This is a genomic window from Pseudorhizobium tarimense, assembly GCF_022968135.1.
GTDB lineage: Bacteria > Pseudomonadota > Alphaproteobacteria > Rhizobiales > Rhizobiaceae > Neorhizobium > Neorhizobium tarimense.
In genome coordinates this window covers 1-113689 of the sequence record NZ_JALJRA010000012.1, presented here as the reverse complement: position 1 = coordinate 113689, position 113689 = coordinate 1, and the positions used below count along the sequence as shown (strand labels likewise).

Genomic DNA, 113689 nt, shown 5'->3' with positions numbered 1-113689 from the left:
GGGGTCGGATGCGGCCAGACGGGTAAAGTCGCGGAAACCGGAGGCGGAGTACTTGATGACCTCCGATTCCGTCACCGTCTCCAGGTCATCGGCCGTACCGACGATGTTGTAGGCGATGATGTGCGGCAGGTGAGAAACGATGGCGAGCACCTTGTCGTGATGCTGCGGGTCCATCTCGTCGATGCGCGAACCGAGGGCTGTCCAGAATGCCTTCAACTTACCGAGCGCCTGCGGATCGGTGTCGGGCAGCGGCGTGAAGATGCACCAGCGACCACGAAACAGCCCTTCGAAGCCGGCGTCGGGGCCGGATTTTTCCGTGCCCGCCAGCGGGTGGCCGGGAATGAAATGGACGCCATCCGGCATATGCGGCGCCATCTGCGCAATGACCGATGCCTTGGTCGAACCAACGTCGGTCACGATCGCGCCAGGCTTCAGGTGTGACGCGATCTGCTGTGCCACTGCCTCCGAGGCCCCGACCGGGACCGACACGACCACGAGATCGGCGTCATCGACGGCCTCCGCCGCCGATGCCACATAGGAGGTGCCCAGATGCAACTCTTCCGCGCGGGCCAGTGTCTCGGCACTGCGCGTGGAAACCACCACATTCCTCGCCAGTCCGAGTGCCTTGGCGTCGCGGGCAATGGAGGAACCGATGAGGCCAATGCCGATCAGCGCGATCCGGTCGAACAGGACACCGCTCATGGGTTCCTTCCCATGAACTCGCCGAGTGTCTCGACCACGCCGCGATTGGCTTCCTCGGTGCCGACGCTCATACGGAGCGCGTTCGGGAAACCATAGCCCCTGACGGCGCGCAGGATATAGCCGCGGCTGGTGAGGAAGGCATCTGCGTCTTCCGCCCGCTTCCCATCCGTATCGGGGAAGTGGATCAGCAGAAAATTCGTCACGGACGGCGTCACCTTCAGCCCGATCGCCTCCAAGGCATGCGACAGCTTGTCGAGCCACAGGTTGTTGTACTCCACCGCCTTCTCGATGAACGCCTGGTCCCGAACGGCTGCCGCGCCGGCAGCGATTGCCGGCGCGTTCATGTTGAACGGGCCGCGCACGCGGTTGAGCGCATCGATGATGGCGGCCGGCGCATACATCCAGCCGATCCGCAGCGCTGCCAGACCGTACACCTTGGAAAAAGTGCGGGTCATCACGACATTGCGGCTGTTGGAGACGAGCTCCAGCCCCGCCTCATAGTCGTTGCGCCGGACATATTCCGCATAGGCCGCATCCAGCACGAGGACGACGTTCTTCGGCAAGGCAGCCTGCAGGCGGCGGATCTCGGTCACCGGAACATAGGTGCCGGTCGGGTTGGCCGGATTGGCGAGAAAGACGATCTTTGTCTTCTCCGTCACGGCGGCGAGGATTGCGTCGACATCCACCGTCGCATCCTTTTCCTTCACGATAACCGGCGTTGCGCAGGCACCCATGATCTGGATCTTGTAGACCAGGAAGCCATGTTCGGTGATGATCCCTTCGTCGCCAGCTCCGAGATAAACGTGGCAGAGCAGGCCGAGCAGCTCGTCCGAGCCATTGCCGCAAAGAATGTTGGCCGGGTTCAGGCCATGTACGGCAGCGATTGCCTCCCGCAACTCGGTCGCCTGTCCATCAGGGTAGATCTCGAGATGATCCACCGCCTGCTTGAGCGCTTCTCTGGCCTTGGGACTCGGCCCAAGCGGCGTCTCGTTCGACGAGAGCTTGAATACTCGAGCGACGCCGGGCGCATGTTCCTTGCCGGGCACGTAGGCGGCAATATCCAGGATACCTGGACGTGGAACAGGCTCATTGACGACGACGCTCATAGGATCGACCTTCTGGAGTACCGGTGACGGCGGATGATCCCTTGGCATTAAAGCCGAAAGCCGCCTTTGTCGAGGGTCACGCCTCCGTCGCCAGCACTCCGGCTGACGTCCGTGTCGTCGGCACGCCCTGCGGCGCCAGGACGGGGACGAAGACCCGCCGCGAGGCGCGCGCCGCCACCGGAAGGCCCTGGTAGAGGCGCTTTTGGGCCTCGACGATGATGACGCCGGAAAACACCGGCCAGAACCGGCGGCCCATCCGCTCAAGCACGTTCCGAAGCCGCAGGAGGGTGCGGATGCGCGACGGCGGGAAGAACAGCGCTTCGGCGCTTGCCGACGGGGTGAAGTTGGTTTCGCGCAAAAGGGAAGTGAGCTGTCCGCGCGAGTAAGGGCGGCCGGAGCCGAAGGGCGTGTGCTCCATCCGTGCCCAGACGCCGCGCCTGTTCGGCACGACCATCACCAGCCGGCCGCCCGGCGCCAGCACCCGCCAAAGCTCCTTCAGCGTTTCGCGCGGGTTCTCGGCAAATTCCAGCGAGTGCACCATCAGGATGCGGTCAATGGAGGAGTCGGGAAGCGGCAGTTCCTCGTCGAACACGAGCGCCGTCGTCGAGCGCTGGCCAACCGGCCAGTTCACAGCACCCTGTCCGGCCGGCATGAAGGCGAAGGTGCGTTCTGTGTCTCCCCGGAAGCGATCGAGATAGGGCACTGAATATCCGAGACCGACGAGCCTCTCTTCCGGCAAACGGGCCCAGAGCGAAGACAGCGCAAGCGTAATCGACCGCTCGGCAAATTGGCCGAGCGGCGAGTGATAGAATTCGCGAAGATCGACGATATCGGTATGCATTGCCGAATTGCTAGCAGAGAGCGGTTGGACATCAAAGCCAGGATCTCTACATTGTTCGCAAACACCATGTCTGCAACGGGGGCGCATGATGAAGTCATTGGAGATCGAACTCTTTCAATGCCGTAGCGATAACTACGGAGTTCTCATTCACGATCCGGAGACGGGGCTGACAGCGTCGATCGATGCGCCGGAGGAACAGGCGGTCAGCGACGCGGCGGCTCGGCGCGGCTGGAAGTTGACCCATATCCTGACCACGCATCATCATACGGACCACGTCGAGGGCAACCTTGGACTCAAGGAGAAGTTCGACCTCGAGATCATCGGCCCCATCAATGAGGCGGTTGCCATTCCAGGCCTCGACCAGTCGGTAACGGACGGCGACGAGTTCCGCTTCGGCGACCATACCGTCTGTGTCATTGAAACGCCCGGCCACACGGCAGGGCACATCTGCTACCACTTCCCCGACGATAAGCTGCTCTTTGCGGCAGATACCCTCTTTGCGCTTGGCTGCGGGCGGCTCTTCGAACGACCGGCGGCCGACATGTGGCACTCGCTGCAGAAGCTTGCAGCACTGCCCGACGAGACCGCAGTTTATTTCGGTCACGAATACACGCTGTCGAATGCTCGTTTCGCCATCACCATCGACCCTGACAATGCGCGGCTGCAGAACAGGCTGCGCGAGATCGAGGCCGCAAGGGCAGCTGGCCGGTTCACCATCCCCACAACGATCGGCTTGGAAAAGGAGACAAACCCCTTCCTGCGGGCGACCGACCCCGCCATCCGCCGGAACCTCTTGATGGAAAGCAAGACGAACGAGGAAGTCTTCGCCGAGATCCGCAGGCGCAAGGACAGCTTCTGAGATGGATCCGGATGCGATCATCCGAACGCTCGGCATGCAACGGCACCCGGAGGGCGGCTGGTATGTCGAGACCTTCCGCGATACCGCAGGCGGCACCCGCGGCCATTCCACCGCAATCTATTACCTACTGCAGGCCGGCGAACGGTCGCATTGGCATCGCGTCCGCGACGCCGCGGAAGCTTGGCACTTCTACGCGGGCAATCCCTTGCAGCTGACGATTTCCACCGATGGGAGAATCAGCGAGACGATCGTGCTGGGATCCGACCTCAAGCGCGGCGAGCGCCCTCAGGCAATCGTGCCTGCAAATGCCTGGCAGGCGGCGAAGCCGACCGGACGGTTCACGCTTGTCGGCTGCACGGTTGCGCCCGGTTTCGATTCTGCCGCCTTCGAGATGGAACCGCCCGGCTGGGAACCCGGCGCAGCGCCCGAACGGTGAGGGAAAGGCGCTACGGCGAGGTGCAGAGGCAGCGCGCATCAGCCGCCGTATTTTGCGGCCTTCACGTAAACATCTCCCATCCGCGTCGGAATGCGCGCATAAACCGGAGCATAAACGTTCACGGGCTGCGCTTTGGCAAACCAGATCTCCATCGGCGTCTTCTTCAGATACTCGATATCGCTCCGCCCGCGTCTAAAGCCGGATTTTGGCACGTAGCGGATCTCGCAGATGATCGCTTCACCCTCGAAGCCTTGGGTGGAGAAGGGCCTGCTGCCCTTCGGCGACAGGACGAGATCCATGCGAGACTCGCCGTCATAGATCGGCAACCGGCTGGGGCAGACCTTGGCGTCGCCGGGGAAGACGAGACCGCTCAAGGGATCCAGTACCGAACGAAGGTCGGAGTCCGTCACCGGCACCCAGTTGTCCGGACGGCTCTTCGGCTCAGGCTTCATGACCGACTGCGTCACGTTGCCGTTGCGGTAGACCACGTTATAGGTGCGGGTGCGCTTGCCCGTCTTGTAGACGAGGTTAAAGCGCTCCGCCTGCAGGCGATTGCCCTGTTTGCGGCCGCTGACACTGGTCTTTGCGGAAACCTTGCTGATTAGTTCCGCTAGCCCCCAGGAGCGGAAGCTGCCGGAAATCTCGTAATTATTACCGCCGAACTCGCTGGCAAAGGAGGCCTTCGCGATCGGCAGGATGCCCAGCGAGATGTCGTATTCGCTAACATGGCGCGTTCCGGCCGTATCGGCAGGTCCGGCAAGCAAGAGTGCAGCAAATGCAGTTGCAAGAAACGATCGGCGGCGTGCGATCATGGATGTGCCTCAATTCTACGGCAGGACGTCATGTCCCCGTCGCGCATTATATAGCAGCCACTATGGCAACAAATAGCCGGAGTGACCCGGGAGAACGCGAAATCTCGGCGCGATGACCATGTTTGGCTTGACGGGACCGGACACACTGACTATAGAACCGCAACTTTCCAATCAGACCAGTTGGATCGGCGCGCCGGACATTGTCCGGGAGTACCATTCGATTGCAGAAGAACAACAAAGGTGTACCCATGTCTCGTATGTGCGAACTGACCGGCAAGGGCGTTCAGACCGGCAACAACGTCAGCCACGCAAACAACAAGACGCGCCGCCGGTTCCTGCCGAACCTGTGCCACGTCACGCTGATCTCCGACGCGCTCGGCCAGCGTTACCGTCTGCGCGTTTCCGCGCACGCCCTGCGCTCCGTTGAGCACCGCGGTGGCCTCGATGCCTTCCTTCTGAAGGCAGACGAGAAGGAGCTGTCGATGCGCGCGCGCCTGCTGCGTCGCCAGATCGCCAAAAAGACGGCAGAAGCTGCGGCTGCCGCCTAAGCTTCGAACATCTACATCCGTTCCGGGGAGGGCTTGACGGGAAACCGGCCAAGCCCTTTCTTTTGAACCTTATCGAACTCCAACTGGTGGCATCACCCAGGATAAAAAAATGCGATACCTTCGCAGTACCTCCGTCTATGCACTCCTAATGGCGGCCATTGTCGTCGCCTCGAACTTCTTCGTCCAGTTCCCGCTCTCCGGCACGCTCTTCGGGATCAATCTTGGCGACCTGCTGACCTGGGGTGCCTTCACCTACCCGATCGCATTCCTGGTGACGGACCTGACCAACCGTCAGTTCGGCCCGTCGATCGCCCGGCGCGTCGTCTTTGCAGGTTTCGTGGTCGGCGTGGCTGTGTCCTTCTGGACAGCGATGCCGCGCATCGCCATTGCCTCCGGGACAGCCTTTCTGTTCGGCCAACTCCTCGACATTTCCGTCTTCAACCGCCTGCGCCGTCAGACCTGGTGGCACGCACCGCTGGCGGGCTCGTTGGTGGGCTCGGCCATCGATACGGCACTGTTCTTCTCGCTTGCTTTTGCGCCCGTCTTCGCAGTGTTTGGGCCGAACGAGCCCTTCGCTATCGAGTGGGCCCCGATCCTCGGTGTCCTGTCGGCGGAGGCGCCACGCTGGATCTCCTGGGCGCTCGGCGATCTCGGCGTCAAGATCCTGGTCGGCATCGTGATGCTACTGCCCTACGGGGCGCTGATGAGCGTGTTGAAACCCATGCCGCCGGCCAAGGCAGCGGGCTAACCGTCCCTTTCCGGCTGATGAACTACTGCGTCAGCCGGAATTCCAGCATCAGGTTGCGCTGCAGGAACGACCGGTTGTCGTCGGAGACGAGGATGATGCGCGTTTCGCCGCGTGGCCCCTCGATCACCTCGAGGCCCTCCATGTTGTCGATCTCGGCTCCCATGCCGGCTTCGATCAAGACTTCCCCGGCGACCACGGCACCAGGACGAATCGTATCGCCTTCGATCCGTCTGATCCGCATGCCGACGCCGCCGGTAAAGCTGAAGCGGCGCTCCAGCAGCAGGAGGTCACCATCGGGCAAAAAGGCACCATCGGTGACCGCCCAAGGCTCGTCCTTCGCCACCTTGAATATCCCTTTCAGCGGACCATCCAAGACAGCGGCGAACAGATTTCCATCGGCATCTATGCTCTTCTCAGCCACGGCGACCACCGCGCCCTTTAGCGTCGAATGGACCGGGGCGGCGGCAAGGGCCTCGATCCCGCCGTTGGAGCGTAGCTCCTGTCTCGGGATGACCGTGTCTATTGCTTTCGGCGAGGCCGTCAAGAAACCGGGATCGGGATATACGGCGACACGATGCCGCCTTTCATAGCTGACGATCAACTCCCCCGGCCGTACAGCAAGGCCTTCCGCATCCATCTCGGCTTTGGGGGCTGGCTTTCCGCTCCTGTCGAGCATCGGAGCAATGGAAAGATCGCTGATCCCCGCAAGGCGTCCATCGCCATCGCGGACAATTGTCCCCGTCATCCAGTCGCCGGTATCTAGCACCGCCACAAACTCACGCCCGTTCGGGCGAAAGCGGATCGATGATACACCGCCGAGCCGGTTGTCCGACGAGGAATACTGCAGCCCACCGAGAAACTGGAGAGATCCGAACCCGGTTCGCGACGACGCAGGCCCGAAGTTCTCGATGATCTCTGATCGGAGAGGTATGAAGGGCCTCGCCGGAGCGACAGGAAGTCCGACCAGAACCCCAACAAGGGCCGACGCGGCCAAGAGCCGAAGCCTCTTTAAGCCTGAGATCAACTTGCCCGCCGCGCCTTGACAGTGCTCTCTTCGAAAAGAGCTGCGAGCTGTTCGGTCATGGCGCCGGCCAGTTCGTCGGCATCGACGATGGTGACCGCCTTGCGATAATAGCGCGTGACGTCATGGCCGATGCCGATCGCCAGCAATTCCACCGGCGAACGCATCTCGATCTGCTCGATGACTGCCCGCAAATGACGCTCGAGATAATTGCCCGGATTAACCGACAGCGTTGAATCGTCCACCGGTGCACCGTCAGAGATCATCATCATGATCTTGCGTTGCTCGGGACGCCCGATCAGCCGGTTGTGCGCCCACATCAAGGCTTCGCCGTCGATGTTCTCCTTGAGCAGGCCTTCCCGCATCATCAGGCCGAGATTGCGGCGCGACCGGCGCCAGGGTGCGTCGGCCGACTTGTATACGATATGGCGCAAATCGTTGAGCCGACCCGGATTGGCAGGCTTTCCGCTTGCCAGCCACTGCTCGCGGCTCTGCCCGCCCTTCCAGGCCTTGGTGGTGAAGCCGAGGATCTCGACCTTCACACCGCAACGCTCGAGCGTACGGGCGAGGATATCCGCACAGGTGGCGGCCACCGTGATTGGCCGGCCGCGCATAGAGCCCGAATTGTCGAGCACGAGCGACACGACCGTGTCGCGGAACTGTGTGTCCCGCTCCTTCTTGAAGGAGAGCGGCTGCATCGGGTCGATGATCAATCGCACGAGCCGTGCCGGATCAAGGTAACCCTCTTCCAGGTCGAAGTCCCAGGAACGGTTCTGCTGCGCCATCAGGCGGCGCTGCAGCCGGTTTGCGAGGCGCCCGACCGCGCCCTGCAGATGCGCTAGTTGCTTGTCGAGAAAGGCCCGCAGACGGTCGAGCTCCGCTTCGTCGCAAAGCTCCTCGGCGAGCACTTCCTCGTCGAACTCCTCGGTGAAGATGCGGTAGTCGACCTTGTCGTTGAAGTCGTCGAAGGGGCTGTGTGGGCGACGGGTCTCGCCGGGCGTCTCGGAATGGTCCTCGGCCTCGTCCGACATCTCGTCGTCGGACATTTCGGCGCCTTCCATCTCGCCTTCGTCCAGTTCTTCGTCGGCAGCCTGACTCTGCTCGGCAGGTGCCGCGTCGGATCCAGCCTCTTCCTCGACCTCTTCGTTCTCAGTCTCGTTACTGCGCGGCTGCTCCTCGTCGTTGGGATTTTCCATCTCTTCCGGCTCGAAGTCCTCGTCACCGAGGTCCTCCGCCATCTGCATGGAAGAGAGCATATGCCGCACGAGCTTGGCGAAGGCCTGCTGATCCTCAATCGCGCCCTTCAGGTTTTCGAGGTCGGTTCCCGCCTTCTCCTCGATGAAAGGCCGCCAGAGGTCCAGAACCTTGCCCGCGCTGGCAGGTGCCTTCGTTCCAGCGAGCTTCTCGCGCACCATCATCGCCATCGCCTCGGCGAGCGGCGCATCTTCCTGCCGCTCGATGCCGGAGAAGTTGGCCTTGGCGTACTTTTCCGCGTTCATTGAATTGAGGTTCGAAGCGACCCCACTCATCCGCATCGCGCCGAGCGATTCCACGCGAGCCTGCTCGACGGCATCGAAGACGCTGCGGGCATCTGCCCCCTGCGGCGAAAGGGTGGCGTGCACCGACGTGTCGTGGCAGGCAAGTCGCAAGGCCATGGAGTCGCCGAGACCTCGCGTCACCGCGATCTCGTGCGCTGTCGGCCGTTTGGAAATCTCCGGCAGCCGGATCCGATCGCCCGCGAGACCGGGGCGATCATTGCTGAAGCTCACATCGACTTCGTACTCGCCGGCGATGGAGCGGACACAGCCGGTGATCGCGCGCCGCAACGGCTCCGCATCCACGGGGCCGCTCGTCTTGCCTTTAAGATTGTCTCCGCGTCCTGCCATCCGCTCTGCTGCCTCAGGCTCCGAGCACGATATTCGCCGCGCTTTCCTTCAGTTCCACACCGAAGGCGCGCTGGTACTGTTCGGCAACTAGCGTACGTTCCAGCTCATCGCACTTATTAAGGAAGGTGATCCGGAAGGCGAACGAGACGTCGCCGAAGATCTCGGCATTTTCGGCCCAAGTGATTACCGTCCGCGGGCTCATGACTGTCGAAAGATCGCCGTTCATAAAGGCGGAGCGTGTCAGGTCGGCGACACGCACCATTTTCGAAACAGTTTCGCGACCTTCAGCCGTCTTGCCGAAGCTCTTCACCTTCGCGGCGACGATATCGACCTCCTTGTCGTGCGGCAGGTAGTTCAGCGTGGTCACGATCGACCAGCGGTCCATCTGTGCCTGGTTGATCTGCTGAGTGCCGTGGTAGAGCCCGGTCGTGTCACCGAGGCCGACAGTGTTTGCGGTCGCAAACAGGCGGAAGGCCGGATGGGGGCGGATGACGCGGCTCTGGTCGAGAAGGGTCAGGCGGCCCGACGATTCTAGCACGCGCTGGATCACGAACATCACATCCGGACGGCCGGCATCGTATTCGTCGAAGACGAGCGCCACATTGTGCTGGTATGCCCAGGGAAGGATGCCGTCCTTGAACTCAGTAACCTGCTTGCCGTCCTTCAGAACGATAGCGTCCTTCCCGACGAGATCGATACGGCTGACATGGCTGTCGAGGTTGATGCGCACGCACGGCCAGTTCAGGCGCGCCGCGACCTGTTCGATATGGGTCGACTTGCCGGTTCCATGGAAGCCGGACACCATGACGCGGCGGTTGTGGGCGAAACCGGCCAGGATGGCGAGCGTCGTGTCGCGGTCGAACAGGTAGTCGGGGTCCAGATCCGGGACGTAAGGGTCGCCCTCGCTGTAGGCGGGCACCTGAATATCGGTATCGATGCCGAACACGTCGCGCACCGAAACCGTGGTGTCGGGAAGATTGGTAATATCAAGATCGATCTTGCTCATTATCACTCCAGGGCACGAGCCACCGCCCGGCCGTCAAGTCCTCTGCCAGTTGCACTACGGCTTAGCAGAAACCCGCTTGCTTCAACAACTGATATGCTTGGATCACGGCCCGAAAACGTTCCTCGGAACCGCGGTCGCCACCATTGGCATCCGGGTGGTGCTTCTTCACCAGTTCCTTGTACCGGCTCTTGATCTCGGTCGCATTGGCGCTGGCGGCAAGGCCCATCGTGTCGAATGCCTTCGCCTCGAGCGTCTTGAGCTTGCGCGCCTGCGGCTGCATGCGCGGGCCGGCCCCACGACCCTCCGCCACGAAGCCGAACGGGTCCTTGATCCGGTGATTGGAGGCCGCCGAGCCCGATCGAAGGGTCGAGTGCAAGGGCGCGTGCTTCGCCGACTTGTTGACGCCGACTGTCCAGGTCGGGCGATGACCGGTAATGGCTTCCTTCTGGTAGCGGGCGATCTCCGTGTCGGAAAGGCCGGAGAAGTAGTTGTAGCCCTTGTTGTATTCCTTGACGTGCTCGAAGCAGAACAGGAAGAACTGCCCCTCGGCATTGCGCCCCACCGGCGCGCGATGCACGCCCGGCCGGTCGCACCCATCCCATTGGCAGGTGGGGGCTTCCGCCGCCGTCTCCTGCTGGGCTTTCCGGCGCGTCCGTATCCGGTCGAAATATTTGGAATCCAGTTTCATTTGACCTCATTATGGGGTGCAGGAGGGGGGCGAACAAGAATTGACAAACCCCTTTCTTGCTGGTTTCTGGGATGCCCTTCGACGTTCTCCAGAGGCCGATCATGTCCGTAAAATCCCGCATTGAGACGTTGCTGCAGAATTGTCTTGCTCCTGAGCGGCTGGAGGTGATCGACGAAAGCCACCACCATGCCGGCCATCAGCCGAGCTTCGATGGAACTGGCGAAACCCATATGCGGGTCCGCATCGTTGCGAAAAAATTCGAGGGGCTGAGCCGGCTGGAGCGGCACAGGGCGGTCATTGAACTGCTGAAACCGGAACTGGACGCGGGCCTCCATGCTCTTGCGGTCGAGGCTGCGGCACCAGGCGAGCCGACGCGCTGGTAGGCGGCTACTCCGCCGGTAGGTCGACCGATTCTGCCGGGCGAATACGCAATCTGGTGATGCGGTTCTTTTCCCGCTTCATGACGATGAAGCGCTTTCCGTAGAACGTGAAGGCCTGCCGCTCCTGCGGGATGAGCTTTGATTCGTGAATGACCAGCCCGGCGATGGTAGTCGCTTCCTCGTCCGGCAAATCCCAGTCGAGCGCGCGATTGAGGTCGCGGATCGGAACAGAGCCGTCGACGATGATCGATCCATCCGCTTCCTGGCGCACGCCCTGAATTTCAAGATCGTGCTCGTCGGCAATATCTCCCACGATCTCTTCGAGGATGTCCTCCAGCGTCACGATACCTTGCACTTCGCCATACTCGTCGACGACCACCGCGAAATGCACCTTGCGCCGGAGGAAGGCGTTGAGCTGATCCTTGAGCGTCGTGCTGTCGGGCACGAACCACGGCTTCTGCGCAATCTTGACGATGTCGAGATTTTCCGGCTCGACATTGGGCTCAGCGAGTGCCCGCAGCAGATCCTTTGCATGGACCACGCCGATGATGTTCTCGGTGGAGTTTCGCCAGACCGGCATGCGGGTAAACGGGCTTTCCAGCACCGTGCGAACAGCCACCTCCGGCGGATCGTCCGCGTTGACCGCGCGCATCACCGTCCGGTGTTTCATGACGTCGGAGACTTCGAGCTCCTCAAGATCGAGAAGGCCGCCGACACGGTCACGGTCAGCCTTCTTGAAGCCCCCCTCACGGTGAAGGTGGTCAAGCGCGCTACGAAGCTCCTCATGCGCGGACAGCATCGAAGCTTCACGAGAGAGATTGATGCCGACGATGGCGAGAAGACCACGGACGATGGCGTTGACGCCACTGGAAAGCGGACCGACCACGGCGACGAACAGCCGCACGAATGGCGCAACAAAGATCGCAAACCGGTCCGGTGCGGAAATCGCCCAGCTCTTGGGCAGCACCTCCGAAAACACCACGAGCAGGGCAGTCATCAGCAAGGTAGCGATCGCAACGCCGGAATCGCCGAAGAGCGCGAGGAAGAGGCTGGTCGTGAGCGAAGACGCCAGGATGTTGACGAGGTTGTTGCCGATCAGGAGCGCACCGATCAGCCGGTCGCGGCGCTTGATCAATGCCCCAACGATGCCTGCCCTTGCATCGCCATTGCTTTCGAGCGTGTGCATGCGAGCAGGTGACGCCGCCGTCAGTGCCGTCTCCGAGCCGGAGAAGAAGCCGGAGGCAATGATCAACAGCAAGATCGAAACCAGCGTCAGCCAATACTCGGCCACGACAGACACAACGGATTCCACAGATGACCCCTAGCGCATCTCTTCCAGGAAACGGAGCACCTCCGACGCAGGAACGTCGTCGGCGACGAATGACTGACCGATCCCGCGCGTGAGGATGAAGGTGAGCTTGCCGCTTTTCACCTTCTTGTCCTGCGCGATCGCGTCCATCAACATCTGGGTCGGAGGCAGGGATCCTTCAATATCCGAAATCTTCGTCGGAAGGCCGACTTCAGAAAGATGAGCGGCAACACGTTGCGCATCGTCCGGGCTTGCCAGGTTCAGGCGGGCCGAGAACTGGTGCGCGAGCACCATGCCGATCGCGACGCCTTCTCCGTGCACCAAGCGACTGCTGTCGTACTCCGTCGCCGCCTCAAGGGCGTGTCCAAAGGTATGACCGAGATTGAGGAGCGCCCGCCGTCCTGTCTCGCGTTCGTCTTCGACCACGACGTCGGCCTTGGCCTGGCAACTGATCGCGATCGCCTCGATCCGCTCGGGACCGCCCTCGAACACCTTCTTCCAGTTGTTCTCCAGCCATCGGAAGAAATAGGGCTTGTCGATCAGCCCGTATTTTACAACCTCCGCATAGCCGGCGCGGAATTCGCGCGGTGAAAGACTGTCCAGAACGGCCGTGTCGGCCAACACCAGGTCCGGCTGATGAAAGACGCCGAGCAGGTTCTTACCGTGCCGCGTGTTGATGCCGGTCTTTCCGCCGACGGAGGAGTCCACCTGTGCCAGCAGGGAAGTCGGGATTTGGATGAAGCGCACCCCGCGACGGACGATGCCGGCGGCGAAGCCCGCCAAGTCGCCGACGACCCCGCCCCCCAGCGCAATCACCGCATCGTTGCGTTCTATACGCGCCGCAAGCACCGTGTCCGTGGCTGCCGCAAGGCCATCCATGCTCTTGGTCTTCTCGCCGGCCGGAAGCGTCAGCGAGACGGCCTCGATGCCATCGGTCTGCAGGCTGTCCATCAGCTGCGCCAGGTAAAGCGGCTCGACATGCTCATCCGTGATGATCGCAGCACGGCGCCCCCTCAGCCGCGCATTGATTTCAACTCCGGCTCGGCCGATCATGCCGGAACCGATCAGGATGTCGTAGGCACGCTCCCCCAGAGGAACATGAACCAGCCGATCATCGGCTCTGGACGCGGGGGCATTCATTCTCCGTCACCTTTCTGATCGGACTTGGCCAAGGCGGAAAGCACGTTCGTGACCATGGCTTCCTTGCGCACTTGGCCTGACTGTACGGTAAGATCCGCCAGGGCGTAGATCGGGTATCGCTGGTGCATAAGGTTCTCAAGCGTCGCCTTCGGGTTCTCGGTCTTCAACAGCGGCCGGTGATCCCGCTTGTTGACACGCTCCCAAAGCACGTCGAGTTCGGCATTGAGCCAGACCGAGACTCCACCTTCGCCGATGACCTGCCGCGTGTTTTCATTGATGAAGGCGCCGCCCCCGGTCGAGATCACCCGCGGGCCGCCCTCCATCAGCCGCGCGATCACCCGGGTCTCCAGCGATCTGAACTCCACCTCCCCATAGGCTGCGAACAGTTCTGAGATCGTCATGCGCGACACGCGCTCGATTTCGGTGTCGGTATCGACAAAAGGCAAGGACAGCGCCTGCGCCACCATGCGGCCGATCACGGATTTTCCCGCTCCCATCAGTCCGACAAAGACGAGGTTTCTCTTGCCAAGCGCCGCGCGAGCCTGCTCGGTAAGGGAAGGTCCCACAACGGGTGCTGAAAGGTCGTTCATCGTTCACAATCCATTTGCCGAAGGGTATCGACAAATGGGTCCCCACCGTCAAGCCATGCATGCCGCCAAAGCAGGCTGGAGCTTGCGCGCCGCGCCACCTTCTCGCATATACTGGCACTTGTCTTCAGCAGGATTCGCGAGGGAATTCCGATCGATGCCCACCCTTTTTCGCTTCCTGTTCGTCCTCGCCGTGATCGCCGGGATCATCTATGGGACCATGCTGGCACTGGTCTTCCTGGTGGAGCCGCGCGAACGTGACGTCACGGTGCGCATACCGTCCGAGCGGTTGAACCCTGCGCCACAGGAGTGATGCCCGCGTGGCCAGCCTCACCCGCGCCAATATCGAAGCCTTCCTGGAGATGATGAGCGCCGAGCGCGGGGCGGCCGCCAATACTTTGGTGTCTTACCAGCGCGATCTCGATCATCTTCATGAGTTCCTCGCTGGTCGCAAGACGTCACCTGTGGAAGCGACTAGTGACGATCTGCGCGCTTACCTATCCCATCTCGCCGGAAGAGGCTTTGCTGCCAGCTCCCAAGCACGGCGACTGTCGGCAATGCGGCAGTTCTACAAGTTTCTTTACGCGGAAGGGCTGCGCGGTGACGACCCGAGCGCCATTCTCGACAGTCCGACAAAGGCGCGTGCGCTTCCCAAGACAATGAGCGAGGCGGACGTGACGCGGCTGCTGGACCTCGCCGCCGCGGAAGCCGATGACCCGTCTGCGGGCCAGCTCTCACGCCTGCGCATGTTGGCACTGCTCGAACTGCTCTATGCAACAGGCATGCGCGTCAGCGAGCTGGTTTCGCTTCCGGCACGGGTGCTGCAACAGGAAGGACGCTTCCTGATCATTCGCGGCAAGGGCAACAAGGAAAGGCTCGTGCCGCTGTCACGCTCCGCGATCAACGCTCTGGGGCGATATGGCGAGGCGCGCAATGCTGCTGGGAAGGTCGATACCGACAGTCCCTGGCTCTTCCCCTCCAGCGGAAAGGAGGGATATCTGCCGAGACAGGTGTTCGCGCGTGACCTCAAGGGCCTTGCCGCCCGCGCTGGCCTACCTGCGGCGACGATCTCCCCGCATGTGATGCGGCACGCCTTCGCAAGCCACCTTCTACAGAACGGCGCCGACCTTCGTGTCGTGCAGGAACTGCTGGGCCATTCGGACATTTCCACCACACAGATCTATACGCATGTGCTTGAAGAGAGGCTCCGACAACTGGTGCAAACGCACCACCCCCTTGCAAAACTGGCGAAAAACCGGGAATAGAGGGCCCGCCGGCCCGGCCAGAACCATCGGAACACGGATCCAATGCAGACTTATCTCGACTTCGAAAAGCCAATCTCAGACCTCGAGGCAAAGATCCACGAGTTGAAGAAGATCGCCGCCGAAGACGAGAGCATCGACACTTCCGACGAGGTTTCGCGCCTGGAAGTTCGCGTTCGCGAAGCGATGGAAGATATCTATGGCAAGCTGAACGCCTGGCAGAAGACGCAGGTTGCGCGCCATCCGCAGCGACCTCACTTCGTCGATTACGCCGGTCAATTGTTCACCGACTTCACGCCCCTTGCCGGCGACCGCAGCTTCGGCGAGGACGCTGCCATCCAGGCCGGGCTTGGACGTTTCCGAGGGCAGCCGGTCGCTGTTCTTGGCCAGGAGAAGGGCCACGATACCAAGAGCCGCCTGAAGCACAATTTCGGCAGCCCCCGCCCCGAAGGCTATCGCAAGGCAATCCGTATCATGGAAATGGCGGATCGTTTCGGCCTGCCGGTCATCTCCCTCATCGACACCGCAGGCGCCTATCCAGGTGTCGGGGCCGAGGAACGCGGCCAGGCTGAGGCCATCGCCCGCTCCACAGAAATGTGCCTGGGGCTGAAGGTGCCGATGGTCTCCGTCGTGATCGGCGAAGGCGGCTCCGGCGGCGCCATTGCCATCGCAACCGGCAACAAGGTCTACATGCTCGAGCACGCGATCTACTCCGTCATCTCTCCGGAAGGTGCGGCATCGATCCTCTGGCGCGATTCCACGCGAGCACGCGAAGCCGCGACCAACATGCGAATCACCGCAACAGACCTGAAGGAACTGGGTGTCATTGATGATATCATCGCCGAGCCCACCGGCGGTGCGCATCGCGATCCCCAGGCGGTAATCAGTGCCACGGGCGATGTCATCGGCGCAGCTCTGGATGAGCTCGGCCAGATGTCCGGCGAAGAGGTCCGCGATGCCCGCCGGCAGAAGTTTCTTCAGATCGGCCGCAACCTCTAATATGCGTCGTCGCCACTAAATGGCCTGATTTTGCCGGATGGTTGCAGGAAGCCGTAGGCAGGCGAGGGTTTCGCTGGACAGGCTGACGCAAGCGGTTAAGAAGATGTAGAGATTACCGCTTCATTATCATGCCGCTGTACCGATTCCTTGCCCTAAAGCAATTGTGTGGTGTTCATGCCGATACGCCTGAAAAACATTGCCCTCGCCCTGATGCTCGCGACTGCATTGGCAGGCTGTAACGACACGCTGGATTCCGTCGACCTCTCGCACGTCAAAAACAAGGTCGAACAGCCTCTGCCATCGCGCATCGTCGCCGAGATGCAGAAAAAGAACATGCCCCGCAATTCTCCGATCATGATGCGGATCTTCAAGGAAGAGGGCGTGCTCGAGGTCTGGAAGGCGAAGGCGGACAATCGGTTCGACGTCATCGCCAGCTACGCAATCTGCGCCTGGTCCGGCAAGCTGGGGCCTAAAGTCAAGGAAGGCGACCGGCAGGCGCCGGAAGGTTTCTACAACCTCACGCCGGCCCACCTGAACCCGAACTCCAAATATTATCTCGCCATCAATACCGGCTATCCGAACCGCTTCGACCAAGCCCATGGCCGTACCGGATCGAACCTGATGATCCATGGCGCATGTTCGTCCTCCGGCTGCTACTCGATGACCGACGAGCAGGTGCTGGAGATCTATGCCTTTGCCCGCGACGCCTTCAAGGGGGGCCAGACTGCGGTGCAACTGCAGGCTTTCCCCTTTCGGATGACCGCCGAGAACATGGCGCGCCACCGCGACAGCGAGCACATCGACTTCTGGAAGAACCTGAAGGCGGGCTACGACAATTTCGAGGTCACCAAGCGGCCACCTGAGGTCGCGATCTGCGACAAGAAATATGTCTTCAATCAGGACATCAACGGCCAGATCGCCGGTGCAGCTGCCGCCTGCCCGCCAATGTCTACGCCACCGGCGCTAAACGTCGCACTGGCATCCTACGAGAAGAGCTACGAGGTCGCCTACCAGAAGGCGATGAACAAGCTCGACGGGATGGTCTGGTATGAGCCGACGGAAGCGGAGCGCAAGGCCGTTGTCGCCGAAAAGCGCAAGGGCCGCGACATCGCCTATGCACCAACAGGCACCTCGCTGGAAGCGGGTAAGCTGATGAAGCGCGAACAGTTTGAAGCCTTGATGGCCAAGCGCACCTCACCTCAGAGCACACCTGCCACTAGCGTTCTCGCTTCGACGTCGTCCCGACCGCAGAGCGCGGCTGAGCGCACGAAGCAGGGCCGCCTGCGGCAGCTGGACGCCCCAGCGCAAGCACAGCCCGCAACCGAGACGGCAGAGGCCTCCTCCACCACCGTGCCGATCCCCACTCCCAATCCTCTCGCCTATGCAGCGCCGCCGGTCAACACCGCGGAAAAGAGACCGTTCTGGAAATTCTGGGACGGCGAATGATGCCCGATACGGCGCAGCTTTATGACCTGCGGGGCCTCAAATGCCCCTTGCCGGTCCTGAAGACGCGCAAGCGGCTGAGCGTGATGCGCCATGGCGAGGAACTGCTGATCGAGACCAGCGATCCCCTGGCAGGCATCGACATTCCGCATTTCTGCTACGAAAACGGTCATCAGCTGATGGAAAGCGAGAAAACCGAAACCGGTCATCGGTTCAGGATTCGCAAGGGCTGAAAGAACCTAACGCCTGAAGCCGGGAACCGCCAACGGGTTGTCTTCCAGTGCCGTGCGATCCGGCCGGTCCACCCGCGGCGTGCCGGTAAAGGCGGCGAACAGGTCGCTGACGAACTCCTCCGGCAGATCCTGCGTGATTAGCACCATGCGCGTGCGGCGATCCGAGCCTTGAGGCCATGCCGCCAGGCGCTGCGGCGTATGGAAGATCGATTGCACGCCGTGAAGGACGAGCGGACGGTCGGGATTGTCGGAGAGCGCCACGATCGCCTTCATCCGCAACAGCTTCTCCCCATGCGCGGAGCGCAGCAGATCCACGAACATCTCGATCGCCATCGGATCGATCGGCTGGTCGTGAACGATGGCGAAGGAGCGGATCGAGTCGCCGTGGCGCGTGACGTCATGGTTGTGATGGCCGTGATGTCCATGCCCATGATGTCCATGTCCATCGCCATGATGATGATGGTCGTGATCATCGGCCGGAGCACGCGCCTCATCCTGCAGCCAGCGGTCGACATCGGCGATCTTGGTGGACGGGTCGTAGAGCCCCTTGTCGAGCAGGGATGCTACGGCAGTCTCTGGTGTATCCGCGTCCAGCCGCTGCGCCCGCGGGTTCAGCCTATCCAGATGTGCGTGAAGCTCCCGGAGCTGCTCCTCGCTTGCCATCGTTGTCTTGGAGATGATCAGCCGGTCGGCCACCGCCACCTGCTTGACCGCCTCCGGATGCCGCTTAAGCGTCGCCGCACCATTGACGGCATCGATTACAGTTAGGAGGCCATCCAGCTCGAAGTTCTGCGCGATCACCGGATTGCCCATCACCGACTGCATCACCGGCGCAGGGTCCGCAAGCCCCGTTGTTTCGATCACGGTGCGGCGGATAGGCTTCATCCGGCCGGTCTGCATTGCATCCATCATCGTCGCGAGCGTATCGACCAGTTCGCCGCGCACCGTGCAGCAGAGACAGCCGTTCGCAAGCTCGACCAGCGTATCGCCCGAAGATTCCACCAGCAGGTTGTCGATCCCGACCTCACCGAACTCGTTGATGATCACCGCAGTGTCGCTGGCTGCGGGATCCTTGAGGATACGGTTGAGCAACGTCGACTTCCCCGCCCCGAGGAAGCCCGTGATGATGGAAACCGGTATCCGGCTGCGGGAGGAATGCATCAGACAATGCCGCTTTAGAAGGTCGGGCGCGGCAGCGGGATCGGCACGTTGGCGATCTGGTTCTGGCCGGTCTGGCTTGCCGCGATCTCCGAGCCCGGAATGAGACCTGCAAAACTGTAGCGCGGCGGGCGCACCATCTCGTGAATATAGGGCGAACTGACGATCATCCGGCCCGCATCGTCGCGGCCTTCACTGCGCACCTTCGCAGCCTTCGGATTGCAGATCTCGGCGCTGATATCGTTGACCGCCGCCGTGTCGCCATAGGGTGCCAGCGAAGAGAGCGGCACACCCTGGCTGGAGGACGTCAGTCCCACCTGCAGAAGATCGGCCGATTCATCGGCGCGGCCAGCCAGGCTGTCGGATCCGAGCACCACCGAGATGACCGTGCGACCGTTCCGGGTCGCCGACGACACCTGATTGAAGCCGGAGGCACAGATGAAGCCGGTCTTCATGCCGTCCGCGCCGTCAAAGCGGCCGACCAGCATGTTGTAGTTCGGATAGTTCTTCTTGCCTGTGCTGACGCCTTCAAGAGCGAAGTAACCGGCATATTCCGGGAACTCCCGCTTCAGCTGCAGTGCCAGTACCGCAAGATCGCGTGCAGTCGTATACTGCCCCTTGCCCGGCAGGCCATGCGGATTGATGAAGTGCGTCGAGGTCATGCCAAGCCGTGCAGCTTGCGCATTCATCATGGCGACGAACTGGTCGAGCGAGCCGCCGACCGTCTCTGCTACGGCCACGGCAATGTCGTTGGCGGATTTCACCAGCATGAGCTTCAGCGCGCTGTCGAGCGTCAGCTGCGAGCCAGGCTTGAAATACATCTTACTTGCCGGCTGATCGGCCGCTTTCTTGCTCATCGTCACCGTGCTGTCGAGCGAGAGCCGTCCGGACTTCAGCGCCGAGAACGTTACGTAAGCCGTCATCAGCTTCGTCAGCGACGCGGGATACCATTTGCGGAAGGCTTCCTCATGGGCAATCACGCGCCCCGTGCGCACGTCCACCACCATGTGCGGATTGGCGAAGGCGCCCCCCGCAGACACGAAAACCGCGGCGGCGGCGAAGATTGCGACCAGTCTGGAGGCACGGGGCAAGGTGGAGCGAAGCGTCGGCAAATCATACCTCGTTGGGGCGGAAGAACGAGAGCGGCAATAGTTTGCCTATGTGGCCAAGCAATGGCAAAGAACATTGATTGCGTCAATCGTGAGGAGCAGTATGACGCGGGAGGGCGATTCACGATCTCGTAAAAACAACAAGACCAGGGGACCGAATGCCAATCATCAATCGAGCCGCGGAACTTCAGGCTGAAGTGACCGAATGGCGCCGCCATCTTCATCAAAATCCCGAAATTCTCTATGACGTCCATGACACCGCAGCCTTTGTGGAAGCAAGGCTGCGCGAGTTCGGAGTCGACGAAGTCGTCACCGGCATCGGCCGCACCGGCGTAGTCGGCATCATCCACGGTCGAGGGCCGGGCGAGCGCACGATCGGCCTTCGCGCCGACATGGACGCCCTGCCCCTGAAAGAGACGACCGGAAAACCGTGGTCATCCACGGTGGAGGGAAAGATGCATGCCTGCGGTCACGACGGACACACTTCGATGCTGCTTGGCGCCGCGAAGCACCTTACCGAGACCCGCAGCTTCAACGGCACTGTCGCCGTGATCTTCCAGCCGGCCGAAGAGGGTGGCGCCGGCGCGGCCGCCATGATCCAGGACGGCCTGATGGAGCGTTTCGGCATCGACGAAGTCTACGGCATGCATAACATGCCGGGCATTCCGGTCGGCCAGTTCGCGATTCGCCGCGGCGGGATCATGGCCGCGCCCGACAAGTTTGCCATCACGATTAAGGGTCGCGGTGGCCATGCGGCCCAGCCGCACCGCACCGTCGATCCGATCCTCATCGGCTCGCAGATCGTCGGAAGCCTTCAGGCGATCGCCGCGCGCAATGCCGACCCTCTCCAGTCCGTCGTCGTGTCCGTCACCCGGTTCGAGGCCGGCACGACCCACAACATCATTCCCGACACTGCAACACTCGTTGGCACCGTCCGCAGCCTCAGCGAAGATGTGCGCGATCTCGCCGAAACCCGGATCCGGCAGATCGTCGAGGGATTGGCACTTGCCCATGGCGCGACCGTCGAGATCGACTACGAGCGCAACTGCCCGGTCACCGTCAACCACGACCGGGAAACCGGAAACGCCATCCGTGCAGCGACGGAGGTCGTCGGGCCGGCCAACCTCGATCCGGAGGTCGATCCTTCCATGGCCGGAGAGGATTTCGCCTACATGCTGAAGAGCAGGCCCGGCGCCTTCATCTTCATCGGCAATGGAGAGAGCGCTCCCCTCCACAACCCTGGCTACGACTTCAGCGACGAGGCCATCGCCTACGGCATCTCCTACTGGGTGCGGCTGGCCGAGCAACGGCTGAGCGACTGAACGCGCGTACCAGTGGAGAAAGCCTACTCCGGCCGCAGCTAGGAAAGGGCTTGGCTTCGGCAGGCGGCTTTTGTATGGATGCAAAGGCTGGTCCCGTAGCTCAGCAGGATAGAGCACCAGATTCCTAATCTGGGGGTCGCGCGTTCGAATCGCGCCGGGATCACCAAGTTTCTTAAGTCAGCCTAGGTCTAGCGCAGCGCTCAGCGCCTGGTCACTTTCCGTCTCCTGCACCACCACGCCGTGCCAGCCGAGTCCGTCATAGTCCTCGTAGCCCAGGGTCTTGGCGAAGGCGACGATGGCGCCGTTGCGGTCGTAGTAGCTGCCCTTGTTTGGCCGGCCTTCTCTTCAGGGCGAAGCGCGTGAACATCAGCGCCGGCCGAGTGCAAGCAATCACGCGGCTTTTGCCATCGAGAAGCATGATGGTCGTTTTCTCGGCCACCTGCGGCGGCAGGTTGGGAGCGCCTTGCGGCCGCCATGCGCGGCACTCGGCTTCACCTCGCCGACGATGTAATCGTCGCCAGACCGGCAGCGTCTGGCGGCGACAAACCAAGGGTCGCCGGCAAGCGAAGTGCCCATGATCTTCTTCTGGAAGCCGGGATTGGCCGAGGCGACGACGCGCCCTTCAAGATCGGTCAGCACGAGATCGAGATAGACGGTATAGAAGCGGTTGATCACGCGGAGCCGTTCAGTCGCGAAGGCAGCTGTATCTATGTTGTTCTCCGCCATAGCCTGCCAGAGCGCCGAATCCGTCGCCCACCAGCGCACATCCGCTGTACGCTCGAAGAGATTGCGGACAATGCGTCTGCGCGAGATCCGTCAGCCGCACACCCTCCATCTCCTCGACAAGCGAATCCGCCATGCTGCGCCCAAGTCCGATGCGACCGAGAACGCGGCTTTCGAACTTTTCCGCAATATCGGTCGCCGTCTGCGCAAGACGCTGAACCTCGTTGGCGACCACCGCGAAACCCTTGCCCATGTCGCCGGCGCGGGCGGCCTCGATCAGGGCGTTGATCGCCAGAAGGCGGATCTGCTTCACGACACTGGCATGTCGGTGCTGAAACGCTCCAGTTCGCTGCCGATGCCTTTGGTCACGAGACGCATCGTTCGGGGTGTGGCCGATTGCCGAAGTGTATTCTTGACTGGCGCGAGCATGAGAAAAGGCCCTGGTGAAACAATCAACGTACTTAAAAGATCTACCGCTTATGTTGAGACAACATGGTTAAGTCATCGTTCCATCCGCAGTTGAGGGAGACCTCCGCGAGATCGGGTTGCATCTTGCGCAACAACAGACATCGCCTTAGCAGGAGCTGGTCGAGATCATCCGGACGGGGGTCTAGTGATCCGTCTTGGCATAGAGTTGTATTTCTGGGGGAATACATGAAACGTCTGACGCTCGGCGCCATTGCGCTTGGGGCGCTGACACTTGCTGGCTGCACACCACCGAAGAAGCAAACGTGGCAACGCAGTCACACTGGATCGGCCAGCCGGCCGACTCGTTCTTCACCTTTTATGGCCCTCCGGCCTCCTCCTTCCCGCTGAGCGACGGCGGTGAGATCTTCACCTGGGTTGGCGGCGAGACGACGCGCCACATTCCGGCACAGTATGCGACGTCAGCTCCGCGGAAGGACAATGACTTCGGCAAGGTGACGAAGACGAAGACGGAGACGCATCAGACGTCCGATGGCCGCACGATCACCAAGACCACCAGTAGTTCCTTTGGGCTTATCCCGGCGGCGCCTGCCGCGCAGCTCATCTCGCCCGCACGCACCGAGCAGCTTTATTGCGAGTTGCAGATCACGGTCGGGCCGGACAACATCATCAGGATGCTGCACGCGACGAACGACACCCATGGCGAGGGCGTGAGCTTCTCCCGTTGCGCCGACGTTCTGGGGGTCAAGAAGTCCTAGCAGCTAGGCCGGCGTCGCGTCCCCTCAACGAGGACGCACATGCTCCATTCGAAAGCCGAGGCCGATCAGCCGGCCCGCCAGATGGGCCAGCACGGGCCAGCGCGCGATGCCGCGAATAAAGGCGGGCGGCCCCTTTCGCTTCTGGGCATCGTCCTCGTCCTTCCGCCGGCTGCTACGCATCATCAACTGCAGTTTCTGCGTTGCTCTCGTCGGAAAGCTGCGGCGCTTCTCAACGGCGGCAAGATCCGCATCGGTAAGCCTTCGCTCCCGCAGGGGGCGAGCAAGGATATTGGCCGCAGCCACGGCATCCTGGATCGCCAGATTGACGCCGACACCGCCGATGGGGGACATGGCATGGGCCGCATCGCCGATGCATAGCAGCCCCGGCTTCCACCATTGCTTCAAGCGGTCGATGCGGACCGAGAGCAGGCTGACATCGTCGAAGCTCTCGATCTCCTCCATCCGATCTGCAGGCAAGGGAGAGATGTCTCTCACCATCTGGCGGAAGGGTTCGATGCCCGCCTTCTTGATCTCTTTGTACGTTCCTTTGCGCACGACATAGCCGCATTGCCAGTAGTCGCCGCGGTCAATCAGCACCAGCCCCTGGCGCGGCCCGGCATGGCCCATCACCTCGTTCGGGTCGCCGGGCTGTCGGCTGAGCTTCATCCAGAGCACCTCGCTCGGCCGCCCGAAGCCTTCGATCTCGAGGCCCGCCTTTTCCCGCACGATCGAATTACGTCCGTCTGCGCCGACGACGAGCTGCGAGCGGATCGTCATATCCCCCTCCGGCGTCTTAACCCTGAGCCCCTGCACGCATCTCTCGTCCTGAACCAGGTCCAGCACCTTGGCCTGCATGATCAGCCGGAAGTTCGGGTACTGGCTGGCCTTTTGCGACAAGAAGTTCAGGAAGTCCCATTGCGGCATGAAGGCGATGAAGCGGTTGCGCACCGGGAGGCGGGAGAAGTCGGCAATCGTGACATTGCGCCCTCCCATCTCCGCCGAAAGCTTCGGGGCCTTCGTGTGCGGCAGCGCGAGGAACTCGTCGGATAGCCCCAGTTCATGCATTACTTCGAGCGTTGACGGATGGATCGTGTCGCCGCGGAAGTCGCGCAGGAAATCCGGATGCTTGTCCACCACCGTGATATCCACGCCTGCGCGGGCAAGCAGGAAACCGAGCATCAGCCCCGCCGGGCCGGCACCCGCGATGACACAACTGGTCTCAAGGTCTTGCTGGTAGGCCATGCCTTTACTTCCTCTGAACCGCCCGTTCGATCAAGATGCATCTGGTCGCGCCTGCAGCCGATCAAGGGGCGCCCTTGTGAGCGAGGACATTCACCTGTAGACGGATCGCGACACCACCACGGAAGAATTCTATGGCAGGCGGCTCCGGCGCGCGACGCAGCATATCCATCTTAGGCTCTACGGGATCGATCGGCGTCAATACGCTGGACGTTGTCGAACAACTGGGCGGACGCGAGGTGTTCGACCTCGTTGCCATCACCGGCAACAGCAATATCGGATTGCTGGCCGAACAGGCAAAAAGGTTTGGCGCTCGGATGGCCGTAACGGCCGACGAGCTAAACTACCCCGAACTGAAGCAAGCTGTCGCCGGAAGTGGTGTCGAGGCCGCCGCTGGGCCGGACGCCGTCGTTGAGGCTGCCGCAGCCGGCGCGGATTGGGTGATGGCGGCTATTGTCGGCACGGCCGGGCTTGCGCCAACGCTTGCCGCAGCAAGCCGGGGCGCCGACATCGCGCTTGCCAACAAGGAATGCCTGGTTTCGGCCGGAGACTTCTTCATCGAAGCCGTCCGGAAAGGCGGCGGACGACTCATTCCGGTAGACAGCGAGCACAGCGCGATCTTTCAGTCGCTGGAAGACGATCAGCACCATGCCGTGGAGCGGATCGTGCTGACGGCATCCGGCGGCCCGTTCCGCACCTGGACCCGCGAGCAGATGTCTGATGTCACGGTCGAGGTTGCCAAGGCTCACCCCAACTGGTCGATGGGCCTGAAGATCTCGATCGGCAGCGCCTCCATGTTCAACAAGGCGCTGGAGATGATCGAGGCGAAGCACCTCTTCAATCTCCGCCCGGACCAGATCGAGGTCATCGTCCACCCGCAGTCGATCATCCATTCCATGGTCGGTTATACGGACGGCTCAGTGCTGGCCCAGCTTGGTGCGCCGGATATGCGCACCGCCATTGGCTACGCGCTAACCTACCCCGACCGTCCGAAGCTGAACGTGGAACGGCTGGACTTCGCCAAGCTGGCACGGCTCGATTTCGAAGCACCGGACGAGGCTCGCTTTCCGGCGCTACGGCTCGCCCGGCTGGCGCTGGAGCGTGGCGGCATCCAGGGCGCGGTGATGAATGCCGCGGAGGAAGTGGCATTCGACGCTTTCTGCCAGGGACGGATCGGCTTCCTGCAGATGGCCGATATCGCCGAGGCCGTCATGGAGGCCATGGTCGGGGCACCGGCAGCGACTTCCATCGACGAAGTGTTCGCCGGAGATGCCGAAGCCAGGCGACGAGCCGCAGAGATCGTCGCTCAAAAGGAAATGGCCGCGTAAGCGGCCATCCCGTCTTGTCTCAGCTGTTGCGCCTGGATCAGGCGACGGCGCGGGCGAGCGCGCAGCGCGACCACAGCTGGTGCACACCATCTACCAGACGCTCCAGATCACCATCCGAATGCAGCGGCGTCGGGGTGATGCGCAGGCGCTCGGTCTTGCGCGGCACCGTGGGGTAGTTAATCGGCTGGACATAGATGTCGAACGTGTCCAGCAGGATGTCGGAGATCCATTTGCACTTGGCCGCGTCACCTACCATGATCGGCACGATGTGGCTCGGATTATGCATGTGCGGAATGCCGTTGGCGTCGAGCAGCCCACGCAGTTTCTTCACCCGGTCCTGGTGACGGACGCGCTCAAACGGGCTCGCCTTCAGGTGCTGGATCGAAGCGATGGCACCGGCCGCAAGCGTCGGCGGCAAGGCCGTGGTGAAGATGAAACCGGAGGCAAACGAGCGGATGAAATCGCAAAGCGCGGCGGAGGCGGCGATGTAACCGCCCATGACGCCGAATGCCTTGCCAAGCGTGCCTTCGATGATCGTCAACCGGTCCATCAGGCCTTCGCGCTCGGCGATGCCGCCGCCGCGAGGTCCGTACATGCCAACCGCATGCACCTCGTCAAGATAGGTCATCGCGCCGTATTTGTCGGCGAGGTCGCAGATCTCCTTGATCGGAGCGATATCGCCATCCATCGAATAGACGGACTCGAACGCGATTAGCTTCGGCGCATTGGGATCAGCGGTCGCCAGCTTCGCTTCAAGGTCGTTCAGGTCGTTGTGCTTCCAGATCACCCGCTCGCACTTGCCGTAGCGAATGCCCTCGATCATCGACGCGTGGTTCAGTGCGTCGGAGAAGATGATGAGGCCGGGGATCTTCTGGCCGAGCGTGCCGAGCGTCGCCCAGTTGGAGATGTAGCCGGAGGTGAAGACGAGCGATGCCTCCTTGCCGTGCAGATCAGCAAGTTCCTGTTCCAGAAGAACATGGTAGTGGGTAGTGCCAGAAATATTCCGGGTGCCTCCCGCACCCGCGCCACAGTGATCGATCGCCTCGTGCATGGCGGCGATGACGGCGGGGTGCTGGCCCATCCCAAGGTAATCATTGGAACACCAGACGGTCACTTCCTTGGGACCTTCAGGCGTGTGACGCGTGGCGCGGGGAAAACTGCCGCGATGCCGTTCAAGATCGGCAAAAACACGATAACGGCCTTCCTGGTGAAGACTGTCCAGTTCGCCCTTGAAAAATGCCTCGAAATCCATGTCACACTCCAGAACCTGACTGGTTTTGGTTTCTCGCTCGCATTTCGTCAACCCTGCACATTTGAATAAATCCAGACTGCGGCAATTGGACGTGTTTGGAGCGGTTCCAGATCTGACCTAGCTCGTAGAGTGCAATGGAAACTTGATCCGCATCAAGTGGGAGGGGAAAAGCCGCCGAAGTGGCTTCTCCCACTCTTGATCAACCCGCGGCGATAACGGCCCGCTTTGCCATCACCTTTACAAGGTTTGCGCGGTAAGCAGCGCTGGCGTGCATGTCGTAGAGCATGTCTTCCGGGTCTACGTCGGCACCGGCAACGGAGTCAGGCGCCCAATTGCTTTCCAGAGCTTCCTCCATACCCGTGTGACGGAACACACCGTTGGCGCCGGCTCCGGTAACGCCCACCCGCACCCCATCGGCGCTCTTTGCGACGAAGACGCCGGTGAGTGCGTATCGGGAGGCGGGATTGGCGAACTTGGCATAGCCCGCCTTCTCCGGCGCCTCGAAGGTGACGGCGGTCACCATCTCGCCTTCCTCGAGTGCAGTCTCGAACAGCCCGATGAAGAACTCGTCGGCAGTGATCCAGCGGCGATCGGTGATGATCGTCGCCCCCAGCGCCAGCATGGCGGCCGGATAATCGGCCGCCGGATCATTGTTGGCGATCGAACCTCCGATCGTCCCCATGTGGCGGACATGCGGGTCCCCGATCATGCCGGCGAGGTTGCAAAGGGCGGGGCAGACGGCGCGCAACTCCTCTGACCTCGCAACCTCTGCGTGGGGCGTGGCAGCACCAAGACGGACGTTGCCGCCGTCGATGGAAATGCCGGCAAGGTCGGGGATGTGCCGGAGGTCGATGAGGTCACTCGGAGCGGCAAGCCGTTGCTTCATCGTGGCAATCAGCGTCATGCCGCCCGCCAGATACCGGCCCTCCTCGTGGTCCCCTCTCAGCTTGATGGCGCCCTCTACGGAGGATGCGCGATGATAGTTTGTTTCATACATATCCCGTCCCTCCTCAGTGCGCCGACTGCAATGCCTGCCAGACCTTCATCGGCGTGGCGGGCATAGTCAGAGAATTGTTGCCGATGGCATCCGTGATGGCATTCATCAGCGCTGGAGGAGAGCCGATCGCGCCGGCCTCGCCGCATCCCTTGATCCCGAGCGGGTTGCTCGGGCACGCGGTGTTCTGATGCGATAGCTTGAACGACGGCAGGTCGTCGGCGCGCGGCATGGCGTAATCCATGTAGCTCGCCGTCAGCAGCTGGCCGGACTCCGGATCGTAGCGAACCTCTTCGAGCAAGGCTTGCCCGATCCCCTGTGCAAGACCGCCATGGACCTGACCTTCGACAATCAGTGGATTGATGATGTTGCCGAAGTCGTCCGCTGCAACGAACTGGACGATGTCGGTCTTTCCCGTTTCCGGATCCACCTCGACCTCCGCAATGTAACAGCCGGCCGGAAAAGTGAAGTTGGCCGGATCGTAGAAGGCCGTTTCCTTCAGCCCCGGCTCCATACCGCCAGGAAGGTTGTGCGCGGTGTAAGCGGCCAGCGCCACCTGGAACCAGGGCACCGTCTTGTCTGTCCCCGCCACCTTCAATTCGCCGTTCTCGACCACGATGTCGCTTTCGTCCGCCTCCATCATGTGCGCGGCGATCTTCTTGGCCTTGGCCTCGACCTTGTCGAGCGCCTTGACGACCGCGGACATGCCCACGGCACCGGAACGGGAGCCGTAGGTTCCCATCCCCATCTGCACCTTGTCGGTGTCGCCGTGGACGATGTTGACGCTGTCGATCGAAACGCCCAGACGCTCCGCGACGAGTTGCGCAAACGTCGTCTCGTGCCCCTGCCCGTGACTGTGGGAGCCGGTCAGTACCTCGATCGTTCCGACGGCATTGACCCGTACTTCGGCCGATTCCCACAAGCCGACGCCGGCACCGAGCGAACCGACGGCTGCCGAAGGCGCGATCCCGCAGGCCTCGATATAGCAACTCATGCCGATACCGCGCTTCTTGCCCCTCGATTCAGCATCCGCCCTGCGTGCCGAGAAACCAGCCCAGTCGGCGGCCTCCATAGCGGCGGTCAGCGAGGCTTCATAGTCGCCGGCGTCGTAGTTCATGATGACCGGCGTCTGGTAGGGGAAGCTGCGGATGAAGTTCTTGCGCCGCAACTCTGCCGGCGAGACGCCGAGCTCCCGCGCCGCCGTCTCGATTGTCCGTTCCAACAGATAGGTGGCCTCCGGGCGGCCAGCGCCGCGATAGGCGTCAACGGGCACCGTATTGGTGTAGACGGTGCGGACGTTGGCGTGAATTGCAGGGATGGCGTACTGGCCCGAAAGCAGCGTCGCGTAGAGATAAGTCGGAACGGCCGAAGAGAAGAGCGACATGTAGGCACCGAGATTGGCAACCGTCTCGACCTTCAAGGCCGTGATGCGCTGCTCGCTGTCGAACGCCATCTTGGCCGTCGACACATGGTCCCGCCCATGCGCATCGGTCAGGAACGCTTCCGTCCGATCTGACGTCCACTTCACCGGCACGCCCGTTTTCTTTGACGCCCAGAGGCAGACGATCTCCTCCGGATAGATGTAGATCTTCGAGCCGAAGCCGCCACCGACATCCGGCGCGATCACCCTGAGCTTGTTTTCCGGCGCCACGTTATAGAAGGCGCTCATCACGAGTCGCGCCACATGGGGGTTCTGGCTCGTCGTATAGCAGGTGTAGTGATCTTCCGCCGCGTCGTAGATGCCGAGCGTGGCGCGCGGCTCCATCGGGTTGGGCGAAAGCCGGTTGTTGTGAATCTCGATTTCAATTACATGCGCAGCCGATGCGATCGCTTGATCCGCGGCGGCCCCGTCACCCAGCTCCCAGTCAAAGATCAGATTGCCAGGAGCTTCGGGGTGAAGCTGCGGCGCACCGTCCGCCATGGCGGCGATCGCCTCGGTCACCGCCGGCAGTTCGTCATAGTCCACGGCCACCGCTTCGGCGGCATCACGCGCCTCAAGATAGCTGTCCGCAACCACGATCGCGACCGCATCGCCGACATAGCGCACGGTATCGACAGCCAGCGGACGCCATGCCCCCATCTTCATTGGTGAGCCGTCCTTGGAATGGATCATCCAGCCGCAGATCAGGTTGCCGATCCCGTCCGCCTGCAGCTGCTTTCCGTCCAGCACGTCGATGACGCCCGACATCTCCCGCGCGGCGCTTGGATCGATGCCGGTGATCCTTGCGTGAGCGTAAGGACTTCTGACGAAACAGGCGTATTTCATGCCCGGCACGGTCATGTCGTCGGTATAGCGGCCCTTGCCGGTCAGAAACCGCTTGTCTTCCTTGCGGGTCACCCGCGCACCAATTCCCTCAACACCCATAGTCTTCTCCTCCAGAGAAACAGGACAAGGACTGGCTCAAGGCAGTGGCCGGCAGGCGGATGGCTTCAGATCGAAGTCACCGGACGCGCCACTGCCTTCGCCTCTTACTCGGCAGCCTGGCGGGTTGCGCCGTGCATCTGCTGGTTGGCGGCCAGAACAGCTGCCACGATGTTCTGGTAGCCAGTGCAGCGACAGATGTTGCCTTCCAGCTCGTGGCGCACCGTCGCCTCGTCCAGCTGTCCGCCGTGGCGGCCGATCATATCGACGGCGGTCATGACCATGCCGGGCGTGCAGAAGCCGCATTGCAGGCCGTGATGCTCCTTGAAGGCTGCCTGCACGGGATGAAGTTCGCCTTGTGCCGCGATCCCTTCGATGGTGGTGATCTCTGCACCCGATGCCTGCACCGCAAGAAGGGAACAGCTCTTGACCGAGCGTCCGTTCATGTGGATCACGCAGGTGCCGCACTGTGTGGTATCACAACCGACATGGGTGCCGGTCAGCCCGAGCTTCTCGCGGATGAAATGCACAAGCAGCATGCGGTCGTCGCACTCGCCGCTCACCGTCCGGCCATTCACCGTCAGCGTCACTTTCGCCATCATGGTCCTCCTTGTGTCTCCTCCAGACACGCCGGCATCATTTGCCTTTTTCGAAGAGCGATCAACCTCTAGTTTGGGGGCCGGAACAGCATTTTCTTTCAAATGCGCGCACGCATGAGCGTCTTTCCTGACAGAGATCAAGTCCCGGCTTCATGCCTCTTTGGGCCTGCATCTGGACATGCCGCTCTCGTGGGCTATTGTTCCAGTTGATGCGCTGACCGGGAGCCAGGGGCGAAGGCATTGCCGCGCCAGCCATTATTGTCTTCGCAATCTTGGAGGATCCTCATGAAGAAAGCTCTCGCACTTCTTTTCCTGAGCGTATTGGCGGTCGGCTGCACGCAGACGGAGCGGGGCGCCGCGGTTGGTGCCGGCGCGGGTGCCGTCATTGGCGGGCTTGCCACCGGCGACGTCCGCGGAGCCGCGGTCGGCGCAGCAATCGGCGGCGTCTCGGGCGCTCTCATCGGCTCGGTCGCTGAACAGCCAGGCCAATGCTACTACCGCGACCGCTATGGACGCCGATACATCGACGATTGCCCGCGCGGATACTGAAGCAGGCTCAGCGATGAGCGCAAATGTTGCCCCGGAGCACACTCCGGGGCATTTCTCCTGTCGATGTCTATTAGAATTATGAAAAAAGGTATTCGCCTCCGCCGTTTGCCGCTACACAGGCCACCGGGGCAGACAGCAACATCGGCACAGGCAGGCGACGAGTAAGCGTTGAGCAAAAGCGTTCTAAGAGGGATGGCAGGCGGTGCGCAGAAGTTGCGGCGAGCAGCATTGCTTGTCGCATCGTCAAGCGTCCTCGCTCTCTGCTCCATATCGGACGCTCACGCCCTGAAGGTCTTTGGCATCACCCTGTTCGGCGAAGACGAGGAAGAGATCGAGGTCATCAATCCGGTCGCCTATAATGCGGCGATCGATACCGGGACCACCGACGAAGACCTGGCTGAACGTCTCCAGAATGCAGCCTCGCTGGTAAACGACGATGAACAGCCGGTCTCCGGTGATCTGGGCCTCGTCGTGAAGGCGCGGGAAGATCGCGACCGTCTCGTGGCCGTTCTCTACGAAGACGCACGTTACGGCGGCACCGTGCACATAACGATCCAGGGACGGGATCTGGACGAGCTTCCTATCAACCCCACCTTCGATCAAACCCAGCCGGTTCCCGTCACGATCACTGTCGTGCCCGGTCCACCTTTCGCGCTTGGCTCCGTGAACTTCGAAGGCGCCGCTGCCGGCCGCAACCCTGCCAACTATGATCTGATCGTCGGCGAGCAAGCAGGATCGAGGCTTATCCTCAAGGCGGGCGAACAGCTCCTGGTCGACGTGAAGGCAGGAGGACGCCCCCTTGCACGGCTGACGGAGCGTAAGGTGACGGCCGATCATCCGACCCAGACGGTCCATGTGACCCTTGGGGTCACTGGCGGCCCCGTTGCCGATCTTGGCACCGTTTCGGTGAAGGGCGCGCGCACGGTCGAGCCGGATTTTATCGCTAGCTATTCCCGCCTCGACAAAGGGAACCGATATTCTCCGGAACAGCTCAGGAAGGCTTCCGAGCGGCTTCGCGAACTTGGTGTCTTCTCCAGCGTCACGATCAAGGAAGCAGACGAACTCACACCGGCAGGCACGCTGCCGCTGACGATCGAGGTTTCCGAGGGCAAGCACCGGTATTTCGGCTTCGGCGCGGAATATTCCTCGCTCGACGGCGCCGGACTGCAGGCCTACTGGGGCCATCGCAACCTCTTCGGCGAGGCCGAGTCCCTGCGAATTGAAGGGGAGGTCTCAGGCATCGAGGCCACGACCGATGTCGAAACCTTCAACTATTCTGCCGGCATAACCTACATCAAGCCAGGCGCCTTCGTGCCCGAGGCCACCTTCGAAGCCCGGCTGCGGGCGCTCAGCGAAACGCCGGAAAGCTACGAGGCGCAGAGCGTCATCGGCACGGCTGCCATTGCCTACGAGCTGAACGAGACCGACCTGTTGAAGGCGGGTGGGGAGATCGCCTGGGTTGCGACCGACGACGCCTTTGGCGAGAACGAATATCTGACCTTCGGCACGCCCATCAGTTTTGAGCGCGATGCGCGCGACAACGAGTTGAACCCGACGGAAGGTTATCGCGCAACCATTGCGGCCTATCCCACCTATGAAGCTTACAACGGCACCATCTTCTCGTCGTTCGAGGGATCTGTTTCGGGTTATCTCGGTTTCGGTGAGGAAGACAACCTCGTGCTTGCGGGCCGCTTGGCAGCCGGCACACTCATTGGAGTCGACGAACTGAGCGACATTCCCGCCACGCGCAGGTTCTTCGCGGGTGGCGGTGGCTCAGTCAGGGGATATGCTTATCAAGAGATCTCCCCGTATAATGATGCCAATGAGGCACTTGGCGGCCGGTCTTATGCGCTTGCATCCTTCGAGGTGCGGGCAAGGGTAACGGAGAACATCGGTATCGTGCCATTTATCGACGTCGGCACTGTCTCGACCGAGATCGTGCCGGATTTCTCCGATATTCGTGCTGGTGCAGGCATTGGCATCCGTTACGCGACGCCGTTCGGGCCGCTGCGCCTCGATGTTGCCTTGCCGCTCCAGCCCTATGAGGGCGGCAGCGAATACGGTATTTATGCTGGGATCGGGCAGGCATTTTAACAGGTCGGCTTTGCTGACCAGACCGCAATACTATCGGACGTGACGGTGATGGTTCCCTTGCTGAAATGGATCGCGATGATCGTTGGGGCCGCTCTGGCCATCCTTCTCCTGATGGGGCTAGGCGTCGTGCTGTTCGTCGGCCTCACCCCCGTCGGCGGCAGGATTGCGGCAGAACGTGTGTCGCAGATCATTTCCACCCCCGACCGCACCGTTACTATTTCGCGGCCCGAAGGCTTGTTGAGCGGTGACCTGCATCTTGATGAACTGACCCTCTCCGACAGCCAAGGCCCCTACGCTCACCTGAGCGGCATCGATGTCGACTGGTCGCCAACTGCGCTGCTGAACGGCGTCTTTCGCGCGGAAAATGTCTCGGTTCGCGACATCAACGTGTTGCGGGCACCGGAGCCATCGGAAGTGACCGAGCCCGTGACGAACGAATCCGGCTCCGGCTTCTCGCTGCCGGTCGGAGTCAAGGTGGCGCAGATCCACATGCCGGACATCGATCTCGGACCTGCACTGAGTGGCCGCGACTCTTCTCTTTCCCTCCAGGGCTCGATCGACGCGACCGGCCCAGACATTGCCGTCGACCTTCAGGCGCGGCGCAAGGATGAACCGGATGCACGCGCATCGGTGGACCTGCTGTATGCGCCGGCGGAGAACCGCCTTTCGATCGACGCCACTGTGTCGGAGCCCGAGGGCGGACTTCTCGCCCGGCTGCTGCGTCTTCCCGGCGCACCGGCGGTTGATCTGGCGCTTCAGGGCCAGGGCCCATTATCCGACTGGAGCGGCGACCTAACCGGCAGCGTCAGCGGCGAGCAGGTGATCGACGTCAACGCCAAGCACATGATGCTGCCCGACGGCAGCCGAAGCATTGCCGTGACCGGCGGCGGCCAACTGGCTGAGCTTCTGCCACCGGCGCTGCGTCCGCTGTTTCAGGGGGCCACGTCGATCGATGTCGCTGCCAACGTCAGCCCTGCCGGACGCATCGCGATCGACAGCGGCGAAATTAGCTCGGATGCCGTGAACGGCGTGGCCTCGGGCGTCTGGGACCCCAAGGGCGAGAACAGCCTTACCGCAAGCCTGACCGGCACCAATGGCCCGGTTCAGATTGCTTGGCCGGTTGCCGGACAGCAGAGCGAATTCACCGTCGACACCATCAACTTTACGCTGAACGGTGCAGCAACCTCCGCCCGATTCAACGCCACGGCAGCCATACCGGCCGCCGACCTGCCCTTCGGCAGCTTCCGGCAGATCCGGTTGCAAGCCGAAAGCGAAGACTTGAACATCGCCGAGAGGTCCGGAAGCATACGCACCCGGCTCCGCGTCGGGGAAACGGATTTTGCCGACGAGCAAATCGACCGCGTTGTGCAGGGGCCGGTAACCCTTGACGCTCCTCTGCGGCTCGACCTCCCGGCGATCGGTCTTGATGCCTCAACCTTCGACAGTGGGCGCGTCAGCGGCACGGTCAGCGGCGCCTACAACACCGCCACGCAGCAGGTCAGCGGCAACTTCCGCCTGACGGCGGATCCCGCCGCTCTGCCGCCGACACTGGCAGGGCGGTTTGAAAACAAGATCACCGCGGAAGGCTATGTCGAGCGGACGGGCGAAGGAAACATGACGGTCGAAAACATCGTCCTCACGTCCAACGCGATTGAAGCGCATGGCAGCGCCAGCCTGCAAGACAAGCAGCTGACTGCCAATCTCGCCGGTCGCATTCCCGAAATCGGGCGCTGGGTGGAGAATGCCGGGGGGGCAGCCGGGTTCGAGCTCTCAGCGCAAGGGCCACTCAACGTGCTTTCCGTCAACGCCGTCGTCAACTCTGCCGAGGCGCGACTGGCGGGGCGGGCGCTGGAGGATCTGCAGGTGACGGTAAATGGCACCGCTGATCCGCAATCTCCGAGCGGAGAGATAGCCGCCACGGGCACAATCGATGGCCAGCCGCTCCGCATCAATGCCGATCTTGTTTCGTCCGACGGCAGAACGGTTGCTCCGGAGATCGAAGCCGAAGTTGGTCCGAATCGTTTGAACGGCGCCTTGAGCTTCTCTCCCGGTTTTGTCCCCGAAGGCACGATCAATTTTGAGTTCCCCGATGTTTCGCTCCTCGCAGCCCTTGCTGCGCAAGAAGCGGAGGGGGACCTGAGCGGCAGCGTAACCTTCACAAAGGGCGAGAATGCCACTTCAGCAACCGTTCAGGCGACCGGCAGCCGCATCAGCCGGGGCCAGCTGGCAGTCGTAGAACCGACGGTGGACCTGACGATCCCGGACATCTCGCAGCTGGCGGCAGACGGAACCATTCGGGCGGCGCGCATTGGAACGGAGACGGCAGCTGTTACCGCACTCGATCTCGATTTCAATTACGAGAACGGCGCGACTGAGGTCGCCCTCGAGGCTCAGTATGATGATGCCCCGCTCACCGCCGAGGCGACGGTCCGCACAGGGGAAGAGCTTACGGTTGCGCTGCAGAGCTTTGCTGCGGCCCCCCGCGGCATCCAGCTCCGTCTTGCGTCTCCGACCACGGTCACCGTCGTCGATGGCGGCGCGCGCCTCTCCGACCTGACGCTGGCGACTGGTGATGGCGAGATCAGCGTCACCGGAACGGTCGGCCAAGGGCTCGATGTGCGGGCCGAGATCGACAGGCTGCCCGCGAGCCTGATCAACACGTTCGTGCCCGCCATCAATGCCGCCGGAGCTATCTCCGGCACCATCAGTGCGAAGGGATCCCTGACGGCACCCTCCATCCAATACGATCTCGAGTGGTCGGATGCGCAGCTGCAGCAAACGAGGGACGTGGGCGTAGGCCCCCTCAACCTGCAGGCCTCGGGCAGCTTTTCCGACAATACTCTCCTCTTGGAGGAGACGCGCTTGGCAGGCGGTGGCGGGCTTGACGTTTCGGCAGATGGGCGCGTGGTGCTTAATGAGAACGCGCCGCCGACGCTCGACGTGAACGCCAGGCTAGGCTCGGTGCCGGCAAGCCTTGCCAATGCGTTCGTGCCGGCACTCGGTGCTGGTGGTACCATCTCAGGCGACATCGTCGCCGGCGGCACGCCCGAGCAGCCAACCGCACGCTATGATCTGACCTGGTCTGACGCAGCTGTTTCACAGACAGCATCTGCCGGACTTTCGCCGCTCCAGGTCCGCGCCACGGGAGAATATGCCGGCGATAGCGTTACTCTCAACACGAGCCTTTCGGGACAAAGCAGCCTCTCCCTTTCCGGAGGAGGGACGATCTCGCTGACAGGCGATCGATCGTTGGACCTCAACTTCCAGGGCCGAATTCCCTTTGAGGTTCTCGCGGGGCAGCTGGCCAATCAAGGATTCGTCCTAGAAGGAACGGGCAATGTCGACCTTGCGGTTAGCGGCACGCCCTCAGCGCCCTCCATCACGGGGTCGGCGAGCGCTTCAGGTGCAAGGCTGATTGATGTCCGTCGCAACATCGCGATCGAGGATCTTACCGCCAACGTCACGTTCAACGGCAATCAGGCGGTGATCTCCAACCTCTCCGGCGAACTTGCCACCGGCGGGAACATCAGTGTCTCCGGCACGGTCGGCATCCTGCCGGGCTCGGGCTTCCCGGCCGACCTCACGATCACCCTGGATGACGCAACCTATGTCGATGGTTCGATCGTCTCTGCCACAGCCGACGGCACGCTGACGCTGACAGGCCCCCTCACCGGAGGCCCACTTCTCGCCGGTACAGTGACATTGGACGAAGCGGCAATTGCTGTTCCGGCGAAACTGCCGACATCGCTTGCGGAAGTGGACGTCCGCCATCGTCGCCCGCCGCCCGCAGTGGTGAAGCAGGTCGCCAAGCTGCAGCCGGAAAAGGCGGAAGGTACCTCCGTTCCTCTTGGCTTGGACCTGACGCTCAACGCGCCGAATGGGATTTTCGTACGCGGCCGTGGGATCGACGCGGAACTGGGTGGCGATCTGACCATCACCGGCACGACGGCTGCACCCATCGTTTCCGGCGCCTTCGAGATGCGGCGCGGCCGCATCATCATCCTTACCAAGCGGCTTGACTTCACGTCTGGTCGCATCACCTTCGGCGGCGGACTGGTTCCCGTTCTCGATTTGGAGGCAACGACAACTTCGGCTCAGACAACGATCACAGTCAATGTCGAGGGATTGGCAAATGATCCGGAGATCAGCTTCTCTTCCTCGCCCGCTCTTCCTCAGGATGAAGTCCTAGCCCGTCTGATTTTCGGCCAGTCGATGTCGCGCCTTTCGCCGCTGCAGATCGCCCAGCTTGCCGATGCCGTCAGTCAGCTTGCCGGCGGTGGCTCCACGTCACTGCTGCAAACGCTACGAAGTAATCTGGGCGTCGATGACCTCGACATCAACACCGACTCCACAGGCCAAACCACGGTCTCGGTTGGTCGCTACCTTAACGACCGAACCTACCTGCAGTTGGAGCAGGGCGGCGCTGCCGGCGCTCAGGCTACCATCAACCTCGACATCGGCCGCGGCGTGAAGCTCAAAGCAGGAGCCGGCACCGAAGGCGGGACAGCCGGCATATTTTACGAGCGCGAGTACTAGAAGGCGCGGCTTCGGCCCCGAGCGCGCACGCTGGCGGACGAAAATCGTTGCCGGGCATCTTCACCCTATGTTCAGCATGATCCGAATGGCGGAGCCGGCGCAGTGAACCTCTCTCGCCCTCGTTTCCCAGGTCGTGATCAACCCAAGAGCGACGCGCAAGCTGTTGGGCCACGCATCTGAGAAGTCCCTTCATCCTGGAGCATTTATATGCCGTTTCTGTCACTCGGCTCGACAGTCATGCTGTCCTGGCAGCCTTCTCAAAATCGCAAGCCATTATCGAATTCGATGTCTCTGGCCATATCCTCGTAGCCAACGAGAACTTCTGCAACGCAATCGGCTACGACCTGCCGGAAATTGTAGGCAAGCATCACAGCATGTTCTGCGAGCCTGCCCTTGCCGCCTCGCAGGACTACAAGAACTTCTGGGCTTGGCTTGGGACCGGCGAATCCTTCTCTAGCGCCTTCAAGCGCATCGGCAAGGGCGGCCGGAGATCTGGATCCAAGCTTCCTATAATCCGGTCATCCGCCGCGGCAAGGTCGTGAAGGTCGTCAAGATCGCCAGCGATATTACCGCAGCAAAGATGAAGGCCGCCGAGGATCAAGGGAAGATCGAAGCAATATCTCGCACTCAGGCTGTTATTGAGTTCAAACCGACCGGAGAGATCCTCTCTGCAAACCAGAACTTCCTCGACTGCCTCGGGTACCAGCTCTCCGAGATCGTCGGCCGCCATCACCGCATGTTCTGCGAGCCCTCGCTCAGCGAGAGTGAAGACTACCGCCAGTTCTGGCGCGAGCTCGCCCAGGGCGTTCCGAAGGCCGACGAGTTCAAGCGGATCGGCAAGAACGGCAAGGCGGTCTGGATCCAGGCATCTTACAACCCGATCCTCGATGCCGACGGTAAGGTCTTCAAGATTGTCAAATTTGCGACCGACGTCACGGAGCGTGCCCGGGCAGTCGACGAGATTGCTGCAGGCCCCACGGGGCTGGCAGAGGGCAACCTGACCTGCGACATCGACAAGCCCTTCATCTCGAGCCTCGACAAGATCCGCGTGGACTTCAACGCTGCGATCGCAAGACTGCGGGAGGCAATGCGCACCGTAGGTGAAAACGCGGAGGGCCTCGCCGCCGGCTCCGGCGAAATCCGCCAGGCCTCCGATGGTCTGGCAAAGCGCACAGAACAGCAGGCGGCAGCGGTGGAAGAAACCGCCGCGGCCTTGGAAGAAATAAGCCAGACTGTCGCCGATAGCGCAAAGCGCGCGGAGGAAGCCGGATCGCTCGTCGGCAGAACCCGCAAGGGTGCAGAGCAATCCGGCGAAGTGGTTCGCAGCGCCGTCGGTGCAATGGGGCAGATCGAAACATCATCCGAACAAATCAGCAGCATCATCGGCGTCATCGATGAGATTGCCTTCCAGACAAATCTCCTGGCACTGAACGCCGGGGTGGAAGCGGCCCGCGCCGGGGAAGCCGGCAAGGGCTTCGCAGTTGTGGCCCAAGAAGTGCGTGAGCTTGCCCAGCGGTCGGCAAAGGCCGCGCGGGAGATCAAGACGCTGATCACCACCTCCACGGAGCAGGTGTCCCGCGGTGTGTCGCTCGTCGGCCAGACCGGGAAGGCACTGGAGGAGATTGTCGAGCAGGTGGCGGAGATCAACACCAATGTCTCTGCTATCGAAGCATCCCGAGAGCAGGCCACCGCCCTGCGGGAGGTCAGCCACGCCGTCAACACGATGGACCAGAACACGCAGCGTAACGCTGCGATGGTCGAGGAGACGACGGCCGCACGCTACAATCTCGCGCGCGAGGCACAGGTTCTGCGCGATCTTCTCGCGCGGTTTAGATTTGCGCAACAATCTTCGCCTAAGGTGGCAGCATCGCATCACGACGTGAAGCCAGCCGCCTCACCGGCAAGGCAGCTTCAGGCCCGGGTTGCCCGCGCTGCGTCGAGCGCCGCCTTGCTCCAGGCACCGGAGAGTTGGGAAGAATTCTAATGGCTACGACAACCAGTTCTGCGAACTACGGCGGCGAAACGCTTGAGATCATTGCGTTCCGCCTCCACGACCAGGAGTTCTGCGTCAAGACGACAACCATCCGCGAAATCCGCGGCTGGGCACCGTCGACGCCGATTCCGCATGCCCCGTCCGACGTGATCGGCGTCATGAATCTGCGCGGCTCCGTGATCCCGATCATCGACCTCGCGCAGAAGCTCGGCATGAAGAGCGCAGTTGCAACCGAGCGCAGCGCGATCGTCGTGGCGGAAGTTCACAACATGGTCATTGGCATGCTGGTCGACCAGGTGTCCGACATCCTGACGATCCCGGCAAGCCAGGTTCAGCCGGTCCCGGAAATCTCTGCTTCTTTCGACAAGTCCTTCTCCGAAGGTATCATCGCCAACGAGAACGGCATGATCTGCTTCCTGAACCTCGCAAAGATGTTCAAGGGCACAGAAGTTGAGGATCTGGCCGCCTGATCGGTCAACCACATCCTGGAGTATCGAAAGGCCGCCTCGGGCGGCCTTCTCATTTCTAGGTCTTTTGGGCAGTGCTAGGCTCAGGCCGATGCCGATGTGACCCTGTCAAAGGCGGCGCGCTTGCCGCCTTCATTTTCACTATATCAGCCGAAGATAGCCAGGCTGCTCTTCAGCGTCACCCACACTCCCCACAGCAGCGGGATGCCGACAACGGCCCAGGCGGCAAGCGCCTTGGCGTCCATGCCACCCTTGCCGATCCCGAAGGAACCGGTCGGGCCAGCATTGGCAGCCGCAGTCTTTGCCTGCAGCGAAGCAACCTCTTCCTCCGACATGAACCACTTCTCCGGGAGCGGCCGGATGAACGCATTTGCAATCAGTCCGAGCGCCAGCATGCCGGCAAGGATATACATCGTGCCGGTGTAGAGAGCCGGTCCCGGCGCCACACCGGCAGCGATCTGGGCCTCACGTATGTAGTTGACCACCACTGGGCCGACGATGCCGGCGGTCGCCCAGGCGGTCAGCAGGCGGCCGTGGATCGCGCCCACGAACTGCGTGCCGAAGATATCGGCCAGGTAGGCAGGGATGGTCGCGAAGCCACCGCCATACATCGACAGGATGATGCCGAAAGCCAGAACGAAGAGCGCCTTGCTGCCCATGTCGGCAAGCGTCGGAGCTGCGGCGTAGAGGATGATGCCGATGATGAAGAAAGCGAAGTAGGTATTCTTTCGACCGATCTTGTCTGAGAGCGATGCCCAGAAGAAGCGCCCGCCGATGTTGAACAGTGAGAGAAGCCCGGCGAAGCCCGCGGCGATTGCGGCAATCTGCGCCTTCTGGCCCGGATCGAGCTGCGAGAAGGTCAGACCCGGAAGGCCGATCAGCGAACCGGCAAAGATTTCCTGCAGCATCGGCGAAGCCATACCGATAACGCCGATACCAGCCGAGACGTTGAGGCAGAGAACCGCCCAGATCAGCCAGAACTGCTTCGTCTTGTGAGCATTGCGCAGATGCACGTGACGCGTGGTGATCATTGTGTTCTTGGCCACCGGCGGGGTCCAGCCCTCCGGACGCCAGCCGGCTGGCGGAATGCGGTAGCCGAACGCACCGCCGACCATGAACACGAAGTAGATGATCGCCATCGTGACGAAGGTCTGCCAGACGCCGACCGAGGTATCTGTCTTGAAGGTGTTCATCAGGATGTTGGCGAGTGGCGCGCCGATCATCGCACCGCCGCCGAAGCCCATGATCGCCATGCCTGTTGCCATGCCGCGGCGGTCCGGGAACCATTTGATCAGCGTCGACACCGGAGAGATATAGCCGAGGCCGAGGCCGATGCCGCCGATAACGCCCGCGCCCAGCCACATCAGCCACAGCTGGTGCGTAATCACGCCAACCGCCGCGACAAAAATGCCGCCGCACCAGCAGCAGGCGGCAACGAAGCCTGCCTTGCGCGGACCCGCCCGCTCAAGCCAGCCGCCCCAGATCGCCGCCGAGCAGCCGAGAAGAACGAAGAACAGCGTGTAGATCCAGCCGAGGTCGGCCACGCGCCAGTTGCAGGTCGTGGTGAAGAGTGCGCCGATGAGGTTCATGTCGGCACAGGCGGCCGGCGTATCGGCACCGAGCGCGCGCGACAGCGGCAGCCAGAAAACGCTGAAGCCGTACGCCATGCCGATGCAAAGATGAATTGCCAGCGCCGCCGGCGGCACCAGCCACCGATTGAAGCCTGGTTTTGCGATGATGCGTTCTCGATCGAGAATGCCGGGCTCAGCCAGCCCCCCCGTGGTTGTTCCTGCGACTGCCATTCCAATCCCTCCTTGGAAAATAAGCACACAAAACCATTTCAGGCAGAGCCGGCATATCGACCGGCGCTACATCACGCTGCGCTGTCGGGCACGCTGGGCTCGGAGAGCGATTCTCCGGCAACAACGCCCTTGCCGCCCGGCGCCCCCGCCGCGGCATCCTGACCGACGCCGACCCCTGCCCCCACCTTTGCCTCGGGGCGACGGATCAGCGTCGACGCTTTGATCACCAACGGCAGCAGCCCCACGCCGCCCGCATCGATGTGCTCGAAGAGGTGCCCACGCATGCGCGGCTCCCAGAACTTGTTGATGTGCGTCGCCACACCTTCGGCCTGCACATCCTCGGGCTGTGACAGGAAAAAGGTGGCGATCTGGTTCGCCATCCGGATGAGCTTCTCGTGCGTCTGGTCATGCGACATGGGCAATGGCTTTCGTGTTGATGCGATCCGCGCGTGTAAAGATCTCGAAATCATCCCCGCGTGCCAGCGCGACCAAGGTCATTCCCGCCTCCTCCGCCGTTCGCACAGCCAGTGCCGTCGGCGCAGATATGGCGATCAGGATCGGAGAGCCGAGGATGGCCGCTTTCTGGACCATCTCCACAGAAATCCGGCTCGTCACCGCCACGGCACCCGAGGCACCATCCAGGCCAAGAGCTGCGACGGCACCGATGAGCTTGTCGAGCGCGTTGTGCCGTCCGACATCTTCTCTGACGGCTACCAGACCACGGCCCGGCACAAAGAAACCGGCGCCGTGGACGGCACGTGTCTCGTGATGCAGCGGCTGGGACTTGTTGAGGCTTCGGACGGCATCGGAGATCTGATTACCCGTGAGTTTGAGCGAGAGCGTCGAGAGCTGCGGCACCGGGCGCATGGCTTGATCGATGGATTCGATGCCGCAAAGCCCGCAGCCCACAGGCCCGGCCATGTGTCGGCGACGCTGGCGCAGCGCCTCTTCCTTGTCCTCCGCCAGCGTGATCTGGACATCGAGCCCCTTAGCTTCCTCGACGACATCGATCCGCTCAATCTCGCTGATGGACGAGATTACGCTCTCCGTCAGGCTGAAGCCGCGTGCGAAGTCTTGCAGATCGGCCGGCGTTCCCATCATCACCGCATGCGTGGACCCGCCATAGGAGAGAGCAATCGGCACTTCTTCCGGCACGATCCGCATATCCTCGCGGATCCTGCCGTCTCGGCATGCGATCTCCTTCACAGCTGCTTTCGGCTCTAAACCCCGCACCCGCCAATCCTATTCCGCTGCTTCCATCTTCCCTACGATCCGACGGGACCGCCGGGTCAGCTCCTCGTAGTCCTGCTGCCACTCCGTCGGGCCATTTGATGGCGACACCTGGACGGCCGTGACCTTGTACTCGGGACAGTTGGTCGCCCAGTCGGAGAAGTCCGTGGTGATCACGTTGGCTTGCGTATCCGGATGGTGGAAGGTCGTGTAGACGACCCCGGGTGCCACGCGGTCGGTGATCAACGCGCGCAGCGTCGTGTCCCCCGCGCGGCTTGCAAGCTTGATCCGGTCGCCATCCTTGATGCCGCGCTGCTCCGCATCGTGCGGATGGATTTCAAGCCGGTCCTCGTCGTGCCAGACGACGTTCTCCGTCCGCCGGGTCTGAGCGCCGACATTGTACTGGCTGAGAATGCGCCCGGTGGTGAGCAGCAGCGGGAAGAGCGGCCCCGTCCGTTCGTCCGTTGCGACATATTCCGTGCGGATGAACTTGCCCTTCCCGCGAACGAACCCGTCGACATGCATGATGGGCGAGCCGACCGGATACTTCTCGTTGCAGGGCCACTGCACCGAACCCATCGTTTCGAGATAGTCGTAGGACACGCCGGCAAAGCTCGGCGTGGTGGCCGCGATCTCGTCCATGATCTGCGACGGGTGGGTGTAGGTCCAGTTGAGACCCATGGCCTGCGCCAGCTTCTGAGTCACTTCCCAGTCGGCATAGCCGTTCTTCGGGCTCATCACCTTGCGGACGCGGTTGATGCGGCGCTCGGCATTGGTGAACGTGCCGTCTTTCTCCAGGAAGGTCGACCCCGGAAGGAAGACGTGGGCATAGTTGGCCGTTTCGTTGAGGAAAAGGTCGTGGACCACGACGCATTCCATCGCGGCGAGACCGGCGGAGACGTGCTTGGTATCCGGATCGGACTGAAGGATATCTTCGCCCTGGATATAGATGCCCTTGAACGTACCCTCGACCGCCGCATCCAGCATGTTCGGAATGCGCAGACCCGGTTCGTTGTTCAGCGTAACGCCCCACATCTTCTCGAACGTGTCGCGCGTCGCATCGTCGGAGATGTGGCGATAGCCCGGCAGCTCGTGTGGGAAAGATCCCATGTCGCAGGAGCCCTGGACGTTGTTTTGCCCGCGCAGCGGGTTCACGCCGACGCCCGGACGCCCAATGTTTCCCGTCGCCATGGCAAGGTTGGCGATCGCCATGACCGTGGTCGAGCCCTGGCTGTGCTCGGTGACGCCGAGGCCGTAATAGATCGCCCCATTGCCGCCCTGGGCATATAGCCGCGCCGCGCCCCGAACGAGTTCCGCCGGCACGCCGGTGAATTTCTGCGTTTCCTCGGGGCTGTGCTGCGGCTCGGCAACGAAGGCCGCCCAATCCTGGAATTCCGACCAGTCGCAACGCTCGCGGATGAAGGCCTCGTCGAAGATGCCTTCGGTGACGATGACATGGGCAAGGGCCGTCAGAACGGCGACGTTGGTGCCGGGCTTCAGCGGCAGATGGTAGGTAGCCTCGACATGCGGCGTCTTGACGAGGTCGATGCGTCGCGGATCGATGACGATGAGCTTTGCGCCCTGGCGCAGCCGCTTTTTCAGGCGTGAGCCGAAGACGGGATGCCCATCCGTCGGATTGGCGCCGATAACCACAACCACGTCTGAATGCTCGACCGAGTCGAAGTTTTGAGTACCCGCCGACGTGCCGAAGGCCTGCCCGAGGCCGTAGCCGGTGGGCGAATGGCAGACACGGGCGCAGGTGTCGACGTTGTTGTTGCCGAAGCCGGCGCGGATCAGCTTCTGGACGAGGAAGGTCTCCTCATTGGTGCAGCGCGACGAGGTGATCCCGCCGATGGAGTCGCGGCCGTACTGGTATTGCAGCCGCTTGAACTCAGAGGCCACATGCGCGAACGCCTCTTCCCAGGTCACTTCCCGCCAGGGATCGGTGATCTTCTCGCGCACCATCGGGTTGAGGATGCGGTCCTTGTGGTTGGCATAGCCATAGGCAAACCGGCCCTTGACGCAGGAGTGGCCGCGGTTCGCCTGGCCGTCCTTGTAGGGCACCATGCGCACCAGTTCCTCCCCCCGCATCTCCGCCTTGAACGAACAGCCGACACCGCAATAGGCGCAGGTGGTAACCGCCGAATGCTCTGGCTGCCCAATTGCGATCACCGACTTTTCCGTCAGCGTCGCCGTTGGGCAAGCCTGAACGCAGGCGCCGCAGGAAACACATTCGGACTCGAGGAAATGCTCGTGCATGCCCGGCGACACGCGGCTGTCGAAGCCGCGGCCTTCTATCGTCAACGCGAAAGTGCCCTGCACCTCTTCGCAGGCGCGCACGCACCGTGAGCAGACGATGCACTTGGAGGGGTCGTAGGTGAAGTAAGGATTGGACTCGTCCTTCGGCATCCACTTGGCGTTGATCTCGCCGTTGTTGCGCGCCTTGATGTGATTGTCGCCCTCATAGCCGTAGCGAACATCCCGCAGTCCGACAGCGCCTGCCATGTCCTGCAGTTCACAATCGCCATTCGCTGCGCAGGTGAGACAGTCGAGTGGGTGATCGGAGATGTAGAGCTCCATCACGCCCTTGCGGATCTGCTTCAGCCGTCCCGTCTGCGTATGAACCACAAGCCCGGGTGCCACCGGCGTGGTGCAGGACGACGGGGTGCCGATCCGGCCGTCCACCTCGACGAGACAGAGCCGGCAGGAGCCGAAGGCATCCACCATGTCGGTGGCGCAGAGCTTCGGCACCTGAATGCCAGCTTCCATCGACGCTCGCATGATGGATGTCCCCGCGGGAACAGTGACTTCGCGACCGTCGATCGTAAGAGTGACCTGCGCTTCAGAGCGGGAAGCCGGGGTGCCGTAGTCGATTTCATGAATTAGGGACATCGTTCTTACTCCGCCGCTTCAACGAGGTGTGTTGGAGCAAAATCGTCCGGGAAATGCTTCATCGCGCTCATCACCGGATAGGGCGTGAAGCCGCCGAGGGCGCAGAGTGAGCCGAACTTCATCGTGTTGCAGAGGTCTGCAAGCAGCGCCTTGTTCTTCTCCGGCTCGATGCCCATAGCGATCTTGTCGGCCGTCTCGACGCCGCGGGTTGACCCGATGCGGCAGGGCGTGCACTTGCCGCAGCTTTCGATCGCGCAGAATTCCATGGCGAAGCGCGCCTGCTTCAGCATGTCGGCCGTCTCGTCGAACACGACCACGCCCGCATGGCCGATCAGTCCGTCTTTCGCTGCGAACGCCTCATAATCGAATAGTGTGTCGAAGAGAGCCCGTGGGAAGTAGGCGCCCAGCGGCCCACCGACCTGCACAGCCTTCACCGGACGTCCGGTTGCGGTCCCTCCGCCGATCTCTTCGACAATCTGCCCAAGCGTCAGCCCAAATGCCGTTTCGAACAATCCACCGTATTTGACGTTGCCGGCGATCTGGATCGGGATCGTCCCGCGCGACCGGCCCATGCCGAAGTCGCGGTAGAAGGCGGCGCCTCGATCCATGATGACGGGCACCGAGGCGAGCGAAATGACGTTGTTGACGACTGTCGGGCGGCCGAGAAAGCCTTGCAGCGCCGGAAGCGGCGGCTTGGCCCGGACGATGCCGCGTTTGCCTTCGAGCGAATTGAGAAGCGACGTCTCCTCGCCGCAGACATAGGCGCCGGCGCCGGCGCGGACCTCCATGTCGAACGCATGACCGGACCCCATGACCGATGGGCCGAGGAAGCCCCCGCCGCGTGCAATCTCGATCGCCTCGTTCATCGTCTGGATGGCGTGCGGATATTCGGAACGGGTGTAGAGGTAACCCTTCGTCGCGCCCGTGGCGAGACCAGCAATGATCATGCCCTCGATGAGCACGAACGGATCGCCCTCCATGATCATCCGGTCGGCGAAGGTGCCGCTATCGCCCTCGTCGGCGTTGCAGACGATGTACTTCTGCGGGCCCGGGGCATCGGCAACCGTCTTCCACTTGATGCCGGTGGGGAAGCCTGCGCCGCCACGACCGCGCAACCCGCTGTCGGTCACCTCCTGCACAATTTCCGGCGGGGTCATCGAGAGCGCCCGCTCCAGACCCTTGAGGCCCTGATACTGGCGGTAGTCATCCAGCGAGAGGGGATCGGTCACGCCGCATCGAGCGAAGGTCAGGCGGGTCTGCTGACGAAGGAAGGGAATTTCCTTCGTCAGCCCGAGACAGAGAGGATGCGCGCCACCGGTCAGGAACCCGGCCTCAAAGAGACCGGGCACGTCCCTCGCCTTCACCGGCCCATAGGCGACCCGGCCCTCGCTTGTCCGCACCTCGACCAGAGGCTCGAGCCAAAGCATGCCACGCGAGCCGTTGCGCACGATCCTGGCATCGATGCCGCGGGCGGCAATTTCCCGTGAGATGGCATCCGCAACCTTGTCGGCGCCAAGCGCGAGTGCCGCCGCGTCGCGGGGTACGAAAATCATGACGGTCATCGGCGCACCTCCGCAACAATTTCGGCAAGACAGTCTGCGTCGACGCGACCATAGACCTCGTCATCGAGCATGGCTGCCGGAGCGCAGGCGCACAGTCCGAGACAATAGGCGGGCTCCAGTGTGACCGCACCATCCAGCGTCGTCTGGTGGAAATCGATCCCGAGCAACTGCCGCACGCGATTGGCTACCGCGTCAGCGCCCATGGACTGACAGGCTTCGGCCCGACAGAGCTTCAAGGTGTGCCGCCCAGCCGGCGCATCACGAAAGTCGTGGTAGAACGTAACGACGCCATGAACTTCGGCGCGCGAGAGATTGAGCTCGTCGGCGATCACCGGCTTCACCTCTTCCGGGATGAATCCGAACTCGTGCTGCATAGCATGCAGGATCGGCAGCATCGGTCCTTCGAGATGCTTGCGCTCTCGAATGATCGAAAGAGCGCGCTCGGCATAGATGCCGCCGGCCACGTGCACATTCATATTTAAGCCTCCCGCTGAAGGATGCAATCCCATTGCATCCTTCCGACGCGTCTACGCGTCCACTGTATGCACAGTGTGAATCTCGGCCTGCGGGCGGTCAATAAAGGTGTTTCGTTACGCGATAGAAAAAACCTATCAAACCAGATCGGTAGGTTTAAGGGCACGTGCCTGATGGAGAAGTGCGGAGACGAGAGGCGTAAATGGTTCTCGGTGCGTGGCGACAAGCCCGACGATATGGCTCGCCTCCGGCTCGACGATCGGTATCATCCTGATCTGCTTTGCAAATCCGAAGGATTTTGCCACGTTGCGCGGCATGATGCTCGCCCATTGGCCAGTCCCTACGTGCGACAAGAGCACAACCATCGAGTTTGATTCCAGAGTCGGCTTCACCGTCACGCCCGCGTCCGCAAGATGCTGGTTGATGATGCGCCGGTTCTGCATGTCCGGGGTCAATAGGCAAAGCCGAACGTCGGCCATCTCGTGCCAGGTCACGGAGTCGCGATCCGCGTAAGGTGTCCCTTCGGCCGTCACCAGCGTGTATCGCTCTGCATACAAGGGCACGCTTGTCACTCTCCCCAGCGGCTCGTTGTCGAGATAGGTGATGCCGGCATCGATCTCGAAATTGTCGAGCTGGCTCAAGACCTGCAGCGAATTTCGGGAGACCACGGAGAAGGTGACATCAGGATGCTTCGCCTGGAACGGCTCCGTCAGGCGCGGGATCATTGCAAGAGCGGTGGGGATGGCAGCAAGGCGGATATGGCCTGAGAGACCGGTCTTGGCTGCGCGCATCTCTTCGCGCATGGTCCTTGCATCGCCGACGATCCGCTTGGCCCATTCCAGAACGCGCTGGCCTTCCGGGGTCAGCCCCTGGTATCTGGACCCGCGCACCACGAGCACGACGCCCAGGTGATCCTCGAGCTGCCGGATCGCTGCGGAGAGGGAGGGCTGCGATATGCCGCTTTCCTCCGCGGCTCGGCCGAAATGACCTTCGCGCGCGAGCGTAATAAAGAACTCCAGCTTGTCGATCATGAGTGTCTGCTCCCTTGCGCAGAGAACAGCAAGCCGCTGCCAAGAAGGCAACAAAAAAGGCGACCAGAGGCCGCCTTCAAGAAATGCATCTCAATCAGATTTACGCTGGCAGGATTGCACCGTTCAGGTTAGTGAGCTCATTCAGATACTGCTCGAGCTTGGTCTTGTGCTCGTGATCCGTCGCAGCACCGGCATCCGCCTGCGCTGCTTCGATGCGCGCCTGCAGCGTTTCCCGCGTCACGTCCGACAGCGGCAGAGCCGATTCGGCCAGAACCGTGCAGCCGGTCGGCAGGATGTCGGCGAAACCGCCGAAGACGACGTATTTGCTCTCCTGACCCGAGGCCAGCTTCACCGTGACGACGCCCGGCCTGATGGTGGTCATCGTCAGCGCATGATTGCCAAGAACCGTCATCTCGCCCAGCGTCGCCGGGATTACGACTTCGGTGACCTTTTCCGACAGGAGAAGGCGCTCCGGAGAAACGAGTTCGAAATTGAAGGCGTCAGCCATGTCGGTTCACTTCTTCACGTGTTGCGTGCAATGGCGCGCCATTTTCACGGCGCGCCCGCTTTGAAAGAGCTTAGGCAGCAGCTGCCAGCTTCTTTGCCTTTTCCATGGCCTCTTCGATGGAACCAACCATGTAGAAGGCGGCTTCCGGAAGATGATCGTACTCGCCGTTGACGAGACCCTTGAAGCCCTTGATCGTGTCTTCGAGAGCAACCAGCTTGCCCGGCGAACCGGTGAAGACTTCGGCAACGAAGAACGGCTGCGACAGGAAGCGCTCGATCTTACGCGCACGAGCAACCGTCAGCTTGTCGTCTTCAGACAGTTCGTCCATCCCGAGGATGGCGATGATGTCCTGCAGCGACTTGTAGCGCTGCAGCGTCGTCTGGACCTTACGAGCGACGTCGTAGTGCTCTTCGCCGACGATCATCGGGTCGAGCATGCGCGACGTGGAGTCGAGCGGGTCAACGGCCGGGTAGATGCCCTTTTCGGCGATCGAACGGGACAGAACCGTCGTTGCGTCCAGGTGGGCGAATGAGGTTGCCGGTGCCGGGTCGGTCAAGTCGTCGGCCGGAACATAGATGGCCTGAACCGAGGTGATCGAACCCTTGGTCGTGGTCGTGATGCGCTCCTGCATCGCGCCCATGTCGGTCGCGAGCGTCGGCTGGTAACCAACGGCCGAAGGAATACGTCCGAGCAGAGCCGACACTTCCGAACCCGCTTGGGTGAAGCGGAAGATGTTGTCGACGAAGAAAAGAACGTCCTGGCCCTTGTCGCGGAAGTCTTCAGCGATCGTCAGACCTGTCAGGGCGACGCGCGCGCGCGCACCTGGAGGCTCATTCATCTGGCCGTAGACGAGGGCAGCCTTGGAGCCTTCGCCGCCGCCGTGCTTGTTCACGCCGGACTCGATCATTTCGTGGTAAAGGTCGTTACCTTCACGCGTACGCTCGCCGACGCCGGCGAACACGGAGTAGCCGCCGTGCGCCTTTGCGACGTTGTTGATCAGTTCCATGATGAGAACGGTCTTGCCGACGCCGGCGCCCCCGAAGAGGCCGATCTTACCGCCCTTGGCGTAAGGAGCAAGCAGATCGACAACCTTGATGCCGGTGACAAGGATCTGCGCTTCCGTCGACTGCTCGACGTAGGCCGGAGCTTCCTGGTGGATGGCGCGAAGAGCGCTAGTGTCCAGCGGGCCGGCTTCATCGACGGGCTCGCCGATGACGTTCATGATGCGGCCGAGCGTCTGCTCGCCGACCGGAACGGAGATCGGAGCGCCCGTGTTCTTCACCTGCTGGCCGCGAACGAGGCCTTCGGTGGAGTCCATGGCGATGGTGCGGACCTGGTTTTCACCAAGGTGCTGTGCGACTTCCAGAACAAGGCGGACGCCGTTGTTCTCGGTTTCCAGCGCGTTCAGGATCGGCGGCAGTTCGCCGTCGAAGGAGACGTCCACGACAGCGCCGATCACCTGCGTTACTTTGCCGACGGAGGTGCCGGCGTCCAGGGTAGCTGCGATAGCCATTATTCTTACCCTCTTTCCTTATCTCAGAGCGCTTCCGCGCCCGAAATGATTTCAATGAGTTCCTTGGTGATCTGCGCCTGACGCTGGCGGTTGTACGAAAGCGTCAGCTTGTTGATCATCTCACCGGCATTGCGCGTTGCATTGTCCATTGCAGACATTTGCGCGCCATAGAAGGATGCGTTGTTCTCGAGGAGAGCCCGGAAGATCTGCACGGCGACATTGCGCGGCAGAAGGTCTTCGAGGATTTCCTCTTCGCTCGGCTCGTATTCGTAAAGCGCCGCAGATCCATTCGCAGCCTCGGCGTCGTCGAACTTCGCCGGGATGATCTGCTGTGCGGTTGCCACCTGCGCGATGACCGACTGGAACCGTGCATAAAACAGCGTTGCGACGTCGAACTCGCCCTTGCTGTAAAGCTCGAGAACGCGACGCGCGACATCATCGGCGTTGGCGAAGCTGAGCTGCTTCACTTCGCGGAAGGTGACGTAGTCGACAATGTTCTCCTTGAACGTCCGGCGAAGGATGTCATTGCCCTTGCGTCCGACGGTCAGGATCTTCACCGTCTTGCCTTGTGCCAGCAGCTTGAGGGCGTGCTCGCGGGCAAGACGAATGATGGACGAGTTGAAGCCGCCGGCCAAGCCGCGCTCACCCGTGGCCACTACGAGAAGATGAACCTGGTCCTTGCCGGTGCCCGACAGAAGCAAGGGAGCCTCTGCGTTGCCGGCGTTGGCGGCCGAAAGGCTCGCCAGCACCTTGTTCATGCGTTCCGCGTAGGGACGAGCAGCCTCGGCCGCCTCCTGCGCACGGCGCAGCTTCGCCGCGGCGACCATTTTCATCGCCTTGGTGATCTTCTGCGTCGCCTTGACGGAGGCGATCCGGTTCTTCAGATCCTTAAGTGAAGGCATCCGTTATCGGTCCCCTAGGGGTTAGTGTTCGGTCTCAGGCGAAGGACTTGGCGTAGGCGTCGAGCGCCGCCTTCAGCTTTGCCTTCACGTCGTCCGACAGGGCCTTTTCGGTGCGGATCGCATCGAGAACATCCTTGCCTTCGGAGCGCATATAGGTCAGCAGACCCTGCTCGAACTTCCCGACATCGCCAACCGGGATCTTGTCCAGGTAGCCGTTGACGCCTGCGAAGATCACCGCAACCTGCTCTTCCGTCTTCAGCGGCGAGAACTGCGGCTGCTTCAGGAGTTCCGTCAGGCGTGCACCGCGGTTGAGGAGGCGCTGCGTCGAGGCATCGAGGTCGGAGCCGAACTGCGCGAACGCAGCCATTTCGCGATACTGAGCAAGCTCGCCCTTGATCGAGCCGGCAACCTGCTTCATCGCCTTGACCTGTGCGGCAGAACCGACGCGCGAAACCGACAGACCAACGTTCACGGCCGGGCGGATACCCTGGTAGAACAGGTCGGTCTCGAGGAAGATCTGGCCGTCGGTGATCGAGATGACGTTGGTCGGAATGAAGGCAGAAACGTCATTACCCTGCGTTTCGATGACCGGCAGAGCCGTCAGCGAACCGGCGCCGCGCTCGTCGGAGAGCTTTGCAGCGCGCTCGAGAAGACGCGAGTGCAGGTAGAAAACGTCGCCCGGATACGCTTCGCGGCCCGGCGGGCGGCGCAGAAGCAGCGACATCTGACGGTAAGCGACGGCCTGCTTGGAAAGGTCGTCGTATGCGATCAGGGCGTGCTGGCCGTTGTCACGGAAGTATTCGCCCATGGCGCAGCCGGCGAACGGCGCGAGGTACTGCATCGGAGCCGGGTCGGAAGCGGTTGCTGCAACGATGATCGAGTACTGCAGAGCGCCGCGCTCTTCCAGGACCTTCACGAACTGAGCAACGGTCGAACGCTTCTGGCCGATGGCAACATACACGCAGTAGAGCTTGTCGTTGTCCGGGCCGTTGTCGTGGATCGGTTTCTGGTTGAGGAAGGTGTCGAGAATGATGGCGGTCTTGCCGGTCTGGCGGTCGCCGATGACGAGCTCGCGCTGGCCACGGCCAACCGGGATCAGGGCATCGATAGCCTTCAGGCCCGTCGACATCGGCTCGTGAACCGACTTGCGCGGAATGATGCCGGGAGCCTTGACGTCGACGCGCGCACGGCGGGTCGAATTAATCGGGCCCTTGCCGTCGATCGGATTGCCGAGCGCGTCGACGACGCGACCGAGCAGTTCCGGACCAACTGGAACGTCAACGATGGCGCCGGTCCGCTTTACGGTGTCGCCTTCCTTGATCTCGCGGTCGGAGCCGAAGACAACCACGCCGACGTTGTCGGCTTCGAGGTTGAGGGCCATGCCGCGCACGCCGCCCGGGAACTCGACCATTTCGCCGGCCTGGATGTTGTCCAGACCATAGACGCGGGCGATACCATCACCAACGGAAAGCACTTGGCCAACTTCGGAAACCTCAGCCTCTTGGCCGAAGTTCTTGATTTGATCTTTCAGAATTGCGGAAATTTCCGCGGCGCGGATATCCATCAGCCAACCTCTTTCAGTGCAAGCTTAAGGGTGGAAAGTTTGGTGCGAAGAGACGTGTCGATCTGACGCGACCCGACCTTGACGATCAGACCACCAAGGAGTGAGGGATCGACCTTGACGGCGACGACCACGTCCTTGCCAGTGACGCCCTTCAGCGCCGACTTGAGTTCTTGTTCCTGGGCCGGCGTCAACGCGTGAGCGGACGTCACATCGGCCGTAACTTCACCGCGATGAGCGGCAGCGATCTGGCGGAATGCCTGGACCATACCGGGAAGAGCGAAAAGACGACGATTGGCTGCAACAACCCTGAGGAAGTTGCCGACCATGCCACGGATGCCGGCCTTGTCGGCGACAGCCGAAATCGCACGCACCTGTTCGTCGGCGGCAAAGACCGGGCTCCGGACGAGCCGGCGCAGGTCTTCGCTTTCGTCCATCATGGCCTGGAACCGATCGAGATCCGCACCCACGGCGTCAATCGAACCAGCCTCGACGGCGAGCTCGAAAAGCGAAGATGCATAGCGCTCTGCTACACCGGAAATCATCTGGGACGTGTCAGCCACGGGCACAGTTTCCCTTGATTGTCATCAAGCGCCGGACCTCCTTGCGGGAGATCGCTAAGCTCTTGCGATCATTTGTTATTTTTTGAAATCAACCAGCTTTTTCGCTGGCCCCTTCAGACTTTCGCGGTTCGTCTAGCATAGGATCCAGGGACTCGCAACACGGCAGATAGGCTAAAACGCCTTGCCTCCAAGGGCTTGAACCGATTTTATGACGAAGTCGCGACAAATCCCGCCGGCGCTGGTATCCGACCCCGTCACAAATAACCAAAGACATAGCCGATCGGCAGTGCCGCCAGCACGACCTGCAGAACGAGCACCAGCACATTGCGTGCAGTGCGGCCGCGGTCCAGAAGAAGCGAGAGGATCCGTCCGAACGCCGCCAGAGCGAGCGCACTTCCCAGCATCAGGTAGGTGAAATCCTGCGCCAGCGCGAGCGCCGAAAGGCCGAGGCCCAGATGCAGTCCTCCCACGGAGCGGGTGGCGCCAAACCCTTCCGAGGCGATCTGACCGGTGACAAAGCCGCCGGCCCGAAGGACAGGCGCAGGAAAGAGCAGCGCCAAGAGACCGAAGACCGCCACGGCGAGTGCCGAAAGGAAGGCCAGCTGTTCGGGTAGCTCTGCCGGGAAATACAGTTCCAAAGGTCTCTCCTGCTGCATCGTGTGACCGCTCGATTACCAGCGGCAAAGAGTTTTTCAAAGGAAGCTTTGCGGATCGATATCGATCTGGACGTGCACTGTCCCCCTGACCTTCGGCCCCTGCGACACCATCTTCTTCAGGAAGTCCTGCATCTCCGACGTCCGGCGACCATGGACGAGAAGCCGGAATCGATGTCGTCCCCGCACAAGGGCAAGTGGCGCTTCTGCCGGTCCAAGCACGGAGATCCCGGAGACAGGCGGAGCGGCGGCACGCAAGGCCCGGGCATGGGCTTCTGCATCCGCACGCGTCTCCGCCGAAACGATGACGGAAGCAAGCCGCCCAAAGGGTGGTAGGATCGCCCGTTCCCGCTCCGTGATCTCTCGCTCGTAGAAGGCGCCTGGATCGCCGGAGACGATCGCCTGCATCACCGGATGCTGCGGCTGGTATGTCTGAAGCAGGCCGTGGCTCTTCAAGCCGGTTCGTCCTGCACGGCCGGTCACCTGGTTCAGCAGCTGGAACGTCCGCTCCGCCGCCCGGGGGTCGCCGTTCGCCAGGCCGAGATCCGCATCAACGATCCCCACCAGCGTCATCAGCGGAAAGTTATGACCCTTCGCCACCAGCTGGGTGCCGATCACGATGTCGGCATCACCCCTGGCGATGGCTTCCAGCTCCAGCCGCAAACGCTTCACCCCCCCCAGCAGATCGGAGGACATCACGATCGTGCGGGCGTCCGGAAAATGCCTCTCCACCTCCTCAGCAATGCGTTCGACCCCTGGCCCGCAGGCAACAAGATGATCGAACGTTCCGCATTCGGGGCACGCTTCCGGCGTGGGTTCGCTATAGCCGCACTGATGGCACTGGATCTGGTTACGGAACCGATGTTCCACAAGCCAGCTGGAGCATTGCCGGCACTGGAAGCGATGACCGCAGACCCGGCAGAGCGTCAGCGGCGCATAGCCTCGCCGGTTGAGAAAAAGCAGCGACTGCTGGCCGCGTTCGATCGTCTTGCCGATGGCGCGCAGCAGCACCGGTGAAAGGAAGCCGCCGCGTTCTGGCGGATGACGCCGCATGTCGACGAGATGAAGATCCGGCAGGGCCGCTTCGCCGAAACGGGTCGGCAGATGGACGAGATGGTACCGCCCCGCCTGAGCATTGACCTGACTCTCAACCGACGGCGTGGCGGACACAAGCACAACTGGGAAATCGCCGATGCGCGCCCGCACCACCGCCATGTCGCGCGCATTATAGAAGACCCGGTCCTCCTGCTTGTAGGCAGGGTCGTGCTCTTCGTCTACGATGATGAGGCCGAGGTTCTCGAACGGCAGGAAAAGCGCCGAGCGCGCGCCCGCGACCACCTGCACCTCGCCGGTGACGATGCCCCGCCAGACCTTCTCGCGGATTCGGGGCGAAAGATCCGAATGCCACTCCCCCGGCTTTGCGCCGAAGCGATCCTGAAACCTCTCCAGGAAGCTGGAGGTCAGGGCGATTTCCGGCAAGAGGATCAGCACCTGCTTCCGTTGCCGCAAGGTCTCCGCAATTGCCTCGAAATAGACCTCCGTCTTGCCCGATCCTGTGACGCCATCAATCAGCGATGACGAGAATCCGCCCTGCTTCACGAGATCCACGATTTCGCGAGCAGCCTCCTTCTGCGGCCCCTCGATCCGGGGTGCGGTATAGTCAGGGTCCGGCTTCGCCACGACCGGCGGCGGAGGAAGGAAGACGGTCTCGAACAGCCCCTGCTGTGTCAGCCCGTCGATGACACTCGTTGAGACACCCGCAGCGTGCGCGAGGCCCATCCGGGTCCACGGTAGGTCCTCGTCGACCTGCTGAAGAACCCTCGCCCGGGCCGGCGTCATCCGCTCCGGCTGACCGCCCACATAACGAAGGCCTTCGATCATCGGCTCCGGCTCGAGTGCAGCAGGCGCGCGGATCGCCATTCTCGCCACCAGCCCCGGCGGCGACAGCGTGTAGCCTGCGACCCACTCTATGAAGCGGCGCATCTCGGCCGACAGCGGCGGGCAGTCGAAAGCGAGCGTAATCGGCCGCAGTTTCTTCGGATCGAGCTTGTCGTCATTGTCGCCGTCCCAGACGACGCCGATCACCTGACGGGGACCGAGTGGAACCTGCACAACGGAGCCCGCCTCGACATGCATGCCTTCCGGCACGGCATAGCTGTAAGGACCCGGCGCCGGTAGTGGCACCAGGACAGGAACAACCTGTCTGACCGGCGGTGTGTCGAACAGCGCGCCAAAGAGATTGGTCGAATCTGCGCTCATGCGGCGGGACCTTGCCCCGAAGCGGAACAAAAGGAAACCGGAGATTTCGTCCAGTTAAGACTGCTACTGATTGGTGAAGACTGCGTCGCTGTCGGCTGCGAGTTCAAAGACCGTATGGTTCTCGATCGCCTTGGTCACATCAGAGAGGTCGCCTTCCAACTGCTCCGGCTGGATCATCTGCCCGACCGTCACGTCAAACCGATTACCCTTCTTGTTGAGCAGCTCGTAGAACACGGTCATATCACGCAGCTCGGTTGACCACTTGGCGAACCAGTAGAAGAGGCCTGAATTGCGAGCACGCATGTGTATTGGCAGGATCGGCAGGTTGTATTTCTTCGCAAGCCCCACCGCGGACGTCTTCCACGGACGCTCGTTCAGTTTGCCGTTCTCCCAATAGGCGATACGCCCTGAGGGAAACAGCACCATGACCTTGCCGTCCTCTACCGTCTTATTGGTCAGGACAAGCGTCTCGCGCGTCTTAAGCTTGCTCTTGTGCTCCTCCCGCCATTCGACCGGAATGATCATCTCGGCGAAGCGGGGATTGACCCGGATCGCGTCCCGGTTAGCGAATACCATCATGTCCGGCCGGGTGCTCTTCAAGAGGTCGAAGACGGCGAGGCCGTCGGCGATCCCGGTCGGGTGATTGCTGACGAGGATGAAGCCGCCGGATGCCGGGATCCGCTCGGCATTCGTCACGCGCACATCAAGCTTCAGGATGTTGCTCAGATACTCGAATGACTGCAGCCCGGGCAGGGCCGCAATATCGTTGGCAAACTCTATCGCCCGATCATAGCGAAGCAGCGTATAAAGGAACGGCCTCATCACCGGCCACAGCGGATGGTTGACAATCCGCTCACCCCGCTCAGCAATGAGGGTGTCGACGATGTGACCGGGTTTACCTTGCGAAACGAGGGAAACTGCTTCGGCAAAATGTCCCAGCGGGGACATTGAATCGCGGCGCGCCATACAAACTCCTGCAGCCAGGATTGGGGCTATATCGCAGTCCCGTGTGATCGAACAATGACAACGTTAGATCTTTAGCGATTCGTAACGCCGCCTGAAGCAATCTGTGTCGATTGCTGAATCAATTCAATAGGCACCACGTGAACGAGCTGCTCATCATCGCTGCGCCCGAGGTACTGGAGAAGCGAAAGGAGTGGCTGGCCAGCCTTCGCAATGAACGCCGCCTTTCGTCAAACACGCTGGACGCCTACGAGCGTGATACACGGCAGTTCCTCGCTTTCCTAACCGGGCACTTCGGCGGGCCGACCACGCTTCGCGATCTGCATACGTTGCGGACGGCGGACCTGCGCGGCTTCCTTGCGACCCGGCGGCGAGAGGGGTCAGGGAACCGTTCCTTGGGCCGCCACCTCGCTGGGCTCAGATCCTTTCTGCGCCACCTGGAGCGCCAGGGATTGGTGAATGCGGCGGCGGCGGGCGCCATCCGAGCGCCGAAGCAAGGCAAGTCTTTGCCGAAGCCGCTGACCGATCGGCAAGCCGTAACGGTCACGGCAGCCGCTTCTCAGCTCCACGACGCGCCCTGGATTGCGGCAAGGGATGCCGCCGTGATGACGCTCCTTTACGGATGCGGGCTCCGCATCTCTGAGGCGCTTGGACTGACCCCGGCAGACATCCTCCCCCATGCGACCTCGTTGCGCATCACGGGAAAGGGCGGGAAGATGCGCATCGTCCCGCTATTGCCGGCCGTCCACGAGGCCGTGGATGCCTATAGGAGGCTTTGCCCTTACGTGCTCTCTGAAGGCGACGTCCTTTTCCGAGGCGCGCGTGGAGGTGCGTTACAGCCCGCGATCATCCAGCGAGCCATGCAGGGGCTGCGCAGCGCTCTTGGCCTGCCGGATACGGCGACGCCGCATGCCCTCCGCCATTCCTTTGCGACACATCTTCTGGCAGGCGGCGGCGATTTGCGCACGATTCAAGAGCTGCTAGGTCACGCCAGCCTCTCCACGACGCAGGTCTACACCGGCGTCGATTCCGCTCGCCTCCTGGAGGTCTATGATCGTGCGCATCCGAGGGCATAGGATTGCCTTAACCATGGTTCTTAATCTGCCGTCTATGCCACGGCGACTAAGGTCTACGTAAATCGTCGAGAGAACCCATGATCAGCCAGTCCTCCTTCCCCCTGCTGCCTGTACGACTGCTGCGCCGGTTGTCCGAGGTCTTGCTCTGGCTCTTGGCTGGGCTTCACCTCCTGGTGTTGATGTCGCTGCTGCTGATCCTGTCTGCAATCTCTCCCGCGTCGGCCGCCGCCGAATGTCGCGGCGAAGATCTGCTGGCAAAACTGGAGCAGGAGGATCCGCAGCGTTACGCCGCAGTCCTGGAGGAGGGCCGGGCGGCCCCCAACGGGCAAGGGCTGTTCTGGAAAATCGAGCGGCCAGGTATTGCGCCCTCCTATCTCCTCGGCACCATGCACGTGACGGATCCGCGCGTCCTCAGGATGCCGCCGGGGGCCGCCGAGGCACACGCCTCCTCACGCACGATCGTCATCGAGGCCGACGAGATCCTCGACGAGAAGAAGGCGATGGCGGCTATCCTGGCAAAGCCGGAGCTCACCATGTTCACCGACGGGCACTCGATCGAGACGCTGTTGTCACCGGAGGATCGCGAGGTCCTGGAAGACGGACTGAAGAAGCGCGGTCTCACTCTGTCGTCCATCTCCCGGATGAAGCCCTGGATGCTGGCAGGCTTCGTCGCCAGCTCTGCCTGTGAGACCGCTCGAAACGCGGGAAATGCAGTATTTCTCGACAAGCGGATTGCAGAGGACGCGGTGGCCGCCGGCAAGCCCGTAATGGGTCTGGAGACGCTTGCAGAGCAACTTTCAGCGATGGCCGCCATGCCAATCGACTTCCACCTTCAGGCGCTCGTCGAGACGGTGAGGCTAGGCGACGAAATGGACGACGTCGTCGAAACGATGACCCAGCTCTACCTCAACGGCGAAACCGGCATGACGATCCCCGCCCTGAAGGCGCTCACGCCGACCCATAGTGGCGAAGACGAGAGCGCCTACGCCGCTTTCGAAGCTGCCGTCATCTCTGAACGCAATCATCGCATGGCCGAACGTGCCGAACCGATCCTTGCAGATGGCGGTGTCTTCGTCGCAGTCGGGGCACTGCACCTGCCCGGTAAAGAGGGTCTGATCGAGCTCCTGCGCCGGCAGGGCTTCACCGTCACACGCATGGACGGCTAGCCACCGTCATTCGCCGGAGCACATGGGTCTTCCAGTAGAACTGGTGAACCAGCACCCCGAGCACGTGAGCGACGATCACCAGCCACAGAAGCAGTTTCAGCGGACTGGCATGGATCTCACCCGCCTGCTCGTTCCCGAAGTAGTAAGCGCCGATGCCGGTGAAGGGGAGCGCGATCGTCAGCACATAAAGCAGGATATATGGGCGATCTTTGCCGCCAAGCGAAAAAGTGGCGGCTCCTGGGTCGGTAGCGCCGGCCTCTTCATCGTCAGCCTCAACACAAGGCGACAGAGCGTCAGCACCAAGACGCGATCCCGGCATAGGCATGGAGACTGGCGCTCGCCAGTTGCTCGGCCGTTGCTGCGCCGCTGTGCTCGACGGCGTCGTTCCACTTCTCCCTGCCGTCTGGGAGCAGAAGGTTGAAGAACACAAGCAGGACGACCAGCCAGTGCAGGATGCGTTGCGATGCGGAATAGGAGACGGTGTCGGAAGCCATGGTCTCGCCTTTCCTCGGTCTTGAACAGCAGTTGCTCGCAAACGATGAAGGCCGCAGCTTGGCTGGCAAGCTGCGGCCTGGAAGATGAAGAAGATTTAATCCTGTTTTTGCGATTCTACATGTGGATCGGCTTGAAGAAGGTCCCGAGGGCAGCTTCTTTCACCGCTTCCGACATGGTCGGATGCGCATGGCAGGTGCGGCCCAGGTCCTCCGAAGAACCACCGAATTCCATCAGTACCGCGATCTCGTGGATCATTTCGCCGGCGCCGAAGCCGACGATATGGCCGCCGAGCACCCGGTCGGTCTCCTTGTCGGCGAGGATCTTGACGAAGCCGTCGGTGGCGAGCATCGCCCGAGCACGGCCATTCGCCGTGAACGGGAACTTGCCGACCTTGTAGGCGATACCCGCGGCCTTCAGTTCCTCTTCGGTTTTGCCGACGGAGGCCACTTCCGGCTGCGTATAGACAACCCCGGGAATGACGTCGTAATTCACGTGGCCGTGCTGACCGGCGAGGATCTCTGCCAGGGCAACGCCTTCGTCTTCCGCCTTGTGGGCGAGCATCGGCCCCTTCACCACGTCGCCGATGGCGTAGATGCCCTCGACATTGGTCTTGAACTTACCGTCGATCTCGACGCGGCCTCGAGCGTCGAGGGCGACGCCTGCCTCTTCCAGCCCGAGGCCTGCAGTATAGGGCTTGCGGCCGGTGGAGATTAGCACCACGTCCGCATCGATCGTCTGCGCTTCACCACCCTTCACGGGCTCGAAGGTCACCTTGGCGCCGTCGCCACTCTTCTCAACACCGGTGACCTTGGCGCCGAGGTTGAACGTCATGCCCTGCTTGGCGAGCATCCGCTGGAACTGCTTGGAGACTTCACCATCCATGCCGCCCAGGATGTTGTCCAGGTACTCGACGACCGTGACCTTTGCACCAAGGCGCATCCAGACGGAGCCGAGCTCCAAGCCGATCACACCACCGCCGACGACCACCAGGTTCTGCGGCACCTTGTCCAGCGCGATAGCGCCGGTGGACGAGACGATCACCTTCTCATCAATCTCGACATTAACGCCCGGGATGCCGGCAACGTCCGAGCCGGTAGCGATCACAATGTTCTTCGTCTCGAGCTCTTGTACCTTGCCGTCCTCACCGGTGACGGAAACCTTACCCGCCGAGACGATCTTGCCCGTGCCCTGGAAGCCGTCGATCTTGTTCTTCTTGAAGAGGAAGGAAACGCCATCGACGTTCGACTTCACCGTCGCATCCTTGTGCGCCATCATCTTGTCGAGGTTGAGCGTGGGGGCGGCAACCTCGACGCCGAGTGCATCCATGCCGTGAGCGGCCTGATGGAACATCTCGGAGGCGTGCAGTAGTGCCTTGGAGGGAATGCAGCCGACGTTGAGGCAGGTTCCGCCATAGGTCGAGCGCTTCTCGACCACCGCAACCTTCAGCCCGAGCTGAGCTGCCTTGACCGCACAGACATAGCCGCCGGGGCCGCTTCCGATTACGACGAGATCATAAGCCATGGAGAAATCCTTCTTGCTGAGCCCCGCGGGTCAGGCGAACAGGCCGAACATCATCATCAGGAGAGCAACGATGCTGACGAGCCAGACGAGCGAGCGAATATAGGGGATACCGCTGAGATAGAGCGGGATGTAGATGACCCGCGCCACCAGCCAGAGGCTGGCACCGATGAGCCCGATGCCGGAGGTGTCGCCGGCAAAGGCGAGTCCCAGCAGGAGGCCGACGAAGGCGGGATAAGTTTCCTGGAAGTTCTTCGACGCGCGGGCCGCACGACCGGCCTGCGCACTCTGGGGTTCCCGCCCCTCATCCCTTGGCCCCGCATTCCATGCGGAGCCGAGTTCCTTGGTGGCCAGCATGCCCTGCAGCCCGATATGGACGAGCAGCAGGACGACGCTCAGCGAAAGCAGCGTCAGGAGATAGGTGGCATCCGCCGAAGCAAGCTCCATGCTGCTCTCCCGTGCTTAGAGGTCGAGGACCAGGCGCTCGGGATCTTCCAGGCTTTCCTTGACGCGAACGAGGAAGGTTACGGCTTCCTTGCCGTCGACGATCCGGTGGTCGTAGGAGAGCGCAAGATACATCATCGGGCGGATGACGATCTGGCCGCCAACCACAACCGGGCGCTCCTGGATCTTGTGCATCCCGAGGATACCCGACTGCGGGGCATTCAGGATCGGTGAGGACATCAGCGATCCGTAGACGCCGCCATTGGTGATCGTGAAGGTGCCGCCCTGCATGTCGGCCATGCTCAGCGAACCGTCACGGGCAGCCTTGGCGAGACGACCAAGTTCCTTCTCGATCTCGGCAATCGACATTTGGTCCGCATCACGGATGACGGGGACGACGAGGCCCTTGTCGGTACCGACGGCCATGCCGACGTGGCAGTAGTTCTTGTAGATGATGTCCGTGCCGTCGATCTCCGCATTGACCGCGGGCAGTTCCTTCAGCGCATGGGTGATGGCCTTGGTGAAGAAGCCCATGAAGCCGAGCTTCACACCGTGCTTCTTCTCAAAGACATCCTTGTACTTGGTGCGCAGGTCCATCACCGCCTTCATGTCCACCTCGTTATAGGTGGTCAGCATGGCGGCGGTGTTTTGCGCGTCCTTCAGGCGCTTGGCAATCGTCTGGCGCAGGCGCGTCATCTTCACCCGCTCTTCGCGCGCTGCGTCGTCGGCCGAGGAGACCGGGCGCGGTGCAGCCGGGGCAGCCGCCGGAGCGGCTGCCTGCGCAGACGTACCCTTGGCAACAGCCGCCAGCACATCACCCTTCAGCACCTGACCGCGCTTGCCGGAGCCTTCGACGTCGGATGTGAAGATGTTGTTGTCTGCAGCCACCTTTGCAGCCGCCGGAGCCGGAGGCATCGAAGAACCACCCGCGGCGGCAGGTGCAGCCGACGCTGCAGGCTCTTCAGCCTTAGCCGGAGCGGCGGCTTCAGCCGGCTTGGCGGCAGGAGCTGCCGTGCCTGCACCGGCGCCACCTTCGCTGATCTGGCCGAGTAGGGCATCCAGCCCAACGGTCTCACCGTTCTGGGCGACGATCTCGGAAAGGACGCCCGATGCCGGTGCCGGTACTTCGACGGTGACCTTGTCGGTTTCCAGTTCAACCAGCGGCTCGTCTGCCTTGACCGTGTCGCCCACCTTCTTGAACCAGGTGCCGACGGTTGCCTCGCTGACGGACTCGCCGAGGGTAGGGACGCGGATTTCGGTGGCCATGATCTGTTTCCGTGTTTGTCAGATTTCGTTTCGACTGAAAAATGAGCGGCTGAAGGATCAGCCGCCGAGTGCGTCTTCGAGGAAGGCTTCGAGCTGGGCCAGATGCTTCGACATCAGGCCGGTTGCCGGCGAGGCTGCGGCCGGACGGCCCGTATAGCGAACACGCTGATACTTGGCGTCGATATGCGCCAGCACCCATTCGAGATACGGATCGATGAACGCCCAGGACCCCATGTTCTTCGGCTCTTCCTGGCACCAGACCATCTCGGCATGGCGGAAGCGGGAAAGCTCGTTGATGAGAGCCTTGGCCGGAAACGGGTAAAGCTGTTCGATGCGCAGCAGATAGATGTCGTCGATGCCGCGCTTCTCGCGCTCTTCGAGCAGATCGTAGTAAACCTTACCGGTGCACATCACGACGCGGCGGATCTTGCTATCCTTCTGCAGCTTGATCGGGCCGTCCTTGATGACCTCCGCATCATCCCACAGCAGACGGTGGAAGGAGCTTTCGCCCGCCATTTCGGTCAGCGTAGACGTTGCCCGCTTGTGGCGCAGCAGCGACTTTGGCGTCATCAGGATCAGCGGCTTGCGGAAGTCGCGCTTCACCTGGCGGCGCAGGATGTGGAAGTAGTTTGCCGGCGTTGAGCAGTTCGCTACCTGCATGTTGTCTTCTGCGCACATCTGCAGCCAGCGTTCCAGACGCGCAGACGAGTGCTCCGGGCCCTGACCTTCGTAGCCATGCGGCAGCAGGCAGACGAGACCGGACATACGCAGCCACTTGCGCTCGCCAGACGAGATGAACTGGTCGAAGACGACCTGCGCGCCGTTGGCGAAGTCACCGAACTGAGCTTCCCAAAGCGTCAGCGCATTGGGACGGGCAAGCGAATAGCCATATTCGAAGCCGAGCACCGCCTCTTCCGAAAGCATCGAATTGATGACCTCGTAGCGCGACTGATTGGGAGCAAGATTTGCGAGCGGAACGTAACGCTCTTCGGTCTCCTGATCGTAGAGAACGGAATGGCGCTGCGAGAACGTGCCGCGTTCGCAGTCCTGACCGGAGAGCCGGATCTTGGTGCCTTCAACGGCAAGTGAACCGAATGCCAGAGCCTCGGCCATCGCCCAGTCGATACCCTCGCCTGTCTCGATCATCTGCGCTCGGTTATCCATGAAGCGCTTGATGGTGCGGTGGGCGTTGAAGCCTTCCGGGATCGTCGAAAGCTTGCGGCCGATTTCCTTCAGCTGCTTCATCGGCACGGCAGTCTTGCCGCGACGCTGCTCGTCGGCATTGTCGGCGGAGCGCAAACCGGACCAGACGCCGTCCAGCCAGTCGGCCTTGTTCGGCTTGTAGGTCTGACCTGCATCGAACTCCTGCTCGAGATGAGCGCGCCAGTCGGCCTTCATCTTCTCGAACTCGCCCTCGCTGATCAGTCCTTCGGCGATCAGGCGGTCGGCATAGATCTGGGCCACGGTCTTGTGGCCGCGGATGACCTTGTACATCTTCGGCTGCGTGAACGCGGGTTCATCGCCCTCGTTGTGGCCGAAGCGCCGGTAGCAGAACATGTCGATGACGACCGGCTTGTGGAACTTCATCCGGAACTCGGTCGCGATCTTTGCAGCGTATGTCACCGCTTCCGGATCATCGCCGTTCACGTGGAAGATCGGCGCCTCGATCATCTTTGCCACATCCGACGGATAAGGCGATGAGCGAGAGAAGGCCGGATTGGTAGTGAAGCCGATCTGGTTGTTGATGATGACGTGCATCGTGCCCGCGACGCGATGGCCGCGCAGACCCGATAGGCCGAGGATTTCGGCCACTACGCCCTGGCCCGCGAAGGCCGCATCACCGTGCAGCAGAAGCGGCAGGACCTTGGCGCGCTCGCCGAGCGGGATGATGCCGTCCTTGTCGGCGGTCTTCGCCAGCATGTCCTGCTTGGCGCGCGCCTTGCCCATCACGACCGGATTGACGATTTCTAGGTGCGACGGGTTCGCGGTCAGCGACAGGTGCACCTTGTTGCCGTCGAATTCGCGGTCCGAGGAGGCACCGAGGTGGTACTTCACGTCACCTGAGCCTTCGACATCGTCAGGCTTGAACGATCCGCCCTTGAACTCGTGGAACACGGCGCGATGCGGCTTGCCCATCACGTTGGTCAGCACGTTCAAGCGGCCACGGTGGGCCATGCCGAGCACGATCTCCTCGAGCCCATCCTGTCCGCCGCGCTTGATGATCTGCTCCAGCGCCGGGATCAGCGACTCACCGCCGTCGAGGCCAAAGCGCTTCGTGCCCTTGAAGCGCACGTCGAGGAACTGCTCGTAGCCTTCCGCTTCGACGAGCTTCTGAAGGATTGCCTTCTTTCCGTTCGCCGTGAATTCGACACCCTTGTCAGGACCCTCGATCCGCTCCTGGATCCAAGCCTTTTCCTCCGGGTTGGAGATGTGCATGAACTCGACACCCATGGTCGAGCAATAGGTACGCTCGAGGATTTCGATCATCTCGCGGATCGTCGCGTATTCGAGCCCGAGCACGTTGTCGATGAAGATCTTGCGATCGTAGTCGGCTTCCGTGAAGCCGTAAGCAGTCGGCGACAGCTCGTTGTAATCCTCGACCGGGATGGCAAGGCCCAGCGGGTCGAGCTTGGCGTGCAGGTGACCGCGCATGCGGTAGGCGCGGATCATCATGATGGCGCGCACGCTGTCGCGCGTCGCCTGCAGGACGTCGGTCTCGTTGACCGGTGTGCCGCTTGCCTTCGCAGCGGTCTCGGCCTTCGCCTTGACTTTGCTTTCGATGGCCTTCTCGACCACCGGCCAGTTGCCGTCGAGTGCAGCGACGAGATCGCCTGCCGGGGAAAGCGGCCAGTTCTTACGCTGCCAAGACGCCCCTTTGGCCGCCTTCTTCACGTCATCCGGATTGTCCGCCAGTGCCTTGAAAAAGGACTGCCACTCGGCCCCGACAGAATTGGGATCCTCTTCGTACCGGGCGTAAAGCTGCTCGATATAGGAGGCGTTTGCGCCATCGAGGAAGGATGTGATGAGGAACTGCTCGTTGGCTTCTTGCCGTGCCATGGTCTTTTGCGGGCGCTGCACCCGCCTCCTGACGTATCTGAAGGCCGGAAGATCAGCGCCGGCCGCCGCTTTCATGTCTCGTGTCTGACGCCGCTTTGGCGGCTTGCCAGCGTCGCTCAACGCTGAACCCGGGGAGGGCAAGACCGGTTCCGTCCTACCCGCCGGAAAGGCCGACCGGCATGTGCCGGGCGACCTCGCTTATGTGGCCTCAGCCCTTGAGGACTTCAACCAGGGTCGTGCCTAGGCGAGCCGGGGAAGGCGACACCTTGATGCCGGCTGCTTCCATGGCGGCAATCTTGGATTCCGCATCGCCCTTGCCGCCGGACACGACAGCACCGGCATGCCCCATGGTACGGCCCTTCGGAGCGGTACGGCCCGCAATAAAGCCAGCCATCGGCTTCTTGCGGCCCTTCTTGGCTTCGTCGATCAGGAACTGCGCCGCATCTTCTTCAGCCGAACCACCGATCTCACCGATCATGATGATCGAGGTCGTCGCCTCGTCGGCCAGGAACATTTCCAGCACATCGATGAACTCGGTGCCCTTGACCGGGTCGCCGCCGATCCCGACAGCGGTCGTCTGGCCGAGGCCTTCGTTGGAGGTCTGGAAGACGGCTTCGTAGGTCAGGGTGCCGGAGCGCGACACGATACCGACCGAACCCTTGCGGAAGATCGAGCCCGGCATGATGCCGATCTTGCATTCTTCCGGCGTCAAGATACCCGGGCAGTTCGGTCCGAGCAGGCGGGAATTCGATTTGTCGAGCTTGGCCTTGACCCGCACCATGTCCATCACCGGGATGCCTTCCGTGATGCAGGTGATGAACGGGATTTCGGCATCGATCGCTTCGATGATCGCATCCGCGGCACCTGCCGGCGGAACGTAGATCACGGTAGCGTCGGCGCCGGTCTTTTCCTTTCCTTCGGCAACGGTTGCGAAGATCGGCAGGCTCTCGCCCTTCGAGCCGGTCCAGGTTTCGCCACCCTTCTTCGGATGGATGCCGCCGACCATCTGCGTTCCGTAGTAGGCGAGCGCCTGCTCGGTGTGAAAGGTACCGGTCTTGCCGGTCAGGCCCTGGACGAGGACCTTGGTGTCTTTGTTGACGAGAATAGACATATGATCAGGTCCCTCAGTTAGCCGTTGATCGCCGCGACGATCTTCTTGGCGGCGTCGTCCAGATCATCCGCTGCGGTGATCGCCAGACCCGACTCGTTCAGGATCTTCTTGCCGAGCTCGACATTCGTGCCTTCGAGGCGCACGACGAGCGGAACCTTGAGACCGACTTCCTTGACGGCCGCGACCACGCCCTCGGCGATCACGTCGCACTTCATGATGCCGCCGAAGATGTTGACGAGGATGCCCTCGACACGCGGATCAGCGGTGATGATCTTGAAGGCTGCCGCAACCTTTTCCTTGCTGGCGCCGCCACCGACGTCGCAGAAGTTCGCCGGCTCCTTGCCGTAGAGCTTGATGATGTCCATCGTCGCCATGGCAAGGCCTGCGCCGTTGACCATGCAGCCGATATTGCCGTCGAGCGCGACATAGGCGAGGTCCCACTTCGAGGCCTCGATTTCCTTGGCGTCTTCCTCGGTCTCGTCGCGCAGGGCGCGAACGTCGTCGTGGCGGAAGAGCGCGTTGCCGTCGAAGGAGACCTTGGCGTCCAGCACGCGCAGGTGGCCGTTCTCCATCACGATCAGCGGATTGATCTCGAGAAGCGACATGTCCTTCTCGTTGAAGGCCTTGTAGAGGATCGGGAAGAGCGACTTGGCGTCTTCCGCCGCCGTACCCGTCAGCTCGAGCGCCTCTGAGATTTTGGCGACGTCGTCAGCCGTGACACCGGCCTGCGGGTCGATGGCGATGGTGTGGATCTTCTCCGGCGTGTCGTGAGCGACTGCCTCGATATCCATGCCGCCTTCCGTCGAAACGACGAAGGCAACGCGACCGACGGAGCGGTCGACCAGCAGCGAGCAGTAGAGCTCGCGGGCAATGTCGGCACCGTCTTCGATGTAGAGACGGTTGACCTGCTTGCCCGCTTCGCCCGTCTGCGCCGTTACAAGCGTGTTGCCGAGCATGTCCTTGACGTTTGCGACAACCTCGTCGACCGACTTGGCCAGGCGCACGCCGCCCTTCGCCTCAGGGGAAAGCTCCTTGAACTTGCCCTTGCCGCGGCCCCCGGCGTGGATCTGGCTCTTGACGACATAAAGCGGGCCCGGCAGCGACTTCGCCGTAGCCTCAGCCTCTTCGGCCTTCATGATCGCCACACCTTCGGCAACCGGAGCGCCATAGCTCTTCAGCAGAGCCTTGGCCTGATATTCGTGGATGTTCATCAGCGTTTCCTTGGATGACAGCTGGTGCGATTACTTGAGCGCCGGAGCGATGTTGATGCAGGCTTCGCAGAGACCGGCGACAGCGCCGACCGACTTCTGGAAGGCTGCTTCCTCGTCCTTGTTGAATTCGACTTCGATCACGCGCTCCACGCCGCCGGCACCGATGACGGTCGGAACACCGACATACATGTCCTTCACGCCGTACTGGCCGGAGAGGTAGGCGGCGCAGGGGAGAACGCGCTTCTTGTCCTTGAGGTAGGATTCAGCCATCTCGATCGCGGAAGCCGCCGGAGCATAGTAGGCCGACCCTGTCTTCAGCAGACCGACGATTTCGGCGCCGCCGTCACGGGTGCGCTGAATGATTTCTTCGAGGCGCTCCTTGGTGCACCAGCCCATCTTCACGAGATCCGTCAGCGGAATGCCGGCGACGGTGGAGTAGCGGGCGAGCGGCACCATGGTGTCGCCGTGGCCACCAAGAACAAAGGCGGTGACGTCCTGGACCGAAACGTTGAATTCCTCGGAAAGGAAAAGGCGGAAGCGCGCAGAGTCGAGAACGCCGGCCATGCCGACGACCATGTTCTTCGGCAGGCCCGAGAACTTCTGCAGCGCCCAAACCATCGCGTCGAGTGGGTTTGTGATGCAGATCACGAAGGCCTTCGGCGCATACTTCTTGATGCCGGCACCGACCTGCTCCATGACCTTCAGGTTGATACCGAGAAGATCGTCACGGCTCATGCCGGGCTTGCGGGCAACGCCGGCGGTGACGATGCAAACATCAGCACCTTCGATGGCGGAATAGTCGCTGGCGCCGGCGAGCTTTGCGTTGAAACCTCCGACCGGAGATGACTGGGCGATATCAAGGCCCTTGCCCTGCGGAATGCCGTCAGCGATGTCGAACAGGACGATGTCGCCGAGTTCCTTCAGACCGGCCAGATGCGCCAGCGTGCCACCGATCATGCCAGAACCAATTAGTGCGATCTTCTTGCGCGCCATCGAATAGCTTCCTCTCCAGATCATAATCTGCGGCCGAGATCTCCTCGGCCGCCAAGGTCCCAACCGCCATAGCCGACATGCATCAAAATAGCAATCGCTTCTTTCGACGGTAGTTTTTTCAATCGGTTAGATGCAAAATATCTTACGTAAACGTAAGAAGTCACTGATCAGGAAGCGTGCCGTTGGCGATGAAGGGCGGCATAATCTTGGCTTTGCATCTCGAACAGCCGCGAAACAGTGCGGTCAAATTCGAAGCCTTCGGTCCCCCGCCGCTCTGCCAGCAGATCCTCAGGCGGGGCCGCCGCAGAGATGTAGAGACGGACGGCGTTGTCGTAGAATGTATCAACGAGGTTGATGAACCGTTTCGTCTCGTTGCGCTTTTCTGGCCCTAGCTTCGGTACGCGCTCCACTAATATAGAATCGTAACGCTCGGCGATCGCAAGATAGTCGGCGGCCGCGAGAGGTCGCTCGCAGAGATCGGCAAAACCAAACCGTGCAACGCGTCCGGTTGCGGCCGGCACTCGGATCACTCGTCCCTTCCGCGGAACCTCCGCAGGCTCGGCCCGATGCCCATCGGTCACCTGATGCCAGGTCGCCTCCATTGCCGCGTCCGCTTGCGGCCCGAGCGGCGTGATGTAGACTGGAAGATTCGCAAGCTTCTCCATCCGGTAGTCCGTCGGCGAGTCGAGCGTGACCGTCTCGACATGTCGCTGTAGGATCTCGATGAACGGAAGGAAAAGGCCGCGGTTGAGGCCGTCCCGGTAGAGGTCGCCGGGTTCGACATTGGAGGTGGCGACCAGCGTACAGCCAAGCGCGAAAAGCTCGTTGAAAAGTCGGGAAAGGATCATGGCGTCGGTGATATCGGTCACCGAGAACTCGTCGAAGCACAAGAGCTCGGCTTCGGCGAAAATGGCGGCAGCGACGGGCGCAATGGGATCCGCCTCACGCGTCTCGCCGTTCTTGAGCTTCATGCGATGATCATGGACCCTGGCATGAACGTCGGCCATGAACTCATGGAAATGCGCCCGCCGCTTCTTGTCGGTCGCGGCCTTCTTGAAGAACATCTCCATGAGCATGGTCTTGCCACGCCCAACGCTTCCATGGATGTAGAGCCCTCGCACCGGCTCCGGCCGACCGCCGCTCTTGGCGAACAGCCAGCCGAGCGCACTCTTCTTCTTAGCTGGTCTACGGTCGCGCAGATCGCCAAGGACGCGGTCAAGCTTTGCCGCAACGCCCAGCTGCGCCCGGTCCGGCGTCAGGCGACCGCTTTCGGTCAACGTCTTCAGCTCTTCGACAACGCTATGGGTATAGTCCGGGACGACTTCCATGAAGGTGGAGGCGCTCCTTGGCGGTCAGCGGCTCTGGATGGATCAGCGGCTCAGGCTGACCGACTGCCCCGAATTGGTCGTGCCGTCGAAGCGGTTCTCCGCGGTCTTGTAGACCCGGCCGATGATGTTGCCGGAACGATCCTTGAACTGCACCATCTTTCCAGACACTTCCCAGGACCCCATGGTCGTGAGCTCGCCTGCGCAACCCCGCGTGCCGCCGCGCGAGCCGCTGCCGAGGTTGGTCAGCGTAAGGAACATGTCGCAGGACGCACCGGCATTCGTGACGCGCCAGTTGCCGACCATCTGCTCTTTGGTGACGTCCAGAGCCGAGGTGGGTGCAGCCGAGGCGCTTGGATCGAGTGACCCGGTTTCCTGCTGCGGCGCCGTCGGGAACTGCGTCGCACCGCCCGGAGGCGGCAACTGGCCCGACTGGACCGAAGGAACGGGCTGCGCCTGCAGCGGTGCCGGCTGCGACGGAAGATCGTTGTATGGGTTATAGGAGGTGCGCTGGCAACCGGCGAGGGAGACGGCGACCATCAAGCCGGCGGCGACATACCTGAACTGCATCATTTCACTCCGATCGTTTGCTGCACCCGGTGCTAGTGATGAAAGACGGCGGAATTATCGCGCAAACCTGCGTCGAATCAAACCGTGTGATGTTCCCGTCCTAGCATCACCTGCTGATGACCGCAAAAATGGTACAGCCATGCCCAACATCAACCGACGCGGCACAGCAAATTCTCACTATACCCGGCGCTCGACCATCATCTTCTTGATTTCTGCGATCGCCTTGGCCGGATTGAGCCCCTTCGGGCAGGTCTGCGCGCAGTTCATGATCGTGTGGCAGCGATAAAGCCGGAAGGGATCCTCGAGATTGTCAAGGCGCTCGCCTGTGGCTTCATCGCGGCTGTCGATCAGCCAGCGATAGGCTTGCAGCAGGACAGCAGGTCCGAGATAGCGGTCACCGTTCCACCAGTAGCTGGGACAGGAGGTCGAGCAGCAGGCGCACAGGATGCACTCGTAGAGCCCGTCGAGCTTCAGGCGGTCCTCGTGGCTCTGCTTCCATTCCTTGGCCGGCGGCGGCGAAACGGTCTTGAGCCACGGCTCGATCGAGCGGTGCTGCGCGTAGAAGTTCGTCAGATCCGGCACGAGGTCTTTCACCACCGGCATGTGCGGCAGCGGGTAGACCTTCACTGTCCCGTTGATGTCGTCCATGCCCTTGGTGCAGGCAAGTGTGTTAGACCCGTCGATGTTCATCGCGCAGGAACCGCAGATGCCTTCGCGGCAGGAGCGGCGCAGCGTCAGCGTCGGGTCGATGTTGTTCTTGATGTAGAGAAGGCCATCGAGAACCATCGGACCGCAGTCGTCGATATCCACATAGTAAGTATCGATCCGCGGGTTCTGGCCGTCATCGGGGTTCCAGCGATAGATCCGGTACTCGCGAACGTTCTTCGCGCCTTCCGGCTTCGGCCAGACCTTGCCCTCAGTCATCTGAGAGTTCTTGGGAAGAGCGAGTTCAACCATGTCCGGTTCCTCTCAAAATCAGTAGACGCGGGCCTTGGGCTCGATCTTGGCCGGATCGATGCCTTCCGCAATGAGATCGGTGTGAACCGGGCGGTAGTCCAGCTTCACGTCGCCCGCCTCGTTGACCCAGGCCAGCGTATGCTTGCGCCAGTTCACGTCGTCGCGGCCGCCGAACGGACCTTCGGTGAAGTCCTCGCGGGCATGTGAGCCGCGGCTCTCCTTGCGAGCCTCGGCGCCGTAAACCGTCGTGATGGCGTTCGCCATCAGGTTTTCAAGCTCGAGCGTCTCGACGAGGTCCGAGTTCCAGATCATCGAGCGGTCCGTGACCTTGATGTCCTTCAGCTCGCCCCAGATCGCCGACATACGCCGACAGCCGGATTCCAGCGACTCCTGCGTCCGGAACACGGCAGCATCTTCCTGCATGGTTCGCTGCATCTTGTCGCGCAGCACCGCCGTCGGCGTACCGCCACTGGCGTTCCGCAACCGGTCGAAGCGATCCATGATCTTGTCGCAGGCGGCGGTGTTGAGCGCCGGCACGGGTGCCGACCGGTCGATGACCTGACCCGCACGGATGGCGGCCGCACGGCCGAAGACCACGAGGTCGATCAGCGAATTCGAGCCAAGACGGTTGGCACCGTGAACCGATGCGCAGCCGGCTTCGCCGACAGCCATGAGACCGGGCGCGATCCGCTCCGGATTGTCGCTGTCCGCATTCAGCACTTCACCCCAGAAATTGGTCGGGATGCCGCCCATGTTGTAGTGGACGGTCGGCAGAACCGGGATCGGCTCGCGGGTCACATCGACGCCGGCGAAGATCTTCGCGCTTTCCGAAATGCCCGGCAGGCGCTCGTGCAGAACCGCCGGGTCCAGGTGATCCAGATGCAGGAAGATGTGGTCCTTGTTCTTGCCGACGCCGCGACCTTCGCGGATTTCCATCGTCATGCAGCGGGACACGACGTCACGCGAGGCAAGGTCCTTGGCGGAAGGTGCGTAGCGCTCCATGAAGCGCTCGCCTTCGGAGTTGACGAGATAGCCGCCCTCGCCGCGTGCGCCTTCCGTGATCAGGCAGCCCGAACCGTAGATACCCGTGGGATGGAACTGAACAAACTCCATATCCTGCAAAGGCAGGCCGGCGCGGGCAATCATGCCGCCACCGTCGCCGGTGCAGGTATGGGCCGAGGTCGCCGAAAAGTAGGCGCGGCCGTAACCACCCGTCGCCAGCACCACCATCTTGGCAGCGAAGCGATGGATCGTGCCGTCGTCGAGGTTCCAGGCAACGACCCCGGTGCAGCGACCATCATCCGACATGATCAGGTCGAGCGCGAAATACTCGATGAAGAATTCGGCGTTGTTGCGCAGCGACTGGCCATAAAGCGTGTGCAGGATGGCATGACCCGTACGGTCGGCGGCAGCACAGGTGCGCTGCACCGGCGGACCAGCACCGTAGTTCTGCATGTGACCGCCGAACGGCCGCTGATAGATCTTACCTTCCTCGTTGCGCGAGAAGGGCACGCCGTAATGTTCGAGCTCATAGACCGCCTTCGGCGCTTCCATGGCGAGATACTGCATGGCGTCGACGTCGCCGAGCCAGTCGGAGCCCTTGACGGTGTCGTAGAGGTGCCACTGCCAGCTGTCCGGCGTCATATTCTGCAGCGAGGCGGCAATGCCGCCCTGAGCCGCCACCGTGTGCGAACGTGTCGGGAAGACCTTCGTGATGCAGGCCGTCTTGAAACCCTGCTCGGCCATCCCGAGCGTTGCTCGAAGCCCGGCTCCACCGGCGCCCACGACGATCACGTCATAGGAATGGTCGACATAGGTATAGGCCTTGCCGGCCTGAGATGTCCCTTGGGCGATGGGAGTGATCGATGCCATGGCGGGATTATCCTGCGAATGCGATTTTCAGGACGGCGACGAGACAGAGACCGCCGATCAAAAGCGAAAAGAAGGCGTTGAGCACGAGGCAGAGCAGCTTCATGCTTTCCGAATGGACGTAGTCTTGGATGACCTCTTCCATGCCGAGACGCATGTGGATGACGCTCGCGATCACTGTCAGCGCATTGATCGTCGCGACGAAGGGATTGGCGAGTGCGCCGACGACTTCCACGTATGGCCGTCCGACATACATCACCAGGAAGACGACGTAGAAGAGAAGCAGGGGAACGAGGGCGACAGAGGTCGTCCGGACTTTCCAGAAATGATCGGTCCCGCTTTTGGCTGAACCGAGACCACGGACCTTGCCGAGAGGTGTGCGCATATCCATGACTGTTCCTCCTCAGCGAACCACGAGAACGACGATCCAGATCAGGACCGTAAGACCGACCGATGCCGCAAGATTGGCCTTTGCCAGCATGGTCGAGAATTCCTTTTCGAAGCCGTAGCCGAGGTCCCACATGATATGGCGAAGGCCGCCGAGAAGGTGGTGAAGCAGCGCCCAGGTATATCCGAACAAGATAATCTGTCCGACCAGGGACCCAAACAGCCCGTTGATCTGGTTGAAGCTCTCCTCACCCGATGCGGCGGCAATCAGCCAGGCCGCAACGAAGACCGTGCCGAAATAGAGCACGGCACCGGTGATGCGGTGCATGATCGACATGGCCATTGTGGGGATGAACTTGTAAACCTGCAGATGCGGCGACAGGGGCCGGTTTTTTGTCACGTTCGCCATCAGGACCTCGCGGCTTAGAAGCGTTCACGGGCGTTGCGGCCCGCCAATGCACCATGCCGAAGAAATGTGCATTGCATCAATTGGCGTGGTTTAAAGCCCGACAATCACTACGACAAGGGAATTCAAACGGATTCCCGATTTTAATCGATTGGTGTCGCCACCAGCTATTTCCGCTCTTCCAGATCGTCGTTAACCAAGTTTGCCGGTAGCCCAAACCCCTTTGCGACTTCGGTAGCTGAAGTGTGTTAACCTTGCGTTAACGCTTGCCGAAGGAGTGCGATGCATATGCGATATCTGGCCATTGCCGCGGCTCTCGCGCCGATGCTCTTTGTCTCGACTCTTCCAGCTCACGCCGAAAGCCGTAGCTGGACCGGCGGCTCCCATGGCTACGGCTATCACCACTATCATAAAAGCCGCTCTCCGGTCGGCTACACGACGCCCGTCGCCAGGGTCCGCGAGGTCGGCACGTTCAGCCGATCCGTGTGGGCCATTTCCCGCTATGAACAGGCGGAACGCTCTGCGCTCGCGCCGCTCGCCACCATCATCCACGTTGACCCGTCGTCCTTCGGGTCGAGTGCATGTTCCTACGAAGCAGGCGTCTGCGTTGTCCGCGCCGAGCGCTAAGCAAAGCGCCAGACGGTGGTCTTTTTGACCTCAGCGTCTTCGAGCGCTCGTGTCACTGGCACCTCGTAGACTGCGAGCGGGCTGAGGCGATCCTTCGGCAGATAGCTCCGGCCTGGATCCCCGACGAGCACCGAGACGCCCTGCTCAACCAGTTGTTTGAACCAGGGCAGCAGCGCCTGCGCGAAGGCTCGGTCATAGAAGACGTCGCCCGCCAAAACGACCTGGGCCTCTATCGGCCTCCCGATCAGATCGACAGCAGTATACCGGACGATCGCATGGTTCGCAGCAGCGTTCAGCGAAACGGCCTCCGGCGCCCAGGGATCGATATCCGCCGCCAGCACGTCTGCGGCACCCGACTGGACGGCCGCGATTGCCACCAGCCCAGAACCGGTTGCGAAATCCACGACCCGCTTGCCCCGGACCACGTCGGGATGATCCAGCACGTAGCGCGCCAGCCCTTGACCGCCGGCCCAGGCAAACGCCCAGAAGGGCGGCGGAAGACCGATGGCCTCCAGCTCCTCCTCCGTCTTCTGCCAGAGGTCGTGCGCCTCGTCGGCGAGGTGCAGCCTGATCTCCGGCACATGCGGAGGCGACTGCAACACGGTATTGGCGAGGATGAAACTGCGCGGGTCGGTCTTCACGCCAGGATCAGTCGGGCGAGCGCGGCGGATCGTCCACACCACCGAGACGGCAGATCTCTAGATATTCCTCGTCCGTCACCGGCTGCACAGAAAGCCGCATGGAGGTGACGAGCGACATCGTCTCGAACTTTGGGTTGGCCTTGATCTCCTTCAGCGTCACCGGCTTCGGGACGTCGCATACGGCCCGGATGTCGACGCAGTCCCAGCGCGCATCGCCGTTCGCCGTCGAATCCGGATGGCTCAGCGCGCAAACCTCGACAATGCCGACAATCTCCAGCCCCTCATTCGAGTGGTAGAAGAAGCCCTTGTCGCCGATCTTCATCGCCCGCATGTTGTTGCGAGCCTGGTAGTTGCGGACGCCCGTCCACTCCTCACCGGCACTACCTTTTGCCTTCTGCTGTTCCCAAGACCAGACATTCGGCTCAGACTTGAAAAGCCAGTATGCCATCGCAGCCTCAGGCCTCCGGCTTGTTGAAGACCCAGTTATAGGGCTTCACCTCGACCGTCTCGAAAAGACCCGCCTGATAATAGGGGTCGGCTTCCGCGAGCGCGCGGGCGGCAGCCATGTCTTCCGCCTCGACGATGACAAGGCTGCCGTTCGGCTTGCCCTCGTCGTCCAGGAACGGACCTGCCATTTTGAGGGTGCCTTCCGCATTCAGCTTGTTGAGATGGTCGAGATGCGCCGGACGGGTATCCATCCGCACGTTCAGGTGGCTGGGCTTGTCGGTGCAAAGAAAGGCGAAAAGCATCGAGATGTCTCCGTTGGATTATTCAGTGGTGATCGGGCGCGTCATCAGCTGATCAACGGCAGCCGGGATGCCAAGCCTGCCCGCAATGATGTCAGCGACGGCATTGGTCACCGGCAGGTCTACGCCCTGTCGCCTGCCAAGCTCGGCGGCGATGGAGGCGGCAAAGGCGCCCTCCACCAGCTCGTCGCCTTCGCCGTTGCCCGCCTGTCTGCCGAGCATGATGCCGTAACGCAGGTTACGCGACTGATGGCTGGTACCGGTCAGCACGAGGTCGCCCAGTCCGGAGAGCCCCCGGACCGTCTCCGCCTGGCCGCCCATCCGCTCCACCAGCCGCGACATCTCCGCGAGTCCCCGCGAAATCAGCGCCGCCCTTGCCGACTCTCCTAGCCCCGCCCCTTCCACGATGCCGCAGGCAATCGCCAGCACGTTCTTCAGCGCCCCTCCAAGCTGAACGCCGGCGCGGTCGGTGGAGGGATAGAGCCGGAAGGTCCGGGTCGAGAGCGTATGGGCGAGCTGTTCCGCCAGTTTCGCATCGCGTGCAGCGATCGTCATCGCCGTCGGTAGCCCGCGAGCGATGTCGGCGGCAAAGCCGGGGCCGCTCAGGGCGGCTGCGGAGCGCCCATCTAGCTCCCGCTCCAGGACATCCGTCAATAAGGCTGCCGTGCTCCGCTCCAAGCCCTTCGCGCAGCTAACCACAGTCGCGTCCTGCGCCAGATAGGGGCCATAGTAGCGGGCAGCATCGGCCTGCGCCTGCGATGGCATGGCGAAAAGAACGAAGCCGGCCTCTGCAATGGCGTCCGGTTCGGCCGAAAACCCCAGCGCGTCCGGCAGCGGAACGCCCGGCAGCGCCCCGTCATGGATCCTCACGTCACGAAGGTCGCTCATGAGCGCTGGATTGCGACCGATGAGCGTGACCTTGAGGTTGCCCTGCAGTGTCATCACAGTGGCCAGTGCTGTGCCGAACGCGCCCGCTCCGATGACGACGACCCGCGTTCTCCCGCTCATGCCTTCGCTCCTCGCTTGCCCGATCCGAGGACGGTTTGCGCACTCGCGTCGAGCGGCCAGCGGGAGCGTGGCTGCACATCGAGATCATCGGGCGCAAAGTCTGCCGCCATACGCTCAAGTCCCGCCCAGGCGATCATGGCCGCATTATCCGTGCAAAGCTTCATCGGCGGCGCCACGAAGCGGAAGCCATACTCCAGGCATAGCGCCTGCAGTGTACGGCGGATTTCCTGGTTGGCCGCCACGCCCCCGGCGACCACCAGAGCAGGCGTCACGTCCAGATGCGCATATTCCGATCGGAAGCGCGCCAGCCCCCGGCCGATCCGGTCCTGCAGCGTCCGCGAAATCGCCTTTTGGAAGGAAGCACAGATGTCTGCGACATCACGATCGTTGAGCGGTGCAATCTCGGTTGCCGCCTGCCTGACAGCCGTCTTCAAGCCGGAAAAGGAGAAGTCGAGCCTCGCCTCTCCCACCAGCGGCCGCGGCAGTTTGAACCGATCTGCATCGCCCTCCCGCGCCGCTCGCTCGACCGCCGGCCCGCCGGGGTAGGGTAGCCCAAGCAGCTTTGCCGTCTTGTCGAAGGCTTCGCCCAGCGCATCGTCGATCGTCGTGCCCCAGCGCTCGTATTCGCCGACGCCGCGCACTAGGACAAGCTGCGTATGACCGCCCGACACGAGCAGCATGAGATAAGGAAACGATAGCCCGTCCGTCAGCCGCGCCGTCAGCGCGTGGCCCTCGAGGTGGTTGATGGCATAGAGCGATTTGCCGGCCGCACGCGCGATCGCCTTACCCGTCATCAGGCCGACAATCAGCCCACCGATCAGCCCCGGGCCGGATGTGGCTGCGACGGCATTGATGTCGCAGAGGCGAACCTGCGCCTGGTCGAGCGCCTCCTCGATCAACCCGTCTAGCGCTTCCACATGGGCGCGTGCAGCAATCTCCGGCACGACGCCGCCAAAGGCACTGTGTTCTTCCAGTTGCGACAAAACGACGTCCGACAGGATCTCCCCCCGTCCATCGGGATGACGCGACACCACGGCAGCCGCCGTTTCATCGCAGCTTGTTTCGATGCCGAGGATGCGAAGAAGGGGCGCCATGAGCCGATCGTCGATTGCGGGGCGGAATAAAGCCGGTTACCAAGGCCTCCGGTTAACAACGGACGAAAGCGGATGCAAACAAAACCTTTCCGGATCGGCACGCGCGGCAGCCCCCTGGCCCTGGCGCAGGCGGCGGAAACGCGTGCGCGGCTGATGGCGGCGCATGATCTGCCGGAAGAGATGTTCGAGATCGTGGTGCTCTCCACCACCGGCGACCGCATCGTCGACAGGCCCCTGAGCGAGATCGGCGGCAAGGGTCTTTTCACGCTGGAACTGGAAGAGCAGCTGACCTCCGGCGAGCTCGATTTCGCCGTCCATTCTTCGAAGGACATGCCGACCGTCCTGCCCGAGGGCCTGCATATCTCTGCCTATCTGCCGCGGGAAGACATCCGTGATGCATTGATCGGCCGAACCGCCCCGAGCCTTACCGCTCTTCCCCATGGCGCAACCGTCGGCACGGCCTCGCTGCGCCGCCAGGCACTCGTCCGGCGCATCCGCCCGGATCTTCAGGTTACCGTCTTCCGCGGTTCCGTCGGCACGCGCCTGCGCAAGCTCGATGAAGGTCATGTGGATGCCACCCTTCTTGCCTTTGCCGGACTGAAGCGGCTGACACGGGAAGAGGTGGTGACGGAGCTTCTCGAGCCAGAAGATTTTCCGCCGGCACCCGCACAAGGCGCCATCTGCATCGAGAGCCGGATCGGCGACAAGCGCATCGACGCGCTCCTGGAGGTCGTCAACGACCGGCCCACCTACGACGCCGTTAGCTGCGAACGGGCCTTTCTCCTCGCGCTCGACGGGTCCTGCCGCACGCCCATCGCCGGCTACACCCGCTGCGATGGCGATCAGCTGCATTTCTCCGGGCTGATCCTCACCCCGGACGGCCAGCAGGAATACGGGGTCGAGCTCGACGGAAAGCGTTCAAACGCTGAAGTTATTGGCAGGCAAGCGGGCGAAACCGTGCGGGCCGCTGCAGGACCCGGCTTCTTCGAAACCTGGACCTGACGCCGATGCGCGTCCTGGTCACGCGCCCGGCCGACTCCTCCCGCCGCACGGCCGAACGGCTTTCGGCGGTGGGGCATCAGCCCATCGTTCTGCCACTGACGGAGCCGGAGCATCACCCTGATGACGTGCTTGAAGCGCTCCGGCAGCTGCATTCTGCGATCGTGCTGACGAGTGCGGAAGCGGTCCGTGTTCTGCACTCGCTGGGCAACGTGCTTCATCCGTATTTATCCGGACCGGTCTTTGCTGTCGGCGAGGCAACGGCTTCGGCTGCTCGCGAGCTTGGCTTCGAAGAAGTACGGGCCGCCGACGGAACGGCAATTGGCATGCTTGACCTGTTTCGCGGTGAGCTTCGGGCGCTGACTGCAAACCACCCGCTTCTCTACATTGCCGGCAATCCCCGCGCGACGACCCTGGAGGATGGGTTTGCCGACCACGCCATTCCTTTCGAGACGGTGGAAGGCTACAGAATGAAGCCGGTCGCGATCGACGAGGATATGCTTGCCGCGGCGCTGGAAGCTCCGCCACTGGACGCCGTCCTTCTCTACTCCCGCGCCACGGCAGAGCGCTTCTTCGGGCTGCCTCTCAGGCCGAAGCAAATCGAAATGCTGGCCACCGCCCGCATCCTCTGTCTCAGCAGCAACGTCGCGGAGGCCGTGCCTTCAGCATTGCAGGCGAATGTCACCGTCGCGGCCCGGCCGGATGAGTACAGCCTGCTCGCTCTCCTTTCGTCTTGAACGGCGGCCAAATTCCCGCCCGCCTCTTTCCATGACCCGCACGGGCCACTAGTTTCCCTGAATGATGTCGCAGAAACGAGGTCTCGATGGTCACGGACAAGCCGCCCCGCCGCCCCAAATCCAGCAAGTCGCCGGTGACGATAGACGCGACAGCCTCCGAAACCGAGGCGGTTGCAGAGCCGGTGCGCAGCAACGATAGCGATGACACAGATCCGGGCGCCGTCGATGGGACTGTCGACAGAGATACGTCCGAGGCTGTAGCAACACCGATCGAGTTTGCCGCATCGAAGCCAGAGGATGACGTGAAGGAGGAAATCGCCGGCTCCTCGGAGCGCAAGGCTACAACCGAAGAAGATCGCCCCCCGGAAGTGACCGACGGTCTCGCCCCTCCGCCTGCCGAAGACACCGAGCCTCGTCCTCCTGTAACGGAACAGCGGCGTCAGGGAGCTTCCGCCCCGACACTCGTCGCGGCAGGAATCTTCGGCGGCATCGTCGCGCTCGCGCTGGCAGGCAGCATGCAATACGCCGGCTATCTTCCCAACGGCGGAGCGAACAACACGGGCACGAGCTCTGAAATCGCCGCCCTTCGCCAACAGGTTGAGGCGCTCAGCCAGGAGCAAGGGCCTGATCAGGATCTTCAGGCAAGGGTCGAGGCCCTGGAAGCCGCTGAAAACGAAGGCGGTGATGACGAGGTAAACCAGCGGCTTGCAGCCATCGAGCAACAGCTCTCGGAGGTGCGCTCAGCAAGCGAGACCGCGTCGAACCAACGCGCCAGCGAGATCGACCAGTTGCAGCAGCGCCTTGATGCTTTGGAAACCCAGGTGAACCAGCCGGGCCCGGAGCAGGCGGCTGCGCGCGCGATCATCGCTGCAGCCTTGAAGGCAGCCATCGATCAGGGGGGCTCGTTTAACAGCGAGCTTCAGACCTTTGCCGCTGCCGCGCCCGATGACCCGGCCGTCTCGAACTTGCAGCCCTATGCCGAAGACGGTGTGCCGACCCAGGCGCAACTCGTGGATCGTTTCTCGGAGGTGTCCTCGCAGATCATCGACGCCGTCAATCAGCCTGGAACGGATCAGGGTATCGCCAGCCGCCTGATGTCGAGCGCCATATCCATCGTGAAGGTGCGTCGTACGGGCGAGGTCGAGGGTGACACGCCCGAGGCAATAGTCGCCCGGATCGAAAACGCCTTGAGGAGTGGCGAGCTGATGAATGCTGCCACTGCATGGGAAAGCCTGCCGGAGGAAGGCAAGGCTGTCTCGCAGGACTTCAAGCAGGCACTCGATGCGCGGATCGCCGTTAACGCCCTGATCGCCGATACGGTCTCCCGCGCCGTCAGCGAAACGGCAAGCCAGAACCAGGGAGCGACGGAATGATCCGGATCTTTGTCTTTATTCTCGTCGTTCTCGCTCTTGGCTGGGGCTTTGCCTGGCTTGCAGATCGCCCGGGGCTGATTGCCATCACGTGGCAAGACTACCTCATCGAGACGAGCCTGATGGTCGCGGCGACCGCCGTCGCTGCGGTCATAGCGGCCATCATGCTGCTGTGGTGGCTGATCCAGCTGATCTGGACCTCGCCGCATTCTGTCAGGCGTTATTTCCGCGCCCGCAAACGGGACCGAGGTTATCAGGCACTGTCGACCGGTCTTATCGCAGCCGGTGCGGGCAATGCCCTGCTGGCGCGAAAGATGAGCCTGCGTGCCCAGAGCATGCTGCGACCCGACCAGGAACCGCTGCTGCATCTTCTCGACGCGCAGGCCGCCCTCATCGAGGGGCGCCACGACGATGCCCGGGCGAAGTTCGAGCGCATGGCCGAAGATCCGGAAACGCGAGAGCTCGGCCTGCGAGGCCTTTATGTGGAGGCCCGTCGCCTCGGCGCGGACGAGGCCGCGCGCCAATATGCGGAGCGGGCCGCCGAAAATGCGCCCTATCTTCCCTGGGCCGCACAGGCAACGCTGGAATACCGCTGCCGTGCTGGCCGTTGGGATGACGCCATCCGCCTGCTCGACCAACAGCGGATCGCTAACGTCATCGACAAGAAGCAGGCAGAGCGCTGGAAAGCAGTCCTCCTGACGGCAAAGGCCGGCGAACGGCTGGAAGCCGATCCCAAGGGCGCACGTGACGACGCTCTTGCGGCGCTCAAGCACGCAAAGGATCTCGTTCCCGCCGCCATCATCGCTGCCAAGGCCTATCTGCGGGAGGACAACATCCGCCGTGCCGCTTCGGTCCTGGAAGGCGTTTGGAAGCTCGATCCGCACCCGGAAATCGCCACCACCTATGTGCGGGCGCGCAGCGGCGACAGTGCAGCCGACCGGCTGAAGCGGGCGGAGAAACTCGAGGGGATGCGACCGAACAATGTCGAGTCGCTCGTTGCCGTGGCAGAGGCCGCGCTTGATGCACGTGAACTGGAGAAGGCGCGCTCCAAGGCTGAAGCTGCAGCGCGGATGAGCCCGCGCGAGAGCATCTATCTTCTCCTGGCCGATGTCGAGGAGGCCGACACTGCCGACCAGGGCCGCATTCGCCATTGGATGGCGCAGGCGCTTCGCGCGCCGCGTGACCCGGCCTGGGTCGCCGACGGAATCGTCTCGGAGCACTGGCTGCCGGTGTCGCCGACCACAGGACGCATTGACGCCTTCGAATGGAAGGTGCCTTACGGCCAGCTAGAGGGACCGGTCGAGGAAGGTGACCTAGCCGACAGAGCCATTGCCGAGCTTCCGCCGGTCGAAGAAACGCCGGAACCAGAAGCGCCCCGGGAGGAGCCGGAGGAAGAACCGGTGCAGCCGAAGCCGACTGAAGTGACGCCTGCTCCTGCAGAAGCGCCTGCTGCACTCGCTGCGAAGAAGGACGAGCCGAAGAAGCCTTCAGGCGAAACCATCATTGTCCCAACTCCCTCTGCCAAGGCCAACGGTCTTGAGAGCAAGGAGAGCGAAGCGGAGGACGATCCTTTCCTCCACCGCCGGCCGGATGATCCGGGCGTCAAGGATCCAAACACGGCCCACGAGCCTTCCAACCGACTCCGCCTCTTCTGACAGGAACAGTGATGTTCGACCGCCTCCAAGCCTTCATCCAGAACCTTTCCGAGCGCCAACCGGAGGGCGAGTTTCCGCCTGGCGATCCGCGTGTAGCCTTTGCCGCACTGTGCTTCCAGGTGATGGAAGCCGATGGCACCGTCTCAGAGGACGAGCGGGAGATGCTGCGGGACCTGCTGCGCGACCGTTACGATCTGGCGGGGGAGAAGCTTAACTCTTTGATCGAAGCCGGTCGCGAGGCTGGCCAGGAGGCCGTTGACTACTACCGCTTTACCTCCGATCTTAATCGGCACCTGGATCCAGAGGAGAGGGTCGAACTTATGGGCGTCCTTTGGGATCTCGTACATGCCGACGGCGAGCGGAGCGAAATGGAAGATCACGTCATCTGGCGGATCGCGGATCTGATGGGAGTGTCTGATCGGGATCGGGTCCTGCAGCGCCAGGACGCTGCTGCGCGTCAATCGGGAGGAGACGCAGGAGGCGAATGAGAAGGTAACCGATGCTGATGACACCGTCCCAGGACACGAAGAAGCTCCCGGTTCTCGTCGTGCTCCACCAGGAAACATCCTCGCCCGGCCGCGTCGGTCAGATGCTGGTCGAAAAGGGCTACCCGCTCGATATCCGCCGCCCCGTTCTCGGAGATCCTCTTCCCTCCACGCTGGCGCAGCACACAGGCGCCGTGATCTTTGGCGGCCCGATGAGCGCCAACGACCCTGATCCCTTCGTCAAGGCGGAGACCGACTGGATCGCGGTGCCGCTCAAGGAAAACAAGCCGTTTCTCGGCATCTGCCTTGGTTCGCAGATGATGGTGCGCCATCTCGGCGGCACGGTCGCGGCCGACAAGGACGGTATGACCGAGATCGGCTGGTACCCCCTGCGGGCTACGGCGCATGGCCGGCTGCTGATGCCGCACTGGCCGAAGATGGTCTATCACTTCCATCGTGAAGGCTTCAGCCTGCCGCGCGGCGCCCAGCTGCTGGCGGAAGGTGACGTCTATCCCAACCAGGCGTTCCGCTACGGCGACAACGCCTGGGGCGTGCAGTTTCATGCGGAACTGACACGGGCAATGATGCAGCGCTGGGTCGTCCGAGGCGAAGGCCGCTTCATCATGCCGAACGCCCAGAAGGGCAGCGAGCACCTGGAAGGCCGCATGATCTTCGACGCGCCACTCAAGCAGTGGCTGTCAGACTTCCTGTCTCTCGTGTTTGAGCGCCATGCCGCAGAAGGGCAGCAAGCTCCGGAAAGGCCGATGCGCAGAAGCGCCTGAGACAGGTCAGCGCTGGGGCGCTTCCAGACTGTCGATCTTGCGCAGCTGCGGGAAACCCATCGCCCAGATTGCCGCCACCGCCAGCGTACCGGCGCCGCCGATTACCACCGCCGGCACTGCGCCGAAGATCGACGCCATTGTGCCGGCGCGGAACTCGCCGAGCTCGTTCGACGCGCCGACGAAGACCATGTTGACGGCATTGACGCGCCCTCTCACCTCGTCCGGCGTCCAAAGCACGATCAGGGTTTCGCGCACATAGACCGACATCATGTCCGATGCGCCCATCAGCATCAGGGCCCCAATGGAAAGCCAGGTCGTTTCCGAAAGGCCGAAGATGACGGTGCCAGCACCGAACAAGGCGACGCCAACGAACATGGCGACACCTGCCCTGTGCCGGATCGGATAAAAGGCAAGCCACAGCGCCACGGCCACCGCTCCGATGCCCGGGGCAGCGCGCAAGAGGCCGAGACCCCAGGGGCCGAGCACCAGGACGTCGCGCGCAAAGATCGGCATCAGCGCGACTGCACCACCCAGCAAGACTGCGAACAGGTCGAGCGAGATCGCCCCGAGCACCACCTTCTCCTGCCCAATGAAGCGGAAGCCCGCGAGGATCTCGCTCCAGCTGACGGTTCGCGATCCCGTCCGCTGCGCGGGCTTCGGGATCAGCATGACAAGAATGCCCGCGGCCACCAACATTGCAAAAGCGGCAGAATAGGCGGCGACGGCGCTGACACCGTAAAGCAGGCCGCCGGCGACCGGTCCGACGATCGAAGCCGTCTGCCAAGAAGACGAGTTCCACGCGATGGCGTTGGCCAGATCGCCCTCCGGAACGAGGTTGGGAGCAAGCGATTGGACTGCCGGCCCCATGAAGGCGCGCTCGATACCAAAGACCGTCAGGATCGCAAAAACAAGCCAGGGCATGAACATGTCTGCGATCGTCAGAGCCAGCAGGGCACTGGCGCAGACGGCACCAACGGCCTGGCAGATGGCAACGATTGCGCGCCGATTGTAGTGATCTGCCACTGAGCCCGTCACGAGGATCAGCAGCAGCGACGGCAGGAACTGGAAAAGGCCGATCAGGCCGAGGTAAAGCGCACTGCCCGTCTCGTCATACATCTGCCAGCCGACCGAAACACTGATGATCTGAATGGCAAAAGCGGCGAGGAAGCGGGAGGTGAAGAAACGGGCGTAGGAGACGTGCCGGAAGGCAGCGAACCGATCGCCAGCAGTAGGGATGGACATCGACGAGGGACTTTCAGGACGCCAAACTGGACCCGAGGCACCCGTTAAACATGATTCGGATCCGGTGCAGGCACGGCACTTGCTCGTTGATCCCCCAATGTCTACATGTCTGTCAACTAGAAATGGAGACCTGAATGCTCGCGCTGTTCCAGACGATTGACCTTGCCCTGAGCCTTTATACTTGGGTGCTGATCGGAAGCGCCATCTTCTCGTGGCTCTACGCCTTCAACGTCATCAATTCGAGCAACCAGTTCGTCAACGCGATCGGCAGTTTCCTCTACAACGTGACCGAACCGGTCCTGCGGCCGATCCGCCGCATCATGCCCGATCTCGGCGGCATCGACATCTCGCCGGTAATCGTCCTGCTGATCATCTTCTTCCTGCGCTCGCTGCTCTGGACGAGTATCTATCCGATCTTCGCATGAGCCCCGGCTATAGCCGACAAGCGGATCACTTCCGCCTTTCGGTGAGGTTGACGCCGTCTGCCGGCCGCGAGGCAGTGGACGGGATCGAGACGGCCGATAATGGCGAGAGCTATCTGAGAGCGCGGGTAACGGCGGTGCCTGAGGACGGCAAGGCGAACAAGGCGCTGATTGCACTTCTGGCAAAGCACCTGCGGATGCCGAAGAGCGCGATAATAATCATGTCCGGCGAGACCGCCAGAAAGAAAATCCTCCGGCTCGATGGCGAACCGGAGGACGTCTGTGCAAAGCTTGAGGCGCTTGCTCGGCGTTGACTACTTGTCGGCCTTGTAGCGCTCGATCGCCTCGACGATCAGCTTCTTGGCCGTGCCGACATCCTGCCAGCCGCCGATCTTGACCCACTTGCCGGGCTCCAGATCCTTGTAGTGCTCGAAGAAGTGCTCGATCTGCTTGAGCGTGATCTCGGGCAGGTCGCTGTAATTCTCGATCTTGTCATATCGACGGGTGAGCTTCGGCACCGGCACGGCGATGATCTTCTCGTCCTTGCCGCCATCGTCTTCCATCACCATCACGCCGATCGGACGGACATTGATGACGCAGCCCGGCACCAGCGGACGAGTGTTGCAGATGAGGACATCAATCGGGTCGCCGTCTTCCGAGAGCGTGTGCGGCACGAAGCCGTAGTTCCCGGGATAGGTCATCGGCGTGTAAAGGAAGCGGTCGACGATCAGCGCGCCGGCCTCCTTGTCCATCTCGTACTTGATCGGATGGCCGCCGACCGGGACCTCAACGATCACGTTGACGTCTTCGGGCGGATTCTTCCCAATGGAAATTGCATCGATGCGCATTCTTGTCCCCGGATGAGGTTTGACGATGGCCGCTTCGATACTGTTAAAAGCCCCCATAGGCAACACGCCTTTCGTCTGCGGACGGCAGAGAGGCCCCTGGCGCCGACGATATTCTAGCGCGGCCAGACGAACCCGATCTTCTGCAATGCAGTCCCCCCGAAGTCTTCCATGCCTTCGACCATGTCGAGCCCGCCGTGGCGGCGGAAGAAGCGGGAGGCGTGCTCGCTGTCCTCGAGGCACCAGACGACGAGACCGCTGCATCCGAGAGATTTCAGAAGCCGCCGGCTCTCGCCGAACAGACGCCGGCCAAGTCCGATCCCCTGGAATTCGGGGCGCAGGTAGATCTCGTAGACCTCCCCGTCATAGGGCAGCGCCTTGGCGCGGTTGAGGCCGATGGTCGCGTAACCTGCAATACTGCCCGCAACGTCGAGCACCAGCAGCGTCGCGGGCCCCCGTGTTGCCTTGCGCCACCAGGCCTCGCCACGGCGCTCGATCATCTGCCTCAGGGGACGGTGCGGAATGAGGCCGGCATAGGTCTGCATCCACGACAGGCGATGGGCCTCCGAGATTGCACGAGCATCCTGCGGCTCTGCTGGCCGAACATCGATCGACAACGTCTTCATAACGTTACTCTGGACCCGTGTATCGGGCTGGACGAGAACATGATATTTCATCAGAACACCTTTCCCCAGCTCAGGTTCTGGCGTTCCGAGGTGTACGTTAACGTCATTTTAACCCGTCCCACAACCCTGCTCCGGCTAAAGACAAAAGAAAAACCCGGCACGATGGCCGGGTCCTTTTGGTGCAGCCTGACTAAGGTCAGCCGGCCATCTTCGCCTTTTCGAAGCGCTTGCGCTCGTTCGGGTCGAGGTAAAGCTTGCGCAGTCGGATCGACTTCGGCGTCACCTCCACCAGCTCGTCGTCCTGGATCCAAGACAGCGCCCGCTCCAGCGTGAACTTGATCGGCGGCGTGAGCTTTACGGCCTCGTCCTTGCCGGCGGCGCGGATGTTGGTGAGCTTCTTGCCCTTCAGCACGTTCACGTCGAGATCGTTGTCTCGGCTGTGGATGCCGATGATCATGCCTTCATAGACCTTCTCGCCCGCGTCGATGATCATTGGACCGCGGTCTTCGAGGTTGAAGAGGGCATAGGCAACGGCTTCGCCAGACTCGTTGGACAAGAGCACGCCGTTGACGCGGCCGCCGATCTCACCCTTGTAGGGCTGGTATTCGTGGAACAGGCGGTTCATCACCGCCGTGCCGCGCGTATCGGTCAGCAGTTCCGACTGATAGCCGATCAGGCCGCGGGTCGGCGCATAGAAGCGCAGGCGAACGCGGTTGCCGCCCGACGGGCGCAGCTCGACCATTTCGGCCTTGCGCTCGGACATCTTCTGCACGACGACGCCGGAATGCTCCTCGTCGACGTCGATCACGACTTCCTCGACGGGCTCCATCATCTGGCCCGTTTCCTCGTCCTTGTGCATGACGACGCGCGGGCGCGAGACAGCGAGTTCGAAACCTTCGCGGCGCATGTTCTCAATCAGAACGGCGAGCTGCAATTCACCGCGACCGGAGACGAAGAAGCTGTCCTTGTCGGCAGCCTCTTCGATCTTCAGCGCAACGTTGCCTTCGGCTTCCTTGAACAGTCGGTCACGGATAACGCGACTCGTCACCTTGTCGCCTTCCGTGCCGGCAAGCGGGCTGTCGTTGACGATGAACGACATGGTGACCGTCGGCGGGTCGATCGGCTGCGCAGCCATGGGTTCGGTAACGGAGGGATCACAGAACGTGTCGGCAACAGTACCCTTCGAAAGACCGGCGATGGCAACTATGTCGCCGGCATGCGCTTCTTCGATCGGCTGACGCTCGATGCCGCGGAAGGCGAGGATCTTGGAGATACGCCCGTTCTCGATCAGCTTTCCGTCTTGTCCGATGACCTTCACCGCCTGGTTCGGCTTGATCGAACCGGAGGCGATGCGGCCGGTGATGATGCGGCCGAGGAAGTTGTTGGCTTCCAGAATGGTCCCGATCATGCGGAACGGGCCCTCTTCGACGGTAGGCTCGGGGACATGCTTGAGGACGAGGTCGAGCAGCGGCGCCATGCCTTCGTCCTGCGGGCCTTCCGGATTGACGTTCATCCAGCCATTGCGGCCCGAGCCGTAGAGGATCGGGAAGTCAAGCTGCTCGTCGGTCGCGTCGAGGTTGGCAAAGAGGTCGAACACCTCGTTGAGAACTTCCTCGTGGCGGCCGTCCGGACGGTCGATCTTGTTGATTGCGACGATCGGCTTCAGGCCTACCTTGAGCGCCTTTCCCACCACGAACTTGGTCTGCGGCATCGGGCCTTCGGATGCGTCCACGAGAACAATTGCACCGTCCACCATCGACAGAATGCGCTCGACTTCGCCACCGAAGTCGGCGTGGCCGGGCGTGTCGACGATGTTGATGCGGTGACCCTTCCACTCGATGGAGGTCGCCTTGGCAAGGATCGTGATGCCGCGCTCTTTTTCGATGTCGTTGGAATCCATCACGCGTTCCATGACGCGCTGGTTTTCGCGGAAGGTGCCCGACTGTTTCAGAAGCTCGTCGACAAGGGTCGTTTTCCCATGGTCAACGTGCGCGATGATCGCGATGTTGCGAAGTTTCATATTTTGGATCTCTGGTTCGGGGCGCAATACGGGAGGAGGCGCCAATCTACTGTTGGCGCGCTCATACCCTGTTTTTCGCATTTGCGAAAGGGGGCGCGGGAAAGCTTGCCGAATGGCAGCTATGCGCTCGCCATCACGCGTCACTGCCGGAAAGTTCTTCCACCATCGCGAGACCCTTCTTCTTCAGCATGGCTTCCGGATCGGGCAGCTTTCCGCGGAAGGCCTTATAGGCGTCCTCCGGATCGATGGAGCCGCCGACGGAGTAGATGTTGTTCTTCAGCTTGCGCGCCATCACCGGATCGAAGGGGCTGCCCGTTTCCTCGAAGGCGGCGAACGCATCGGCGTCGAGAACCTCGGACCACATGTAGGAATAATAGCCGGCCGAATAGCCGTCGCCGGAGAAGACATGCTGGAAATGCGGGATCGCATGGCGCATCACGATGGACTGCGGCATGCGGATCTCGCTCAGCACCTGCGCCTGCACCTTCATGGGCTCCTCCACTGCTCCACGGGTGTGGAAGGCCATGTCGACCATCGCGGAAGAGGTGAACTCCACCGTGGCAAAGCCGGCGTTGAAGCTTCGCGCCGCCAGAACCTTGTCCAGCAGGGCCTTCGGCATCGGCTTGCCGGTCTCGTAGTGGACCGCGTATTTCTCGAGGATCTCCGGCACCGTCAGCCAGTGCTCGTAGAGCTGCGAGGGCAGTTCGACAAAGTCGCGGGCGACACCTGTGCCGGATACGGACGGATAGGTGACGTTAGACAGCATGCCATGGAGAGCGTGCCCGAACTCATGGAAGAGCGTACGCGCGTCGTCGAGCGACAACAGCGCCGGCTTGCCTGCGGCGGGCTTCGCAAAGTTGCAGACATTGTAGATGATCGGGATCTCGCCTTGCCGGCCGTTCTTCAGCGGCAGCTTGTGCTGCGACTGGAACGAGCTCATCCAGGCGCCGGAGCGCTTGGAGGAGCGGGCGAAGTAGTCGCCGAGGAAAAGCGCCTTGAGGTTGTTGCCCTCGTCGCGGATCTCGAAGACCCGTACGTCCGGATGATAGACCGGCACGTCCCTTACTTCGATGGCCTGGACGCCGAAGAGCCTACCTGCCACGTCGAAGCAGGCTTCGATGATCTTTTCCAGCTGCAGGTAGGGCTTCAGCTCGGATTCGGAAAAGTTGAAGGTGCGGTGCCGCAGCTTCTCGGCGTAGAAGCGCCAGTCCCAGGGCATCACTTCGTGGTTGCCGCCCTCCTCCGCGATAAGTCCGGCCAGGCTCGCCTCCTCTTCCAGCGCCCTCTGCCGTGCCTTCTCCCAGACCGTCATCAGCAGTTGGTTCACCGCCTCCGGCGTCTTTGCCATCGTGTTGTCGAGCTTGAAGGCGGCAAAGCTGTCATAGCCGAGCAACTGGGCTCGCTCGGCGCGCAGTGCCAGCGTTTCCTTCACGATCGCAAGATTGTCCGTCGTGCCGCCGTTCGCGCCACGTGCGGTCCAGGCGGTGAACGCCTGCTCGCGCAGGTCCCGGCGCTCGGAAAAGGTCAGGAAAGGCTCGATGATCGAGCGCGACAGCGTCACGACATAGCCGTCCTCGTGCCCGCGATCCCGTGCGGCCGAGGCCATTGCATCCCGCAGGAAGGAAGGAAGGCCGGCAAGATCAGCCGCCTCCGAGAGAGGAAGTTCCCAGTTCTTCTCGTCGGCGAGCACGTTCTGCCCGAACTGCGCACCAAGGCCTGCGAGCTTCTCGTTGATTGCGGCAAGCCGTTCCTGTTCCGGCTTCGCCAGCTTGGCGCCGGTGCGCACGAAACCCTTCCAGTGGCGCTCGAGAACCCGCTTCTCCTCGACCGAAAGGCCGAGCTTGTCACGCTTCTCCCAGAGATCATCGACCCGCTTGAACAGCGCCTCGTTCATCGCAATCTTCGAATAGTGCCGCGACATCTTTGGCGCGATGTCCCGCTCCAGTGCCTGGATCACTTCGTTGGTATGCGCTCCCGCCTTGTTCCAGAACAGCGCCGAGATCCGCGACAGCTCGTCGCCCGCAATCTCCAGCGCAACGATCGTGTTTTCCATCGTTGGCTCACGCGGGTCGCAGGCGATGTCGTTGATTTCCGCGTCGTGCTTGGCCATCGCCGCGTCGAAGGCGCCGGCAAAATCCTCGTCCCTCACGAGGTCGAAGCGCGGCAGACCCGCATGCCCGGTCCAATCGATCAGGGCAGGGTTGATGTGAAGCTGCGGCATGCAAGGATCCTTCGTGATGATGGGCGCCGGGACGCGCTCCGAATTGGCGGTCATCTTTATCTGGGAAGTTAGCCGATCCGTGCAACCAGCCAAGCCGAAATCGGCGCATCCTCGACACGGGCCTCGGCTGCACATCTTGCCTGACGCTCGAAAGGGAGTATCTCTCCCTCAACCGTTCGCCTGCAGCACCGCTTGCACCCGGACTAGACGAAGCTCCTCAGGCAAGCTTGCCTTCGCCGCCCTGGCAGATGATGAAAGCCGACAACCTCCTTCCGACACCGATGATGACCGCGCGCCGGACCTCGCTGCTTGGCGCACTCCTGACGGCGCTTGGTCCCGTTTCCATGGCGATCTACACCCCGGCCATGCCGGAGCTCGTGCAAGCCTTCTCGACCACCGAGAGCGCAATCAAGATGTCGCTTTCGCTCTACTTCGCCGGCTTTGCCGTTGCGCAGCTTCTCGCTGGGCCGGCCTCTGACGCGTTCGGGCGCAAGGCTTCCACCATCGGCTTCCTGCTGATCTACCTCCTCGGCTCGGTCATCGCCGCCATGGCACCGAGCATCGAGCTGATCCTGGCCGGCCGCCTCATCCAGGGCATCGGCGCCTCGGTCGGCATCACGGTCGCGCGTGCGGTGGTTCGAGACCAGTTCGTCGGCAAGGAGGCCGCGAGCATCATGAACCTGATCGCCATCATGCTGACGGTGGCGCCGGCGCTCGGGCCGACGCTCGGCGGCCTTTCGCTTGCCGCCTTCGGCTGGAAGTCGGTCTTCCTGCTGATGCTCGGCTTCGGCGTGATCTCCATCGGCAGCGTCGCCCTGTTCCTCAGCGAGACGACGACGCCGGATCGCACACGCCTTCGCCCGGCCAGGCTGGTCAGCGGCTACGCGGAAGTCCTGTCCAATCCCCGCTTCGCTCTCGCCTCGCTTGTCATCGGCGGCTCGATCGGAGCGCTGTATGCACAGTCCACCATGCTGCCCTTCGTTCTGATCGGCGAGGTGGGCCTGACGCCGACGCAGTTCGGACTTGGCATGCTGGTCCAGACCGGCTCCTACCTCGCGGGCTCGCTCGTGCTGCGCAGGGTTTCGCATTGGATCTCGGGCCACCGCGCCGTCGTCATCGGCCTCTGCTTTTCGGCAACGGGCGGCGTCGTCATGGCACTGTCGGTCGCGCTCCTGCCGGCGAGCTTTCTTTCGATCATGCTCCCCGTCGGCATCTGCACCTTCGGCATCGCCTTCGTCAGCCCGCACATCATCACGGTCGGCATGGCGCCGTTCCCGCATATCGCCGGCTCCGCCTCGGCGATGATGGGGTTTATCCAGATGGGTTGCGGCTTTCTCGGCGGCCTCGCTGCAGCCCTCATCGGGGCGCCACTGCTGTCCTTTGGCACGGTGATCCCCTTCATGGAGTTCATGGCCGTCGGCAGCTACCTCGCTTACTTGGCGCTCGAACGGCGGGCATGAAAAACCCGCCCTCGCGGCAACGAGAGCGGGTTCAAAATTCTACGAGCCTGGATCAGCCCTTCAGGTTGCGCTTGCCGAGTGTGCGCAGGCGCAGCGCGTTCAGCTTGATGAAGCCTGCCGCATCCTTCTGGTCATAGGCGCCCTGATCGTCCTCAAAGGTGACCAGCTGGTCGGAATAAAGCGACTTCTCCGAGTCACGGCCGATGACCATGACATTTCCCTTGTAGAGCTTCAGCGTCACTTCGCCCTCGACATGCTCCTGGCTCTTGTCGATGAGAGCCTGCAGCATCTCGCGCTCCGGCGAGAACCAGAAGCCGTAGTAGATCAGCTCCGCATAACGCGGCATCAGCTCGTCCTTGAGGTGCGCGGCACCGCGGTCAAGCGTGATCGACTCGATCGCGCGGTGAGCTGCGAGCAGTATCGTGCCGCCGGGCGTCTCGTAGACGCCGCGGCTCTTCATGCCGACGAAGCGGTTTTCGACGAGGTCCAGACGGCCGATGCCGTTGTCGCGGCCATAGTCGTTGAGCTTGGCGAGCAGCGTCGCAGGTGACAGGCGCTCGCCATTGATCGAGACGGCATCACCCTTTTCAAAGCCGATCTTGATGACGGTCGCCTTGTCAGGGGCCGCTTCCGGTGAGAGCGTGCGCATGTGCACGTATTCCGGCGCTTCCTGGGCCGGATCTTCCAGAACCTTACCCTCGGAAGAAGAGTGAAGCAGGTTGGCGTCGACGGAGAACGGCGCTTCGCCCTTCTTGTCTTTGGCAACCGGGATCTGGTGCTGTTCGGCGAAGTTCAGGAGGTCCGTGCGGCTCTTGAACGCCCAGTCGCGCCAGGGCGCGATGATCTTGATGTCAGGGTTCAGCGCGTAGGCCGAAAGCTCGAAGCGAACCTGATCGTTGCCCTTGCCGGTCGCGCCGTGCGCGATGGCATCGGCGCCGGTCTTCTTGGCGATCTCGATCAGGTGCTTGGAGATCAGCGGACGGGCAATCGAGGTGCCGAGCAGGTAGACCCCTTCATAGACGGCATTGGCGCGGAACATCGGGAAGACGAAGTCCCGCACGAACTCCTCGCGTACGTCCTCGATGAAGATCTCCTTGATCCCCAGCATCTCGGCCTTGCGGCGCGCCGGCTCGAGCTCTTCGCCCTGGCCGAGGTCTGCGGTGAAGGTCACCACTTCGGCGCCGAGCTCCGTCTGCAGCCACTTGAGGATGATGGAGGTATCGAGACCGCCGGAATAGGCGAGGACGACTTTCTTCACGTCTTTGGGGAGTGCCATATGTCTTTGGTCCGTTCGGGATTCTGGCGCTTGCGCCAAGAGGGCTTGGGATGGGCGGCACTTTTAGCCAGTTTGCCCTGTCGTGCAAGATGTGACGCCCGATGTGGCACGCTTGTCATGTTGACGGGTTCTGATGCTGCACCAGATTCGCCGGCTGGCGAAGACGAGCAAAGCAGAGCGCCCATGGCCGACATTCATCCCGCCTTCAAGGAGGGCAATGTTGCCGTCGTCACCGGCGCCGCCTCCGGTATCGGCCTCGCCGCCGCGAAGCGTTTCGCCGAACTGGGCATGTGCGTGGTGCTGGCCGACCTGGAAGGCGATGCGTTGGTGAACGCCTGCCGCGAGGTCGCAGCCATTGCCGAAGGGGGCGAGGCGGACGTCACCCCGATCGGCACCGACGTCTGGCAGCCGGGCGAGCTGGTGTCCCTGGAGCGGGTGGTGGCATCCCGACCACGCGCAAGCCTCGAAGGATTTCATCGCGAAACGAAGCTAGCGGCAGCGCCGATTGGCAGCGGCGGGAAAGCGGGATAAGGAAGGGCTTCAACAGACCGTTTTTCCGAGCGCCCCATGGACTTCCTGCCGAGCCTCCCGACGCTACTCGCCTTCACGGCGGCCAGCCTGCTGTTGGCGGTCACGCCCGGTCCCGACATGACCCTGTCGATCAGCCGCGCGCTGGCGCAGGGCCGCGGGCCAGCGCTTTTCGTCGTGGTCGGAACCTCGACGGGCATCCTAATCCATACTCTTCTGGTTGCCTTCGGCATCTCGGCGCTGATCACGGCCTCGCCAACCGCCTTCTTCATCCTGAAGACAGGCGGCGCCGGCTATCTCCTCTGGCTGGCCATCCAGGCGGTGCGATCCGGATCCAATCTGTCGGTGGAGCGGGTGGACGGACAAAAGGCATCGGCACTCGCCAACATCTCCACCGGGCTGGGGGTGAACCTGCTCAATCCCAAGGTCATCATCTTCTTCATGACCTTCCTGCCGCAGTTCGTCACCGCAAGCGATCCCGACGTCACGCAGAAGCTGATTTTTCTTGGCGTCTTCTTCATCCTCGTCGGCTCGCCGGTCAACGTCGTCGTCATCCTGCTAGCGGACAAGCTGGCGGCCTGGCTGCAGGCGAACCCGAAGGTTCTGCGCGGCATAGACTACGCCTTTGCCGGCGTCTTCTCCGTCTTCGCCTTCAAGATCTTCATGACCCAGGCACGCTGACCCTCAGGCGAGGTCCAGCCCCATCTGCCAGAAGTCAGCCTCGAGCCGCGTCGCATCGCGGAATACAACAGAGAGACGGTCGAATCGGGTTTGGTCTACCTGCGAGAGCCGCCGGTTGAGCCACTCCAGTTCCGATCTCACGAGCTCTTGGTACTCGTCACCGGCATACATCTCGATCCAGTCCTGGTAGGGGTTGCCTGTCGTATTCGTGAACGGCTGACGCTCGATCCAGCTGGCGATCTCGCCATAGCCGATGATGCAGGGCGCCAAAGCCACATGCAAGTCGAGAAGATCGCCGCTCATGCCGGCGTCGAGGACGTAGCGCGTATAGGCGAGCGTCGCCCGCGATTCCTCCAGCCCCGCCAGCTCGGTCTCGCTGATGCCCCAGTCGGCGCAATAGCGCACATGCAGCCCCATCTCGACGTCGACGATCGCCTTCAGCGCCTCCAGCCCCTGGCGGATTTCGCAAAGGTCGCGGCTCTTGTAGACGGCGAGCCCCCAGGCGCGGGCAAACTGGATGAGGAACAGATAGTCCTGCTTGAGGTAGTGCCGGAACGCCGTTTGCGGCAGAGTCCCTTCCGCAAGCTCACGCACGAAGCTGTGCTCGCAGTAACGCTGCCAGTCCCCGGCACTGCGATGCTTCAAAAGCTCGAACGGTGTCGTCATGTCTTCTCCAGAAAAAGGCACGCGATGCCTCAGGCACTCAGCCGATCAGAAGCGCGTCATCGTCCAGCGTCTCGCCGCGCATCTTCCGGAACATCGCGATGAGATCCTCGACCTGAAGATCCTTGCGGTTGTCGCCGCTCACATCGAGCACGATCTCGCCGCCATGCAGCATGATCGTGCGATGGCCGAAATCGAGCGCCTGGCGCATGGAGTGGGTCACCATCAGCGTCGTCAGCTTCCGCTCGGAAACGACGCGCTGAGTGAGCTTCATGATGAATTCCGCCATGCCGGGATCGAGTGCCGCCGTGTGCTCGTCGAGCAGCAGCACCTCCGACCCCGCCAGCGTCGCCATCACCAGCGAAACCGCCTGCCGCTGTCCACCGGAGAGCAGGTCCATGCGGTCCTTCATCCGGTTCTCGAGGCCAAGGTTGAGTTCTGCAATGCGGTCGCGAAACAGCGCGCGCCGCTGCAGCCCGAGTGCGGCTGCAAGCCCGCGCCTTTCGCCGCGCCTCGCCGCCAGCGCCAGGTTCTCTTCGATCGATAGTGCTCCACAGCTTCCGGTCAGCGGATCCTGGAAGACGCGCGCCACGAGGCCCGCTCGCGCCGCCGTCGGCTTGCGGGTCACGTCAGCCGTCCCGATCGTCACCTGCCCTTCCGTCGGCAACACGTCGCCTGCCAGAACGCCAAGGAGTGTCGATTTGCCGGCTCCATTGGAGCCGATCACGGTAACGAAGGAGCCCTCTTCGATCGTGAGTTCGACGCCCTTGAGCGCCTCCTTCTGAAGCGGCGTTCCTCTGCCAAAGGTGACGTGGATGTTCTTCAGATTGATCAAGACGTCGCTCCTCCACGGCGCAGGCGCGGCAGGACGAGCGCCACCGCAACCAGGACCGCCGTCACGAGGTTGAGGTCCGAAGCCTTCAGTCCCAACACGTCCGTCGACAAAGCGACCTGGATCGCAACGCGATAAAGAATGGAGCCGACGACGCAGCCGATCAGCGCCAGCAGGATGCCGCGCGCGCCGAACAGCGTCTCGCCAATGATAACGGCCGCAAGGCCGACCACAATCGTGCCGACGCCCGAAGTCACGTCGGCAAAACCGTTCGTCTGCGCGAACAGCGCGCCGCCAAGCGCCACCAGCGCGTTCGACAGCGCCAGTCCCAGATAGATCTGCCAGCGCGTGTCGACCCCCTGCGCCCGCGCCATGCGCGGATTGGCGCCCGTGGCGCGCATGGCGAGGCCCGCATCGCTCTCCAGGAACCGCCAGACGAAGACGACCGCGAGGATCACGAGCACGCCGACGAAGAGCGGGCGGACATAGACTTCCCGCAGGCCCAAGCCGAAAAAGGGGCTCAGCATCGTGTCGGCGTTTATCAGCGCGACGTTCGGCTTGCCCATCACCCTGAGGTTCACCGAAAACAGCGCGATCATCGTCAGGATGGACGCGAGCAGGTTGAGTATCCGGAACCGCACATTGAGAAAGGCGGTCACGAGGCCCGCCCCGCCGCCCGCCAGCATGGCGACCGCCGCTGCCAGCCAGGCATTGACGCCACTGGTAATCAGGACGGCCGTGACCGCTGCGCCGAGCGGGAACGAGCCGTCCACCGTCAGGTCGGGGAAGTCGAGCACGCGGAAGGCGAGAAAGACGCCGACGGCGACGAACGCAAAAACGAGACCGAGCTCGACCGCGCCCCAGAAGGCGATTTGACTGAGCACCTTTGCTCTCCCCTCTGACCGCCGCAAAGGGCGGCTGGCCTTCATAGCTCGGCGCCCGCTACGTCAGGCATCCAGCTGCTTAGGTTCTGTTACTCGACGACGCGGGTCGCCCGCGACAGCACCGATTCCGGGAAAGTCACGCCCATCTTCTCGGCTGCCGACTTGTTGATCAAGAGGTCGGTGCCGGTGGCGACGGAAACGGGGATGTCGCCCGGTGCCTCACCCTTCAGCACCCGCACCACGACCTCGCCCGTCTGGTTGCCGACGTCGAAATAGTTGAAGCCGAGTGCGGCCACCGCGCCGCGCGCAACCGAATCCGTGTCCCCGGCGTAAAGCGGCAGCTTGGCTTCCTCTGCCACGCCCACAGCCGCCTCGAAGGCAGACACGATGGTGTTGTCGGTGGGGATGTAGATGACATCGGCGCGTCCGACGAGCGCGCGGGCGGCACCCTGGACCTCGGCGGACTTCGTCGCAACCGACTCGATGACCTCCAGGCCCGCTTTCGCGGCTTCTTCCTTGAGAGCGGCGAGCGTCGACACCGAATTGGCTTCCGCCGTGTTGTAGATGAAGCCGATGGACTTTGCCTCCGGCGTGATCTCCTTGATCAGCGCCACATGGTCGGCAACCGGCGACATGTCGGAAATGCCCGTGACGTTTCCGCCCGGCGCCTTCATGTCCTTGACCAGCTGCCCGCCAACGGGATCGGAGACGGCCGTGAAGACCACAGGAATGTCGCGCGTCGCAGAAACGACCGCCTGCGCAGAGGGCGTGGAGATGGGCACGATCACTGTCGGCTCCTCGCCGACGAACTGGCGCGCGATCTGCGCCGCCGTGCCGGGATTGCCTTGAGCGGATTCGTACAGGAAGGTTAGGTTTTCTCCTTCCTTGTATCCGGCTTCGGCAAGCTTTTCCTTGATGCCGTCACGGACGGCGTCGAGCGCAGGATGCTCGACGATCGCCGTCACCGCAACCGTTGCCTCCTGGGCCTTTGCCGGCTGCAGCATGATGGTCGCCGCCGCAAGAGCGAGAATGAAAGCGCGCATGATCTCCTCCAGATGATGGTGTCTCACGCGCTTCTTATGGACCCGGACGAAAGAGATCAACAGAATCTCTGTATCCGCCGCCGATCAGTCGTCCTCGCCGTGGCCCGCGATCATCATCGCCTCGAAGGCGAGCCGCTCGGTCTTGCGCATCCGTTCCGACTCCGACTTCAGCTGTCCGCAGGCCGCCAGAATGTCGCGGCCGCGCGGCGTACGGATCGGCGAGGCGTAGCCTGACTGGTTGATGAAGTCGGCGAACTTCTCGATCGTCGCCCAGTCGGAGCACTGGTAGTTGGTGCCGGGCCACGGGTTGAACGGGATCAGGTTGATCTTTGCCGGCACGCCCTTCAGGACCTTCACTAGCTCCTTGGCGTCCTCTAGGCTGTCGTTGACGTCCTTCAGCATCACGTATTCGAAGGTGATACGGCGCGCATTCGAAAGGCCTGGATAGGCACGGCAGGCCTCGATCAGCTCCTTCAGCGGGTACTTCTTGTTGATCGGCACCAGCATGTCGCGCAGCTCGTCGCGCACCGCATGCAGCGAGATCGCCAGCATCACGCCGATCTCCTCGCCGGTGCGGTAGATTTCCGGCACGACGCCGGAGGTAGAGAGGGTCACGCGGCGCTTCGAGAGCGAAAGCCCATCCCCGTCCGTCGCGATCAACAGCGCCGTCTTCACCGCTTCGAAATTATAGAGCGGCTCGCCCATCCCCATCATCACGATGTTGGTGACCTTGCGGTCGCTCGAGGGGATCATCGCCCCCTGCGGCACGTCCCGGTCTGGGAAGTCGCCGAGCCTGTCGCGCGCCAAAAGCAGCTGCGCCAGAATCTCCTCCGCTGTCAGATTGCGCACAAGACGCTGGGTCCCTGTGTGGCAGAAGGAACAGGTGAGCGAACAGCCGACCTGGCTGGAAATACAAAGGGTGCCGCGGCCTTCTTCGGGAATGTAAACCGTCTCCACCTCGACCGGCCGACCGGCGCCACGCGGCGGAAAGCGCAGCAGCCACTTGCGGGTGCCGTCACTGGAGATCTGCTCCTCCACCACCTCGGGACGGGCAATGGTGAAATGCTCCTTGAGCATCTGCCGCATGTCCTTGGCGACATTCGTCATCGCGTCGAAGTCGGAGACGCCGCGGATGTAGAGCCAGTGCCACAGCTGGCTGACCCGCATGCGGACCTGCTTTTCCGGCACGCCTTTTTCCTTCAGCGCCTCGGCCATCTGCTCGCGCGTCAGCCCGATCAGCGACGGCTTGACGCCGAGAGGTTCGGGTCGCGCGACGAGCGGCGCCTTGACCGCAGGATCGAGAACGGCTTCAGAAACGGGCATCACCTTGTCCTGTTCGAACGCATGCGCCCGCCGCGGCGGAGGGCTGGTCGGGGCATGTTTTGCTTGAAGTTTGTCATGCCGGCGCTCAAGGCCGGCCGATCTTTGGCGCCGCACATAGCATCAAATCGGCGCTGCGTCACTACTCGTCAAGACGCAGGAAAGGCCGGTCGCAAGACCGGCCTTTCGAAATTCGGCTGAGGCGTGCCTACTTGCAGGACTCGATCTGCTTCAGCGCAGCCGAGATGCCGGACAGCGAATAGGCGTAGGAGGTGCTCGTACCGCGACCGGAGGTCGCTTTGACGGTCATTTCCGAGCCGCCCTTCATGGCAGCGACCAGTGCCGGCTCTTCTGCAGCATTCTCAACCCAGGCGGCCTTGTCCTTGGTGAACATCACGAAGGTCTTGCCGTCGATTGTGACGTTGACCTTGGAGTTCGACTGCAGCGGGTAGCCCATCATTGCCTGCGGTTCGTAGGAGATGTTCTGTCCCGGGCGCTGCGACACGATGAAGAAGATATCGCCATGGTCGACGTTCGCCGGCTCCTTGGCCGTCGGCACGGACAGCACATAGCAGACAGTGCCATTGGGGGACTGGTAGGAATAGGCGCCCCAGGCCTTGAACTGCTGGATGCGCGTCGGCGACTGGGCGGATGCGGCGCTGGCGGCTGCCAGCACGAATGCCAATGCGGTTGCTACGGTTTTTACAGACATGGTCTCCTGCCGCTTCTCTACTCTACGCCAAAAAGGCAAGCCTGGTCAGGCATCATCACGATTCGGTTTAATTTGACTTAATTGCGGTTACCAAACCGTCAACGGCGAGGCATTTTGAGGTCGATAGGTCTCAGGATGCCCCGGATCCACTGACTGCGGCCGAGGAACTGCTCGTCGGGTTTCACTGACATGGCGATTAGGGCAACAGTTTGTCCGCGACGCCGGTAGCCACGCCCGCACAGAAACCTCAACCGGTTGAACAACTAGGTTTTCTTGGCTGCATCCAAGTCTTCGTCGGCGGCAAGCGCCGTGTCGGCCGCCTGGTAATGACGGTCGGAAATATGCCCCTGGATTATCCTGAGCGCTGCCGCAAGCACGGCAATGTCATCGCTGAAGCCCACGAAGGCGAACACGTCCGGAAGCAGATCGAATGGCAGGACGAAATAGGCAAGCGCAGCAAGCAGCACGCCCCTGACGCGCGTTGGCGTCTTCGGGTCCATTGCACAGTAATAGGCGGCCACGAGGTCGCGGCTGAAGGGAATGTAGCTGGCCACCCGCTTCAGCTTCGGCCAGAACTTCGCCCGGACCTGCTTCTCGCGCCGGTCCTGCGTTTCCTCGTCCCCCGGCAGCAGGATCTCGCCGATCTTCACGTCGTCCATCAAGCATTCCTCATCCCTAGAACCGTCCACCAATTTGGGGCGCAAGCGGCGAGACTTCAATTGCTGCGGCTGCGAGCGGCGCGATCGATGGCTTTAGCAAGCTTGAGGTCGTGGCTGGTGAGAGCGGAAACGGCGTGCGTAGTGAGCGTGACGTCAACGCGGTTGTAGACGTTGAACCATTCGGGATGGTGGTTCAGCCGCTCTGCCGCAAGGGCGGACTCGGTCATAAAGCCGAACGCCTGGACGAAGTTGCGGAACTTGAACGTTTTCGTGATTGCCTTGCCATCCTGGCGCAACTCCCAGCCCGGAAGCTCTGCCAGAACTTGGTCGATATCTTCGGCAGCGACCCGTTCATAGGTCATGCCGCTCTCCCCCTCAGACGTAGCTTTTCATCGGCTCGACCGAGGATCTGTTGGTGCCGGCACCAACCTCCATCAACGGGAAGCCCTCTTCCGTGAGGTAGGGTCCTCCTCCGACGGATTCCTTGGAGGACATCAGGACGAAGCGGGAAACCTTGAAGGGAAGGGTGTGGAAATCGCCGCGGCCGGAAAGGTAACGAACCACGTCGTCCAGGCGACAGGCCTTGAGCCGTGCCAGCGAGACATGTGGCATGAACTTGCGAGGATCCGCCGGAAGGCCGATGCGCTGGCAGATGCGCTCTATCTCCGCCTGCAAGGCCGACATTTCCTGAGACGGAGAAACGCCCGCCCAGATCGAGTGCGGCTTCTTTGAGCCGAACGAGCCGATGCCATTGAGGCTGATCTGGAATTCCGGCCTCTCGATGCGATCCAGCCGCTCGACGATCTCGTCTGCGGTGCGGCCGTCGACGTCGCCGATGAAGCGCAGGGTGATGTGGTAGTTTTCGACGTCGATCCATCGCGCGCCCGGCAGTCCACCCCGCAAGAGGGAGAGGCTCATGGCGACATTGCGCGGAACTTCGAGGGCGGTGAAAAGTCTCGGCATTGCGAACCTCCTCGAATCTCTCGCGATTGCTAACAGCGAATCATGGGTGCCGGTTCCGCGCAAGCGGTTATTTCGTCGTCTCCCGGATCTCCCCGATAAAGCGCTCCACCGCCGGCAGCGATCGCTCAACCATAACGCCGACGCCGCGGGCGTTGGGATGCATGCCATCCTCCAGCTGCGTCCCCGCCACCGTGACGACGCCATCGAGGAAGAACGGATAGAGCGGAAGGTCGTACTTTTTCGCTAACCGCGGATAGATGTTGTTATAGCGCGTTGAATACTGGCTTCCCATGTTGGGCGGCGCCATCATGCCGACGAGCAGCACCGGGATCCCACGCTCGTTCAGGCGGCTGATGATCGCGTCGAGGTTCTTCTCTGTCTGCTCAGGCGGCACGCCGCGCAGCGCATCGTTGGCGCCGAGCTCGAGGATGACCCCACCCGCCCCGTCCGGCACCGACCAGTCGACACGGGAAAGCCCCGCGGAGGTCGTGTCTCCCGAAACACCCGCATTGGCAACGGTCACGTTGTAGCCCTTCGCCTTCAGCGCCGCCTCCAGCTGCGCCGGATAGGACTGGTTGGGGTCGAGCTGATAGCCCGCCATCAGGCTGTCGCCGAAGCCGACCAGCTGGATTTCCTCTTGCTGAGCCGTGGCGGGAGCGGTGAGGAGGCTTGTCATGACGAGGACGTGAAGGAGGATTGCTTTAAATCTCAAGGCTTGCTTCCTAGATCTTGCGCTGCCGCATGCGGCCTCGCTCCTTGCGTTCAAGCCAATATAGGAAGCTTTCGTTTGACTGAAAACATCATCGAGCTGAAGCAGGCGGATCTCACCCTTGGAAGCGCTGCGGCTTCCGTCCACGTTCTCAAGCAGATCGATCTCCAGGTCGCCAAGGGCGAAGCGGTCGGCATCGTCGGCCCCTCCGGATCCGGCAAATCAACCTTGCTCATGGTTCTGGCGGGCTTGGAGCGGCTGGACGCCGGCGAAATTCATATCGCCGGCCAGCCGCTGCATAGTTTCTCCGAGGACGCGCTTGCGGACTTCCGCGGCCGCAACATTGGAATCGTCTTTCAGTCCTTCCACCTCATTGCCAACATGACGGCGCTTGAAAACGTCGCCGTGCCGCTTGAGCTGGCAAACGTGCCGAATGCGTTCGACCTCGCCCGCCAGGAGCTTGTTGCGGTGGGGCTCGGCGAGCGGCTCAACCATTATCCTGGCCAGCTCTCGGGCGGCGAGCAACAGAGGGTGGCGATCGCCCGTGCGCTCGCCCCGTCCCCGCTCGTGTTGATCGCCGACGAACCGACCGGTAATCTCGATACGGAAACGGGCCGCCAGATCGCCGATCTTCTGTTCGCCAAGCAGGCCGAGCGCGGTATGACGATGCTGCTCGTCACGCATGACAATTCGCTGGCTGCCCGCTGCTCGCGGCAGATTCGCGTTCGTTCGGGCGAAATCGCCAGCGAGCCAGCTGAGGCTACCTCCCGCGAGGCGGTCCGGGCATGAGGTGGGGCGGCTCGCGCCTTGCGATCTGCTGGAAGCTCGCGCTGCGCGAAATGCGTGGCGGCTTGTCGGGCTTCTACATTTTCCTGGCCTGCATCGCCCTCGGGACCGGTGCCATCGCGGCGGTCAATTCGGTGTCGAGAGCGATCACGGGCGCAATCGCCAGCCAGGGTCAGGAGATCTTGGCCGGCGACATGCGCTTCGAGCTCGACAATCGCGAAGCGACTGCAGAAGAAATGGTTTTCCTAAAGAGCCTCGGGGACGTCTCCATTTCCACGAGCCTACGCTCCATGGCGCGCGTCGCTGACGGCTCCGAACAGGGGCTCGTCGAGATCAAGGCGGTGGATGATGCTTATCCGCTATACGGCATGTTCGAAGCAGACCCGGACCGGCCACTCGATGATCTCCTGAGGCCGGATGGCGATGTCTTCGGTGCCGTCGCGGCACCGCTGCTTCTCGACCGGCTGGGCATAGTGCTGGGTGACGAAGTCCTGGTCGGAAACGCGCGCCTGCGGCTGACGGGCGCCGTCGCATCCGAGCCGGACCTGGCTTCGGAGGGCTTCGGCTTCGCGCCGCGACTGCTCATGAGCCGCGAAGCGCTGGCCGCAACCGGACTGGTTCAAACCGGAAGCCTCGTGGAGCATGGCTACAAGATCAGGCTAGAGGGGGCACAGCAGCCGGCGGCCATACAGGCGCGCGCGGCATCGGAATTTCCGAATGCCGGATGGTCGATCCGCACCAGCGATCGCGCAGCACCGTCACTCACCGAGAATGTCGAGCGTTTCTCGCAGTTCTTGACCCTGGTAGGGCTGACCGCCCTGATCGTCGGCGGTGTCGGTGTTGCCAATGCCGTGCGCGCGTATCTCGATACCAAGCGGACCACGATCGCGACCTTCAAGTGCCTCGGCGCGCCCGCCGGAACCGTCACCACGATCTACCTGATCCAGATCCTGCTTCTTGCAGCCGTCGGCATCCTGATCGGCTTGGTGATCGGGACCATTGCGCCCTTCGTCGCCATCCGCTTCCTGGAAGGCGTGCTTCCGGTCCCGCGCGAGATCGCCTTCTATCCCGGAGCGCTTGCCACCGCGGCGCTGTTCGGCCTTCTGATCACCTTCGCCTTCTCCATCCTCCCACTCGGCCATTCACGTGAGGTGCCAGCGACAGCGCTGTTCCGCGAGCAGAGCTTCGAAGGCAGCGGACTGCCGTCCTGGCCCTATCAACTGGCCGCCGCAGCTGCCCTTGCAGCCCTTGCAGCGATCGCCATTCTCACGGCCGAAGATAGCTTCGTCGCCAGCATCTTCCTTGGCGCCGTTGCTTTCGCCTTCCTTCTCCTGCGCCTCGTCGCCTGGGGTATCGCCGCATTGGCGCGTCGCAGCCCTCGGGTCCATTCGCCAGCTCTGCGGTTGGCGATCGGCAACATCCATCGCCCGGGTGCCCTCACGCCGTCCGTCGTTCTGTCGCTCGGGCTCGGCCTTGCCCTTCTGGTGACGCTCGCGCTGATCGACGGCAACCTGCGTCGCCAGCTGACCGGCCGCATGGCCGAGCAGGCACCGAACTTCTTCTTCGTCGACATCCAGAGCAGCGAGCGCGACGGCTTCCTCGACATTCTCCGCCGCCATTCCCCCGACGGCACGATCAACCAAGTCCCGATGTTGCGTGGCCGGATCACCGCCCTGAACGGCGAGGATGTAAGTCGGATGGAAGTGCCGCCCGGCGGCCGCTGGGTGCTGCGCGGCGACCGCGGCATCACCTACGAGGAGACCTTGCCGGAGAATTCGAGCTTGACCAAAGGTGACTGGTGGGCGGCCGATTACGAGGGCGAACCTCTGGTTTCTTTCTCGGCGGAAGAGGGCGGCGAACTTGGCCTGGAGCTCGGGGACACCGTCACCGTCAACGTACTCGGCCGAAACATCACGGCCCGCATCGCCAACTTCCGGCAGGTGGAGTGGGAATCGCTTTCCATCAACTTCGTCATGGTGTTTTCCCCCAACACCTTCCGCGGCGCCCCCCATGCCTGGCTGGCAACGCTCAGCGATCCGGCTGCGTCGACCGCCGAGGAGGCAACCATCCTACGTGACGTGACGAACGCCTACCCGACCATCACCAGCGTCAGGGTCAAGGACGCGATCGACATCGTCGACCGGTTGATGGGCCAGCTGGCGACCGCCATTCGCGCCGCAGCTGCGGTGGCGCTGGTGGCGTCGGTACTGGTGCTCTCCGGTGCACTGGCGGCGGGCAACCGTGCCAGAACCCATGACGCCGTGATCCTGAAGACCCTGGGCGGCACGCGCAGCCTCCTGATCCGGGCCTTCAGCTACGAGTACGTGATCCTTGGTGCGGCAACCGCCGTCTTCGCGCTTGCCGCCGGCGGCATATCAGCCTGGTATATCGTGAGCCGGATCATGAACCTGCAGTCGGTCTTCCTGCCCGATGTCGCGGCGATGACGATCGTGGCGGCACTGGTCCTGACGGTCGGGATCGGCCTGATCGGCACCTGGCGCATCCTCGGGCAGAAGGCGGCGCCGGTGCTGCGGGAACTTTGAACAGCGGCGGCGTGATCACATCCGCGTCAGAATAGCCACCTGAAGGCGTAGAGGCCTTGTCGAATCGTCGCATTTGCGGTGCCGGACACTTGTACGGCGCGCGATATCACATCATATTTCAAGCAGGCTTGCTGGAGCTCCGCAGCGGCGCCTGGGATCTCGCTCCCGACACCGTACCAATTACGGAGCTTAATGAGGATACAATGGCTGACCTACACAACTACCAGAACCGTATGGCGCAAAACCGCGCGCAGACGGGCGCGATGATTGACGAGGGCCTTCGCGCCTACATGCTCAAGGTTTACAACCTTATGGCACTCGGCTTGGCAATCACCGGCGTCGCTGCTTACGGCACCTACGCTCTGGCGGTTTCCAACCCGGCCTTCGCGAACCTTCTGTTCGCATCCCCGCTCCGTTGGGTGATCATGCTCGCACCGCTCGGCATGGTCTTCTTCCTGAGCTTCCGTATTAACAAGATGAGCGTCTCGGCCGCGCAGACGACCTTCTGGGTCTATGCCGCCCTGATGGGCCTCTCCCTGTCCTCGATCTTCATCGTGTTCACCGGGCAGAGCATCGTGCAGACGTTCTTCGTGACGGCCGCCTCCTTTGGCGCGCTCTCGCTCTACGGCTACACGACGAAGAAGGACCTGTCCGGCTTCGGCACGTTCCTGATCATGGGTCTTTTCGGCCTGATCATCGCGTCGATCGTCAACATCTTCCTGCAGTCATCCGCGATGGGCTTCGCCATCTCCGTGATCGGCGTGCTGATCTTTGCTGGCCTCACCGCCTACGATACGCAGAAGATCAAGGAAATGTACTGGGAAGGCGATGAAGCCGTGATTGCTGGCCGCAAGGCCATCATGGGTGCCCTCACCCTCTACCTCGACTTTATCAACCTGTTCATGTTCCTCCTGCAGTTCATGGGCAACCGCAACGAGTAACCGTAGCAGATCTCTTGATCCAAAAGGCGGGGCTTCGGCTCCGCCTTTTTTGTTGCCGGAGCTCAAGGCGCGGACTAGGCTTCGCCAACCGCAACCAGACGCCTTCCCATGCACGTTTCCCTCCGCGCCGCCCGCCCCGCCGATCTTGCTACAATCACCGCCATCTATGCCGACAGCGTGCTCCACGGCACTGCAAGCTATGAACTCTCACCCCCAGACGAGGCGGAGATGGGTGAACGCTTCGCCGCCATCACGGCCAAGGGATATCCCTACGTCGTGGCCGAGGATGCCGAAGGCATTCTGCTCGGCTACGCCTACGCATCCGCCTTCCGGACTAGGCCGGCTTATCGATGGCTGGTGGAAGATTCGATCTATCTTGCGCCAGCGGCGCGCGGGAAGGGGATCGGCAGGGCGCTGTTGGCAGAACTCCTGCGCCGCTCCCAAGACCTCGGCTTTCGCCAGATGATCGCCGTCATCGGCGGCGCGAGCCCCGCCTCCATCGCACTCCATCGAGCGCTCGGCTTCGAATTCTCCGGCACCCTCAAGGGCACCGGCTTCAAGCACGGCCGCTGGCTCGACACGGTACTGATGCAGATCGCCCTCGGAGAAGGCACGGCATCCGAACCGGACCAGCAAAGTTATCCGGCCACGCTCTACGCACCCTAGTCAATCAGCTTCAGCGCCTTGTCAAAGACCTTCAGCACCTGCGGCAGCTCATGGCCGCGCTTGAGGATCATGCCATGCGTGTTGGAGACCGAATAGGCGCCCTGCTTGGCGGCAAGCTTGGGGATCTTCTCGATGCGGTAAAGCGGCATCTCGCCGGATCGCTTGAAGACCGAAAAGACCGCTCGGTCCTTCAGCTGGTCGATCGCGTAGTCCTTCCACTCGCCCTCGCCGACCATGCGCCCATAGATCCGCAAGATCGCGTCCAGCTCACGCCGGTGGAACATGACCGGAGCGGGATCCTTGTTTTGTCGGTATTCGGTGAGGCTGACAACCACGTTGTCCCGGTTGCTCTGGCTTCCAGGAAAATCCGGTTGATCCGTCATCACAGCTCCGTCGATGATGTCAGTGGCATGACAGTCTGCCTCAGCATGGGCAAAATGCAACCTTGAAGATCGGGAGCACCATTCGGGACGCGTTTTTATTCTCGCCCCATTTCGAACAAAACACTGCCGAAATCGAACGTGAAAGTCGCGAATGTTGATCGGCCCCTATTCGGTGCCCTTCATGATCCGGTCCGGGCGCATTGACCCTTACCCCCAGCCCCCCGATGCTTCCGGGCCGGATCTGCCTGCACGCTGCCTCAGCGCTTCGGGCGACCCGCCATCAGCACCGCGGCGCCGAGAATGGCCGCCGGCTCACCACCCGGCCCCGATGTCTGCAGCAGCACGGCACACCCGTCCTTCTTGGCCTTGCCCATGAACTTGCCCGGGATCGTCAGCTTCAGCGGCTTTCCGTCCCAGATGCCGATCGACTGCACGTCGTAGACGCTGTGCCAGTATTCCATCAGCTTCCCGGCATTCTCGCCCTTGTCCACCTCGACCTGCTGACGCTTGGTGAAATAGGCGACAATGACCTCTGCTTCGCCCTTGCCCGCGCTGATCTCGATTTCGATCTCCTTGCCGTGCATACGGGCCTTAACCGGGACGGTCAGCCCTTTCCCGGCTTTGTCCAGAGCGGCAAGTTTCGTGTTGATCAGACCAAGCTCGGCGCCCTTGACGTGGTCGCGCCCATTGATCACCGCCTGCGGCGTATAGACGCCGCTACGGCCGAGAGACTGGGCGTAGCCATACTGCCGGTCGGTGTTTTCCTTGGAGCTCAGAGTGTCGGTCCAGCCGAGATAATTCCAGTAGTCGACGTGGTAGGAAAGCGCCACCACATCGCCCTGCCGGATCAGATCTCTGAGGGCCGTATCGGCAGGCGGGCAGGACGAGCAACCTTGTGAGGTAAAAAGCTCGACCACCCCCTTCGGCATGGTGCTGTCCTCCGCGGAAGCGGTTCCCGCAAGCGACAGGGCTGCAAGAACGATGGCTCTGCGGATGATCGGGGGCATGAAAGCGGACCTCTTTGATTGCAGCCTGTTAGCCACGCTTGAGCGCGAGGATCAAGAGCTAATGCGGGGAGTTCCGGAAAGTAACTGGCGAAGAGGCTCAAGAGGAAGTCACGATGGGGTGAGGACGTGAGCCGGGCTCAGATGTGATCGGCAGGACGCAATTTCGTGATCTAGAACATCAGCTGCTGCAAGCCCTGCACGATATAGACGGCGCTGATCCCGGTGACGATCCAGCGCGTCCAGACGCGGAAGTTGGCGTCCGTCAGCCGCTGCAGGATGACGTTACCTGCCCGCGTGCCTAGGATGGCGATCGGCGCCGCAAGTGCGATCGCCACCCAGTCCGCCGCCGGCAGCAGGCTCGCCGCATTCCAGTAGAAAACGACTTTCGTGGCGTGCGAGATCAGCTGCGTGGCGGCCTTGGTGGCGATCACCTTTCGCCGGTCCATCATGGCCCGGATGAAGAAGATGTCGATGGTCGGGCCAGAGACGCCCACGCCGACAGTCAGCGCTCCGGCGATCAGCCCGCAGATCAGCGCGTGCGAGGGCTTCGACGCATCGAGATGCAGCCGCTGCACCGGTAGCCAGACGAGGATCGGCATCAGTCCGATCGCAATCGAGACAACGATGATATTCGGCTTGTAGTCGAGGAAAAGCAGCACGACCGCCGAGATGGCAAGTCCGAGGCACAGAATGCCGAGGATGCGGTAGTCGATATATGTGCGGGAGAACCAGGCGCGCGACCCGTTCGCCACCATCTGGATCACTCCGTGAACAGCAATCGCCGTCCCGAGGGGCATCAGCAACAGCAGGACCCAGAGCAGGATCAGGCCGCCGGCCATTCCGAAAACGCCAGAAAGCAGCGAGGTCAGGAAGACGGTGCATGCCATGCCCAAGAGGATGGCGACACTCAAAGATTGGCTCCAGGTGGATACGCCGAAGGGCGAATGAAAACACCCGCCGGCCAGGCCCGCGGGTGTTTGGATCAGGTCAGGCAGCGAGATCGCGAAGAACGGTCTGCAGAATGCCGCCATTGTTCATGTAGGTGACCTCGTCCAGCGTATCGATGCGGCAGAGGATGTTGATCTCCTTGACCGTGCCATCGCCGTAGGTGATCTGAGCCTTCTTCCACTCGCGCGGCTTGATCGGGCCTTCGAGGCCTTCGATCGTCACCGTCTCGTCGCCCTTGAGGTTGAGGCTCGCCCATGTCGTGCCTTCCTCCAGGACGAAGGGCACAACACCCATGCCGACGAGGTTGGAGCGGTGGATGCGCTCGAACGACTGCGCGATCACGGCCTTGACGCCCAGGAGGTTGGTGCCCTTGGCAGCCCAGTCACGCGAAGAGCCATTGCCGTATTCAACGCCGGCGAAGATGACCAGCGGCACACCTTCTTCCTTGTACTTCATGGCGGCGTCGTAGATCGACATCTCTTCCTT

Annotated in this window: 105 protein-coding genes, 1 tRNA gene and 4 pseudogenes (1 of these 110 cut by a window edge); 37 read left to right on the top strand and 73 right to left on the bottom strand. The window is 62.2% G+C overall.

Going from position 1 to position 113689, the window contains the following annotated elements:
- From MUU54_RS15765 to MUU54_RS15755, 3 genes are all read right to left on the bottom strand, one after another.
- Positions 1-702, bottom strand: the 5' portion of a protein-coding gene (locus MUU54_RS15765; RefSeq protein WP_247244979.1) for a prephenate/arogenate dehydrogenase family protein. Its footprint begins 225 nt before the window's first position; the window shows 702 of its 927 coding nt (coding positions 1-702); it begins with the start codon at positions 700-702; the stop codon falls past the left edge of the window.
- Positions 699-1808, bottom strand: a complete 1110-nt coding sequence (gene hisC / locus MUU54_RS15760; protein ID WP_247244978.1) for a histidinol-phosphate transaminase — start codon at positions 1806-1808, stop codon at positions 699-701. The genes MUU54_RS15765 and hisC overlap by 4 nt, the downstream gene beginning before the upstream one ends.
- A 76-nt stretch (positions 1809-1884) precedes the next feature.
- Entirely contained in the window at positions 1885-2649 is a 765-nt protein-coding gene (locus tag MUU54_RS15755) for a class I SAM-dependent methyltransferase (RefSeq protein ID WP_247244977.1), read from the bottom strand.
- 88 nt (positions 2650-2737) lie between these two features.
- Between MUU54_RS15755 and gloB the strand changes: the two genes are divergently transcribed.
- The gene (gene gloB, locus MUU54_RS15750; RefSeq protein WP_247245041.1) at positions 2738-3508 is read left to right on the top strand and encodes a hydroxyacylglutathione hydrolase; all 771 of its coding nucleotides are present in this window, start codon (positions 2738-2740) and stop codon (positions 3506-3508) included.
- Between the two features lies 1 nt (position 3509).
- Positions 3510-3944 (top strand): cupin domain-containing protein, encoded by a 435-nt coding sequence (locus tag MUU54_RS15745; protein WP_247244976.1) that lies wholly within the window; start codon positions 3510-3512, stop codon positions 3942-3944.
- Positions 3945-3982: 38 nt separating this feature from the next.
- Here MUU54_RS15745 and MUU54_RS15740 read toward each other — a convergent pair whose 3' ends face one another.
- The gene (locus tag MUU54_RS15740; RefSeq protein WP_247244975.1) at positions 3983-4756 is read right to left on the bottom strand and encodes a DUF3108 domain-containing protein; all 774 of its coding nucleotides are present in this window, start codon (positions 4754-4756) and stop codon (positions 3983-3985) included.
- A gap of 248 nt (positions 4757-5004) precedes the next feature.
- On the opposite strand from MUU54_RS15740, the gene rpmB reads away from it, so the two are divergent.
- A complete protein-coding gene (gene rpmB / locus MUU54_RS15735; protein ID WP_239997869.1) occupies positions 5005-5304 on the top strand; it encodes a 50S ribosomal protein L28 in 300 nt (99 codons plus the stop codon).
- 109 nt (positions 5305-5413) lie between these two features.
- Complete coding sequence (locus tag MUU54_RS15730) at positions 5414-6052, top strand: queuosine precursor transporter (RefSeq protein WP_247244974.1); 639 nt, start codon at positions 5414-5416, stop codon at positions 6050-6052.
- 22 nt (positions 6053-6074) lie between these two features.
- On the opposite strand, the gene MUU54_RS15725 is transcribed toward MUU54_RS15730, so the two are convergent.
- The 4 genes from MUU54_RS15725 to MUU54_RS15710 form a co-directional block, all read right to left on the bottom strand.
- Positions 6075-7046 (bottom strand): esterase-like activity of phytase family protein, encoded by a 972-nt coding sequence (locus MUU54_RS15725; protein WP_247244973.1) that lies wholly within the window; start codon positions 7044-7046, stop codon positions 6075-6077.
- 26 nt (positions 7047-7072) lie between these two features.
- The gene (gene cobT / locus MUU54_RS15720) at positions 7073-8959 is read right to left on the bottom strand and encodes a cobaltochelatase subunit CobT (protein WP_247244972.1); all 1887 of its coding nucleotides are present in this window, start codon (positions 8957-8959) and stop codon (positions 7073-7075) included.
- A gap of 13 nt (positions 8960-8972) precedes the next feature.
- Complete coding sequence (gene cobS, locus MUU54_RS15715; protein WP_247244971.1) at positions 8973-9965, bottom strand: cobaltochelatase subunit CobS; 993 nt, start codon at positions 9963-9965, stop codon at positions 8973-8975.
- Positions 9966-10026: 61 nt separating this feature from the next.
- Positions 10027-10653 carry a J domain-containing protein gene (locus tag MUU54_RS15710; RefSeq protein ID WP_247244970.1) on the bottom strand — a complete coding sequence of 209 codons (627 nt, stop codon included), beginning with the start codon at positions 10651-10653 and terminating at the stop codon, positions 10027-10029.
- Positions 10654-10754: 101 nt separating this feature from the next.
- Here MUU54_RS15710 and MUU54_RS15705 point away from each other — a divergent pair, with 101 nt between their 5' ends.
- Positions 10755-11036 carry a BolA family protein gene (locus MUU54_RS15705; RefSeq protein WP_247244969.1) on the top strand — a complete coding sequence of 94 codons (282 nt, stop codon included), beginning with the start codon at positions 10755-10757 and terminating at the stop codon, positions 11034-11036.
- Positions 11037-11040: 4 nt separating this feature from the next.
- Here MUU54_RS15705 and MUU54_RS15700 read toward each other — a convergent pair whose 3' ends face one another.
- Genes MUU54_RS15700 through MUU54_RS15690 form a run of 3 tightly spaced genes read right to left on the bottom strand, consistent with a single transcriptional unit; the run spans position 11041 to position 14072 of the window.
- Positions 11041-12333, bottom strand: coding sequence for an HlyC/CorC family transporter (locus MUU54_RS15700; RefSeq protein ID WP_247244968.1), 1293 nt, complete (start codon positions 12331-12333; stop codon positions 11041-11043).
- Positions 12334-12354: 21 nt separating this feature from the next.
- A complete protein-coding gene (gene aroB, locus MUU54_RS15695; RefSeq protein WP_247244967.1) occupies positions 12355-13482 on the bottom strand; it encodes a 3-dehydroquinate synthase in 1128 nt (375 codons plus the stop codon).
- A complete protein-coding gene (locus MUU54_RS15690) occupies positions 13479-14072 on the bottom strand; it encodes a shikimate kinase (protein ID WP_247244966.1) in 594 nt (197 codons plus the stop codon). Before MUU54_RS15690 ends, aroB begins: the two co-directional genes overlap by 4 nt.
- A gap of 154 nt (positions 14073-14226) precedes the next feature.
- Here MUU54_RS15690 and MUU54_RS15685 point away from each other — a divergent pair, with 154 nt between their 5' ends.
- The 5 genes from MUU54_RS15685 to MUU54_RS15665 all read left to right on the top strand — a co-directional run bounded on the left by MUU54_RS15685 (position 14227) and on the right by MUU54_RS15665 (position 18006).
- Positions 14227-14382, top strand: a complete 156-nt coding sequence (locus tag MUU54_RS15685) for a hypothetical protein (protein WP_247244965.1) — start codon at positions 14227-14229, stop codon at positions 14380-14382.
- Positions 14383-14389: 7 nt separating this feature from the next.
- Positions 14390-15334, top strand: a complete 945-nt coding sequence (xerD, locus tag MUU54_RS15680) for a site-specific tyrosine recombinase XerD (RefSeq protein WP_247244964.1) — start codon at positions 14390-14392, stop codon at positions 15332-15334.
- 42 nt (positions 15335-15376) lie between these two features.
- On the top strand, positions 15377-16330 hold the full coding sequence (locus tag MUU54_RS15675; RefSeq protein ID WP_247244963.1) for an acetyl-CoA carboxylase carboxyltransferase subunit alpha: 954 nt from the start codon (positions 15377-15379) through the stop codon (positions 16328-16330).
- A 180-nt stretch (positions 16331-16510) separates the two neighbouring features.
- The gene (locus tag MUU54_RS15670; RefSeq protein WP_247245040.1) at positions 16511-17776 is read left to right on the top strand and encodes a L,D-transpeptidase family protein; all 1266 of its coding nucleotides are present in this window, start codon (positions 16511-16513) and stop codon (positions 17774-17776) included.
- A complete protein-coding gene (locus MUU54_RS15665; protein WP_376742108.1) occupies positions 17773-18006 on the top strand; it encodes a sulfurtransferase TusA family protein in 234 nt (77 codons plus the stop codon). Before MUU54_RS15670 ends, MUU54_RS15665 begins: the two co-directional genes overlap by 4 nt.
- Before the next feature lie 6 nt (positions 18007-18012).
- Here MUU54_RS15665 and MUU54_RS15660 read toward each other — a convergent pair whose 3' ends face one another.
- Together MUU54_RS15660 and MUU54_RS15655 are read right to left on the bottom strand one after the other, a co-directional pair.
- On the bottom strand, positions 18013-19167 hold the full coding sequence (locus MUU54_RS15660; RefSeq protein ID WP_247244962.1) for a CobW family GTP-binding protein: 1155 nt from the start codon (positions 19165-19167) through the stop codon (positions 18013-18015).
- Between the two features lie 14 nt (positions 19168-19181).
- Entirely contained in the window at positions 19182-20276 is a 1095-nt protein-coding gene (locus MUU54_RS15655; RefSeq protein ID WP_376742107.1) for a D-alanyl-D-alanine carboxypeptidase family protein, read from the bottom strand.
- A 155-nt stretch (positions 20277-20431) separates the two neighbouring features.
- On the opposite strand from MUU54_RS15655, the gene MUU54_RS15650 reads away from it, so the two are divergent.
- Positions 20432-21595, top strand: coding sequence for a M20 aminoacylase family protein (locus MUU54_RS15650; RefSeq protein ID WP_247244961.1), 1164 nt, complete (start codon positions 20432-20434; stop codon positions 21593-21595).
- A gap of 89 nt (positions 21596-21684) precedes the next feature.
- Positions 21685-21761: transfer RNA gene (locus tag MUU54_RS15645), tRNA-Arg, on the top strand.
- 11 nt (positions 21762-21772) lie between these two features.
- On the opposite strand, the pseudogene MUU54_RS24610 reads toward MUU54_RS15645, so the two are convergent.
- Positions 21773-22747, bottom strand: a pseudogene (locus MUU54_RS24610) (methyl-accepting chemotaxis protein).
- Between the two features lie 302 nt (positions 22748-23049).
- Between MUU54_RS24610 and MUU54_RS15630 the strand changes: the two are divergent.
- Positions 23050-23502: a hypothetical protein gene (locus MUU54_RS15630; RefSeq protein ID WP_247244960.1), complete on the top strand. Its 453-nt coding sequence runs from the start codon at positions 23050-23052 to the stop codon at positions 23500-23502.
- Positions 23503-23526: 24 nt separating this feature from the next.
- On the opposite strand, the gene MUU54_RS15625 is transcribed toward MUU54_RS15630, so the two are convergent.
- Positions 23527-24744 (bottom strand): FAD-dependent oxidoreductase, encoded by a 1218-nt coding sequence (locus tag MUU54_RS15625; RefSeq protein WP_247244959.1) that lies wholly within the window; start codon positions 24742-24744, stop codon positions 23527-23529.
- 131 nt (positions 24745-24875) lie between these two features.
- Here MUU54_RS15625 and dxr point away from each other — a divergent pair, with 131 nt between their 5' ends.
- Positions 24876-26069 (top strand): 1-deoxy-D-xylulose-5-phosphate reductoisomerase, encoded by a 1194-nt coding sequence (dxr, locus tag MUU54_RS15620; protein WP_247244958.1) that lies wholly within the window; start codon positions 24876-24878, stop codon positions 26067-26069.
- A gap of 37 nt (positions 26070-26106) precedes the next feature.
- Here dxr and hemA read toward each other — a convergent pair whose 3' ends face one another.
- From hemA to MUU54_RS15600, 4 genes are all read right to left on the bottom strand, one after another.
- A complete protein-coding gene (gene hemA, locus MUU54_RS15615; protein WP_247244957.1) occupies positions 26107-27321 on the bottom strand; it encodes a 5-aminolevulinate synthase in 1215 nt (404 codons plus the stop codon).
- Positions 27322-27520: 199 nt separating this feature from the next.
- Complete coding sequence (locus MUU54_RS15610) at positions 27521-28318, bottom strand: FAD binding domain-containing protein (protein ID WP_247244956.1); 798 nt, start codon at positions 28316-28318, stop codon at positions 27521-27523.
- Positions 28319-28331: 13 nt separating this feature from the next.
- On the bottom strand, positions 28332-30680 hold the full coding sequence (locus MUU54_RS15605) for a xanthine dehydrogenase family protein molybdopterin-binding subunit (protein WP_247244955.1): 2349 nt from the start codon (positions 30678-30680) through the stop codon (positions 28332-28334).
- 104 nt (positions 30681-30784) lie between these two features.
- A complete protein-coding gene (locus MUU54_RS15600) occupies positions 30785-31276 on the bottom strand; it encodes a (2Fe-2S)-binding protein (RefSeq protein WP_247245037.1) in 492 nt (163 codons plus the stop codon).
- 285 nt (positions 31277-31561) lie between these two features.
- Here MUU54_RS15600 and MUU54_RS15595 point away from each other — a divergent pair, with 285 nt between their 5' ends.
- The 5 genes and pseudogenes from MUU54_RS15595 (at position 31562) to MUU54_RS15575 (ending at position 40918) form a co-directional block, all read left to right on the top strand.
- Positions 31562-31825: a YMGG-like glycine zipper-containing protein gene (locus MUU54_RS15595; protein ID WP_247244954.1), complete on the top strand. Its 264-nt coding sequence runs from the start codon at positions 31562-31564 to the stop codon at positions 31823-31825.
- Positions 31826-32017: 192 nt separating this feature from the next.
- Positions 32018-33919: an autotransporter assembly complex protein TamA gene (locus tag MUU54_RS15590; RefSeq protein ID WP_247245036.1), complete on the top strand. Its 1902-nt coding sequence runs from the start codon at positions 32018-32020 to the stop codon at positions 33917-33919.
- Between the two features lie 48 nt (positions 33920-33967).
- Positions 33968-38455 (top strand): translocation/assembly module TamB domain-containing protein, encoded by a 4488-nt coding sequence (locus MUU54_RS15585; protein WP_247245035.1) that lies wholly within the window; start codon positions 33968-33970, stop codon positions 38453-38455.
- Between the two features lie 194 nt (positions 38456-38649).
- A pseudogene (locus tag MUU54_RS15580) lies at positions 38650-40439 on the top strand (methyl-accepting chemotaxis protein).
- Entirely contained in the window at positions 40439-40918 is a 480-nt protein-coding gene (locus MUU54_RS15575) for a chemotaxis protein CheW (RefSeq protein ID WP_247244953.1), read from the top strand. The pseudogene MUU54_RS15580 and the gene MUU54_RS15575 overlap by 1 nt, the downstream one beginning before the upstream one ends.
- 143 nt (positions 40919-41061) lie before the next feature.
- Here MUU54_RS15575 and MUU54_RS15570 read toward each other — a convergent pair whose 3' ends face one another.
- From MUU54_RS15570 to MUU54_RS15500, 15 genes are all read right to left on the bottom strand, one after another.
- The gene (locus MUU54_RS15570; RefSeq protein WP_247244952.1) at positions 41062-42717 is read right to left on the bottom strand and encodes an OFA family MFS transporter; all 1656 of its coding nucleotides are present in this window, start codon (positions 42715-42717) and stop codon (positions 41062-41064) included.
- A gap of 71 nt (positions 42718-42788) precedes the next feature.
- On the bottom strand, positions 42789-43133 hold the full coding sequence (locus MUU54_RS15565; protein ID WP_247244951.1) for a formate dehydrogenase subunit delta: 345 nt from the start codon (positions 43131-43133) through the stop codon (positions 42789-42791).
- On the bottom strand, positions 43123-43950 hold the full coding sequence (gene fdhD, locus MUU54_RS15560) for a formate dehydrogenase accessory sulfurtransferase FdhD (RefSeq protein ID WP_376742106.1): 828 nt from the start codon (positions 43948-43950) through the stop codon (positions 43123-43125). Before fdhD ends, MUU54_RS15565 begins: the two co-directional genes overlap by 11 nt.
- Before the next feature lie 9 nt (positions 43951-43959).
- On the bottom strand, positions 43960-46839 hold the full coding sequence (gene fdhF, locus MUU54_RS15555) for a formate dehydrogenase subunit alpha (protein WP_247244949.1): 2880 nt from the start codon (positions 46837-46839) through the stop codon (positions 43960-43962).
- 5 nt (positions 46840-46844) lie between these two features.
- Complete coding sequence (locus tag MUU54_RS15550; RefSeq protein WP_247244948.1) at positions 46845-48401, bottom strand: formate dehydrogenase beta subunit; 1557 nt, start codon at positions 48399-48401, stop codon at positions 46845-46847.
- Positions 48398-48877, bottom strand: a complete 480-nt coding sequence (locus MUU54_RS15545) for a formate dehydrogenase subunit gamma (protein WP_247244947.1) — start codon at positions 48875-48877, stop codon at positions 48398-48400. The genes MUU54_RS15550 and MUU54_RS15545 overlap by 4 nt, the downstream gene beginning before the upstream one ends.
- 135 nt (positions 48878-49012) lie before the next feature.
- Complete coding sequence (locus MUU54_RS15540; RefSeq protein ID WP_247244946.1) at positions 49013-49906, bottom strand: LysR family transcriptional regulator; 894 nt, start codon at positions 49904-49906, stop codon at positions 49013-49015.
- A 100-nt stretch (positions 49907-50006) separates the two neighbouring features.
- Positions 50007-50414, bottom strand: a complete 408-nt coding sequence (locus MUU54_RS15535) for a F0F1 ATP synthase subunit epsilon (RefSeq protein WP_247244945.1) — start codon at positions 50412-50414, stop codon at positions 50007-50009.
- Between the two features lie 70 nt (positions 50415-50484).
- Complete coding sequence (gene atpD, locus MUU54_RS15530) at positions 50485-51927, bottom strand: F0F1 ATP synthase subunit beta (protein WP_247244944.1); 1443 nt, start codon at positions 51925-51927, stop codon at positions 50485-50487.
- 23 nt (positions 51928-51950) lie between these two features.
- The gene (locus MUU54_RS15525) at positions 51951-52829 is read right to left on the bottom strand and encodes a F0F1 ATP synthase subunit gamma (protein WP_247244943.1); all 879 of its coding nucleotides are present in this window, start codon (positions 52827-52829) and stop codon (positions 51951-51953) included.
- A gap of 34 nt (positions 52830-52863) precedes the next feature.
- On the bottom strand, positions 52864-54393 hold the full coding sequence (atpA, locus tag MUU54_RS15520; RefSeq protein ID WP_247244942.1) for a F0F1 ATP synthase subunit alpha: 1530 nt from the start codon (positions 54391-54393) through the stop codon (positions 52864-52866).
- A complete protein-coding gene (locus MUU54_RS15515) occupies positions 54393-54959 on the bottom strand; it encodes a F0F1 ATP synthase subunit delta (protein ID WP_247244941.1) in 567 nt (188 codons plus the stop codon). The genes atpA and MUU54_RS15515 overlap by 1 nt, the downstream gene beginning before the upstream one ends.
- A gap of 248 nt (positions 54960-55207) precedes the next feature.
- A complete protein-coding gene (locus tag MUU54_RS15510) occupies positions 55208-55591 on the bottom strand; it encodes an AGROH133_08824 family phage infection protein (protein WP_247244940.1) in 384 nt (127 codons plus the stop codon).
- A gap of 54 nt (positions 55592-55645) precedes the next feature.
- Complete coding sequence (locus tag MUU54_RS15505; protein ID WP_247244939.1) at positions 55646-57865, bottom strand: primosomal protein N'; 2220 nt, start codon at positions 57863-57865, stop codon at positions 55646-55648.
- A 63-nt stretch (positions 57866-57928) separates the two neighbouring features.
- Positions 57929-58831 carry a lysophospholipid acyltransferase family protein gene (locus MUU54_RS15500; RefSeq protein ID WP_247244938.1) on the bottom strand — a complete coding sequence of 301 codons (903 nt, stop codon included), beginning with the start codon at positions 58829-58831 and terminating at the stop codon, positions 57929-57931.
- Between the two features lie 137 nt (positions 58832-58968).
- Between MUU54_RS15500 and MUU54_RS15495 the strand changes: the two genes are divergently transcribed.
- Together MUU54_RS15495 and MUU54_RS15490 are read left to right on the top strand one after the other, a co-directional pair.
- On the top strand, positions 58969-59904 hold the full coding sequence (locus tag MUU54_RS15495; RefSeq protein WP_247244937.1) for a tyrosine recombinase XerC: 936 nt from the start codon (positions 58969-58971) through the stop codon (positions 59902-59904).
- A gap of 77 nt (positions 59905-59981) precedes the next feature.
- Complete coding sequence (locus tag MUU54_RS15490) at positions 59982-61070, top strand: TraB/GumN family protein (protein ID WP_247244936.1); 1089 nt, start codon at positions 59982-59984, stop codon at positions 61068-61070.
- Here MUU54_RS15490 and MUU54_RS15485 read toward each other — a convergent pair.
- The 14 genes and pseudogenes from MUU54_RS15485 to sdhC form a co-directional block, all read right to left on the bottom strand.
- Positions 61051-61564: pseudogene (locus MUU54_RS15485) on the bottom strand (cytochrome b). The gene MUU54_RS15490 and the pseudogene MUU54_RS15485 sit on opposite strands and share 20 nt — an antisense overlap.
- 115 nt (positions 61565-61679) lie before the next feature.
- Complete coding sequence (gene lpdA / locus MUU54_RS15480) at positions 61680-63086, bottom strand: dihydrolipoyl dehydrogenase (RefSeq protein ID WP_247244935.1); 1407 nt, start codon at positions 63084-63086, stop codon at positions 61680-61682.
- A 30-nt stretch (positions 63087-63116) separates the two neighbouring features.
- Entirely contained in the window at positions 63117-63530 is a 414-nt protein-coding gene (locus MUU54_RS15475) for an MAPEG family protein (protein WP_247244934.1), read from the bottom strand.
- A 15-nt stretch (positions 63531-63545) separates the two neighbouring features.
- On the bottom strand, positions 63546-64793 hold the full coding sequence (gene odhB, locus MUU54_RS15470; RefSeq protein ID WP_247244933.1) for a 2-oxoglutarate dehydrogenase complex dihydrolipoyllysine-residue succinyltransferase: 1248 nt from the start codon (positions 64791-64793) through the stop codon (positions 63546-63548).
- Positions 64794-64850: 57 nt separating this feature from the next.
- Positions 64851-67850 (bottom strand): 2-oxoglutarate dehydrogenase E1 component, encoded by a 3000-nt coding sequence (locus tag MUU54_RS15465; protein ID WP_247244932.1) that lies wholly within the window; start codon positions 67848-67850, stop codon positions 64851-64853.
- 208 nt (positions 67851-68058) lie between these two features.
- A complete protein-coding gene (gene sucD / locus MUU54_RS15460) occupies positions 68059-68961 on the bottom strand; it encodes a succinate--CoA ligase subunit alpha (RefSeq protein ID WP_247244931.1) in 903 nt (300 codons plus the stop codon).
- Positions 68962-68978: 17 nt separating this feature from the next.
- A complete protein-coding gene (sucC, locus tag MUU54_RS15455; RefSeq protein WP_247244930.1) occupies positions 68979-70172 on the bottom strand; it encodes an ADP-forming succinate--CoA ligase subunit beta in 1194 nt (397 codons plus the stop codon).
- A 30-nt stretch (positions 70173-70202) separates the two neighbouring features.
- Positions 70203-71165, bottom strand: coding sequence for a malate dehydrogenase (gene mdh / locus MUU54_RS15450; protein ID WP_247244929.1), 963 nt, complete (start codon positions 71163-71165; stop codon positions 70203-70205).
- A gap of 167 nt (positions 71166-71332) precedes the next feature.
- The gene (gene zapE / locus MUU54_RS15445) at positions 71333-72493 is read right to left on the bottom strand and encodes a cell division protein ZapE (RefSeq protein WP_247244928.1); all 1161 of its coding nucleotides are present in this window, start codon (positions 72491-72493) and stop codon (positions 71333-71335) included.
- A 42-nt stretch (positions 72494-72535) separates the two neighbouring features.
- The gene (locus MUU54_RS15440) at positions 72536-73060 is read right to left on the bottom strand and encodes a protease inhibitor Inh/omp19 family protein (protein ID WP_247245034.1); all 525 of its coding nucleotides are present in this window, start codon (positions 73058-73060) and stop codon (positions 72536-72538) included.
- A gap of 177 nt (positions 73061-73237) precedes the next feature.
- The gene (locus MUU54_RS15435) at positions 73238-74017 is read right to left on the bottom strand and encodes a succinate dehydrogenase iron-sulfur subunit (protein ID WP_247244927.1); all 780 of its coding nucleotides are present in this window, start codon (positions 74015-74017) and stop codon (positions 73238-73240) included.
- Between the two features lie 18 nt (positions 74018-74035).
- On the bottom strand, positions 74036-75889 hold the full coding sequence (sdhA, locus tag MUU54_RS15430; RefSeq protein WP_247244926.1) for a succinate dehydrogenase flavoprotein subunit: 1854 nt from the start codon (positions 75887-75889) through the stop codon (positions 74036-74038).
- 7 nt (positions 75890-75896) lie between these two features.
- Complete coding sequence (gene sdhD, locus MUU54_RS15425) at positions 75897-76277, bottom strand: succinate dehydrogenase, hydrophobic membrane anchor protein (protein ID WP_247244925.1); 381 nt, start codon at positions 76275-76277, stop codon at positions 75897-75899.
- Positions 76278-76289: 12 nt separating this feature from the next.
- Complete coding sequence (gene sdhC, locus MUU54_RS15420; protein WP_247244924.1) at positions 76290-76682, bottom strand: succinate dehydrogenase, cytochrome b556 subunit; 393 nt, start codon at positions 76680-76682, stop codon at positions 76290-76292.
- Positions 76683-76967: 285 nt separating this feature from the next.
- Between sdhC and MUU54_RS15415 the strand changes: the two genes are divergently transcribed.
- Positions 76968-77306 carry a hypothetical protein gene (locus MUU54_RS15415; RefSeq protein ID WP_247244923.1) on the top strand — a complete coding sequence of 113 codons (339 nt, stop codon included), beginning with the start codon at positions 76968-76970 and terminating at the stop codon, positions 77304-77306.
- On the opposite strand, the gene MUU54_RS15410 is transcribed toward MUU54_RS15415, so the two are convergent.
- From MUU54_RS15410 to tsaD, 5 genes are read right to left on the bottom strand one after another with little or no spacing between them, the layout of a single operon-like run.
- Positions 77303-77947 carry a class I SAM-dependent methyltransferase gene (locus tag MUU54_RS15410; RefSeq protein WP_247244922.1) on the bottom strand — a complete coding sequence of 215 codons (645 nt, stop codon included), beginning with the start codon at positions 77945-77947 and terminating at the stop codon, positions 77303-77305. The two genes, MUU54_RS15415 and MUU54_RS15410, sit on opposite strands and share 4 nt — an antisense overlap.
- A 7-nt stretch (positions 77948-77954) precedes the next feature.
- On the bottom strand, positions 77955-78395 hold the full coding sequence (locus MUU54_RS15405) for an EVE domain-containing protein (RefSeq protein WP_247244921.1): 441 nt from the start codon (positions 78393-78395) through the stop codon (positions 77955-77957).
- A gap of 7 nt (positions 78396-78402) precedes the next feature.
- Positions 78403-78696 (bottom strand): YciI-like protein, encoded by a 294-nt coding sequence (locus MUU54_RS15400; RefSeq protein ID WP_247244920.1) that lies wholly within the window; start codon positions 78694-78696, stop codon positions 78403-78405.
- A gap of 18 nt (positions 78697-78714) precedes the next feature.
- Positions 78715-79701 (bottom strand): NAD(P)H-dependent glycerol-3-phosphate dehydrogenase, encoded by a 987-nt coding sequence (locus tag MUU54_RS15395; RefSeq protein ID WP_247244919.1) that lies wholly within the window; start codon positions 79699-79701, stop codon positions 78715-78717.
- Complete coding sequence (gene tsaD, locus MUU54_RS15390; protein WP_247244918.1) at positions 79698-80795, bottom strand: tRNA (adenosine(37)-N6)-threonylcarbamoyltransferase complex transferase subunit TsaD; 1098 nt, start codon at positions 80793-80795, stop codon at positions 79698-79700. Before tsaD ends, MUU54_RS15395 begins: the two co-directional genes overlap by 4 nt.
- Before the next feature lie 72 nt (positions 80796-80867).
- Between tsaD and hemC the strand changes: the two genes are divergently transcribed.
- From hemC to MUU54_RS15360, 6 genes are all read left to right on the top strand, one after another.
- Positions 80868-81797, top strand: a complete 930-nt coding sequence (hemC, locus tag MUU54_RS15385) for a hydroxymethylbilane synthase (RefSeq protein WP_247244917.1) — start codon at positions 80868-80870, stop codon at positions 81795-81797.
- 5 nt (positions 81798-81802) lie between these two features.
- Positions 81803-82531 (top strand): uroporphyrinogen-III synthase, encoded by a 729-nt coding sequence (locus MUU54_RS15380; RefSeq protein ID WP_247244916.1) that lies wholly within the window; start codon positions 81803-81805, stop codon positions 82529-82531.
- Positions 82532-82617: 86 nt separating this feature from the next.
- Complete coding sequence (locus MUU54_RS15375) at positions 82618-83904, top strand: mitofilin family membrane protein (RefSeq protein ID WP_247244914.1); 1287 nt, start codon at positions 82618-82620, stop codon at positions 83902-83904.
- On the top strand, positions 83901-85556 hold the full coding sequence (locus tag MUU54_RS15370) for a heme biosynthesis protein HemY (protein ID WP_247244913.1): 1656 nt from the start codon (positions 83901-83903) through the stop codon (positions 85554-85556). Before MUU54_RS15375 ends, MUU54_RS15370 begins: the two co-directional genes overlap by 4 nt.
- 11 nt (positions 85557-85567) lie before the next feature.
- Positions 85568-86044, top strand: a complete 477-nt coding sequence (locus MUU54_RS15365) for a tellurite resistance TerB family protein (RefSeq protein WP_247244911.1) — start codon at positions 85568-85570, stop codon at positions 86042-86044.
- An 11-nt stretch (positions 86045-86055) separates the two neighbouring features.
- Positions 86056-86823: a glutamine amidotransferase gene (locus MUU54_RS15360; protein WP_247244909.1), complete on the top strand. Its 768-nt coding sequence runs from the start codon at positions 86056-86058 to the stop codon at positions 86821-86823.
- Positions 86824-86829: 6 nt separating this feature from the next.
- Here the strand turns inward: MUU54_RS15360 and MUU54_RS15355 are convergent, their stop codons facing one another.
- Positions 86830-88065, bottom strand: a complete 1236-nt coding sequence (locus tag MUU54_RS15355; RefSeq protein WP_247244908.1) for an MFS transporter — start codon at positions 88063-88065, stop codon at positions 86830-86832.
- A 134-nt stretch (positions 88066-88199) separates the two neighbouring features.
- Here MUU54_RS15355 and MUU54_RS15350 point away from each other — a divergent pair, with 134 nt between their 5' ends.
- Together MUU54_RS15350 and MUU54_RS15345 are read left to right on the top strand one after the other, a co-directional pair.
- Positions 88200-88490, top strand: coding sequence for a YggT family protein (locus MUU54_RS15350; RefSeq protein ID WP_247244906.1), 291 nt, complete (start codon positions 88200-88202; stop codon positions 88488-88490).
- Positions 88487-88801: a DUF167 family protein gene (locus MUU54_RS15345; protein ID WP_247244905.1), complete on the top strand. Its 315-nt coding sequence runs from the start codon at positions 88487-88489 to the stop codon at positions 88799-88801. The genes MUU54_RS15350 and MUU54_RS15345 overlap by 4 nt, the downstream gene beginning before the upstream one ends.
- Here the strand turns inward: MUU54_RS15345 and ppa are convergent, their stop codons facing one another.
- The 4 genes from ppa to MUU54_RS15325 form a co-directional block, all read right to left on the bottom strand.
- A complete protein-coding gene (gene ppa / locus MUU54_RS15340; RefSeq protein WP_247244904.1) occupies positions 88802-89335 on the bottom strand; it encodes an inorganic diphosphatase in 534 nt (177 codons plus the stop codon).
- 113 nt (positions 89336-89448) lie between these two features.
- Entirely contained in the window at positions 89449-89958 is a 510-nt protein-coding gene (locus MUU54_RS15335) for a GNAT family N-acetyltransferase (RefSeq protein WP_247245033.1), read from the bottom strand.
- Positions 89959-90154: 196 nt separating this feature from the next.
- The gene (gene typA / locus MUU54_RS15330) at positions 90155-91978 is read right to left on the bottom strand and encodes a translational GTPase TypA (RefSeq protein WP_247244903.1); all 1824 of its coding nucleotides are present in this window, start codon (positions 91976-91978) and stop codon (positions 90155-90157) included.
- A gap of 133 nt (positions 91979-92111) precedes the next feature.
- Complete coding sequence (locus MUU54_RS15325) at positions 92112-94199, bottom strand: M3 family metallopeptidase (protein ID WP_247244902.1); 2088 nt, start codon at positions 94197-94199, stop codon at positions 92112-92114.
- Between the two features lie 284 nt (positions 94200-94483).
- Between MUU54_RS15325 and MUU54_RS15320 the strand changes: the two genes are divergently transcribed.
- Positions 94484-95659, top strand: coding sequence for a multidrug effflux MFS transporter (locus tag MUU54_RS15320; RefSeq protein WP_247245032.1), 1176 nt, complete (start codon positions 94484-94486; stop codon positions 95657-95659).
- 52 nt (positions 95660-95711) lie between these two features.
- Here MUU54_RS15320 and MUU54_RS15315 read toward each other — a convergent pair whose 3' ends face one another.
- Positions 95712-96935, bottom strand: a complete 1224-nt coding sequence (locus MUU54_RS15315) for an argininosuccinate synthase (protein ID WP_247244901.1) — start codon at positions 96933-96935, stop codon at positions 95712-95714.
- 183 nt (positions 96936-97118) lie between these two features.
- Between MUU54_RS15315 and MUU54_RS15310 the strand changes: the two genes are divergently transcribed.
- Both MUU54_RS15310 and MUU54_RS15305 read left to right on the top strand, forming a co-directional pair.
- Positions 97119-97466, top strand: coding sequence for an SDR family NAD(P)-dependent oxidoreductase (locus MUU54_RS15310; RefSeq protein WP_312038834.1), 348 nt, complete (start codon positions 97119-97121; stop codon positions 97464-97466).
- A 36-nt stretch (positions 97467-97502) separates the two neighbouring features.
- Complete coding sequence (locus tag MUU54_RS15305; RefSeq protein WP_247244900.1) at positions 97503-98144, top strand: LysE family translocator; 642 nt, start codon at positions 97503-97505, stop codon at positions 98142-98144.
- A 3-nt stretch (positions 98145-98147) separates the two neighbouring features.
- Here MUU54_RS15305 and tenA read toward each other — a convergent pair whose 3' ends face one another.
- From tenA to MUU54_RS15255, 10 genes are all read right to left on the bottom strand, one after another.
- The gene (tenA, locus tag MUU54_RS15300; RefSeq protein WP_247244899.1) at positions 98148-98810 is read right to left on the bottom strand and encodes a thiaminase II; all 663 of its coding nucleotides are present in this window, start codon (positions 98808-98810) and stop codon (positions 98148-98150) included.
- A gap of 37 nt (positions 98811-98847) precedes the next feature.
- On the bottom strand, positions 98848-99642 hold the full coding sequence (locus MUU54_RS15295) for an ABC transporter ATP-binding protein (RefSeq protein WP_247244898.1): 795 nt from the start codon (positions 99640-99642) through the stop codon (positions 98848-98850).
- A complete protein-coding gene (locus MUU54_RS15290) occupies positions 99639-100568 on the bottom strand; it encodes an ABC transporter permease (RefSeq protein ID WP_376742105.1) in 930 nt (309 codons plus the stop codon). The genes MUU54_RS15295 and MUU54_RS15290 overlap by 4 nt, the downstream gene beginning before the upstream one ends.
- 44 nt (positions 100569-100612) lie before the next feature.
- Positions 100613-101566 carry an ABC transporter substrate-binding protein gene (locus MUU54_RS15285; protein ID WP_247244896.1) on the bottom strand — a complete coding sequence of 318 codons (954 nt, stop codon included), beginning with the start codon at positions 101564-101566 and terminating at the stop codon, positions 100613-100615.
- An 84-nt stretch (positions 101567-101650) separates the two neighbouring features.
- Complete coding sequence (gene rlmN / locus MUU54_RS15280; RefSeq protein ID WP_247244895.1) at positions 101651-102889, bottom strand: dual-specificity RNA methyltransferase RlmN; 1239 nt, start codon at positions 102887-102889, stop codon at positions 101651-101653.
- Between the two features lie 205 nt (positions 102890-103094).
- The gene (locus MUU54_RS15275; RefSeq protein WP_247244894.1) at positions 103095-103598 is read right to left on the bottom strand and encodes an invasion associated locus B family protein; all 504 of its coding nucleotides are present in this window, start codon (positions 103596-103598) and stop codon (positions 103095-103097) included.
- 263 nt (positions 103599-103861) lie between these two features.
- Positions 103862-104257 carry a YkvA family protein gene (locus tag MUU54_RS15270; protein WP_247244893.1) on the bottom strand — a complete coding sequence of 132 codons (396 nt, stop codon included), beginning with the start codon at positions 104255-104257 and terminating at the stop codon, positions 103862-103864.
- Positions 104258-104313: 56 nt separating this feature from the next.
- A complete protein-coding gene (locus MUU54_RS15265) occupies positions 104314-104619 on the bottom strand; it encodes a 4a-hydroxytetrahydrobiopterin dehydratase (RefSeq protein WP_247244892.1) in 306 nt (101 codons plus the stop codon).
- Between the two features lie 13 nt (positions 104620-104632).
- Positions 104633-105220, bottom strand: a complete 588-nt coding sequence (thpR, locus tag MUU54_RS15260; RefSeq protein WP_247244891.1) for an RNA 2',3'-cyclic phosphodiesterase — start codon at positions 105218-105220, stop codon at positions 104633-104635.
- 67 nt (positions 105221-105287) lie between these two features.
- A complete protein-coding gene (locus tag MUU54_RS15255) occupies positions 105288-105932 on the bottom strand; it encodes an arylesterase (protein WP_247244890.1) in 645 nt (214 codons plus the stop codon).
- A gap of 75 nt (positions 105933-106007) precedes the next feature.
- On the opposite strand from MUU54_RS15255, the gene MUU54_RS15250 reads away from it, so the two are divergent.
- The 4 genes from MUU54_RS15250 (at position 106008) to MUU54_RS15235 (ending at position 110865) form a co-directional block, all read left to right on the top strand.
- Complete coding sequence (locus MUU54_RS15250; RefSeq protein WP_247244889.1) at positions 106008-106718, top strand: ABC transporter ATP-binding protein; 711 nt, start codon at positions 106008-106010, stop codon at positions 106716-106718.
- Positions 106715-109258, top strand: a complete 2544-nt coding sequence (locus MUU54_RS15245; protein ID WP_247244888.1) for an ABC transporter permease — start codon at positions 106715-106717, stop codon at positions 109256-109258. The genes MUU54_RS15250 and MUU54_RS15245 overlap by 4 nt, the downstream gene beginning before the upstream one ends.
- Before the next feature lie 203 nt (positions 109259-109461).
- On the top strand, positions 109462-110199 hold the full coding sequence (locus MUU54_RS15240; RefSeq protein ID WP_247244886.1) for a Bax inhibitor-1/YccA family protein: 738 nt from the start codon (positions 109462-109464) through the stop codon (positions 110197-110199).
- Positions 110200-110307: 108 nt separating this feature from the next.
- Complete coding sequence (locus tag MUU54_RS15235; RefSeq protein WP_247244884.1) at positions 110308-110865, top strand: GNAT family N-acetyltransferase; 558 nt, start codon at positions 110308-110310, stop codon at positions 110863-110865.
- Here the strand turns inward: MUU54_RS15235 and MUU54_RS15230 are convergent.
- The 4 genes and pseudogenes from MUU54_RS15230 to MUU54_RS15215 form a co-directional block, all read right to left on the bottom strand.
- Entirely contained in the window at positions 110862-111248 is a 387-nt protein-coding gene (locus MUU54_RS15230; protein WP_247244882.1) for a DUF2794 domain-containing protein, read from the bottom strand. The genes MUU54_RS15235 and MUU54_RS15230 overlap by 4 nt on opposite strands.
- Positions 111249-111505: 257 nt before the next feature.
- Positions 111506-112255 (bottom strand): DUF1223 domain-containing protein, encoded by a 750-nt coding sequence (locus MUU54_RS15225; RefSeq protein WP_247244880.1) that lies wholly within the window; start codon positions 112253-112255, stop codon positions 111506-111508.
- 170 nt (positions 112256-112425) lie between these two features.
- Positions 112426-113166, bottom strand: coding sequence for a TSUP family transporter (locus MUU54_RS15220; protein ID WP_247244878.1), 741 nt, complete (start codon positions 113164-113166; stop codon positions 112426-112428).
- 76 nt (positions 113167-113242) lie between these two features.
- Positions 113243-113689: pseudogene (locus MUU54_RS15215) on the bottom strand (aconitate hydratase); the annotation flags it as partial.

Excerpts from the sequence above, each read along its gene's own strand:
- MUU54_RS15350 (WP_247244906.1), top strand. The coding sequence starts at position 88,200 with ATGCTCGCGCTGTTCCAGACGATTGACCTTGCCCTGAGCCTTTATACT.
- MUU54_RS15245 (WP_247244888.1), top strand. The coding sequence starts at position 106,715 with ATGAGGTGGGGCGGCTCGCGCCTTGCGATCTGCTGGAAGCTCGCGCTG.
- aroB (WP_247244967.1), bottom strand. The coding sequence starts at position 13,482 with ATGAATGCCCCCGCGTCCAGAGCCGATGATCGGCTGGTTCATGTTCCT.
- MUU54_RS15335 (WP_247245033.1), bottom strand. The coding sequence starts at position 89,958 with ATGAAGACGTTGTCGATCGATGTTCGGCCAGCAGAGCCGCAGGATGCT.
- MUU54_RS15400 (WP_247244920.1), bottom strand. The coding sequence starts at position 78,696 with ATGCTTTTCGCCTTTCTTTGCACCGACAAGCCCAGCCACCTGAACGTG.
- MUU54_RS15595 (WP_247244954.1), top strand. The coding sequence starts at position 31,562 with ATGAAGAAAGCTCTCGCACTTCTTTTCCTGAGCGTATTGGCGGTCGGC.
- odhB (WP_247244933.1), bottom strand. The coding sequence starts at position 64,793 with ATGGCCACCGAAATCCGCGTCCCTACCCTCGGCGAGTCCGTCAGCGAG.
- lpdA (WP_247244935.1), bottom strand. The coding sequence starts at position 63,086 with ATGGCTTATGATCTCGTCGTAATCGGAAGCGGCCCCGGCGGCTATGTC.
- tenA (WP_247244899.1), bottom strand. The coding sequence starts at position 98,810 with ATGACGACACCGTTCGAGCTTTTGAAGCATCGCAGTGCCGGGGACTGG.
- MUU54_RS15320 (WP_247245032.1), top strand. The coding sequence starts at position 94,484 with ATGACCGCGCGCCGGACCTCGCTGCTTGGCGCACTCCTGACGGCGCTT.
- rlmN (WP_247244895.1), bottom strand. The coding sequence starts at position 102,889 with ATGCCCGTTTCTGAAGCCGTTCTCGATCCTGCGGTCAAGGCGCCGCTC.
- MUU54_RS15490 (WP_247244936.1), top strand. The coding sequence starts at position 59,982 with ATGATCAGCCAGTCCTCCTTCCCCCTGCTGCCTGTACGACTGCTGCGC.
- MUU54_RS15275 (WP_247244894.1), bottom strand. The coding sequence starts at position 103,598 with ATGTCTGTAAAAACCGTAGCAACCGCATTGGCATTCGTGCTGGCAGCC.
- MUU54_RS15360 (WP_247244909.1), top strand. The coding sequence starts at position 86,056 with ATGCTGATGACACCGTCCCAGGACACGAAGAAGCTCCCGGTTCTCGTC.
- MUU54_RS15570 (WP_247244952.1), bottom strand. The coding sequence starts at position 42,717 with ATGGCAGTCGCAGGAACAACCACGGGGGGGCTGGCTGAGCCCGGCATT.
- MUU54_RS15380 (WP_247244916.1), top strand. The coding sequence starts at position 81,803 with ATGCGCGTCCTGGTCACGCGCCCGGCCGACTCCTCCCGCCGCACGGCC.
- MUU54_RS15535 (WP_247244945.1), bottom strand. The coding sequence starts at position 50,414 with ATGGCTGACGCCTTCAATTTCGAACTCGTTTCTCCGGAGCGCCTTCTC.
- MUU54_RS15540 (WP_247244946.1), bottom strand. The coding sequence starts at position 49,906 with ATGATCGACAAGCTGGAGTTCTTTATTACGCTCGCGCGCGAAGGTCAT.
- mdh (WP_247244929.1), bottom strand. The coding sequence starts at position 71,165 with ATGGCGCGCAAGAAGATCGCACTAATTGGTTCTGGCATGATCGGTGGC.
- MUU54_RS15305 (WP_247244900.1), top strand. The coding sequence starts at position 97,503 with ATGGACTTCCTGCCGAGCCTCCCGACGCTACTCGCCTTCACGGCGGCC.
- hemC (WP_247244917.1), top strand. The coding sequence starts at position 80,868 with ATGCAAACAAAACCTTTCCGGATCGGCACGCGCGGCAGCCCCCTGGCC.
- MUU54_RS15650 (WP_247244961.1), top strand. The coding sequence starts at position 20,432 with ATGCCAATCATCAATCGAGCCGCGGAACTTCAGGCTGAAGTGACCGAA.
- MUU54_RS15745 (WP_247244976.1), top strand. The coding sequence starts at position 3,510 with ATGGATCCGGATGCGATCATCCGAACGCTCGGCATGCAACGGCACCCG.
- MUU54_RS15690 (WP_247244966.1), bottom strand. The coding sequence starts at position 14,072 with ATGAACGACCTTTCAGCACCCGTTGTGGGACCTTCCCTTACCGAGCAG.
- MUU54_RS15705 (WP_247244969.1), top strand. The coding sequence starts at position 10,755 with ATGTCCGTAAAATCCCGCATTGAGACGTTGCTGCAGAATTGTCTTGCT.
- MUU54_RS15585 (WP_247245035.1), top strand. The coding sequence starts at position 33,968 with ATGGTTCCCTTGCTGAAATGGATCGCGATGATCGTTGGGGCCGCTCTG.
- MUU54_RS15730 (WP_247244974.1), top strand. The coding sequence starts at position 5,414 with ATGCGATACCTTCGCAGTACCTCCGTCTATGCACTCCTAATGGCGGCC.
- MUU54_RS15290 (WP_376742105.1), bottom strand. The coding sequence starts at position 100,568 with ATGAAGGCCAGCCGCCCTTTGCGGCGGTCAGAGGGGAGAGCAAAGGTG.
- sucD (WP_247244931.1), bottom strand. The coding sequence starts at position 68,961 with ATGTCTATTCTCGTCAACAAAGACACCAAGGTCCTCGTCCAGGGCCTG.
- MUU54_RS15475 (WP_247244934.1), bottom strand. The coding sequence starts at position 63,530 with ATGGAGCTTGCTTCGGCGGATGCCACCTATCTCCTGACGCTGCTTTCG.
- MUU54_RS15660 (WP_247244962.1), bottom strand. The coding sequence starts at position 19,167 with ATGCATTCCTCCCGCAGCCGGATACCGGTTTCCATCATCACGGGCTTC.
- zapE (WP_247244928.1), bottom strand. The coding sequence starts at position 72,493 with ATGGAAGTCGTCCCGGACTATACCCATAGCGTTGTCGAAGAGCTGAAG.
- hisC (WP_247244978.1), bottom strand. The coding sequence starts at position 1,808 with ATGAGCGTCGTCGTCAATGAGCCTGTTCCACGTCCAGGTATCCTGGAT.
- MUU54_RS15395 (WP_247244919.1), bottom strand. The coding sequence starts at position 79,701 with ATGAGCGGGAGAACGCGGGTCGTCGTCATCGGAGCGGGCGCGTTCGGC.
- MUU54_RS15610 (WP_247244956.1), bottom strand. The coding sequence starts at position 28,318 with ATGTATGAAACAAACTATCATCGCGCATCCTCCGTAGAGGGCGCCATC.
- MUU54_RS15505 (WP_247244939.1), bottom strand. The coding sequence starts at position 57,865 with ATGAGCGCAGATTCGACCAATCTCTTTGGCGCGCTGTTCGACACACCG.
- MUU54_RS15625 (WP_247244959.1), bottom strand. The coding sequence starts at position 24,744 with ATGGCCTACCAGCAAGACCTTGAGACCAGTTGTGTCATCGCGGGTGCC.
- MUU54_RS15435 (WP_247244927.1), bottom strand. The coding sequence starts at position 74,017 with ATGGTTGAACTCGCTCTTCCCAAGAACTCTCAGATGACTGAGGGCAAG.
- MUU54_RS15465 (WP_247244932.1), bottom strand. The coding sequence starts at position 67,850 with ATGGCACGGCAAGAAGCCAACGAGCAGTTCCTCATCACATCCTTCCTC.
- sdhC (WP_247244924.1), bottom strand. The coding sequence starts at position 76,682 with ATGGCGAACGTGACAAAAAACCGGCCCCTGTCGCCGCATCTGCAGGTT.
- atpA (WP_247244942.1), bottom strand. The coding sequence starts at position 54,393 with ATGGATATCCGCGCCGCGGAAATTTCCGCAATTCTGAAAGATCAAATC.
- MUU54_RS15440 (WP_247245034.1), bottom strand. The coding sequence starts at position 73,060 with ATGCAGTTCAGGTATGTCGCCGCCGGCTTGATGGTCGCCGTCTCCCTC.
- MUU54_RS15675 (WP_247244963.1), top strand. The coding sequence starts at position 15,377 with ATGCAGACTTATCTCGACTTCGAAAAGCCAATCTCAGACCTCGAGGCA.
- MUU54_RS15545 (WP_247244947.1), bottom strand. The coding sequence starts at position 48,877 with ATGAATGTGCACGTGGCCGGCGGCATCTATGCCGAGCGCGCTCTTTCG.
- MUU54_RS15265 (WP_247244892.1), bottom strand. The coding sequence starts at position 104,619 with ATGACCTATGAACGGGTCGCTGCCGAAGATATCGACCAAGTTCTGGCA.
- MUU54_RS15310 (WP_312038834.1), top strand. The coding sequence starts at position 97,119 with ATGGCCGACATTCATCCCGCCTTCAAGGAGGGCAATGTTGCCGTCGTC.
- MUU54_RS15600 (WP_247245037.1), bottom strand. The coding sequence starts at position 31,276 with ATGGCGAAAGTGACGCTGACGGTGAATGGCCGGACGGTGAGCGGCGAG.
- MUU54_RS15225 (WP_247244880.1), bottom strand. The coding sequence starts at position 112,255 with ATGCCCCCGATCATCCGCAGAGCCATCGTTCTTGCAGCCCTGTCGCTT.
- MUU54_RS15270 (WP_247244893.1), bottom strand. The coding sequence starts at position 104,257 with ATGGACGACGTGAAGATCGGCGAGATCCTGCTGCCGGGGGACGAGGAA.
- rpmB (WP_239997869.1), top strand. The coding sequence starts at position 5,005 with ATGTCTCGTATGTGCGAACTGACCGGCAAGGGCGTTCAGACCGGCAAC.
- MUU54_RS15345 (WP_247244905.1), top strand. The coding sequence starts at position 88,487 with ATGAGCCCCGGCTATAGCCGACAAGCGGATCACTTCCGCCTTTCGGTG.
- hemA (WP_247244957.1), bottom strand. The coding sequence starts at position 27,321 with ATGGATTTCGAGGCATTTTTCAAGGGCGAACTGGACAGTCTTCACCAG.
- MUU54_RS15685 (WP_247244965.1), top strand. The coding sequence starts at position 14,227 with ATGCCCACCCTTTTTCGCTTCCTGTTCGTCCTCGCCGTGATCGCCGGG.
- sdhD (WP_247244925.1), bottom strand. The coding sequence starts at position 76,277 with ATGGATATGCGCACACCTCTCGGCAAGGTCCGTGGTCTCGGTTCAGCC.
- MUU54_RS15355 (WP_247244908.1), bottom strand. The coding sequence starts at position 88,065 with ATGTCCATCCCTACTGCTGGCGATCGGTTCGCTGCCTTCCGGCACGTC.
- MUU54_RS15755 (WP_247244977.1), bottom strand. The coding sequence starts at position 2,649 with ATGCATACCGATATCGTCGATCTTCGCGAATTCTATCACTCGCCGCTC.
- MUU54_RS15230 (WP_247244882.1), bottom strand. The coding sequence starts at position 111,248 with ATGACGGATCAACCGGATTTTCCTGGAAGCCAGAGCAACCGGGACAAC.
- MUU54_RS15240 (WP_247244886.1), top strand. The coding sequence starts at position 109,462 with ATGGCTGACCTACACAACTACCAGAACCGTATGGCGCAAAACCGCGCG.
- cobS (WP_247244971.1), bottom strand. The coding sequence starts at position 9,965 with ATGAGCAAGATCGATCTTGATATTACCAATCTTCCCGACACCACGGTT.
- MUU54_RS15590 (WP_247245036.1), top strand. The coding sequence starts at position 32,018 with ATGGCAGGCGGTGCGCAGAAGTTGCGGCGAGCAGCATTGCTTGTCGCA.
- MUU54_RS15315 (WP_247244901.1), bottom strand. The coding sequence starts at position 96,935 with ATGGCACTCCCCAAAGACGTGAAGAAAGTCGTCCTCGCCTATTCCGGC.
- MUU54_RS15550 (WP_247244948.1), bottom strand. The coding sequence starts at position 48,401 with ATGACCGTCATGATTTTCGTACCCCGCGACGCGGCGGCACTCGCGCTT.
- sdhA (WP_247244926.1), bottom strand. The coding sequence starts at position 75,889 with ATGGCATCGATCACTCCCATCGCCCAAGGGACATCTCAGGCCGGCAAG.
- MUU54_RS15740 (WP_247244975.1), bottom strand. The coding sequence starts at position 4,756 with ATGATCGCACGCCGCCGATCGTTTCTTGCAACTGCATTTGCTGCACTC.
- typA (WP_247244903.1), bottom strand. The coding sequence starts at position 91,978 with ATGAAACTTCGCAACATCGCGATCATCGCGCACGTTGACCATGGGAAA.
- MUU54_RS15565 (WP_247244951.1), bottom strand. The coding sequence starts at position 43,133 with ATGTCGCATGACCAGACGCACGAGAAGCTCATCCGGATGGCGAACCAG.
- dxr (WP_247244958.1), top strand. The coding sequence starts at position 24,876 with ATGGCAGGCGGCTCCGGCGCGCGACGCAGCATATCCATCTTAGGCTCT.
- MUU54_RS15525 (WP_247244943.1), bottom strand. The coding sequence starts at position 52,829 with ATGCCTTCACTTAAGGATCTGAAGAACCGGATCGCCTCCGTCAAGGCG.
- MUU54_RS15285 (WP_247244896.1), bottom strand. The coding sequence starts at position 101,566 with ATGCGCGCTTTCATTCTCGCTCTTGCGGCGGCGACCATCATGCTGCAG.
- MUU54_RS15370 (WP_247244913.1), top strand. The coding sequence starts at position 83,901 with ATGATCCGGATCTTTGTCTTTATTCTCGTCGTTCTCGCTCTTGGCTGG.
- fdhF (WP_247244949.1), bottom strand. The coding sequence starts at position 46,839 with ATGTCCCTAATTCATGAAATCGACTACGGCACCCCGGCTTCCCGCTCT.
- atpD (WP_247244944.1), bottom strand. The coding sequence starts at position 51,927 with ATGGCTATCGCAGCTACCCTGGACGCCGGCACCTCCGTCGGCAAAGTA.
- MUU54_RS15415 (WP_247244923.1), top strand. The coding sequence starts at position 76,968 with ATGCGATATCTGGCCATTGCCGCGGCTCTCGCGCCGATGCTCTTTGTC.
- MUU54_RS15405 (WP_247244921.1), bottom strand. The coding sequence starts at position 78,395 with ATGGCATACTGGCTTTTCAAGTCTGAGCCGAATGTCTGGTCTTGGGAA.
- MUU54_RS15325 (WP_247244902.1), bottom strand. The coding sequence starts at position 94,199 with ATGCCGCAGCTTCACATCAACCCTGCCCTGATCGATTGGACCGGGCAT.
- gloB (WP_247245041.1), top strand. The coding sequence starts at position 2,738 with ATGAAGTCATTGGAGATCGAACTCTTTCAATGCCGTAGCGATAACTAC.
- thpR (WP_247244891.1), bottom strand. The coding sequence starts at position 105,220 with ATGCCGAGACTTTTCACCGCCCTCGAAGTTCCGCGCAATGTCGCCATG.
- tsaD (WP_247244918.1), bottom strand. The coding sequence starts at position 80,795 with ATGGCGCCCCTTCTTCGCATCCTCGGCATCGAAACAAGCTGCGATGAA.
- cobT (WP_247244972.1), bottom strand. The coding sequence starts at position 8,959 with ATGGCAGGACGCGGAGACAATCTTAAAGGCAAGACGAGCGGCCCCGTG.
- MUU54_RS15575 (WP_247244953.1), top strand. The coding sequence starts at position 40,439 with ATGGCTACGACAACCAGTTCTGCGAACTACGGCGGCGAAACGCTTGAG.
- MUU54_RS15665 (WP_376742108.1), top strand. The coding sequence starts at position 17,773 with ATGATGCCCGATACGGCGCAGCTTTATGACCTGCGGGGCCTCAAATGC.
- MUU54_RS15710 (WP_247244970.1), bottom strand. The coding sequence starts at position 10,653 with ATGAAACTGGATTCCAAATATTTCGACCGGATACGGACGCGCCGGAAA.
- MUU54_RS15235 (WP_247244884.1), top strand. The coding sequence starts at position 110,308 with ATGCACGTTTCCCTCCGCGCCGCCCGCCCCGCCGATCTTGCTACAATC.
- MUU54_RS15500 (WP_247244938.1), bottom strand. The coding sequence starts at position 58,831 with ATGGCGCGCCGCGATTCAATGTCCCCGCTGGGACATTTTGCCGAAGCA.
- sucC (WP_247244930.1), bottom strand. The coding sequence starts at position 70,172 with ATGAACATCCACGAATATCAGGCCAAGGCTCTGCTGAAGAGCTATGGC.
- MUU54_RS15375 (WP_247244914.1), top strand. The coding sequence starts at position 82,618 with ATGGTCACGGACAAGCCGCCCCGCCGCCCCAAATCCAGCAAGTCGCCG.
- MUU54_RS15605 (WP_247244955.1), bottom strand. The coding sequence starts at position 30,680 with ATGGGTGTTGAGGGAATTGGTGCGCGGGTGACCCGCAAGGAAGACAAG.
- MUU54_RS15365 (WP_247244911.1), top strand. The coding sequence starts at position 85,568 with ATGTTCGACCGCCTCCAAGCCTTCATCCAGAACCTTTCCGAGCGCCAA.
- ppa (WP_247244904.1), bottom strand. The coding sequence starts at position 89,335 with ATGCGCATCGATGCAATTTCCATTGGGAAGAATCCGCCCGAAGACGTC.